Annotated in this window: 101 protein-coding genes and 1 other RNA gene (1 of these 102 only partly in view); 51 read left to right on the top strand and 51 right to left on the bottom strand. The window is 44.7% G+C overall.

The genetic code is table 11. The features are described 5' to 3' along the window. Positions 1 to 203: 203 nt before the first annotated feature. Positions 204 to 1,379, bottom strand: a complete 1,176-nt coding sequence (locus ACF8CV_RS12610; RefSeq protein ID WP_138938462.1) for a 2-octaprenyl-3-methyl-6-methoxy-1,4-benzoquinol hydroxylase — start codon at positions 1,377 to 1,379, stop codon at positions 204 to 206. A gap of 258 nt (positions 1,380 to 1,637) precedes the next feature. Between ACF8CV_RS12610 and miaB the strand changes: the two genes are divergently transcribed. From miaB to lnt, 5 genes are all read left to right on the top strand, one after another. After that, positions 1,638 to 3,062, top strand: coding sequence for a tRNA (N6-isopentenyl adenosine(37)-C2)-methylthiotransferase MiaB (gene miaB / locus ACF8CV_RS12605; RefSeq protein ID WP_005496209.1), 1,425 nt, complete (start codon positions 1,638 to 1,640; stop codon positions 3,060 to 3,062). Positions 3,063 to 3,135: 73 nt separating this feature from the next. Continuing rightward, positions 3,136 to 4,233, top strand: coding sequence for a PhoH family protein (locus ACF8CV_RS12600; protein ID WP_138938463.1), 1,098 nt, complete (start codon positions 3,136 to 3,138; stop codon positions 4,231 to 4,233). 2 nt (positions 4,234 to 4,235) lie between these two features. Continuing rightward, entirely contained in the window at positions 4,236 to 4,700 is a 465-nt protein-coding gene (gene ybeY / locus ACF8CV_RS12595; RefSeq protein ID WP_138938464.1) for an rRNA maturation RNase YbeY, read from the top strand. Between the two features lie 106 nt (positions 4,701 to 4,806). Continuing rightward, positions 4,807 to 5,706, top strand: a complete 900-nt coding sequence (gene corC, locus ACF8CV_RS12590; RefSeq protein WP_005483493.1) for a CNNM family magnesium/cobalt transport protein CorC — start codon at positions 4,807 to 4,809, stop codon at positions 5,704 to 5,706. Between the two features lie 39 nt (positions 5,707 to 5,745). Further along, entirely contained in the window at positions 5,746 to 7,263 is a 1,518-nt protein-coding gene (gene lnt, locus ACF8CV_RS12585) for an apolipoprotein N-acyltransferase (RefSeq protein ID WP_138938465.1), read from the top strand. A 96-nt stretch (positions 7,264 to 7,359) separates the two neighbouring features. Here the strand turns inward: lnt and ACF8CV_RS12580 are convergent, their stop codons facing one another. Then, positions 7,360 to 7,830: a zinc ribbon-containing protein gene (locus tag ACF8CV_RS12580; RefSeq protein ID WP_005454505.1), complete on the bottom strand. Its 471-nt coding sequence runs from the start codon at positions 7,828 to 7,830 to the stop codon at positions 7,360 to 7,362. Between the two features lie 155 nt (positions 7,831 to 7,985). Here ACF8CV_RS12580 and leuS point away from each other — a divergent pair, with 155 nt between their 5' ends. The 12 genes from leuS to lipA all read left to right on the top strand — a co-directional run bounded on the left by leuS (position 7,986) and on the right by lipA (position 20,547). After that, positions 7,986 to 10,559, top strand: coding sequence for a leucine--tRNA ligase (leuS, locus tag ACF8CV_RS12575; protein ID WP_069486078.1), 2,574 nt, complete (start codon positions 7,986 to 7,988; stop codon positions 10,557 to 10,559). 166 nt (positions 10,560 to 10,725) lie between these two features. After that, positions 10,726 to 11,268: an LPS assembly lipoprotein LptE gene (lptE, locus tag ACF8CV_RS12570; protein ID WP_005454508.1), complete on the top strand. Its 543-nt coding sequence runs from the start codon at positions 10,726 to 10,728 to the stop codon at positions 11,266 to 11,268. A 5-nt stretch (positions 11,269 to 11,273) separates the two neighbouring features. Then, entirely contained in the window at positions 11,274 to 12,293 is a 1,020-nt protein-coding gene (gene holA / locus ACF8CV_RS12565) for a DNA polymerase III subunit delta (RefSeq protein ID WP_015296350.1), read from the top strand. Between the two features lie 90 nt (positions 12,294 to 12,383). Beyond that, on the top strand, positions 12,384 to 12,701 hold the full coding sequence (rsfS, locus tag ACF8CV_RS12560; RefSeq protein WP_005456130.1) for a ribosome silencing factor: 318 nt from the start codon (positions 12,384 to 12,386) through the stop codon (positions 12,699 to 12,701). Positions 12,702 to 12,705: 4 nt separating this feature from the next. Continuing rightward, positions 12,706 to 13,176, top strand: a complete 471-nt coding sequence (gene rlmH, locus ACF8CV_RS12555) for a 23S rRNA (pseudouridine(1915)-N(3))-methyltransferase RlmH (RefSeq protein ID WP_005456129.1) — start codon at positions 12,706 to 12,708, stop codon at positions 13,174 to 13,176. Positions 13,177 to 13,205: 29 nt separating this feature from the next. After that, positions 13,206 to 15,131, top strand: coding sequence for a penicillin-binding protein 2 (gene mrdA / locus ACF8CV_RS12550; RefSeq protein ID WP_005483660.1), 1,926 nt, complete (start codon positions 13,206 to 13,208; stop codon positions 15,129 to 15,131). Then, the gene (rodA, locus tag ACF8CV_RS12545) at positions 15,131 to 16,252 is read left to right on the top strand and encodes a rod shape-determining protein RodA (RefSeq protein ID WP_021449681.1); all 1,122 of its coding nucleotides are present in this window, start codon (positions 15,131 to 15,133) and stop codon (positions 16,250 to 16,252) included. The genes mrdA and rodA overlap by 1 nt, the downstream gene beginning before the upstream one ends. A 2-nt stretch (positions 16,253 to 16,254) precedes the next feature. Then, positions 16,255 to 17,058 carry a septal ring lytic transglycosylase RlpA family protein gene (locus ACF8CV_RS12540; protein WP_005483406.1) on the top strand — a complete coding sequence of 268 codons (804 nt, stop codon included), beginning with the start codon at positions 16,255 to 16,257 and terminating at the stop codon, positions 17,056 to 17,058. 92 nt (positions 17,059 to 17,150) lie between these two features. After that, positions 17,151 to 18,329: a serine hydrolase gene (locus ACF8CV_RS12535; RefSeq protein WP_005488796.1), complete on the top strand. Its 1,179-nt coding sequence runs from the start codon at positions 17,151 to 17,153 to the stop codon at positions 18,327 to 18,329. A gap of 138 nt (positions 18,330 to 18,467) precedes the next feature. Beyond that, positions 18,468 to 18,746 carry a DUF493 family protein YbeD gene (ybeD, locus tag ACF8CV_RS12530; RefSeq protein WP_005488798.1) on the top strand — a complete coding sequence of 93 codons (279 nt, stop codon included), beginning with the start codon at positions 18,468 to 18,470 and terminating at the stop codon, positions 18,744 to 18,746. A 176-nt stretch (positions 18,747 to 18,922) separates the two neighbouring features. Then, positions 18,923 to 19,585: a lipoyl(octanoyl) transferase LipB gene (lipB, locus tag ACF8CV_RS12525; protein ID WP_005488805.1), complete on the top strand. Its 663-nt coding sequence runs from the start codon at positions 18,923 to 18,925 to the stop codon at positions 19,583 to 19,585. Further along, positions 19,582 to 20,547: a lipoyl synthase gene (gene lipA / locus ACF8CV_RS12520; protein ID WP_005488793.1), complete on the top strand. Its 966-nt coding sequence runs from the start codon at positions 19,582 to 19,584 to the stop codon at positions 20,545 to 20,547. The genes lipB and lipA overlap by 4 nt, the downstream gene beginning before the upstream one ends. Positions 20,548 to 20,808: 261 nt before the next feature. Here lipA and glyA read toward each other — a convergent pair whose 3' ends face one another. Continuing rightward, complete coding sequence (gene glyA, locus ACF8CV_RS12515; protein ID WP_005479594.1) at positions 20,809 to 22,059, bottom strand: serine hydroxymethyltransferase; 1,251 nt, start codon at positions 22,057 to 22,059, stop codon at positions 20,809 to 20,811. A gap of 346 nt (positions 22,060 to 22,405) precedes the next feature. Between glyA and ACF8CV_RS12510 the strand changes: the two genes are divergently transcribed. The 3 genes from ACF8CV_RS12510 (at position 22,406) to ACF8CV_RS12500 (ending at position 25,650) form a co-directional block, all read left to right on the top strand. Next, the gene (locus ACF8CV_RS12510) at positions 22,406 to 23,008 is read left to right on the top strand and encodes a YitT family protein (RefSeq protein ID WP_005496223.1); all 603 of its coding nucleotides are present in this window, start codon (positions 22,406 to 22,408) and stop codon (positions 23,006 to 23,008) included. Positions 23,009 to 23,098: 90 nt separating this feature from the next. Continuing rightward, on the top strand, positions 23,099 to 24,619 hold the full coding sequence (locus ACF8CV_RS12505) for a winged helix-turn-helix domain-containing protein (RefSeq protein ID WP_138938466.1): 1,521 nt from the start codon (positions 23,099 to 23,101) through the stop codon (positions 24,617 to 24,619). 131 nt (positions 24,620 to 24,750) lie between these two features. Next, on the top strand, positions 24,751 to 25,650 hold the full coding sequence (locus tag ACF8CV_RS12500) for a hypothetical protein (RefSeq protein WP_138938467.1): 900 nt from the start codon (positions 24,751 to 24,753) through the stop codon (positions 25,648 to 25,650). 89 nt (positions 25,651 to 25,739) lie between these two features. On the opposite strand, the gene treC is transcribed toward ACF8CV_RS12500, so the two are convergent. From treC to gmhB, 4 genes are all read right to left on the bottom strand, one after another. After that, complete coding sequence (gene treC, locus ACF8CV_RS12495; RefSeq protein WP_138938468.1) at positions 25,740 to 27,425, bottom strand: alpha,alpha-phosphotrehalase; 1,686 nt, start codon at positions 27,423 to 27,425, stop codon at positions 25,740 to 25,742. 87 nt (positions 27,426 to 27,512) lie between these two features. Next, positions 27,513 to 28,937 carry a PTS trehalose transporter subunit IIBC gene (gene treB / locus ACF8CV_RS12490; protein WP_024700102.1) on the bottom strand — a complete coding sequence of 475 codons (1,425 nt, stop codon included), beginning with the start codon at positions 28,935 to 28,937 and terminating at the stop codon, positions 27,513 to 27,515. A 176-nt stretch (positions 28,938 to 29,113) separates the two neighbouring features. Continuing rightward, positions 29,114 to 30,061, bottom strand: coding sequence for a trehalose operon repressor TreR (gene treR / locus ACF8CV_RS12485; protein WP_129152965.1), 948 nt, complete (start codon positions 30,059 to 30,061; stop codon positions 29,114 to 29,116). Positions 30,062 to 30,163: 102 nt separating this feature from the next. After that, complete coding sequence (gmhB, locus tag ACF8CV_RS12480) at positions 30,164 to 30,715, bottom strand: D-glycero-beta-D-manno-heptose 1,7-bisphosphate 7-phosphatase (RefSeq protein ID WP_005459163.1); 552 nt, start codon at positions 30,713 to 30,715, stop codon at positions 30,164 to 30,166. A gap of 342 nt (positions 30,716 to 31,057) precedes the next feature. Between gmhB and metN the strand changes: the two genes are divergently transcribed. From metN to ACF8CV_RS12465, 3 genes are read left to right on the top strand one after another with little or no spacing between them, the layout of a single operon-like run. Further along, positions 31,058 to 32,092 (top strand): methionine ABC transporter ATP-binding protein MetN, encoded by a 1,035-nt coding sequence (gene metN / locus ACF8CV_RS12475; RefSeq protein WP_005459161.1) that lies wholly within the window; start codon positions 31,058 to 31,060, stop codon positions 32,090 to 32,092. Further along, positions 32,082 to 32,759, top strand: coding sequence for a methionine ABC transporter permease (locus ACF8CV_RS12470; protein WP_005459160.1), 678 nt, complete (start codon positions 32,082 to 32,084; stop codon positions 32,757 to 32,759). Before metN ends, ACF8CV_RS12470 begins: the two co-directional genes overlap by 11 nt. Before the next feature lie 32 nt (positions 32,760 to 32,791). Further along, positions 32,792 to 33,601, top strand: coding sequence for a MetQ/NlpA family lipoprotein (locus ACF8CV_RS12465; protein ID WP_005459159.1), 810 nt, complete (start codon positions 32,792 to 32,794; stop codon positions 33,599 to 33,601). Between the two features lie 103 nt (positions 33,602 to 33,704). Here ACF8CV_RS12465 and ACF8CV_RS12460 read toward each other — a convergent pair whose 3' ends face one another. Together ACF8CV_RS12460 and syd are read right to left on the bottom strand one after the other, a co-directional pair. Beyond that, a complete protein-coding gene (locus tag ACF8CV_RS12460) occupies positions 33,705 to 34,481 on the bottom strand; it encodes a Zn-ribbon-containing protein (protein ID WP_021487304.1) in 777 nt (258 codons plus the stop codon). Between the two features lie 2 nt (positions 34,482 to 34,483). Continuing rightward, positions 34,484 to 35,029 carry a SecY-interacting protein gene (gene syd / locus ACF8CV_RS12455; protein WP_138938469.1) on the bottom strand — a complete coding sequence of 182 codons (546 nt, stop codon included), beginning with the start codon at positions 35,027 to 35,029 and terminating at the stop codon, positions 34,484 to 34,486. A gap of 108 nt (positions 35,030 to 35,137) precedes the next feature. On the opposite strand from syd, the gene queF reads away from it, so the two are divergent. The 6 genes from queF to ACF8CV_RS12425 all read left to right on the top strand — a co-directional run bounded on the left by queF (position 35,138) and on the right by ACF8CV_RS12425 (position 43,545). Then, positions 35,138 to 35,983 carry an NADPH-dependent 7-cyano-7-deazaguanine reductase QueF gene (queF, locus tag ACF8CV_RS12450; RefSeq protein WP_138938470.1) on the top strand — a complete coding sequence of 282 codons (846 nt, stop codon included), beginning with the start codon at positions 35,138 to 35,140 and terminating at the stop codon, positions 35,981 to 35,983. Positions 35,984 to 36,145: 162 nt separating this feature from the next. Next, positions 36,146 to 38,428: a hypothetical protein gene (locus tag ACF8CV_RS12445; RefSeq protein WP_025793334.1), complete on the top strand. Its 2,283-nt coding sequence runs from the start codon at positions 36,146 to 36,148 to the stop codon at positions 38,426 to 38,428. Positions 38,429 to 38,526: 98 nt separating this feature from the next. Next, complete coding sequence (locus ACF8CV_RS12440) at positions 38,527 to 40,092, top strand: diguanylate cyclase (protein ID WP_017448796.1); 1,566 nt, start codon at positions 38,527 to 38,529, stop codon at positions 40,090 to 40,092. A gap of 289 nt (positions 40,093 to 40,381) precedes the next feature. Next, entirely contained in the window at positions 40,382 to 41,743 is a 1,362-nt protein-coding gene (ppnN, locus tag ACF8CV_RS12435) for a nucleotide 5'-monophosphate nucleosidase PpnN (protein WP_005496242.1), read from the top strand. Positions 41,744 to 41,816: 73 nt separating this feature from the next. Continuing rightward, complete coding sequence (gene xni / locus ACF8CV_RS12430; protein ID WP_005459149.1) at positions 41,817 to 42,599, top strand: flap endonuclease Xni; 783 nt, start codon at positions 41,817 to 41,819, stop codon at positions 42,597 to 42,599. Between the two features lie 193 nt (positions 42,600 to 42,792). Further along, entirely contained in the window at positions 42,793 to 43,545 is a 753-nt protein-coding gene (locus ACF8CV_RS12425; RefSeq protein WP_020904150.1) for a DNA/RNA non-specific endonuclease, read from the top strand. 90 nt (positions 43,546 to 43,635) lie between these two features. On the opposite strand, the gene rlmM is transcribed toward ACF8CV_RS12425, so the two are convergent. The 7 genes from rlmM to pomA form a co-directional block, all read right to left on the bottom strand. Beyond that, entirely contained in the window at positions 43,636 to 44,727 is a 1,092-nt protein-coding gene (gene rlmM / locus ACF8CV_RS12420; protein WP_138938471.1) for a 23S rRNA (cytidine(2498)-2'-O)-methyltransferase RlmM, read from the bottom strand. Further along, positions 44,724 to 45,122 (bottom strand): DUF423 domain-containing protein, encoded by a 399-nt coding sequence (locus tag ACF8CV_RS12415; RefSeq protein WP_005496247.1) that lies wholly within the window; start codon positions 45,120 to 45,122, stop codon positions 44,724 to 44,726. Before ACF8CV_RS12415 ends, rlmM begins: the two co-directional genes overlap by 4 nt. Then, complete coding sequence (locus tag ACF8CV_RS12410; RefSeq protein ID WP_011105706.1) at positions 45,112 to 45,735, bottom strand: alpha/beta fold hydrolase; 624 nt, start codon at positions 45,733 to 45,735, stop codon at positions 45,112 to 45,114. The genes ACF8CV_RS12415 and ACF8CV_RS12410 overlap by 11 nt, the downstream gene beginning before the upstream one ends. Next, positions 45,716 to 46,636 (bottom strand): transcriptional regulator GcvA, encoded by a 921-nt coding sequence (locus ACF8CV_RS12405; RefSeq protein WP_011105705.1) that lies wholly within the window; start codon positions 46,634 to 46,636, stop codon positions 45,716 to 45,718. The genes ACF8CV_RS12410 and ACF8CV_RS12405 overlap by 20 nt, the downstream gene beginning before the upstream one ends. A gap of 546 nt (positions 46,637 to 47,182) precedes the next feature. After that, positions 47,183 to 48,631 carry a tRNA uracil 4-sulfurtransferase ThiI gene (gene thiI, locus ACF8CV_RS12400; RefSeq protein ID WP_138938472.1) on the bottom strand — a complete coding sequence of 483 codons (1,449 nt, stop codon included), beginning with the start codon at positions 48,629 to 48,631 and terminating at the stop codon, positions 47,183 to 47,185. Between the two features lie 294 nt (positions 48,632 to 48,925). Continuing rightward, positions 48,926 to 49,873: a flagellar motor protein MotB gene (locus ACF8CV_RS12395; RefSeq protein WP_005460634.1), complete on the bottom strand. Its 948-nt coding sequence runs from the start codon at positions 49,871 to 49,873 to the stop codon at positions 48,926 to 48,928. 15 nt (positions 49,874 to 49,888) lie between these two features. Beyond that, positions 49,889 to 50,650, bottom strand: coding sequence for a flagellar motor protein PomA (pomA, locus tag ACF8CV_RS12390; protein ID WP_005482965.1), 762 nt, complete (start codon positions 50,648 to 50,650; stop codon positions 49,889 to 49,891). Between the two features lie 261 nt (positions 50,651 to 50,911). On the opposite strand from pomA, the gene xseB reads away from it, so the two are divergent. From xseB to dxs, 3 genes are read left to right on the top strand one after another with little or no spacing between them, the layout of a single operon-like run. Then, complete coding sequence (xseB, locus tag ACF8CV_RS12385; RefSeq protein ID WP_005381566.1) at positions 50,912 to 51,154, top strand: exodeoxyribonuclease VII small subunit; 243 nt, start codon at positions 50,912 to 50,914, stop codon at positions 51,152 to 51,154. Positions 51,155 to 51,175: 21 nt separating this feature from the next. Further along, complete coding sequence (gene ispA / locus ACF8CV_RS12380; protein ID WP_138938473.1) at positions 51,176 to 52,060, top strand: (2E,6E)-farnesyl diphosphate synthase; 885 nt, start codon at positions 51,176 to 51,178, stop codon at positions 52,058 to 52,060. Positions 52,061 to 52,080: 20 nt separating this feature from the next. After that, positions 52,081 to 53,946, top strand: a complete 1,866-nt coding sequence (gene dxs, locus ACF8CV_RS12375; RefSeq protein ID WP_025623423.1) for a 1-deoxy-D-xylulose-5-phosphate synthase — start codon at positions 52,081 to 52,083, stop codon at positions 53,944 to 53,946. Between the two features lie 76 nt (positions 53,947 to 54,022). On the opposite strand, the gene pgpA is transcribed toward dxs, so the two are convergent. The 14 genes from pgpA to ACF8CV_RS12305 all read right to left on the bottom strand — a co-directional run bounded on the left by pgpA (position 54,023) and on the right by ACF8CV_RS12305 (position 66,773). Next, the gene (gene pgpA, locus ACF8CV_RS12370) at positions 54,023 to 54,529 is read right to left on the bottom strand and encodes a phosphatidylglycerophosphatase A (protein WP_138938474.1); all 507 of its coding nucleotides are present in this window, start codon (positions 54,527 to 54,529) and stop codon (positions 54,023 to 54,025) included. A 37-nt stretch (positions 54,530 to 54,566) separates the two neighbouring features. Further along, positions 54,567 to 55,532 carry a thiamine-phosphate kinase gene (thiL, locus tag ACF8CV_RS12365; RefSeq protein WP_005496252.1) on the bottom strand — a complete coding sequence of 322 codons (966 nt, stop codon included), beginning with the start codon at positions 55,530 to 55,532 and terminating at the stop codon, positions 54,567 to 54,569. Between the two features lie 83 nt (positions 55,533 to 55,615). Next, positions 55,616 to 56,083, bottom strand: coding sequence for a transcription antitermination factor NusB (gene nusB / locus ACF8CV_RS12360; protein ID WP_005456038.1), 468 nt, complete (start codon positions 56,081 to 56,083; stop codon positions 55,616 to 55,618). Further along, positions 56,083 to 56,553 carry a 6,7-dimethyl-8-ribityllumazine synthase gene (ribE, locus tag ACF8CV_RS12355; protein ID WP_005440184.1) on the bottom strand — a complete coding sequence of 157 codons (471 nt, stop codon included), beginning with the start codon at positions 56,551 to 56,553 and terminating at the stop codon, positions 56,083 to 56,085. Before ribE ends, nusB begins: the two co-directional genes overlap by 1 nt. Before the next feature lie 169 nt (positions 56,554 to 56,722). Beyond that, complete coding sequence (ribBA, locus tag ACF8CV_RS12350; protein WP_025787212.1) at positions 56,723 to 57,832, bottom strand: bifunctional 3,4-dihydroxy-2-butanone-4-phosphate synthase/GTP cyclohydrolase II; 1,110 nt, start codon at positions 57,830 to 57,832, stop codon at positions 56,723 to 56,725. 169 nt (positions 57,833 to 58,001) lie between these two features. Next, positions 58,002 to 58,655, bottom strand: a complete 654-nt coding sequence (locus tag ACF8CV_RS12345; protein ID WP_005483039.1) for a riboflavin synthase — start codon at positions 58,653 to 58,655, stop codon at positions 58,002 to 58,004. A gap of 12 nt (positions 58,656 to 58,667) precedes the next feature. Next, the gene (ribD, locus tag ACF8CV_RS12340; RefSeq protein WP_138938475.1) at positions 58,668 to 59,792 is read right to left on the bottom strand and encodes a bifunctional diaminohydroxyphosphoribosylaminopyrimidine deaminase/5-amino-6-(5-phosphoribosylamino)uracil reductase RibD; all 1,125 of its coding nucleotides are present in this window, start codon (positions 59,790 to 59,792) and stop codon (positions 58,668 to 58,670) included. 7 nt (positions 59,793 to 59,799) lie between these two features. After that, positions 59,800 to 60,249: a transcriptional regulator NrdR gene (gene nrdR / locus ACF8CV_RS12335; protein ID WP_005482986.1), complete on the bottom strand. Its 450-nt coding sequence runs from the start codon at positions 60,247 to 60,249 to the stop codon at positions 59,800 to 59,802. A gap of 127 nt (positions 60,250 to 60,376) precedes the next feature. Continuing rightward, positions 60,377 to 61,627 (bottom strand): glutamate-5-semialdehyde dehydrogenase, encoded by a 1,251-nt coding sequence (locus tag ACF8CV_RS12330; RefSeq protein WP_138938476.1) that lies wholly within the window; start codon positions 61,625 to 61,627, stop codon positions 60,377 to 60,379. Between the two features lie 17 nt (positions 61,628 to 61,644). Beyond that, complete coding sequence (gene proB / locus ACF8CV_RS12325) at positions 61,645 to 62,784, bottom strand: glutamate 5-kinase (RefSeq protein ID WP_005483011.1); 1,140 nt, start codon at positions 62,782 to 62,784, stop codon at positions 61,645 to 61,647. A gap of 121 nt (positions 62,785 to 62,905) precedes the next feature. Further along, positions 62,906 to 63,295, bottom strand: a complete 390-nt coding sequence (gene crl, locus ACF8CV_RS12320; RefSeq protein ID WP_005455997.1) for a sigma factor-binding protein Crl — start codon at positions 63,293 to 63,295, stop codon at positions 62,906 to 62,908. A 116-nt stretch (positions 63,296 to 63,411) separates the two neighbouring features. After that, positions 63,412 to 64,659 carry an esterase FrsA gene (gene frsA, locus ACF8CV_RS12315; RefSeq protein ID WP_005455935.1) on the bottom strand — a complete coding sequence of 416 codons (1,248 nt, stop codon included), beginning with the start codon at positions 64,657 to 64,659 and terminating at the stop codon, positions 63,412 to 63,414. A gap of 91 nt (positions 64,660 to 64,750) precedes the next feature. Beyond that, entirely contained in the window at positions 64,751 to 65,215 is a 465-nt protein-coding gene (gene tet(34), locus ACF8CV_RS12310; protein WP_005381590.1) for an oxytetracycline resistance phosphoribosyltransferase domain-containing protein Tet(34), read from the bottom strand. Positions 65,216 to 65,483: 268 nt separating this feature from the next. Further along, positions 65,484 to 66,773 carry an NCS2 family permease gene (locus ACF8CV_RS12305; RefSeq protein WP_005456001.1) on the bottom strand — a complete coding sequence of 430 codons (1,290 nt, stop codon included), beginning with the start codon at positions 66,771 to 66,773 and terminating at the stop codon, positions 65,484 to 65,486. Positions 66,774 to 67,795: 1,022 nt separating this feature from the next. Between ACF8CV_RS12305 and ACF8CV_RS12300 the strand changes: the two genes are divergently transcribed. Next, on the top strand, positions 67,796 to 69,268 hold the full coding sequence (locus tag ACF8CV_RS12300; protein WP_005482957.1) for an aminoacyl-histidine dipeptidase: 1,473 nt from the start codon (positions 67,796 to 67,798) through the stop codon (positions 69,266 to 69,268). Positions 69,269 to 69,344: 76 nt separating this feature from the next. Here the strand turns inward: ACF8CV_RS12300 and ACF8CV_RS12295 are convergent, their stop codons facing one another. Beyond that, on the bottom strand, positions 69,345 to 69,884 hold the full coding sequence (locus ACF8CV_RS12295) for a DUF3332 domain-containing protein (protein WP_021449700.1): 540 nt from the start codon (positions 69,882 to 69,884) through the stop codon (positions 69,345 to 69,347). Between the two features lie 330 nt (positions 69,885 to 70,214). Between ACF8CV_RS12295 and ACF8CV_RS12290 the strand changes: the two genes are divergently transcribed. Together ACF8CV_RS12290 and ACF8CV_RS12285 are read left to right on the top strand one after the other, a co-directional pair. Beyond that, complete coding sequence (locus ACF8CV_RS12290; protein WP_005455969.1) at positions 70,215 to 71,285, top strand: succinylglutamate desuccinylase/aspartoacylase family protein; 1,071 nt, start codon at positions 70,215 to 70,217, stop codon at positions 71,283 to 71,285. 210 nt (positions 71,286 to 71,495) lie between these two features. Next, a complete protein-coding gene (locus ACF8CV_RS12285; protein ID WP_021823167.1) occupies positions 71,496 to 71,939 on the top strand; it encodes a hypothetical protein in 444 nt (147 codons plus the stop codon). Positions 71,940 to 72,026: 87 nt separating this feature from the next. Here ACF8CV_RS12285 and ACF8CV_RS12280 read toward each other — a convergent pair whose 3' ends face one another. Next, on the bottom strand, positions 72,027 to 72,329 hold the full coding sequence (locus ACF8CV_RS12280) for a DUF3622 domain-containing protein (protein ID WP_005455950.1): 303 nt from the start codon (positions 72,327 to 72,329) through the stop codon (positions 72,027 to 72,029). A 269-nt stretch (positions 72,330 to 72,598) separates the two neighbouring features. Then, positions 72,599 to 76,507 (bottom strand): phosphoribosylformylglycinamidine synthase, encoded by a 3,909-nt coding sequence (purL, locus tag ACF8CV_RS12275; RefSeq protein ID WP_138938477.1) that lies wholly within the window; start codon positions 76,505 to 76,507, stop codon positions 72,599 to 72,601. 299 nt (positions 76,508 to 76,806) lie between these two features. On the opposite strand from purL, the gene mltF reads away from it, so the two are divergent. Continuing rightward, positions 76,807 to 78,384 carry a membrane-bound lytic murein transglycosylase MltF gene (mltF, locus tag ACF8CV_RS12270; RefSeq protein WP_171055981.1) on the top strand — a complete coding sequence of 526 codons (1,578 nt, stop codon included), beginning with the start codon at positions 76,807 to 76,809 and terminating at the stop codon, positions 78,382 to 78,384. A 308-nt stretch (positions 78,385 to 78,692) separates the two neighbouring features. Beyond that, the gene (locus ACF8CV_RS12265) at positions 78,693 to 78,827 is read left to right on the top strand and encodes a hypothetical protein (RefSeq protein ID WP_005488686.1); all 135 of its coding nucleotides are present in this window, start codon (positions 78,693 to 78,695) and stop codon (positions 78,825 to 78,827) included. 57 nt (positions 78,828 to 78,884) lie between these two features. Here ACF8CV_RS12265 and tadA read toward each other — a convergent pair whose 3' ends face one another. The 6 genes from tadA to ACF8CV_RS12235 all read right to left on the bottom strand — a co-directional run bounded on the left by tadA (position 78,885) and on the right by ACF8CV_RS12235 (position 84,266). Further along, the gene (gene tadA / locus ACF8CV_RS12260) at positions 78,885 to 79,409 is read right to left on the bottom strand and encodes a tRNA adenosine(34) deaminase TadA (RefSeq protein ID WP_023623226.1); all 525 of its coding nucleotides are present in this window, start codon (positions 79,407 to 79,409) and stop codon (positions 78,885 to 78,887) included. A 164-nt stretch (positions 79,410 to 79,573) separates the two neighbouring features. After that, complete coding sequence (locus tag ACF8CV_RS12255) at positions 79,574 to 81,133, bottom strand: AbgT family transporter (protein WP_005483743.1); 1,560 nt, start codon at positions 81,131 to 81,133, stop codon at positions 79,574 to 79,576. Positions 81,134 to 81,420: 287 nt separating this feature from the next. Next, positions 81,421 to 81,831, bottom strand: a complete 411-nt coding sequence (locus ACF8CV_RS12250; protein ID WP_138938479.1) for a type IV pilin — start codon at positions 81,829 to 81,831, stop codon at positions 81,421 to 81,423. After that, positions 81,821 to 83,116, bottom strand: coding sequence for a hypothetical protein (locus ACF8CV_RS12245; RefSeq protein WP_025500967.1), 1,296 nt, complete (start codon positions 83,114 to 83,116; stop codon positions 81,821 to 81,823). Before ACF8CV_RS12245 ends, ACF8CV_RS12250 begins: the two co-directional genes overlap by 11 nt. Then, positions 83,116 to 83,742 (bottom strand): PilW family protein, encoded by a 627-nt coding sequence (locus ACF8CV_RS12240; RefSeq protein ID WP_005455995.1) that lies wholly within the window; start codon positions 83,740 to 83,742, stop codon positions 83,116 to 83,118. The genes ACF8CV_RS12245 and ACF8CV_RS12240 overlap by 1 nt, the downstream gene beginning before the upstream one ends. A gap of 8 nt (positions 83,743 to 83,750) precedes the next feature. After that, on the bottom strand, positions 83,751 to 84,266 hold the full coding sequence (locus ACF8CV_RS12235; protein ID WP_021487286.1) for a GspH/FimT family pseudopilin: 516 nt from the start codon (positions 84,264 to 84,266) through the stop codon (positions 83,751 to 83,753). 103 nt (positions 84,267 to 84,369) lie between these two features. On the opposite strand from ACF8CV_RS12235, the gene ACF8CV_RS12230 reads away from it, so the two are divergent. Beyond that, positions 84,370 to 84,801 carry a type IV pilin protein gene (locus ACF8CV_RS12230; RefSeq protein ID WP_024700118.1) on the top strand — a complete coding sequence of 144 codons (432 nt, stop codon included), beginning with the start codon at positions 84,370 to 84,372 and terminating at the stop codon, positions 84,799 to 84,801. 68 nt (positions 84,802 to 84,869) lie between these two features. Here ACF8CV_RS12230 and dnaJ read toward each other — a convergent pair whose 3' ends face one another. The 4 genes from dnaJ to grpE form a co-directional block, all read right to left on the bottom strand. Continuing rightward, positions 84,870 to 86,015, bottom strand: a complete 1,146-nt coding sequence (gene dnaJ, locus ACF8CV_RS12225; protein WP_005482993.1) for a molecular chaperone DnaJ — start codon at positions 86,013 to 86,015, stop codon at positions 84,870 to 84,872. A gap of 204 nt (positions 86,016 to 86,219) precedes the next feature. Then, positions 86,220 to 88,133 (bottom strand): molecular chaperone DnaK, encoded by a 1,914-nt coding sequence (gene dnaK, locus ACF8CV_RS12220; protein WP_005455943.1) that lies wholly within the window; start codon positions 88,131 to 88,133, stop codon positions 86,220 to 86,222. Positions 88,134 to 88,480: 347 nt separating this feature from the next. Beyond that, positions 88,481 to 89,755, bottom strand: coding sequence for a dicarboxylate/amino acid:cation symporter (locus ACF8CV_RS12215; RefSeq protein ID WP_017448814.1), 1,275 nt, complete (start codon positions 89,753 to 89,755; stop codon positions 88,481 to 88,483). Between the two features lie 417 nt (positions 89,756 to 90,172). Further along, complete coding sequence (gene grpE, locus ACF8CV_RS12210; protein ID WP_005455958.1) at positions 90,173 to 90,769, bottom strand: nucleotide exchange factor GrpE; 597 nt, start codon at positions 90,767 to 90,769, stop codon at positions 90,173 to 90,175. A gap of 145 nt (positions 90,770 to 90,914) precedes the next feature. Between grpE and nadK the strand changes: the two genes are divergently transcribed. The 4 genes from nadK (at position 90,915) to bamE (ending at position 95,671) form a co-directional block, all read left to right on the top strand. Further along, complete coding sequence (gene nadK, locus ACF8CV_RS12205) at positions 90,915 to 91,799, top strand: NAD(+) kinase (protein ID WP_005455932.1); 885 nt, start codon at positions 90,915 to 90,917, stop codon at positions 91,797 to 91,799. A gap of 250 nt (positions 91,800 to 92,049) precedes the next feature. Then, entirely contained in the window at positions 92,050 to 93,240 is a 1,191-nt protein-coding gene (locus tag ACF8CV_RS12200) for a DUF3103 domain-containing protein (RefSeq protein ID WP_005483024.1), read from the top strand. 167 nt (positions 93,241 to 93,407) lie between these two features. Next, the gene (recN, locus tag ACF8CV_RS12195; protein WP_005456006.1) at positions 93,408 to 95,072 is read left to right on the top strand and encodes a DNA repair protein RecN; all 1,665 of its coding nucleotides are present in this window, start codon (positions 93,408 to 93,410) and stop codon (positions 95,070 to 95,072) included. A gap of 239 nt (positions 95,073 to 95,311) precedes the next feature. After that, on the top strand, positions 95,312 to 95,671 hold the full coding sequence (bamE, locus tag ACF8CV_RS12190; protein WP_005455981.1) for an outer membrane protein assembly factor BamE: 360 nt from the start codon (positions 95,312 to 95,314) through the stop codon (positions 95,669 to 95,671). 100 nt (positions 95,672 to 95,771) lie between these two features. Here the strand turns inward: bamE and ACF8CV_RS12185 are convergent, their stop codons facing one another. After that, positions 95,772 to 96,119 carry an RnfH family protein gene (locus tag ACF8CV_RS12185; protein WP_005456005.1) on the bottom strand — a complete coding sequence of 116 codons (348 nt, stop codon included), beginning with the start codon at positions 96,117 to 96,119 and terminating at the stop codon, positions 95,772 to 95,774. Further along, positions 96,109 to 96,552 carry an SRPBCC family protein gene (locus tag ACF8CV_RS12180; RefSeq protein WP_005381641.1) on the bottom strand — a complete coding sequence of 148 codons (444 nt, stop codon included), beginning with the start codon at positions 96,550 to 96,552 and terminating at the stop codon, positions 96,109 to 96,111. Before ACF8CV_RS12180 ends, ACF8CV_RS12185 begins: the two co-directional genes overlap by 11 nt. A 118-nt stretch (positions 96,553 to 96,670) precedes the next feature. Between ACF8CV_RS12180 and smpB the strand changes: the two genes are divergently transcribed. The 4 genes from smpB to ACF8CV_RS12160 all read left to right on the top strand — a co-directional run bounded on the left by smpB (position 96,671) and on the right by ACF8CV_RS12160 (position 99,938). Next, positions 96,671 to 97,156 (top strand): SsrA-binding protein SmpB, encoded by a 486-nt coding sequence (smpB, locus tag ACF8CV_RS12175; protein ID WP_005455975.1) that lies wholly within the window; start codon positions 96,671 to 96,673, stop codon positions 97,154 to 97,156. A gap of 67 nt (positions 97,157 to 97,223) precedes the next feature. After that, positions 97,224 to 97,591, top strand: a transfer-messenger RNA (tmRNA) gene (gene ssrA, locus ACF8CV_RS12170). 230 nt (positions 97,592 to 97,821) lie between these two features. Further along, a complete protein-coding gene (locus ACF8CV_RS12165; protein ID WP_276453872.1) occupies positions 97,822 to 99,174 on the top strand; it encodes an integrase arm-type DNA-binding domain-containing protein in 1,353 nt (450 codons plus the stop codon). A gap of 503 nt (positions 99,175 to 99,677) precedes the next feature. Continuing rightward, positions 99,678 to 99,938: an AlpA family transcriptional regulator gene (locus ACF8CV_RS12160; protein ID WP_276453874.1), complete on the top strand. Its 261-nt coding sequence runs from the start codon at positions 99,678 to 99,680 to the stop codon at positions 99,936 to 99,938. A gap of 53 nt (positions 99,939 to 99,991) precedes the next feature. On the opposite strand, the gene ACF8CV_RS12155 is transcribed toward ACF8CV_RS12160, so the two are convergent. Beyond that, positions 99,992 to 100,495 (bottom strand): H-NS family nucleoid-associated regulatory protein, encoded by a 504-nt coding sequence (locus ACF8CV_RS12155; protein ID WP_276453876.1) that lies wholly within the window; start codon positions 100,493 to 100,495, stop codon positions 99,992 to 99,994. Between the two features lie 628 nt (positions 100,496 to 101,123). On the opposite strand from ACF8CV_RS12155, the gene ACF8CV_RS12150 reads away from it, so the two are divergent. From ACF8CV_RS12150 to ACF8CV_RS12130, 5 genes are all read left to right on the top strand, one after another. Next, positions 101,124 to 101,876, top strand: a complete 753-nt coding sequence (locus ACF8CV_RS12150) for a chromosome partitioning protein ParA (RefSeq protein ID WP_276453878.1) — start codon at positions 101,124 to 101,126, stop codon at positions 101,874 to 101,876. Positions 101,877 to 101,963: 87 nt separating this feature from the next. After that, a complete protein-coding gene (locus ACF8CV_RS12145) occupies positions 101,964 to 103,469 on the top strand; it encodes a relaxase/mobilization nuclease domain-containing protein (protein WP_267412440.1) in 1,506 nt (501 codons plus the stop codon). 188 nt (positions 103,470 to 103,657) lie between these two features. Next, positions 103,658 to 104,437 (top strand): hypothetical protein, encoded by a 780-nt coding sequence (locus tag ACF8CV_RS12140; RefSeq protein WP_267412442.1) that lies wholly within the window; start codon positions 103,658 to 103,660, stop codon positions 104,435 to 104,437. A 98-nt stretch (positions 104,438 to 104,535) separates the two neighbouring features. After that, on the top strand, positions 104,536 to 104,793 hold the full coding sequence (locus tag ACF8CV_RS12135; protein ID WP_267412443.1) for a helix-turn-helix domain-containing protein: 258 nt from the start codon (positions 104,536 to 104,538) through the stop codon (positions 104,791 to 104,793). A 318-nt stretch (positions 104,794 to 105,111) separates the two neighbouring features. Next, the gene (locus ACF8CV_RS12130; RefSeq protein ID WP_222726252.1) at positions 105,112 to 105,615 is read left to right on the top strand and encodes a hypothetical protein; all 504 of its coding nucleotides are present in this window, start codon (positions 105,112 to 105,114) and stop codon (positions 105,613 to 105,615) included. A gap of 94 nt (positions 105,616 to 105,709) precedes the next feature. On the opposite strand, the gene ACF8CV_RS12125 is transcribed toward ACF8CV_RS12130, so the two are convergent. The 5 genes from ACF8CV_RS12125 to ACF8CV_RS12105 form a co-directional block, all read right to left on the bottom strand. After that, complete coding sequence (locus ACF8CV_RS12125) at positions 105,710 to 107,362, bottom strand: 3'-5' exonuclease (protein ID WP_222726251.1); 1,653 nt, start codon at positions 107,360 to 107,362, stop codon at positions 105,710 to 105,712. A 126-nt stretch (positions 107,363 to 107,488) separates the two neighbouring features. After that, positions 107,489 to 107,899 (bottom strand): hypothetical protein, encoded by a 411-nt coding sequence (locus ACF8CV_RS12120; RefSeq protein WP_276453882.1) that lies wholly within the window; start codon positions 107,897 to 107,899, stop codon positions 107,489 to 107,491. Next, positions 107,892 to 108,668, bottom strand: a complete 777-nt coding sequence (locus ACF8CV_RS12115; protein WP_276432447.1) for a M48 family metallopeptidase — start codon at positions 108,666 to 108,668, stop codon at positions 107,892 to 107,894. Before ACF8CV_RS12115 ends, ACF8CV_RS12120 begins: the two co-directional genes overlap by 8 nt. 2 nt (positions 108,669 to 108,670) lie before the next feature. Further along, complete coding sequence (locus ACF8CV_RS12110) at positions 108,671 to 111,982, bottom strand: HsdR family type I site-specific deoxyribonuclease (protein ID WP_276453884.1); 3,312 nt, start codon at positions 111,980 to 111,982, stop codon at positions 108,671 to 108,673. An 80-nt stretch (positions 111,983 to 112,062) separates the two neighbouring features. Then, a protein-coding gene (locus tag ACF8CV_RS12105; RefSeq protein WP_276453886.1) for a restriction endonuclease subunit S crosses the window boundary here: on the bottom strand, positions 112,063 to 112,711 show its 3' portion. Its footprint extends 596 nt past the window's final position; 649 of the gene's 1,245 nt are visible here — the last part of the coding sequence; the start codon falls outside the window, past its right edge; the stop codon is at positions 112,063 to 112,065.

The following is a 112,711-nucleotide window of genomic DNA, read 5'->3' as shown; positions in this document are numbered from 1 at the left end:
GACGCACCAGATTTAGGTTCTGGCGCCGCAAGGTGTGAGAGTTCAAGTCTCTCCTTCCGCACCATCATTGAAAACCCAGCATTAATTTGCTGGGTTTTTTCTTTTTTCCGATTCTGGACTCGGTAGATCTTTGATTTACCGAATTAAAAAAGCGAGCTCATGGCTCGCTTTTTTTCTATCTGGTTTGCTACGTAATACTTAGCCTACATACCTAACGCGTACTTCAATACTTGTGCTTTGATCGGCCCTGAATTTTCAGCCAGCTTTAATGCTGCATTGCGTGCAAACTTCAAAGGCCCCAAATCATTGCTAAAGCCTTTGTAGAAAAAATCCATACCGGTCTGCATTAGAAGATTATCCGGGCGACGAGTACGCTCATATTTTGCTAATAGAGCATCCGTTAACTCATCTTGCCCTTGTGTCACTGATAGCAATACATCAACGTCTTTAAAGCCTAAATTCACGCCCTGCCCCGCTAATGGATTGATTGTATGCGCTGAATCACCAACTAGCACACAACCTCTATGCGAATAGGACTGCGCGTGTCGACGCGTCAAAGGAAAAGAACCAAACTGTAGAACTTCGATATCTCCAAGCTCTTTAGGAAAGTGACGCACGATCTCTTCTCTTAATTGAGGTTTGGTCATCGCGCAAAGCTGTTTGATTCGTTTTGGGGAATCATACCAAACTAAAGATCCTTGCCCGACTTCTTGTCCATCTTCTGTCAATGAACTCAAAGGTAGGAAAGAGCGAGGCCCACTAGGGGTGAACTGTTGCCAAGTAATGTCTTGTTGTGGCAACTCAGTCTTAACATTGATGAGCATACAATGTTGACGGTAATCCCAAGCAGTCACGCCAATACCCGCTAGCTGACGTACTTTAGAATTGGCACCATCAGCGCCAATGATCCAGTTCGCATCAAACTGTTCGCCGCTTTCTAGCGTGATACGGTTTCCATCATTGAAGTCGATGTCTTTTAATCGCTCAGGACACTTCACCGTTAAGTTGTCGAATTGCGCGAAAGCTTGCCAAAGGCCAAGTTGGATTAGGCGGTTTTCAACGATGTAGCCAAGTTGATCCAATGAAAGCTCATCAGAATGAAAACGAGTACGACACTCAGGATGCTCCCACGTTTCCAGACGACGATAGGGACAGACGCGCATTGCTTCGATCGCCGACCAAGCATCTAATGATTCAAATAACTTCACCGATTGATGTGAAATAGCAGAAACTCGCACGTCCAGAGCTTGAGCAGCATCAAATGCTTTAGGCTCCGCTCCTTCAACTACCACTACGCTTCTACCTTGCTTGGCAAATCCAACCGCGACAGCTGCCCCGACCATGCCGCCACCGATTACGGCGATGTCATACTTGTTCATTTTTTGCTCTTCATCATGCTGATTATTTGGCGTTTTTCAATTGTACGTTCCGAGGCTATTTTTACAAAATTGTTTAACAAAAAACCTTGCTGTATATAGGGCAAAAAACTAGATTTCATCAGGGTTTGCAGAGAATTCGTCAGATCACTAGTCAGGTGCTTTTTAAAGCAGTACAATACGCCGCTTACCGCCGTGATGGCGGCTATAATTTGAGCAATAGCTCTCCAATTTAAGTACAACTGAACGAGCGAAAGTGAGATGAGTAAGAAACTGCTAATTAAAACCTGGGGCTGCCAGATGAACGAATACGATTCATCAAAAATGGCCGACCTGCTTAATGCTGCAAACGGCTATGAGCTGACGGAAGAGCCAGAGGAAGCAGACGTACTTCTACTTAACACCTGTTCGATCCGTGAAAAAGCGCAAGAGAAAGTTTTCCACCAGCTAGGCCGTTGGAAAACACTAAAAGATAAAAAACCTGGCGTAGTTATCGGTGTAGGTGGTTGTGTAGCAACACAAGAAGGTGACCACATCCGTGAGCGTGCACCATACGTTGACGTGATCTTTGGCCCTCAAACTCTGCACCGCCTACCTGAGATGATCAAACAATCTCAAACTGACGATGCACCGGTAATGGACATTTCGTTCCCAGAGATTGAAAAGTTCGACCGCCTACCTGAGCCACGTGCAGAAGGCGCGACGGCGTTTGTTTCTATCATGGAAGGCTGTTCAAAATACTGCACTTACTGCGTTGTACCATACACTCGTGGTGAAGAAGTTAGTCGTCCAATGGATGACGTGTTATTCGAGATTGCACAGCTAGCGGAACAAGGTGTACGTGAAGTTAACCTACTAGGTCAAAACGTAAACGCATACCGTGGCCCTATGCACGACGGCGAGATCTGCTCTTTTGCTGAACTGCTTCGTCTCGTTGCATCTATCGATGGTATCGACCGTATTCGTTTCACGACTAGCCACCCGCTAGAGTTTACAGACGACATCATCGCGGTTTACGAAGATACCCCGGAGCTTGTGAGTTTCCTACACCTGCCAGTACAAAGTGGTAGTGACCGTATTCTAACGATGATGAAGCGTCCTCACACAGCTATCGAGTACAAGTCGATCATCCGTAAACTACGTAAAGCGCGTCCTGATATCCAAATCAGTTCTGACTTTATTGTTGGTTTCCCTGGTGAAACAGACAAAGACTTCCAAGACACAATGAAGCTAATCAAAGACGTAGACTTTGACATGAGCTTCAGCTTTATCTTCTCACCTCGTCCAGGTACACCTGCGGCAGATTACCCTTGTGATATACCAGAGCAAGTGAAGAAAGAGCGTCTATACGAGCTGCAACAAACCATCAATGCACAAGCAATGCGTTACTCACGCCTAATGCTTGGTACTGAGCAGCGTGTACTGGTTGAAGGCCCTTCTAAGAAAAACCTAATGGAACTGCGCGCTCGTACAGAAAACAACCGTGTAGTAAACTTTGAAGGTAGCGCAGACCTAATTGGTCAGTTCGTTGACGTGAAGATTACGGACGTATTTGCAAACTCGCTACGTGGTGAGCTAGTACGTACAGAAAAAGACATGGACCTTCGTAGTGTGATTTCTCCAACACAAATGATGGCGAAAACACGTCGCGAAGATGAGCTAGGTGTAGCTACTTTTACGCCATAAGCTCGTATAAATCGCCATGGAGAGCCTGGTCGTCATCAGGCTCTCATTGAGTGGCATAAAATGAGAGGCAACATTGAGCAATAAAATCGTAACTCTAGAAATTAACCTAGAACCTTCAGATAACCGCCGACTTGCTAGCCTGTGCGGTCCATTCGACGACAACATCAAGCATTTAGAACGCCGTCTAGGCGTTGAAATCAACCATCGTAGTGACCATTTTACCATTGTTGGTAAGCCTCACACCTCAGCGGCTGCGCTGGACATTCTAAAAACGCTTTATGTAGATACTGCGCCTGTGCGTGGCGAGATCCCAGATATCGAACCAGAACAAATTCATCTGGCGATCAAAGAATCTGGCGTATTAGAACAAAATACCGAATCAAGTATTGCGCACGGTAAAGAAGTGTTCGTAAAAACCAAAAAAGGCGTCATTAAACCGCGCACACCAAACCAAGCTCAATACTTGGTCAATATGGTTACGCACGACATCTCTTTTGGTATTGGTCCTGCAGGTACAGGTAAGACTTACCTTGCCGTTGCAGCAGCAGTTGATGCACTTGAACGCCAAGAAATTCGTCGCATTCTTTTGACTCGTCCAGCGGTAGAAGCGGGTGAAAAACTGGGTTTCCTACCTGGTGATTTGAGCCAAAAGGTTGACCCATACCTTCGTCCACTGTACGACGCGCTGTTCGAAATGCTAGGTTTCGAGCGTGTTGAAAAGCTGATTGAACGTAACGTTATTGAGGTTGCGCCACTGGCGTACATGCGTGGTCGTACTCTGAACGATGCTTTCATTATTCTGGATGAAAGTCAGAACACCACGGTTGAACAGATGAAGATGTTCCTGACTCGTATTGGTTTCAACTCACGTGCAGTTATTACTGGTGACGTGACTCAGATTGACTTACCTCGTGGTGCGAAATCGGGTCTTCGTCATGCGATTGAAGTACTCAGTGAAGTCGACGACATCAGCTTTAACTTCTTCCAAGCTGACGACGTCGTTCGCCACCCGGTGGTTGCACGAATCGTCAACGCCTACGAGAAGTGGGAAGCACAAGATCAAAAAGAACGTAAAGAGTTCGAACAACGTCGCCGTGAAGAGCGTGATGCTAAACTGTTAGAAGCAGCCAAGGCGGAACTTAGTGCTCAAGTCACTGCAACTAAGGAATAAAAATGGCAATTGAACTTGATCTGCAACTGGCAGTCGAAAATGAAGATGGCTTACCTTCTGAGCAAGACTTCCAACTTTGGTTAGACAAGACTATTCCTCTTTTCCAACCTCAAGCAGAAGTGACAATTCGAATTGTCGATGAGAAAGAAAGCCACGCTCTTAACCATGAGTATCGTGGTAAAGATAAGCCGACGAATGTGCTTTCTTTCCCATTTGAAGCGCCTCCTGGCATGGAGATTGACCTTTTGGGCGATCTTATTATTTGCCGCCAAGTTGTTGAAAAAGAGGCAATTGAACAGAATAAGCCTCTGTTAGCACATTGGGCGCATATGGTTGTACATGGCAGCTTGCATCTGCTAGGTTATGATCATATCGAGGATGATGAAGCTGAAGAGATGGAGTCCCTCGAAACAGAAATCATGCAAGGTATGGGTTATGAAGACCCTTATATTGCTGAAAAAGAGTAACCCTTTGGGTTCTCGACAGGGAAAGGCGAACCAATAAATCAGTTCTCGCGTTCGCCTCTCTACGTGAGCTATCACACGTCTGATAGCGTTACTTAATTGAGAAACAATGAACGAAGATAATTCTCCCTCTTCTAACGAAGGTAAGAAAGAAAAGGCAGAAGGTCCGAGTAGAAAGTCCTTCTTTGAACGCCTAGGTCAACTATTTCAAGGTGAACCAAAAGACCGCCAAGAGCTTGTGGATGTAATCCGCGACTCAGAAGTAAATGACCTGATTGACCACGATACCCGCGACATGCTCGAAGGTGTTATGGAAATCTCCGAAATGCGTGTGCGTGACATCATGATCCCGCGTTCGCAAATGGTCACCGTTGAGCGCACTGACGATTTAGATACTCTAATCGCACTTATTACCGATGCTCAGCACTCTCGCTACCCAGTAATCAGCGAAGATAAAGACCATGTGGAAGGTATTCTTCTTGCGAAGGACTTACTTAAATACTTAGGCTCAGGCAGTAACCCATTTGATATTGAAGAAGTAATTCGACCTGCAGTTGTGGTGCCGGAAAGCAAACGTGTTGACCGCCTGCTAAAAGAGTTCCGTGAAGAACGCTATCATATGGCGATTGTTGTCGATGAATTCGGTGGTGTTTCTGGTCTTGTGACCATTGAAGATATCCTGGAAGAAATCGTCGGGGATATCGAAGATGAATTCGATGAAAGCGAAGAAACAGACATTCGTAAGCTAAGCAAGCATACGTTTGCTGTCAGAGCGCTGACAACCATCGAAGAGTTTAATGAGACATTCGGTACCAACTTCAGCGATGAAGAAGTAGATACGGTAGGTGGCATGGTCATGACTGCCTTTGGTCACTTACCTTCTCGCGGCGAATTGGTCGAAATTGAAGGCTACAACTTCAAAGTCACCGCTGCCGATAACCGTCGTGTCATTCAACTCCAAGTGACCATTCCAGACGAAGAAACGCTGGTTGAAGCCACTCAAGAGTAACGCGATACCCTACTACCGGGAATATCAGAAAAAACAATAATGATGAATTTACTCTTTCATCGCCTCAAGCGGCCCTTAGTGGCCGCTGTTGTTGGCGCCTCCACTACCCTAGCATTTGCTCCTTACCAGTTGTGGCCAATTGCCATTCTTAGCCCTGCAATATTGCTAATTCTTCTTGCAAACCAAACGCCTAAGCGCGCGCTTTGGATAGGTTATGCTTGGGGGCTAGGCCAATTTGCAACAGGTGTTAGCTGGGTTTATGTCAGCATTTCTGGCTTCGGCGGGATGCCGCTGATTGCGAACCTCTTCTTGATGGGTATGCTCATTGCCTACCTTGCAGTTTATTCCGGATTGTTCGCTTGGCTAAACAATAAGTTTTTCCCTCAATTTAGCCTCAGTAAAGCGCTTCTTGCTGCTCCGGCATTATGGCTAATTACCGATTGGTTACGCGGTTGGGTGATGACTGGCTTCCCTTGGTTGTGGTTGGGCTATAGTCAAATTGATGCGCCACTAGCAAGCTTTGCACCGATCGGTGGTGTAGAACTGCTCACGCTGTTTGTTCTTATTAGTGCAGGTGCATTAGCATATGCGTGGATTCACAAACAGTGGTTGATGATTATCATCCCTGTTGTTTTGATGAGCGCAGGTTTAGGGATTCACCAATATGATTGGGTGACACCTCGCCCAGAAGACACCACCAAAGTGGCGTTGATTCAAGGTAACGTCGACCAGAACCTCAAATGGCTGCCAAGCCAACGCTGGCCAACCATCATGAAGTACGCCGACCTGACGCGTGAAAACTGGGACGCCGACATCATTGTCTGGCCAGAAGCAGCAATCCCAGCATTTGAAGTTGAAGTACCTTCCTTCTTGAGCAACATCGATAGTGCCGCGAAGATGAACAACAGCGCCATCATCACAGGCATTGTTAATCAATCGGAGGACAAGCAGTTCTATAACAGCATTCTGTCGCTAGGCGTCACACCATACGGTGATTACAGCTTTGATATGAGCGAACGCTACCACAAGCATCACCTATTACCGTTTGGTGAGTTTGTTCCGTTTGAAGATATCTTGCGCCCACTGGCTCCATTCTTCAATTTACCAATGTCGTCGTTTAGCCGTGGGGCGTTCGTGCAACCTAATATCGTTGCGAACGGCATGCACATGGCACCAGCGCTCTGTTACGAGATCATTTTCAATGAACAAGTGCGTCAAAACGTTACTGACGAAACCGACTTCATTCTAACGCTTTCGAACGATGCATGGTTTGGACATTCGATTGGACCACTTCAACATATGGAAATCGCTCGCATGCGTGCTCTGGAACTGGGCAAGCCGCTGATCCGTTCAACAAACAACGGCTTAACAGCAGTAACCGATTATAAAGGCAAGATTGTAGAGCAAGTTCCTCAATTTGAAACAGCTGTACTACGTGCAGAGCTCACCCCAACAGATGGAACAACACCATACCGAATGTTTGGCACTTCGCCATTGTATTTTTGGGTTGCGCTGAGTTTAATGCTGGCTTGGTGGTTACCGAGAAAGAAAGACTAAAAACGTCATTTTTTAACATAAGACGAATAACGAAAAAGAGGCCACACGGCCTCTTTTTTTGCTTATCAAGCAAATACAAAAAGATGGTATAAATGACTATGGTTTCAAGGATTGACGACTAAAGCCTTTGTGGCCACATTTGATACAAGGAATAATGATAGTTGGATGGTTGTAGGTAGTTTTATGTCCGCACTCATCACAGACAAGTGTGCCTAAGCCGATAACCTCGCCAGCTTCATACAAGCCTTGATGCTCCAAGTCATCAAAAAGCTCTACCCACTCCACTTTGGTACGGTCCGTAATCTCTAGTAAGCCCTGCCAAATGGAATCCGCTACCGTTAAGTAAAAAGGACCGCTTTTGCTATCTTCATAGCTCTCAGAAAACTCTTTTAAGTCGGCTTTCACATACGCGGCAATTAAGGCCAACTCATCTTTGGTCAAGTCATTGGCGGCTTCCACCACTTTGCCCGACGTTTCTAAAGCTTTGTTAACTTCTTCCGGACTTTGCTTCAAGGTTTCAATCACATCCTCGAGCATTTCCTCATAACCTGTTTTACGTTTAGGCATAACTGACCTCCATTCTTTCTCCTACCTAGGCGCATTCAGTGCGCATGGGTACAGATTGGCTATTGTTGTGCTCCCTAGCTTTAGGTATTCTATGACGATCTATTTAAGTCTGTTCTAACCGAACTCACAAATTCCAAGATAACCGGATATCATCGATGCAAGAACAATACAATCCACAAGACATTGAACAGAAAGTTCAAAAGCACTGGGATGACAACAAGACCTTTGTTGTAAGTGAAGACCCAAATAAAGAAAAATTCTACTGTCTATCTATGTTCCCATACCCAAGTGGTCGACTGCACATGGGTCACGTGCGCAACTACACCATCGGTGACGTAGTATCTCGCTTCCAACGCCTACAAGGCAAAAATGTAATGCAACCAATTGGTTGGGATGCGTTCGGTCTACCAGCAGAAAACGCAGCGGTGAAAAACAACACAGCTCCTGCGCCATGGACTTACGAAAACATCGAATACATGAAAAACCAGCTTAAATTGCTAGGTTTTGGCTACGACTGGAATCGTGAATTCGCAACTTGTACGCCTGAGTACTACCGTTGGGAACAAGAGTTCTTCACTAAGCTTTACGAAAAAGGCCTAGTTTACAAGAAAACGTCTTCTGTTAACTGGTGTCCAAATGACCAAACCGTTCTTGCAAACGAACAGGTTGAAGACGGCTGCTGCTGGCGTTGTGATACTCCAGTAGAGCAAAAAGAGATCCCTCAGTGGTTCATCAAGATCACAGAATACGCTCAAGAGCTACTTGACGATCTAGACAAACTTGAAGGTTGGCCAGAAATGGTTAAGACCATGCAACGCAACTGGATTGGTCGCTCTGAAGGTGTGGAACTGAAGTTTGAAGTGAAAGGTCAACAAGACCTAGAAGTTTACACAACGCGTCCAGACACACTGATGGGTGTGACTTACGTAGGTATCGCAGCGGGTCACCCTCTAGCAACGCTAGCTGCAGAGAACAACCCAGAGCTTGCTGCATTCATCGAAGAATGTAAGAACACCAAAGTTGCTGAAGCTGAACTGGCGACAATGGAGAAGAAAGGTATGGCAACTGGCCTTACTGCTATTCATCCATTGAACGGTCGTGAAGTACCAGTTTACGTCGCAAACTTCGTATTGATGGACTACGGTACAGGTGCTGTAATGGCAGTACCTGCACACGACCAACGCGACTTCGAATTCGCAACTAAGTACGGTCTAGACATCATCCCAGTGATCAAACCAGCAGATGGTAGCGAGCTAGACATCTCTGAAGCGGCGTACACAGAAAAAGGTGTATTGTTCGATTCAGGTGAGTTCGACGGCCTAGAATTTCAAGCGGCATTCGATGCAATTGCAGCGAAGCTAGAAGCGGAAGGTAAAGGCACTAAGACCGTTAACTTCCGTCTACGTGACTGGGGTGTATCTCGTCAACGTTACTGGGGCGCACCAATCCCAATGGTAACCACTGAAGACGGTGAAGTTCACCCAGTACCTGCTGACCAACTACCAGTGATTCTTCCAGAAGACGTGGTAATGGACGGCGTAACCAGCCCAATCAAAGCAGACAAAGAATGGGCGAAGACCACATTCAACGGCGAACCGGCTCTACGTGAGACAGATACGTTCGATACGTTCATGGAATCTTCTTGGTACTACGCACGTTACTGTTCACCACAAGCTGACGATATCCTAGATCCAGAAAAAGCAAACTACTGGCTACCAGTAGACCAGTACATCGGCGGTATCGAGCACGCTTGTATGCACCTATTGTACTCACGCTTCTTCCACAAATTGCTACGTGATGCAGGCTACGTAACGTCTGACGAGCCGTTCAAACAACTACTATGTCAAGGCATGGTACTGGCTGACGCGTTCTACTTCGAGAACGAGAAAGGCGGTAAAGAGTGGGTTGCACCAACAGATGTTGCTGTAGAGCGTGACGGTAAAGGCCGCATCATTTCTGCTAAAGACAACGAAGGCCGTGATGTAACACACTCAGGCATGATCAAAATGTCTAAGTCTAAAAACAACGGTATCGACCCTCAAGAGATGGTAGACAAGTACGGTGCTGATACAGTGCGTCTATTCATGATGTTCGCATCTCCAGCAGACATGACGCTTGAGTGGCAAGAGTCTGGCGTAGAAGGTGCAAACCGCTTCCTAAAACGTGTTTGGAAACTAGTGAAAGAACACGCAGAGAAAGGCGCAGCAGAAGCAGTGGATACAGCAGCACTTTCTGGTGAGCAAAAAGCACTTCGTCGTGACGTTCACAAAACTATCGCGAAAGTGACTGACGATATCGCTCGTCGTCAAACGTTCAACACAGCAATCGCAGCAATCATGGAACTGATGAACAAGCTAGCGAAAGCACCTCAAGAATCTGCGCAAGATCGTGCAATTCTTGATGAAGCGCTAAAAGCGGTTGTAACGATGCTTTACCCAATCACTCCGCACATTTCATACGAGTTATGGACTGCGCTTGGTGAGTCAAACATCGACAACGCAGCATGGCCAACGTTTGATGAGAAAGCGCTAGTTGAAGACGAAAAGACTGTCGTTGTTCAAGTTAACGGTAAGCTACGAGCGAAGTTAACAGTAGCGGCAGACGCAACGAAAGAACAAGTTGAAGAGCTTGGTCTAAACGACGAAAACGTTACTAAGTTCACAGATGGCCTAACAATCCGTAAAGTAATTTACGTACCAGGTAAACTGCTGAACATCGTTGCAAACTAAGCGGTCACTGTAAGCAAATTACAGCTTGCAATAACGCAGAGCGAACTAATTCGCGCGCTAAGAGCCTTTAAACAGGGTAGTTCACTACCCTGTTTATTTACCTCAAACCATTCACAGCGAGTGGTTTAAGGTAAATAACCCCTTCAATTTAGGATGAATACAATCAATGCGCTTTTTCTCTTTGATTAAACTACCAGTGGTATTGGTACTAGCGGGGCTTCTTTCTGCCTGTGGTTTTCACCTTCGTGGCGAGTATTCCGTTCCGGAAGAACTGCACACCATGTCATTCTCTAGCTACGATGAATACAGCAAGCTCACACGCTATGTACGCTCTCAGCTGCAACTCAACAAAGTTGACCTAGTTCAGCCGTCATCTTCAGTACCAAATCTGCATTTAATCAAAGCAACCATGGATGAGCGAACGCTCTCGCTTTACCAAAACAGTCGTGCGGCAGAAAAAGAATTGACTTACGTGGTGCAATATCGCGTCACAATTCCAGGGTTTGGCTCAAAAAATTTCACCACAACCGTGAACCGCAACTACCTAGACAACCCGTTAACGGCATTGGCAAAATCGGTTGAACGTGACGTAATCGAAGACGAGATGCGTCAACAAGCAGCGAAACAGATGATGCGTCAACTTGGCCGAATCCGTGCTGAGTACGAAGCGGGGCAAATTGCAGCGCCAACTGAGAAAACAAACTCTTAATCAACATGCGAATTTATGCTGACAAGCTAGCTGACCATCTAGCCAAACACTTAAAGCAGGTTTATCTGATCTTCGGAAACGAACCGCTACTGATCCAAGAAAGCCGCCAAGCGATTCAAAAAACCGCTCTACAACATGGTTTTGAAGAAAGACACCGTTTTGCTGTCGATGCAAGTTTAGATTGGAACCAAGTGTATGACTGCTTTCAAGCTCTGAGCTTATTTTCTAGTCGACAACTCATTGAGCTTGAGATCCCAGAAAGCGGTGTCACCACAGCCATCAGCAAAGAGCTACAGACTCTGTGTGACATGTTGCATGATGACATCATGCTAGTGATCATCGGAACGAAGCTGACTAAAGCGCAAGAAAATGCCAAATGGTTTAAAGCACTGAATGCCAAAGGCGACTGGGTCAGCTGCTTAACGCCGGATCTTCAGCGTTTGCCTATGTTTGTGCAAACGCGCTGCCGCGCATTGGGTTTAAAGCCCGATCAGCAATCCTTACAGATGTTGGCACAGTGGCATGAAGGCAACTTATTTGCACTTTCTCAGAGTCTAGAGAAACTGGCTTTGCTCTATCCTGATGGCGAACTGACAGTTGTACGCTTAGAGGAAGCCTTAAGTCGACACAACCACTTTACGACGTTTAACTGGATTGATGCGTTACTTGCAGGTAAAGCTAATCGTGCTCAACGCATCCTGCGTCAATTAGAAGCCGAAGGCATTGAAACGGTCATTCTCATCCGAAGTGTGCAGAAAGAGTTCAATCAACTATTAAGCATGCATCAAGATCTGACTCAAATGTCGATTAGCCAAGTCTTTGAGAAGTATCGCGTTTGGCAAAATAAACGTCCGCTTTATAACGCCGCGTTAATGCGCTTATCAGCAAGCCGTATTTGCGCCCTAATCTCCTTGCTTGCGCAAGCTGAGATTAAAGCCAAAACCCAGTATGACGAGTCCGTCTGGCCAACTATTCATCAATTGAGCTTAGAAACCTGCTCTCCTGATATTAAGCTGGCAATTTAAAAATCAAAGCGTGCTATAGTGCGCGACCTATTTTGCCCAACTACACGCAAAATAGGTGAAATGTAAAAGAGATAACCCGAGGAAAACCGAGTGCTTCGCGAAGAACTGAAAGACTTTTTAGCAGACAAAGCCGACGATATGAAAGCGGAAGATATTGTCATCCTAAACGTGGAAGACAAATCCAGCGTAACAGACTACATGATCATTTGTACGGGTACGTCTAAACGCCACGTTTCATCCATCGCCGATCACGTTGCATCTGAAGTAAAAAAAGCAGGCCTTGAACCTTTAGGTATGGAAGGAGAAAACGAAGGTGAATGGGTTGTCCTAGATATGGGCGACGCGATGCTGCATGTCATGCAGGAAGAACACCGCTCTCTGTACCAACTAGAAAAACTCTGGGGTTAATCTTTTGAAAATTCAACTAATTGCCGTTGGCACAAAAATGCCAAAGTGGGTTGAAGAAGGCTTCCAAGAATACCGTCGCCGTTTCCCTCATGATATGCCACTTGAGTTGGTTGAAATCTCAGCAGGAAAACGCGGCAAAAACGCTGATATTGCTCGAATTCTACAAAAAGAAGGCGAAGCGATGTTAGCAGCAGTGCCAAAAGGCAATCGTATCGTGACCCTAGATATTCCCGGTAAAAAGTGGGACACCCCACAGCTGGCAGAGCAGCTAGAAGCTTGGAAACTCGATGGTCGTGACGTTTCTATTCTGATCGGTGGTCCTGAAGGTTTAGCACCTGCATGTAAAGCCGCAGCCGACCAAAGTTGGTCACTGTCAGCGCTAACGTTACCGCACCCACTTGTGCGTATCGTCATGGCAGAGAGTTTATACCGAGCGTGGAGCATTACCGCTAACCACCCTTACCATCGCGAATAATCGTTGTTTAACTTTAGAGCCAAGCGTTAATGATTCGTAGACGCCGCAGTCAAATCCGAGATTATCAAGCCGAAGCGCGCCTGTTCGCTAGCCGCGCTATCGTTGCTTTTTTCGGCATCGTTATATTGATGGGCTTGCTGGTCGCCAATATGTACAACATTCAGGTGAACCAGTTTCAAGATTATCAAACCCGTTCAAATGACAACCGCATCAAAGTGGTTCCTATTGCGCCAAACCGCGGTCTTATCTACGACCGAAATGGTGTCCTGTTAGCCGAAAATCGTCCTGTCTTTAACTTGGAGCTGACTCCAGAAAAAATCAAAGACATCGACGCTACTATCCAAGAATTGCAAACCATTCTGGAAATCACACCAGAACAGATCGAACGCTTCCATCGTGAGCGTAAGCGTACCCGTCGATTCAAATCCGTCCCATTGCTAACCCAGCTGAACGAAAAGCAGGTCGCGGTCTTTTCCGTCAACCAATACCGTTTTCCTGGTGTTGAAATTAGTGCCACACTCAAACGTTACTACCCTTACGGGGAAGTGTTAACGCACGTAATCGGCTACGTTTCTCGTATCAATGACCGCGACATGCAGCGTTTGATTCGAGAAGAAAAAGACGCCAACTACCAAGCGACTCGTGACATCGGTAAGTTGGGCATCGAAAAATACTACGAAGATCTGCTGCACGGCACTGCTGGCTACCAAGAAGTGGAAGTCAACAGCCGAGGACGCGTGATTCGCACGTTAAAGTACGTACCGCCAGTTCCGGGCAAAGACATTGTCTTAAACCTCGATATCAACTTGCAGCTTTACGTTCATCAGCTTTTGGATGGTCGACGTGGCAGCGCTATCGTGCTTGATCCTCGTGACAATGGGGTGCTAGCTATGGTGTCTAGCCCAAGTTACGACCCGAACGCTTTTGTCCACGGCATTTCAGGTAAAGCCTATCGCGACTTGTTGAACGATAAAAACCGCCCGTTGGTAAACCGCACGACGCTAGGTATTTATCCGCCAGCTTCAACAATCAAGCCATTTATGGCAGTCGCAGCGTTGCAAGAAGGCGTAATCACGCCAAATACTACTCGCAACGACCCAGGTTATTGGCGCATTCCTAACTCAGACACTCGTCCATTCCGTGACTGGTTGCGTTGGGGACATGGCCGCGTAGATGTCATTAAATCCATTGAAGAGTCTGTTGATACGTTTTACTACCAAATTGCTTATGACTTGGGGATCGACCGAATTTCAAACTGGATGATGATGTTTGGTTTTGGTGACTACACAGGCATCGATATCTACGAAGAAAGTAAGGCTAATATGCCAACTCGTGATTGGAAGATGTCTCGTCACAAAACGCCTTGGTACAAAGGTGACACTATTCCTGTTGGTATCGGCCAAGGCTATTGGACGGCGACACCAATGCAAATTGCGAAAGCAACATCGGTGTTAGTGAATAATGGTGCGGTTTCCGCTCCTCACCTCCTAAAGTCCACCATCGATAATGGTGATAATTTTGAGGAACAAGAAACCTCTGAATACGTAACCTACCCACCGATTCAAAATGTGCCAGAAAAATACTGGGATATTGCGAAAGAAGGTATGCGCCGTGTAAACCATGGTACTCGTGGTACGGCTCGTCGTTCTTTCTACAATATGAGCTACCAGACAGCCGGTAAATCAGGTACAGCGCAGGTCTTTGGCTTGGGCGAGAACGAAGAGTACAACGCAGATGAAATCGCGGAACACTTGCGTGACCACGCCTTGTTTACGGGCTTTGCTCCGTTTGACGATCCAAAAGTTATCGTTACTCTCGTGCTAGAAAACGCAGGCGGTGGCTCAAGTAACGGTGGTCCAATGGCGAGAAAAATCTTTGACCGAGTGGTACTTGGCCCAGAAGAAATCAAACCAGAAGATGACAAAACCAACGCGCAAAAAGAGGTTACACGCTAATGAAGATGGATCCCTCTACAGGTAAAAACCGCGCCTTGTTTGAGCGCTTCCATATCGACTTGCCCCTCCTACTCGGCATCTTTGCTTTAATGGGTTTTGGTCTTGTGATCATGTACAGTGCCAGCGGACAAAGTTTGGAGATGATGGATCGCCAAGCAATGCGCATGGTATTGTCTCTTGTCGTGATGGTGGTTCTGGCTCAACTTTCTCCACGAACGTATGAAAGCCTGGCGCCACTAATGTTTATTGCTGGTGTAGTTTTGCTATTTGGCGTACTGTTCTTTGGTGAGGCCTCGAAAGGTGCGCAACGCTGGCTCAACCTAGGCTTTGTTCGATTCCAACCGTCCGAATTACTCAAACTTGCGGTACCGTTGATGGTTGCGCGCTATATCGGTCGCCAACCATTACCACCAACATTCCGAACGCTGATTGTTGCGCTAATCATGGTTTGCTTACCAACGATTCTTATCGCGAAACAACCAGATTTGGGAACGTCGATTCTGATTGCGGCTTCAGGTATTTTCGTTATTTTCCTAGCAGGCATCAGTTGGAAGATCATCGCTGCGGCTGCCATTGCCTTGGGTGGCTTCATACCAATTTTGTGGTTCTTCTTGATGCGCGAATACCAAAAGGTTCGCGTTCGTACTCTGTTCAATCCAGAATCTGATCCACTTGGCGCGGGTTACCACATAATCCAAAGTAAAATTGCGATTGGTTCTGGCGGTATTTCCGGTAAAGGTTGGTTGCACGGTACGCAGTCACAACTGGAATTTCTTCCTGAACGACACACTGACTTTATCTTTGCAGTAATTGCTGAGGAATGGGGTATGATTGGCTTCCTTTGCCTATTAGCCATCTATCTCTTCATTATTGGTCGAGGTTTGTACCTTGCTAGCCAAGCACAAACCGCGTTTGGACGAATGATGGCAGGCAGTATTGTACTTAGCTTCTTCGTGTATATTTTTGTAAATATCGGCATGGTGAGTGGCATCCTACCTGTTGTAGGTGTACCGTTACCACTGATCAGCTACGGCGGCACCTCGATGGTGACCCTAATGGCTGGTTTTGGTATTTTGATGTCGATTCATACGCACCGAAAAGCATTCTCTAAGGCGACCTAGACATGCAAAAACGCGCTTTATATTCCTTAGTTTTTTCTGCACTGATTTTGGCTGGTTGTTCATCCACCAGCCAAAAGACACAAGAAGGCCGTTACGAACTTGAATCCGATGTAGCACCTGATACACCGCTTTCAGTCGAACACATCGAGGATGCGCATCCCAAATACGAACCTTACAGCCTAGGTGGTAATACCGATTACCACTTGCGCGGTAATGATTACAAAATCGTTCGCGACGCAAAAGGGTTTACTGAAAAAGGTCGTGCATCTTGGTACGGTAAAAAGTTCCAGGGGCATTTGACGTCTAACGGTGAAATCTACGACATGTACTCCATGACGGCTGCGCATAAAACGCTACCGTTACCAAGCTATGTGAAAGTGACCAACACCGACAATGGCAAAACCACAGTCGTTCGAGTAAATGATCGAGGTCCGTTTCACGATGGCCGTATCATCGACTTGAGCTACGCCGCTGCGCATAAATTGGATGTCATAAAAACAGGAACGGCGAATGTTGAAATCGAAGTTATCAGCGTAGAGAAACCTACCGATCAAAAGTCGCTAGAATCTCACCCAAAGTACGTCATTCAAGTCGCATCTTCAAAAAATGAAGATCGCGCACGAACTTTAGGCGCAGAGCTTGGTCAAAAGCTGGATACCGAAACTTTCTTGGAAAACGCGAAAGAGTCTTATCGCTTGTTATTGGGTCCATTTACTGACTATTCCCTGACGCAAGCCACACTGGATAAAGTAAAGTTGCTCGGCTATTCGTCCGCATTTATTAAAAAACACAACACTGCGAAATGACCTTGAGTCATGAATTTCTAAACGAAGCCCCTCTTACATAAGTGGGGATTCTGGTAAGATGTGTGCAGTTAAACCCAAAAATTTGAATTACCATGAATAAAAATAAGTTTGTGAAATCTATTCTCGTTTCTTCGGTTGCCCTTTCTGCAACCTTCGCTCAATCTGCTTTTGCATCACCAGTCGTTGTTCCAGATGCGCCTCAAATTGCGGCAAAAGGCTACGTACTGATGGATTACCATTCAGGTAAAGTGCTAGCAGAAAAAGAAATGAACACAAAATTGTCTCCTGCTAGTCTAACTAAAATGATGACCAGCTACGTAATCGGCCAAGAGCTAGCGCGTGGTAATATCTCAGAAGATGATGACGTAACCATCAGTAAGAATGCATGGGCGAAAAACTTCCCAGATTCTTCAAAAATGTTCATTGAAGTAGGTACTACGGTAAAAGTACGTGATCTTAACCGTGGCATCATCATTCAATCAGGTAACGATGCGTGTGTGGCAATGGCTGAACACATCGCAGGTTCTGAAGATGCATTTGTTGACCTAATGAACGCGTGGGCAAATACCCTAGGCATGAAGAACTCTCATTTTGCCAACGTTCACGGCCTAGATAACTCAGAACTGTACTCAACACCTTACGACATGGCGCTACTTGGTAAAGCTCTGATTCGTGATGTGCCAGACGAGTACCGTGTTTACTCTGAAAAGAAATTCACTTACAACGGCATCACCCAATACAACCGCAACGGTCTACTTTGGGATAAGAGCATGAACGTTGATGGCATCAAAACTGGACACACAAGCAACGCAGGTTACAGCCTAGTAAGCTCAGCAACAGAAGGCCAAATGCGTTTGGTTGCTGTAGTGATGGGCACTAAAGATGCAAATGCTCGAAAATCAGAAAGTAAAAAACTACTGAGCTACGGCTTCCGCTTCTTCGAAACAGTAGCGCCTCACAAAGCGGGTGAAACCTTCGTAGAAGAAAAAGTGTGGATGGGTAACAAAGACACCGTTGCTCTGGGTCTTGATCAAGACACTTACGTAACACTGCCACGCGGTGAAGCGAAAAACCTAAAAGCAAGCTTCGTACTTGAAAAAGAGCTAGAAGCCCCAATTAATAAAGGTGATGTAGTCGGTAAGCTATACTATCAAATCGATGGTGAAGATATTGCTGAATACCCGCTAATGGCGCTAGAAACCGTAGAGCAAGGCAGCTTGTTCAGCCGTTTGTGGGATTACATCGTATTGTTATTCAAGAGCTTCTTCTAAACGAGTCGCAGAATAGCAAACTTATTCGCAAAGCCGCCAATTATGGCGGCTTTTTAAGTCTGTGATCCTCACCTTGAGTTCACCCTAATTTGACTGTACTATTTCGCACCGCAACGAATACCAACTGGAGTTATCGATATGCTAACCATCAACTCTGATGCAAAATTGAAAGACCTGCTTGAGTTCCCTTGTTCTTTTACTTACAAGGTAATGGGTCATGCAAAGCCTGAGCTTCCAGAACTCGTTCTTGAAGTAATCCAGCGCCATGCTCCAGGTGACTACAGCCCAAAAGTCAAACCAAGCGCTAAAGGCAACTACCACTCAGTGTCTATCAACATCACTGCAACGTCTATCGAGCAGGTTGAAACCCTATACAAAGAATTGGGCGAAATCGACATCGTTCGTATGGTTCTATAATTTTTTGATAGATTAAATTTTTTTTGAAAGCAGCTTCGGCTGCTTTCTTTTTATTTATCAACTAGATAGCTCGATACCCTTGTGCTTTCAGTTAAAAATCTGTTACTCAGCGGTAGAGCATCTGGGTCATCCGGTTTATAATCCAAAAACTTTATATATTAGCGACAGGAATTCCCATGCAACACCAACTTGTTGTAAAACGACTTGGCCGCCAAGACTATGAGCCTGTATGGAAGGCGATGCATGAGTTCACCGACCAACGCACAGAAGAAACCCCTGATGAAGTCTGGTTGGTAGAACATAACCCAGTATTTACCCAAGGGCAGGCAGGCAAAGCCGAGCACTTAATTAACACTGGTGATATTCCTGTCGTACAAAGTGACCGTGGTGGTCAGGTAACCTATCATGGTCCTGGTCAACTCGTGGCTTACTTCTTGATCAACCTACGTCGCAAAAAATTAGGCGTACGAGATCTCGTTACAACCATCGAGAACCTCGTGATCAACACATTAAAAGCATACAATATCGACTCTGCCGCAAGACCAGACGCCCCTGGCGTTTACGTCGATGGCAAGAAAATATGCTCTCTCGGTCTACGTATTCGTAAAGGTTGCTCATTCCATGGGTTAGCCCTGAATGTAAATATGGACTTAACGCCGTTCCTACGCATCAACCCTTGTGGTTATGCCGGCATGGAAATGGTTCAAGTGAGCCAATTTAACGGTCCGAGTGACGTAGAAACCGTAGAAAAACAATTAATAGAAGAACTCGTTACTTTGCTCGATTACGAGCGAGTAGAATTCAGCACAGAAGCACCTTCTCAAGGTAATAAAGCATGAGCAAACCAATCCAGATGGAAAAAGGCGTTAAATATCGTGACGCCGATAAAATGGCATTGATTCCCGTAAAGAACATGCCTACAGAGCAGAAAGAAGTGCTACGTAAGCCTGATTGGATGAAGATCAAGCTACCAGCCGACAGCCAACGAATTCAAGACATCAAAGCTGCGATGCGTAAGAACAAGCTTCACTCCGTATGTGAAGAAGCGTCTTGCCCTAACCTAGCGGAATGTTTTAACCACGGTACAGCAACCTTCATGATCCTAGGTGCAATCTGTACTCGTCGTTGTCCTTTCTGTGACGTTGCTCATGGCCGTCCATTACCACCAGAAGCAGAAGAGCCACAAAAACTGGCAAGAACTATCGCCGACATGAAACTGAAGTACGTTGTTATTACTTCAGTAGACCGTGACGACCTACGTGATGGTGGTGCACAACACTTTGCCGATTGTAACCGTGAGATCCGCGAGTTAAACCCAGACATCAAAATCGAAACACTGGTTCCTGACTTCCGTGGTCGTATGGACGTAGCGCTTGACCTGATGAAAGACAACCCGCCTGATGTCTTCAACCATAACCTAGAAACTGCACCGCGTCTTTACCGTAAAGCTCGCCCAGGTGCGAACTACAAGTGGTCACTTGAGCTTCTTAAGAAGTTCAAAGAGCAGCATCCAGATGTACCGACCAAATCAGGTCTGATGATGGGCCTTGGTGAAACCAAAGAAGAAATCATCGAAGTGCTTAAAGATCTACGTGCACACGGTGTAACGATGCTAACTCTAGGTCAGTACCTAGCGCCAAGCCGTCACCACTTGCCTGTAGAACGTTACGTTCCACCATCAGAGTTTGACGAGCTAAAAGAAGTCGCACTAGAGCTAGGCTTCACGCACGCAGCATGTGGTCCATTTGTTCGCTCTTCATACCATGCCGATATGCAGGCACAAGGTCTTGAGATCAAATAAGCATCTTGAACTAGAAAACTGAAAAGGTTGGCTTAGTGCCAACCTTTTTTGTATCTGCCAACCAAAAGATGCCCTGCACCACTCTTTTTTATTCGATGGCACGATTAAGCAATCACAGACGCCAGACAAACAAAAAGGCCCTCTGTTGAGGACCTTTAGTATTTTCAAATTGATTTGTTTCTAGTTCAGGGAAAAGGCGCGCAGTTTACAACTGCAAATGAGCACCTTTGACGCAGAAATAGCGCGAATCAGGCAGAACAATTAGGCGTAAACCGGCAGACGCTTACAGATTTCTAATACTTTCTGTTTAGTCGCTTCGATAACTTCTTCGTTGCCGATGTTATCTAGAACGTCACACATCCAGTTTGCTAGATCTTTTGCGTCTTCTTCAGTAAAGCCACGACGAGTGATCGCTGGTGTACCTACACGAATACCAGACGTTACGAATGGGCTGCGTGGGTCATTTGGTACTGAGTTCTTGTTTACTGTGATGTTTGCTGCACCTAGTGCCGCGTCTGCATCTTTACCAGTGATGTCTTTGTCGATTAGATCAACAAGGAACAAGTGGTTTTCTGTGCCGTTAGATACGATTTTGTAACCACGCTCTTGGAACTGACCAACCATTGCTTTTGCGTTTTTCACTACGCGAGCTTGGTAAGCTTTGAACTCTGGCTCCATCGCTTCTTTGAACGCTACTGCTTTACCAGCGATAACGTGCATTAGAGGGCCACCTTGACCACCAGGGAATACAGCTGAGTTCAGCTTCTTGTACATATCTTCGCCAGCATTAGACAAGATAAGACCACCGCGAGGGCCTGCTAGTGTTTTGTGCGTCGTTGTTGTTACTACGTGAGCGTGTGGAACAGGTGTTGGGTATTCGCCTGCTGCGATAAGACCAGCTACGTGTGCCATATCAACGAAAAGGTAAGCATCTACTTTGTCCGCGATTTCACGCATGCGCTTCCAATCAACGATTTGCGAGTAAGCAGAGAAACCACCGATGATCATCTTAGGCTTGTGCTCAAGCGCTAGCTGTTCCATCTCGTCGTAATTGATTTGACCCGCTTCATCGATACCGTAAGGGATAACGTTGTAATGCTTACCAGAGAAGTTTACTGGAGAACCGTGAGTCAGGTGACCACCGTGCGCTAGGCTCATACCTAGTACTGTATCGCCTGGGTTAAGAAGCGCCATGTAAACTGCGCTGTTTGCTTGAGAACCTGAGTGAGGTTGTACGTTCGCGTACTCACAACCGAATAGTTTGCATGCACGATCGATAGCAAGCTGTTCTGCTTTATCTACGTACTCACAACCGCCGTAGTAACGCTTGCCTGGGTAGCCTTCAGCGTATTTGTTCGTTAGCTGAGAACCTTGCGCTTCCATTACACGTGGGCTTGTGTAGTTTTCAGAAGCGATAAGTTCAATGTGTTCTTCCTGGCGAAGGGTTTCTTCCTGGATAGCTGCGAACAGTTCCGCATCGTAATCTGCGATGTTCATATCACGCTTAAGCATCTGTATCTCCTGACTCAGATTAGTACTGAAAGTTGCAAAAAAACTGGTTAACGACCTAACGCAAACGTTTTCGTCGCATCAATGGCGCGCATTCTACATAATTTGATCTAGGTCATAAAGAGAAATTTACAATTTTCTCATGCAGTTTTTTCATGATGACAAGCAATAGTTATCATGGTGATGTTGCAATTGTTCAACCACGATTTATTGCCTGTCAATTTTGTGCTTTACACCCTGTAAAACAGCAATTACATAGGTTTACCGCAAATTTTACCCTCTAGCTACCGAAAAGATCATCTTTTTACTACTATGCACGCCTTATTTCTCACCGATGACTGCACTTTTGATGGAAAAACACTCAAGAAAAGAAGACTGGATAGCAATTCTCACTGGTACCTTTTTGGTAGCTCAGGGCGTTTTCTTTCTCCAATCCGCGAACCTTCTAACAGGAGGCACGACTGGATTGGCATTGCTAATAAGCCAATTTACACCTTTTACCTTTGGTGTGCTGTACTTTTTGGCAAACTGTCCTTTTTACTTACTCGCATGGAAACGCTTCGGCCGTCATTTCGCAATCAATAGCGCTATTTCTGGCGCTTTGGTTTCTATCTTTGCCGATCACCTTTATTTGCTGATCTCACTCGAATCCGTTAACGAAATTTATTGCGCGGTAGCAGGTGGCCTATTAATGGGATTAGGTATGCTGATTTTGTTCCGACATCGCTCCAGCCTAGGTGGCTTTAACGTGTTGTGTTTGTTTATTCAGGACAAGTTTGGCATTTCTGTTGGCAAAAGCCAGATGGCAATCGATGCATGTATCCTGTTTGCTTCGTTCTTCTTTGTCACTCCAGAGGTGATTGGCCTTTCGATTTTGGGTGCCTTTGCACTGAATGTCGTATTGGCGATGAATCACAAACCACACCGATATTCCGTTACCTACGGTTCATAAACTTTTGATGATAATTGACGCGCGATTTATAAGATTTCGCGCTTCAATAACTATATAATATTTCGCGATTTCCAAATAACTCGGTACGGTATGCGCGACTTTCTACAACAAGCCAAACAAACTCACAGTTGTATTGCGATTGGCGAGTTGGTCTACAATCCGAAAACACAGACTCTTCATCAAGACACTATCGCGATTGATCTCGAACCTCGTACCATTGAGTTATTAGAACTTCTGCTAACAAGCGTGGGGCATCCGCTCTCTACCGACACCATTATCGAAACCATTTGGCAGAGCAAATTCATCTCCAAGAATGTGCTCACTAACCGCATTAGCACCTTACGTGCGCTGCTACAGCAACACCTACCCGAGTACGATGCGGCTAAGCTCTTGGTCACTTATCCTCGAAAAGGCTATTTTCTTAACCCTGCCAATATCCGTTTAATACCACCAGCGAAAAGCCATCGACGCGTTATTCCAACTCAGGTTGCGAGTAACAAGAACTTCAAGCTAATTTTTGCTTATAGCTTGTGTGCCATACTTGCGGTTTGTAGCGTGACGCTCGCAAGCTTGTTATGGCAACGCCAAGAGATTTCAACACAACAAACACGTCATCAGTTACTTATCCCCAAAGTCGAGTTGCTGCTCAACCGTGTCGATGCAATCGGCTCTCAGGCGCGAAAATATCGCACATTGGTCAAAGCCGTCTTACTGCAACAACAAGTCGAATATCCATATACCGACATCGCTAACCAAGACGCTCCAAGCTACTTTCTGGATCCCATTGGTCATACACCGTATTTCCCTGGTGCACGAAATATGCAGACCAGTGATTACGAACTCAACATAGAGTTAAAAGACGGCGCAGAACAAGGCACCTTGAAAGCGCAGATGAACCTTATTTATCCTGCGACAGGGAAGCTGGCATTTCGCAATGAATACACACTGCGCTTATCCGACCTACAATCGGACATATTCCAAATTCACTCGGATGTCGCACAATACTTCAACTTGCCTGCACCTTCGGCAAGCACATGGCAGCTGTCAGACGTTCACCAAAAAATGCTGTTTGAGAATATCTTTTCTAACCAACCTCTCCAACAAGCTGATGAGTTTGCAGCTATCACAACCGCAAGGCATCTCGCGTTGTACGAGCAAGAACCTCAAAAGCTGGAAGCGTATTTGACGCAAGTTCAGTCGTCGTTCGATGTTTTGCCAGATGAGCTAAGCCTCTGGTTGGGCGTATTGCATTTCAAACTAGGTAACCTAGACCGAGCAAAAGTTCTGTTGACCACTCCAGATGGCGACTCACGTATTCAAAACGCGCTGATTTATACGTTTGTGTCTCACATCGCTTATAAGCAAAACAAACTTGAACAGTTCCGTCTCAACTACATGGAATCACTGGTGGCACTGCTGCGCGTTTTACCCTCCGAGACATTGTTTGAACGTCTTTCTCAATCAGAATCGAAAGAAACTTGCCTTCAACCATGGAAAACGTTGCATGTCAGTTTGACCGATCAAGAAATTATCAGCCGATGGAAAGCGCTCATCAATGAGTATTGTACCAACGTAGCTAACGAAATAAGCCCAAATAAAACAAAGACCTAAATATAAAATTAAGCTTTCGTTAAGCGCTATTAGCTTTTGTTTTTTGCCCTTTTTATCTCACTGAACTTAGCATGCTCGCATTCAAGCAACGGCCCAACATGAAGCGGCCTTATCAATCAGGAATGTAAACCATGCTAAACAAAATGACGCTTATCGCAGCAGCAACTCTGGCTCTTTACGGCTGTGGCGGAGGTTCGTCTTCTGGCAGTGCTAATCCAAACAAAGTGCCTCAAGAAAGTTTCGACATCGCGATTCAAAACTCCATTTTCGCTCCCGAGACAAACACACAACTTAGCTACTCGTTTAGCTTGGATGGCCAATCTGAAGGTGACATGAAGCTGAGCTTTCAAGCGATGGATAGCGAGCAAATATTGGCAGCATTGGCACAAATCCCAAACAGCGAGGCAATCATCCAGCTGGTTAATGACTTGGTGAACTACGGCGCTCAACAGTTCTACTACTCTGACGAACAGTTCAATAACGAAGAAGAGAGCAATACACTTTATTTTGCAGGCTCTGATGGTGCACTTCATGAAGTCACCGACGTTTATTCTATTGGCAATCAGTTTATTGCCATACTAATGCACAGTAGCCCGATTTTCCGCCTGAACGGTAACGACGTAAAAGAGAAAAGCCCGAATATTGATATCGGTGAAGAAACCATGTCTCTGCAAACCACTCTTACAGGCAACGCAGTACACCACCTGTTAGACAGTTTTGAAGAACATGAGTGGGTACAAAACCTGCCAATGACAGCATCTTGCCAAGTGGTTTGGCAACAGCAAATCCGAGAGACTGGCGTACGTAAAACGTTCTCAATTTCAGGCAAGACAATTGAAGCGGCGTACCTGACAGAAGAGAATACTTACAACCTAAACTGCGATGATATGGACTCAATGGAATTCGCCACTTCGGCAGAACGTTGGTTTAACCCGAGCTTAGGTCTGATTGAGCAAATCGAACTACTAAAAGTACAACAAGTACAAATCAACGAAGAGAAAGTGCTGCTAACAGCGATTGAAACAAAATAAGGATACGGCATCTCAATAAAAGAAGGCTTTGGGGAGCAAACCAAAGCCTTCATCTCGAACATCAATCCTAGGGGTGATGACACCCGAGTTTATTCTTCTATCAATAAAATACGAGTTTCGTAAGGTCGTAACACTTGATGGTTTGGCGCGACTGCGCTCGCTGAGTTTTGATAATTGGATAGCAAGTTTTTCGCTTTACTCAGTTCAAAACGTTCTGGCAGAACGCATTCCACCTCTTCAGCGTAGTAGTTATTGATACACAGCAGCGTTTGTTTGTCGTTCTGGCGAGCGTAAGCAAAAATGCGTTGATGCTCTGGCAGTAAATCTTCATAACGGCCATCGGTGATCACCGGAACCTGTTTACGTAGCTCAATCAAACGTTTGTAGAAGTAGAACACCGAGTTCAAATCAGCAACCGCTGCTTCTGCGTTGATTTCAGAGTAATTCTGCGCCACCTCAAGCCACGGTGTGCCTTCGGTAAAACCAGCGTGCTTTTGGCTGTTCCACTGCATTGGCGTACGTGAGTTATCACGCGACTTCTGCGCCAAAATCGCCATCATATCTTCGTGAGATACGCCATCGCGGTTGACCATGATGTCGTACATGTTGGTGCTTTCTACGTCGCGGTACTGGCTGATCTCGGTGTAACCTGGGTTGGTCATACCAATCTCTTCACCTTGATAAACATACGGTGTGCCTTGCATCATATGTACAGACGCCGCCAGCATTTTCGCTGACTCGACGCGGTATTGTTTATCATCACCTAAGCGGCTGACCACACGAGGTTGATCGTGGTTACACCAGAACAGTGCGCCCCACCCTTTGCCATTTAAGCCCGTTTGCCAATGGTTGAAGATCTGCTTTAACTGAATGAAATCAAACGGCGCTTTGGTCCATTTTTCACCATTCGGATAATCGACTTTCAGGTGGTGAAAATTGAACACCATCGACAGCTCTTTGCCATCTAATGAAGAGTATTGCTGGCAGTGATCTAGCGTGGTCGAAGACATTTCCCCCACCGTCACGCTTCCGTACTTTTGAAACACGGCTTCGCTGATTTCTTGCAGATATTCGTGCACGCGAGGACCATCCGTATAGAAACGGCGGCCATCGCCAATATCATCACTTGGGAAGTCTTGCTGTTTAGAAATCAGGTTGATGACGTCGAGACGGAAACCGTCCACGCCTTTGTCTGCCCAGAAACTGATGACTTCTTTGACTTCTTCACGCACCGCTGGGTTTTCCCAGTTCAAATCCGCCTGCTCTTTAGCAAAAAGGTGCAAGTAGTACTGCCCTGTCGCGTCATCCAATTCCCAAGCATTGCCTCCAAACTTCGATTGCCAGTTGTTAGGTTCTGCGCCCTCAACCGGATCTTTCCAGATGTAGTAGTCACGGTATGGGCTGTTTTTGTCCCCTAACGCGGATTGGAACCAATGATGCTCAGTCGACGTGTGGTTCACTACAATGTCCATGATGATACGAATACCCAACAGATGCGCTTCTGCCAGCAAGGTATCGAAATCTTCCATAGTGCCGAACTGTGGATTGATCGCGTAGTAATCGGAAATGTCATAACCGTTATCAACCATAGGAGACTGATACACTGGCGTCAGCCAAATCGCATCCACACCAAGGTGTTTTAGATAATCCAGTTTAGAAATGATCCCTTTAATGTCGCCCGTGCCTTTACTGCCACTGTCACAAAAACTTTTTGGGTAAATTTGGTAGATGGTTGCGGTTTTCCACCAGCTCTCATCATGCTTGGTCATAGCCATTTCTAACACTCACTTACCAGTAATCGGAAACTTAAAATTTGAAAAGAAAAACAGGAGGAGGCAGCCAAGTCACTGCCTCAAATTGAATTACGCGTTTGCCGCTTCAAGCTCACCTTTCGCTTGTGCACGCTTATAGAGAATTAATGTTAATGCGGCAGGTACCACCATCGCGACTAGCATCGCCAGAGCAAAGATGCCCCAGAACTGCGGTTGGATAGATAAGATACCCGGCAAGCCGCCTACGCCGATACCGTTCGCCATTACACCCGCACTACCACAGATAGCAGCAGCACATGCACTACCGATCATCGCGCTCAACATTGGGAACTTGTATTTCAAGTTGATGCCGTACATGGCTGGCTCTGTTACGCCAAGGTAGGCAGAAATCGCCGCAGGCACTGAGATTTCACGCTCATCCTGCTTTTTACTGATGATAATGATGCCAACCACTGCCGATGCTTGAGCAATGTTCGATAGTGCAATCAAAGGCCAAATCGGCGTGCCACCCAATTCTTGCATCAACTGCAAGTCAACGGCGTTGGTTGTGTGGTGGATACCTGTGATCACAAGTGGCGCGTATAAGAAGCCGAAGATGGTTGAGCCAATCATCGCGAAGTCACCCGTCATGGCCGCTTTTGCTGCGAATGCCACGCCATCACCCAACATGCGACCAAATGGACCAATGATCGAGTGCGCAAGAATCACAGACACAATGATAGAAACAAACGGTACTACTACTAGGTAAAGGTAAGACGGAATGATGCGTTTTAAGCGTGTTTCGATAAACGCCAGTGCGATACCTGCTAACATCGCGGGAATCACCTGCGCTTGGTAACCGACTTTCTCAATCGCAAACAACCCAAAGTCCCACACTTCAGGTACTTGCTTACCAATCAGGTAAGCGTTCATTAACTGCGGCGAAACCAACGTCACACCGAGTGTAATACCCAGAATCGGTGTACCGCCGAGCTTTTTCACGGTCGACCAACACACACCAACGGGTAGGAAGAAGAAAATCGCTTCACCAATTAACCATAGGAATGAGTGAACAGTCGCCCAAAACTGACTGATTTCCGTTAGGGTTTGACCATCAAACATTTTGATGTCGCCAATCACATTACGGAAACCAAGGATCAGACCACCAGTGATGATCGCAGGCAGCAACGGTACAAAGATTTCTGCAAGGTGGGAAATACCGCGCTCAACAATATTCATGTTTTGACGAGCAGCGTTCTTGGATTCGTCTTTGCTCGCTTCACTTTTACCGCTTAGCTCGATCAGTACTTTGTAAACCTCATCAACTTCAGTGCCGATGACAACTTGGAATTGACCTGCGTTGGTAAAACAGCCTTTCACCATACGCAAGGCTTCTAACTGTTTCGTGTCCGCTTTGTCGGTATCATTTAGAACAAAACGCAAGCGAGTTAAACAGTGGCTTACACTGGCAATATTGTCCGGCCCCCCGACCAGCTCAATAAGACGCTCCACGTCTTTACGCGCAATCTTACTCATAACTTTGTCCACCCTGTATTGGATACATTCGATTCATCATTTTATTTTTATAAATGGGAACATTCCCATCTCTTAATTTTAATATTGCCACCCAAAGACAAAAAACAAAATGGGAACAGTCCCATTAATTGAGAATGATCACAGTATAATTTTAGAGCAGATCGTTTTAGAACGGGTTAACGGCAAACAGGATGTTGAGTGAAGTGCACGACTTCTTCATCGCCATTTAATTGATTAATCAGCATCTTAGCGGACTTTTCACCCGCAAGGGTATAACCCGGGTCAACACTAAATACTTTAGGGAAAAGGAAAGACAGCAACTCGTTACCACCCACGCCTGTCACGACCACGTCTTCACGGCCTAACTCTTGAAGACGCTTAATTACGCCCAATGCAATGGTATCGCTGGCACACACAATGGCTTGCGTGTCTGCTTTTAGAACGTGATCCACCAATTGATAAGCACTTTCATGGCTAAGCTTACCGGTTTGGAAACAAGGTGTGAGTTGTTTACGTTGACACCAAGCTTTATAAGCATTTAAACGCGCCAAGCCTGTGGTTTTGTCTTCAGGATCAACACCAATATAAGCAATGCGAGAGAGAGATTGCTGCTCAAGATGAGACAAAGCCATGCCTATCACGCCTTGGTTATCATAATTGATGGAAGAGACGTTATTGGTATCCATCGCAATCACCACAATGCGATTGCCCCATTCAGCTAAGGCTTGCTCATCGCACCCAGTAAAGCCAAACACAATCACCCCATCCACATTGCGACGCTTAAGCACGTTTAGATGCTCGTTGGTTTTGTCGCGATCAAATTGGCTCTCCATGATCACTGCGTCATAGCCAGCGGAATACAATGCATTGAGCATTGTACCAACAGCACGATTTTCGGATGGCGAGTCCAGACGGGAGATAATAACTCCAATGACTTTTTGGCTACCGCCTCGCATTGATTGCGCAGATTTGGACGGTATATAACCAGATTCACGAATGATTTGCTCTACTTTCTCTCGCGTTTGAGGTTTCACTTTTGGATCGTTGGTAAGCACACGGCTTACTGTTGATTTGCCAACGCCTGCCAATTTCGCGATATCAAGAATGGTGAGTTTTTTGCTCATAAGTGATCAAACTAGAATGGATGAATGCTTAGGTGACTGAACTTTAACAGCAATAAAAGAAAAGGGAAGCAAACGCTTCCCTTAAACATGCAAATTGTGGTGTTATTTTTGTAAATACGCTGGCACATCTGCGATGCTATCGAGCACTACTGTAGCTAATGCTTCACCTTGCTCGGTGATTGGCTTACCTGTGCGAACCAGAATCTTAGTGCCAACACCTGCGGCTTCTGCTGCCATCATGTCTTCGGCTTTATCACCAATCATCACAGATTTTTCCATGTCGATTTTCAAGAAGTCGCGAGCAGAGATAAACATACCAGGTTTAGGTTTACGGCAATCACAATCTTGCTTGTAGTCACCGATGCCATGCTCAGGATGATGTGGACAGTAGTAAAAACCATCAAACTCAACGCCATTATCAACGAAGTTCCAGTCCATCCATTGTGTCAGAGACAAGAAACGGTCTTCACTGAATTTACCGCGCGCGATGCCCGATTGATTCGTTACAAGCACCAACAGGTAACCTTTATCTTTCAGCGCTTTTGTCGCTTCAAACACACCGTCAATGTACTCAAAATCATGTTCGTCATGAACGTAGCCGTGGTCAACGTTGATCACGCCGTCACGATCGATAAAAACAGCAGGTTTTGCCAAAACGTATTTCTCTATTAACTCGGTTTAATCAGATTATTACATACCTTATAAACTTCAACACTATCTAATTCGTTCTAGGCCTCGACAAAACGGTTGATTTGTTGGGCAAGAATCGGTAAATCTGAGGGTGCCCCTCCGCTCATCTTCTTGTTGTTATCTACGCCTCTTTCTTTCCAAAACAGAACATCCATACATTTAGACGTCTAGACGTAAAAATATCTATTGACTTCATTCTGGTTAACCCATAGCATCAACTGAGAATTGAGATAAAGCTCAAAATTAAGTTCTGTCAAAGGCCGTTTTTGACAGCGAAGTTCCCCTTATCTCTGGGCAGGTTGAAACATGATAGAAATAAAAAACGTCAATAAAGTGTTCTACCAAGGCAGTAAGGAAATCCTTGCCCTGAAAGACATTAACCTACACATCGCCAAGGGCACCATCTTCGGTGTTATCGGTTCATCAGGCGCTGGTAAAAGTACGCTGATCCGCTGTGTAAACATGCTAGAAGCACCAAGCTCTGGATCCATCATCGTTGATGGCGTTGATTTAACAACACTCAGCAAAAAGCAGTTGGTTGAAACGCGCCGCAACATTGGCATGATCTTCCAGCACTTCAATCTGCTTTCGTCTCGTACTGTGTTTGATAACGTGGCTCTACCACTGGAACTGGCTGGCAAAGACAAATCGCAAATCACAACAAAAGTGACTGAGTTGCTAAAGCTCGTTGGCTTAGCGGACAAGCACGAAAGCTATCCGTCCAACCTAAGTGGCGGTCAAAAACAACGTGTGGCTATTGCTCGTGCATTGGCATCCGACCCAAGCGTACTGTTGTGTGACGAAGCCACCAGCGCATTGGATCCTGCAACGACTCAATCCATCCTTGAGCTATTAAAAGAGATCAACCGCAAACTCAACATCACGATTCTACTGATCACCCACGAAATGGAAGTGGTAAAAAGCATCTGTCACGAAGTGGCGATCATCGGTGGTGGTGAATTGGTTGAGAAAGGTACGGTTGGCGATATTTTTGCGCACCCGAAAACGGAACTGGCTCACGAGTTCATTCGTTCCACATTGGATCTTTCCATTCCAGAAGATTACCAAGCGCGTTTGCAACCAAATCGCGTTGAAGGCAGCTACCCTCTTGTCCGTATGGAATTTACTGGCGCAACCGTAGATGCACCGTTGATGTCGCAGATTTCGCGTAAATACAACATCGACGTCAGCATTCTGAGTTCCGATCTTGATTACGCCGGCGGCGTGAAGTTCGGCATGATGGTCGCAGAGCTGTTTGGTAATGAACAAGACGACAGTGCAGCAATTGAATATCTGCGCGAGCACAACGTAAAAGTAGAGGTACTTGGTTATGTCCTTTAATACGATTTTTGAATGGCTAAGTTTAAACAGCAAACTACTTTTAGGTGCTACGTGGGAAACTATCTACATGGTCGCGGTTGCTGGCGTAGTGGGTTTTGCGGTCGGCATTCCATTGGGAGTGATTCTGCATATTACTAAGAAAGGCGGCTTGCTAGAAAACACCAAACTGAACGGAATTCTTGGTGCAGTGGTTAACGTTGGGCGCTCAGTTCCTTTCCTTGTTTTGATGGTTGCGATCATTCCAGTAACTAAGATGTTAGTGGGCACTTTCATTGGTACAACTGCGGCAATCGTTCCGCTGACTATTGGTGCGATTCCGTTTGTCGCTCGTCTTATTGAAGGGGCATTGCTGGAAGTACCAACTGGCTTGGTTGAGGCTGCGCAATCCATGGGCGCAACACCAACGCAAATCATCACAAAAGTTCTCCTACCAGAAGCAATGCCGACTATTGTTAACTCAGTGACGATTACTCTAGTGACATTAGTGAGCTACTCTGCGATGGCAGGAACGGTGGGCGGCGGCGGCCTCGGTGACGTAGCCATCCGATACGGCTTCCACCGTTACGACATTACTATCATGGCAGTAACCGTTGTGATGTTGATTGTTCTAGTACAAATTATTCAGTCTATCGGTGACGCAGTGGTGCGCCGTGTAGACCACCGATAAGCATTGAAAATACATATTATAAGGAGATAAACATGAAATTTAGCCTTAAAGGTCTTTTGACTGTAGCAACTGCTGCTTCTGCTCTTGTTCTAGCGGGTTGTGGCGATAAAGAAGTGGACGTAAACAAGGTAAAAGTTGGCGTAATTGCAGGTGCTGAAGCACAAGTTGCTGAAGTAGCGGCAAAAGTAGCGAAAGAAAAGTACAACCTAGACGTTGAACTGGTTACGTTCACGGACTACGTAACACCAAACGCTGCGCTAGATGACGGCTCTGTAGACGCGAACGCTTTCCAACACAAACCTTACCTAGATCAACAAGTTAAAGATCGCGGCTACAAACTGGCTATCGCAGGTAACTCGTTTGTTTACCCAATCGCAGGGTACTCAAAGCAAGTAAAATCTGTGGATGAAATTCAAGATGGCGCACGCATCGCGGTTCCAAACGATCCAACCAACCTAGGTCGCTCACTACTGCTTCTTGAGCAACAAGGTTTGATCACTCTACGTGATGGCGTTGGTCTACTCGCTACAGTACGTGACATCGTAGGCAACCCGAAGAACATTGAAATCATTGAGCTAGAAGCACCACAACTTCCTCGTTCTCTGGATGACGTAACGCTGTCTATCATTAACACCACTTACGCAAGCTCTATCGACCTGTCTCCAGAGCGTGACGGTGTGTTTGTTGAAGATAAAGAATCTCCATACGTAAACCTAATCGTAGCGCGTGAAGAGAACGTTAATGCTCAAAACGTACAAAACTTCGTAAAAGCTTACCAAACTGAAGAAGTTTATGAAGCAGCGAAAAAACTATTCAAAGGCGGCGTAGTGAAAGGTTGGTAATCCCGCTTTTCTAAAACCGAACTATTCGAAAACAAAAGGGCTGATGTGAAAACATCAGCCCTTTTTAGTCTTTCTCAATCTATCAGTTAGACCAAGTAAGAACCTATTTAATATGATCCCAAGAGATGTTCGAAACAATTCGGCACGAGTCGCACTTAAAATAGAAGATGTCATGTAATGGCTCATCAAGCAGCCATTCTCCACCACACTTCGGACACTTACGTGCTTTCTCGCTCTCCAACGACTGACCGCCCACACGATACTGATAATAGTAAGTTGGGATCTTGGTGATGTATTCGATACGACCACGCAAATCCCAACCGCGGCGGAACAACACACTGTCTACGTCGCAAATCTCGTGCAGCGCCGCATGCTCCGCGCGGCACCCGCCCGCCATTTGGATTTCATCGCACGCTTGCCATTCCGTCTGCCATTTGATGACCGCTTTATGATCGCCGTTGAGTGTCGGATCATTACGATACAGTGGAATTGGCAACAAAGTTTCACCACTGCGCAGTGGCGAGCACGTGTGCACATACGTCGTGTAGAGCACTTGCCAATTTGGCGCTTCGTCTTCGGCCGCTTGTTCTGAATTTAAATCACGACCAAGCATACGCATTTTCGGCGCAAGCAAAGACGCATCCGACAAACGATTCATGCACACTTTAACGAAATCTGAATGATAACGCGGATGCAAACTGTCTTGCTCCGGGCAAACCACGCGCACAAAAAATTCGCCGTCACCCATCACTATCGGGAATTCACGACCTAGCACTTGGCCGTTGTAACGTAACGCATCCATCAAACCGTTAATGGCTTTATCTACCGCACTGACGGTGGTGTTATCAAAACACTCAAATTGCAACTCAACAACGTACATGCTTACACCGCAGCCTCAATTTTGGCCAAAAACTCCACAACATTCTCTGCGAGCACTTCGCGCTTATCTGTTCCTAAACGCTCTAAAATCACATTGCCCGTTAAGTTACAAATTGAAATCACGTCCAATTCTGCATCCGTCGCTGCAATAAACACCGTCGGCTTTAGCTTTAGACGACGCTGTGTCACCAAGTGACCCAAAATGTTCTCTTGTAAACGAACAAAATCGTCATCACTCCAAACTTGAAGCAATGTCAGAGGATTCGTCTGCCACGTTGCGTCCATATCTGCGCTGTATTGAGAGCCATAAAACGCTTTAATGTCTTCATGCAGCTTCAACTCAATCGCATTTTCAACGTTAGTAAAATCCGCCATCTCTTCTCGCGGGAATGCTTTCCACAATACCGCGCCGTCACACTTCTCTTCGACACATGGAGAAACAAGATCAGCAAGCTCCTCATTGCGAGGCAATTCATTGTGCTTATTTTGCCAAGCTTGTTGGTAGCGCAGGCTGAAGTCTTGTAGCGCCTGAGTAACGGTTTGGGTCATGAAGGTCTCCTCATTCCTTATTTGTCAGATAGCAGAATTTGCCGGATAGCAATTAATCAGCGGATTCAGTAAAATTCTCGCCATTCTAATCGAAAACGACCACAAAGTATGAGCAAATATTCTGACGCTAAAGAGCTTGCTGGCCTGACGCTGGGCAAAAAGACTGAGTACGCTAACCAGTACGATGCAAGCCTACTGCAACCTGTACCTCGCAGCCTAAACCGTGATGACCTTGAACTAGGCGACACCTTACCTTTCTTGGGACATGACATTTGGACTCTGTACGAACTGTCTTGGCTAAACAGCAAAGGCTTGCCTCAAGTGGCCGTTGGCGAAGTGTACATTCCTGCAACCAGTGCAAACTTAATTGAGTCGAAGTCATTTAAGCTCTACCTAAATAGCTACAACCAAACCCGTTTCGCGAGTTGGGAAGAAGTAGCAGAGCGTTTAACGCAAGACCTATCCGCATGCGCGGGCGAAAAGGTATTGGTCGAAGTGAACCCTGTAGGTCACTACACCAGCCAACCTATCGTGACAATGGAAGGCGAATGCATTGACGACCAAGACATTGAAATCAACAGCTACGATTTTGATGCTGATTTGCTAGCAGGATCTGCTGGCGAAGAGCAAGTAGAAGAAGTGCTGCATAGCCACTTATTGAAATCGAACTGTTTGATCACCAACCAGCCAGACTGGGGCAGCGTTGAAATTCGCTACCAAGGTGCCAAGATCGATCGTGAGAAGTTGCTGCGCTATTTGGTGTCTTTCCGTGAACACAACGAGTTCCATGAGCAATGTGTAGAACGTATTTTCACTGACCTGATGAAATACTGCCAACCAAACAAATTGACTGTGTTTGCGCGTTACACTCGTCGTGGCGGCTTGGATATCAACCCTTACCGTTCGACAGAACAAGATAAGCCAGCTCATAATCATCGCATGGCTCGTCAATAATAGCGTGATAGGCAGAAATAAGTTCGGCAATCAAAAGGATTGCCGGGCGTTTTTATTGCCCAAGCATGTTACTATACCAAACGACTTCAACCGGCTATAAAAAGCAAGTTGAAGTCATTTGGGTTTATCCGCTATCTAAAACAGTTCGAGGGAACGAAAAGAATGTTTTGGGACAGTTCGCGTCTAATTAAATTAATAGGCTTTTTTTGTCTACTCTTGGCACAGCCACTTCACGCGACCATTTTATCTTCGGCTTTGCTTAACGAAGCACAACAACTGGCTGAGATAGAACCAGCTCAAGCAAAGCAAGCAGCCAAAAACTACTTATCGCAACGCGAACTGACCGAACGTAAAGAAAGCGGCAGCCCTTCTGCGATGTCTCGAGAAGAGACCGACCGCAGCATTCGTACCCCAGCCAGCACCATCGAAGCACACAAGATCATTGCGCAAGCCGACTATACGATGGGCAATGTCCGCTCAGCGATCGATAACCTCAATGAAGCAGAAAAGCTCGCGAAAGAATATCAACTGCCTTACATGACTTTGGATGTGCAACTCATGCGCAACCAAATGATTTGGATGTACGACCACAACTATTCAGCAGCCGAAGACGCCCTCAATCAAATTGAAAAACAGCTAGACGAAGCCGACTCTGTACTTCAACGTACAGACAGCGTCCGTTATCGTCTAGTGATGCAACGAGCCCTGCTAGCGGCTCATCGTGGCGATAACGTTGGCGCAGAGCGTTTGTATGCTCAAGCGAAAAGCATGCTTGAGGACAGTCGTTCCGATTTGGCCTTAATTGATTACTACACTTCTGTTGGTGAGTTTTACCTTAACAGTAAGAAATACAACCTTGCGCTTTCAGAACTGCTTTACGGTTATTGGCAGTCCATAGAAAGTGACAGCGGTACTCGCCTTGCCAAAGTAAACCGCTTGCTGGCGAGACTTTTCCAAGAACGTCGTGTGTACGACAAAGCCATTGAATATCTGTCTCAGGCTGCGGATTTCTACGACTCTTACCCAAGCTCCCCTATTTTGGCCGATGTGCTTGAACAAATGGGCGACATCTATTTTTATCAAGGCAAGTTCAATCTTGCTTTGGTGCACTACTTCAACGTACTGGATCACGAAAGCACCAGTCGTAATATCAATCGCACCATTAAGATTAGGTTAAGCTTGGCTGCGACTTACCTGCAACTCTACAACTACGCACTTGCAGAGCAATATCTGGAACGTGCGACAGAGTTACTGGAATACGCGGATATCCCTCAGCTTGAAGCGAAAGCCGCCCTACTTCAGTCTGGTCTCGCTTATCATCAGAACGACAGCAAAAAAGTAATTGAAAACGCGAAGAAAGCCTTAGAGCTTGTCGAAAAAGCGCCGGAAAACAAAAACTTCATCAAGCAGCAATCTTACCGTTTGTTAGGCTTGGGTTACGAACAGGCGGGCGAATATCAACTGTCACTGCAAGCGTACAAAAAATACACCAGCTTAGTGCGTTTGGAGCAAAAACAACTCAACCAAATTAGTGAAGATGCGTTCCGTCAGCAAAAAGAGTTTGCGGAACAGACCATTCACTATGTCGGTCAATCAGAGCGTCTAGAGCAAGTGGAAATGGAACATCGTAAGTTCCAGAAAATTTCCTTTGCCCTATTCATCACCGTTCTGGTTATGTTTTTGTTCATTATGCGCCGTGGCGTGATCATGCAGCGCCAAGCGGGTGAAATCGAAAAACTTCGTAACGACCTCTTTACCCATTCCCGCTCTCGCTTACGTAATCTGCGCATGCTGAACGTGAAGCTGTCTCGCTCACTGAAAAAATCGCGTGACACTTTTGAACAGTGGCAAATGGGTGAACTGATCCATGAACCGCTCAACGACCGACTACGTTTTGTGATGATCGACCTACCGTTCTTACGCAGCATGTACGTTCAAAATGGTTACAAAGCGGGCTTAGAATTAGAACGCGCATTCGGTGAATACCTAGCAGAGCGCATCGAAAAACCGGCACGTTTGTACCACTTCTCGGATGCAAACTTACTCTACATCGAACCTAACGCCGACCGCGACGCCTCTGCCGAAGTCATGTTTGAAAAATTCCAAGCGTGGGTAGACGAATTTGCGACTCAGCATAACGTCAATCGCATCATTCGTATGGGCATCAGCGACTACCCGTTCTTGCCTCGAGCTTACACCGCTATCAATGACGAAGAGCTGCTCGATTTACTGCTACTTGCGACGCACATTGCACGCGAAGTTAGCCTCAAAGATAAACAAAGTCATTGGGTATTTTTGAAAGCCATAGACAACGCGCCAGCAGCAAGCTTTGCAACCGGTAACATAAGAACCGCTTGCCAACATGCCATCAACCAAGGCCTGATCAAGATCCACTCCTCTTACAAGAATGAGGACGACATCAAGAAAATATTAAAAAATGGATAATTAACCATCGGTTAAGCGTAATAACTAATGACGCTATAAAGTTTTTTGTTATTATCAGTTAATTGTCAGTAGTACATGGACTTAACCGTAGTCGTTTCATGGGAATCTTGGAATCCGATATTCAGTCGCAGCTTCATCAGCTGAGTTGTCAACTTGACCAACTCAGGCTGACACATCGTGATACTTCGCTCAAATTTAAGCGAGAACAACAAGTTCTCAAGCGCGTTGTGGCATCTTTGTCGTCTGCTTGCCAAGGCTCAAACACCCAAGTTGCTAACTATCTGTTTGAAATTCAGCAAGAGCTGCAACATCAAAAAGACATCAGCACTCTGATCCCGCGCTTGGCGGTACTTGAAAGAATGCTCAAACAGCAGTCGAAAACGATGGATAAACAGAACGGCTACCTCGATGAACAAATCAAACACAGTGGTGAGACACTCCAACGTGTTACGGGTTTGCCAGCGCAGTTAAAACGCGAACTGCGCAACTTAATGAGCTTCTCGGAAGTACACGCAGGGAAGAAAGTCGATCAAGCTACCCGTCTACTGAGCATCTACGAACGCGCGATTAAAATCATCACTTCGAACTCACGTTTACAACTCAGCGAATTCGAAAACAACCCAGACAAATCTCAACTAGAATGCCTCGCTGTCGATCTGCAACATACGATCACAGAACTTGATTTTGAAGGCGAATGTGGCGAGAGACTGCTTGATATTCGTGCAAAACTGTTGCTTGGCGTGAATGCAGAATCCTTAATCGAGCTGACGTTAAGCACTCTAAAGTTAGTCGTCGAAGCGACTAAGTTTGAGCGCAAAGCATCAAGCCAATTTCTCGATCAGTTAAACTCTGCTCTGGCGAGTAACCTCAAAACCGTCCATCAAAACGTCGATCAACACCATACTTATTTTGAGCATCGCCAAGAGCTGAATGCGGAAATGAATGGTTTGGTTGAACTCAGCCAACAATCTCTCGACCAAGCTCAGGATTTAGCAGAACTCAAACAAGAAGTCGCTCCATTGCTAGCCAAAATGGCCTCGTTAACCGAGCGCCTCAAGATGACGGAAGAGAGAGAACAGGCCCTGCAAGAGCGTTTAAGCTACAGCAAAAATCAGCTTGAAGCGGTGTTTGAAACCACACAAGATTACCGCCGCCGCTTAGACGACCAGACACAGCGAATGTTGCTTGATCCACTCACGAAGGTTTACAACCGAACAGCATTTAACGATCGTCTTGAGCTCGAATACCGTCGTTGGATTCGCTCTCAACAAAATCTACGAGTGGTACTGTTTGATGTCGATAACTTCAAAGCCGTAAACGACAGTTATGGTTATACCGCTGGTGATAAAGCGCTGAAGATCATCGCTCGAGCCATCAATAAGCGCGTGTCTGATACCGAAACCGTCGCTCGCTTTGGCGGTGAAGAGTTTATTCTGCTGATTCCAGAACAAAGTGAAGAATACACATTAGAACTGATGAAAAATATTCAGCGCGATATCTGTCAGCTGCCGTTTAAGTTCCGCGAGCAAAACATCATCATTACTCTGACAGCCGTCTCTACTTCATTTAAGGAATCAGACGCACCAGAATATGTGCTCGATCGCCTTGGGCAAATGCTCACTGACGCTAAAAAACGGGGCACAAACCAGCTAAACTGGAACTAAAAACCGTTCAAAAAACAAGCAAACAAACACTTTCACCCCCTCTCAAACGCTCATAACCTCCCATTTTCAACGAGTTATCACATTTATCCCCTTTCAGTCTGCTAAGCTGTTAAAACCCAAGTCACTTCAAGATGATGTATTCATTCATGACGAATATGGCATCTTGAGGTTGCTTGGAACTCGATAACCATAAAACCAAACCCTCCAGCCATCTGAGTAAAACGACACGTACAACTAAGTAAGATGCGTTGGAACTATCCCTCAAAATAATGCAACACAAGGAGGCGTTATGATTACCCATATAAGCCCCGCAGGTAGCATGGACTTGCTATCCCAACTGGAAGTTGAACGCTTAAAGAAAACCGCTTCGAGTGATCTTTACCAGCTTTATCGTAACTGTACGTTAGCGGTATTGAACTCTGGTAGCCACACAGATAACTCCAAAGAGCTTCTCGATAAACACCAATCGTTTGATGTGAATGTAGTGCGCCGCGAGCGTGGCATTAAGCTAGAGCTGACCGACCCACCAGAGCATGCGTTTGTCGATGGAGAGATCATTAAAGGCATTCAAGAACACTTATTCTCTGTACTGCGTGACATCGTTTACGTGAACATGCACTTGGCTGACAGTCAGCGCCTCAATCTCACTAACCCAACGCATATTACCAACCTTGTGTTTGGTATTTTGCGTAACGCAGGCGCGCTCACTCCCGGTATTGAACCAAATCTCGTCGTCTGTTGGGGCGGCCATTCAATCAATGGCGTTGAATACCAATACACGCGCGAAGTGGGTAACGAGCTTGGCTTACGTGAACTTAATATCTGTACGGGTTGTGGACCAGGTGCGATGGAAGGCCCGATGAAAGGAGCGGCAATCGGTCACGCTAAACAGCGTTACACCGAGCAACGCTACCTTGGCTTGACGGAGCCTTCAATCATTGCCGCTGAGCCGCCAAATCCAATCGTTAACGAGCTGATCATCATGCCGGACATCGAAAAACGTTTAGAAGCGTTTGTTCGTATGGCACATGGTATTGTGATCTTCCCGGGTGGTCCGGGTACTGCCGAAGAGTTGCTGTACATTCTTGGTATCATGATGCATCCAGACAATGCTGATCAGCCGATGCCGATTGTGTTAACCGGACCAAAAGAGAGCGAAGAATACTTCCGTTCTATCGACGCGTTTATTCGCGATACCTTAGGTGAAGAAGGTCAAAAACACTACCAAATCGTCATTGATGATCCTGCCGAAGTTGCACGTATCATGAAGCGCTCGATGGAAGATGTACGCCTTCATCGTAAAGAAAAAGGCGATGCTTACAGCTTCAACTGGTCATTGAAAATCGAACCGGATTTCCAACTGCCATTTGACCCAACGCATACATCAATGGAAGGGTTGAATTTGAACTTGGATCAAGAACCTCAGGTTCTGGCGGCTAACTTACGCAAAGCCTTCTCTGGTATTGTGGCAGGTAATGTCAAAGCCGAGGGCATTCGCGAAATCGAATGCAAAGGTCCATTTTCCATTCATGGCGATCCTGTACTGATGAAGAAGCTCGACAAGCTACTGCAAGACTTCGTTGAACAGCATCGAATGAAATTACCAGGCGGTTCTGATTACGAACCATGCTATCGAATTGCCCATCCATAAATTGGTGGTCGATAGTCTGGCTTGCATTCGTTACACTAGGGGCATTACGCCCCTTTTTTATTGCTAAGTCATTATGTCTATTCATCTTGTTATTATTGATGCCCTCAACTTAATTCGCCGTGTGCACTCTGCACAGCCGGATCCAACTGACATCGCAAGAACCATCACAACGACTCAGCGAACCCTTACGCGTATTCTTTCCGAAGCGAAACCAACACATATCATCGCGGTGTTTGATCACCATGAACAAGATAGAGGTTGGCGCGCTGAAATCCTTCCTGACTACAAGCAAAATCGCAAACCGATGCCAGAGCCGCTGATGCAAGGTTTGGATGCCATCCAACAAGCATGGTGGGAGCAAGGTATTGATTCACTGCTATCAGAAGGCGATGAGGCGGACGATTTAGTTGCGACACTGGCGACCAAAGTGGCAAGCCACGGCGAGAAAGTAACGATCGTTTCAACCGACAAAGGCTACTGCCAGTTACTTTCACCGACGCTGCAAATTCGCGATTACTTTCAACACCGTTGGTTGGATGAACCGTTTATTGAGAAAGAGTTTGGCGTAAAGCCAAGCCAACTCGCTGATTATTGGGGGTTAACTGGCATTAGTTCAAGCCAAGTGCCAGGCGTTCCGGGCATTGGACCGAAAGCCGCCAAAGAGATCCTAACTCAATTTGAAGACATTGAAGCAGCCTACGCCAGCGATGAACTTGCACCGAAATATCGCAAGAAGCTGGATGAACACATTGAGTCTGCACGTCTATGTAAACGAGTAGCGGCGTTGAAATGCGATATCGAGCTCGGCTTTAACCTGCAAGACATTCGCTTTACCGGACCAAATAAAGCCGAGTAAGTACATCTCTTTTACGCTGTAAGTTTTGGGTTAGACAACACGTTTATAAAATCTGTTGTGTAACCCTTTACATTCACGGCAATGATATTTGCCTCATCATTAACCTACAAGATACTGATTAATTTATAAGCTAATTCACAGTCTTAGTGAGTAATTTCATTATTTTTAAATCTCTTAATAACGGAGAAAAATAATGAAAAACATCATCTTAGTATCTTTAGTCACACTCCTATCCTTCCCTACTCTTGCTGAAACTTGCGGTCAACACCTTGATAAAGGCATACCTTCAAGCAACAGCGATCAGTTCCTTTGCCGAGATGGCTATGCGGTTGGGTACAACTACAACACCAAAAACGCAGACTGGGTTGCTTACCACATTACCGCGGAAAGCGTGAACATCACCAACAAACGCAGTAACGCGTTCCAAGAAGACACTGAAATGCCGGATTACGCGCGCTCTACCTTAGCGGACTACAAAGGCTCAGGATACGACAGAGGGCACCTTGCGCCGTCAGCGACAATGGATTTCACCCAAGAGTCAATGAAGCAAAGCTTTTTGATGAGCAACATGTCACCTCAACTGCCGGGGTTTAACCGAGTTGGTTGGCGCGTTCTAGAGGAACATGTTCGTGATCTCGCCAATGAGTACAATGAACTTTATGTGGTGACCGGACCGATTTACCAAGGTAACGAAGGAACAATCGGTAATGGCGTGGTGATCCCGAGCGCGTTTTACAAAGTCATTCTTGATCCAAGCTTTGACGAAGCCATTGCGTTCATTGTCCCGCATCGTGATGTTTCAAGCTCTGAGTTAACCAACTTTATTACCACCATTGACGAAGTTGAACGTCAAACTGGATTAGACTTTTTTGCTCAAACGCCAGATAGCATCGAAGACAACATGGAATCAGTAAAATGGGAAGAGATGTGGCCAACCAACCAGTAATTGAGTGACTATCGCGATTCTTAAACCGCAATAAAAAAGCGCCTGAAGTAGGCGCTTTTTTATAATGTTCAACCACATAGAAACGATAGCTTAGTGCGGAGAGATGTTAGATAGACACTGAATGTGAATCGTAATCTCTTCACGGTCATGATACAGATGCTTCGCTTGCAGCTTGAATTTCACCTTGTTCTCAATCAAGAACATTTTTAGATTTTCAAGATCTTGCAGTACTTCATCGTAACGACCTTTCATTGGCAATTTCAGGTTAAAGATGGCTTCTTTCGCCCAACCTTTAAGCAACCATTGGCCCATAAGATGTGCCACGCGAGCTGGTTTCTCAACCATATCACACACAATCCAAGTCACGTTCTTGCGGTCTGGTTCAAACTTAAAGCCATCCACCATGTGGTGCTTAATTTGACCGGTTTCCATCAAGCTGTCTGCCATCATGCCATTATCAACACAATGAACGAACATAGAACGTTTCACTAATTGGTACGTCCAACCACCTGGACATGCACCTAAGTCAACGCCCCACATGCCTGGCGCTAAACGCTCATCCCACTCATCTCGCGGAATAAATACGTGGAAAGCTTCTTCCAGTTTTAGCGTTGAACGGCTTGGTGCGTCTGCTGGGAATTTCAAGCGAGGGATACCCATAAAGAACTGCGAGTTGTTGCCTGGTAGTGAGTAACCCACAGAACAATGACCCGGTGCGACAAAACAGATGTGTAGCACTGGCTTCTTCGCGTTGTCTTTATTCCACATCAAACCTTTACCACGCAACGCTTGGCGCATTGGTACGGTGAACTTGCGGCAGAACTTCAATAGCTCTTTTGCTTCGTTCGTGTCTGGCGTTTCGATACGTAGATCGCCACAACGTGGGAACGATTCAAACTCTGACAACTCAGCCAGAATTGGGCTGATGCGGTCTTCACTTGGCAGCGCTTCAAACTCAGCCGCTACAGCAAACATCTGACGCGCAAAAATCAATGAGCTAAAGTCTAAGCCTTTAACTAGCTTCTCTGCGTCTCCATCTTGGTAACACTCGAAGACAACATAACCTGAGTTTTTCTTCACACGAGGGAAGCCATACACTTCCAACTGTGTCGCTTTGTCCTGAATTTCACCAGCACACTCTTTCTCAAAGCCAGCACGGCAATAGAGCATTAGTTGTTTCACTTGGAGACCTCTTTGATATTAAACGCAGCAAAAAAGAACAGACACCAGCCGATCATGAACATGAATCCTCCCATTGGGGTGATGGGTCCAAACCATTTAATGCCCGTCAGCGCCAGCGCGTAAAGACTGCCGCTAAAACAAAAGATGCCGATGATAAAGCAAATCGCCGCGATGAAAAAATATTTTTGTGCTTTTTGTCCCAAATTGAGCAGAAGCAAAATGGCACAAAATGCAACCGCTAAGGTGTGGATGAACTGATACAACACGCCCGTCTCAAACACGCCAAGCAAATAAGGCGCAAGCTTGGCTTTTAGGCCGTGCGCTGCGAAAGCACCTAGTGCAACAGAAACTAGTCCCGAAAGTCCCGTAAAAGAGAGTAACCACTTACTTTTCACTGTACACCTCATTGATGAATGCTGACAGTTGCTCTACTGCAAGTGCAATATTGCCCGCTTCGGTATGTCCCGAGCTCTTGCGCGGCTTAAAGCTATGGTCGCCATCAGGTAAGAAGCTCACTTTCACTTGCTGAGAAAAGACAAACTCATCAAACTCTTCACGCTTACCAAAAGTATCTCGCTCACCTTGAAGAATCAGAGTGGGCTTGTCGATGCTTGCAAGATGATCACCTTTGAATTTTTCTGGCTTACCCGGAGGGTGAAATGGAAAGCCTAAACAGGCAATGCCCGCCACCAGCTCGTGCTCTGCGAGTAAACTCGCCATTCTGCCCCCCATCGACTTGCCACCAATGACCACGGGAGAAGAAGCAAAGTGAGCGATCACTTCGCTGTATGCTTCGAGCAACTTTGGGGCGCGATCGGGCGGACGCTTTTTGCCATCTTCCGAACGTTTCACCATGTAAGGGAAATTAAAACGCACCACACGAATGCCTTGCTCAACTAATCCTTTGGCGACAGCAGTCATGAAGTCATGCTCCATCCCCGCCCCAGCGCCGTGAGCAAAAACAAACAGCGGCCCGTTTTCAGGCCCCTCAACTATCCACTGGCTCATCCAATACTTCCTCTTGTTCTTTTCTCGCCGTTGCCAGCATCCAATCTCTAAATGTCGCGATGCGTCCCATGTCTGCCTGCTGCTCATGACACACCACATAGAAGGCATTTTTGGAGATAAGCACCTCATCAAACGGCGCAATCAGTCGTCCCGCTTCCATTTCTGGTTTCGCTAACACGTTGTTGCCCAATGCTACGCCTTGTCCGTGTGCAGCAGCCTGCAGCACCATAGTCGAGTGACTGAAAATCGGACCGTGATTCACGTTAATGCCTTCGATGTTGTAATGACGAGCGAACTGCTTCCAATCTTTACGCGAAGTATCATGTAACAAAGTGTGTAATTTGAGGTCACTTAGAGATTCTAATGGTTTGTTACCTAAAAGTAACGAAGGTGAACAAAGTGGGATCAGAAACTCTTGGTACAGTTTATCCGCTCGCAAACCCGGCCAGTTCCCACGGCCGTAGTAGATCGCTACATCTACATCATCAGTCAGTGAACCTTCATCCATATCCACGGCTTTGATGCGCACATCGATGTCTGGCTCTTGAGCATTAAAGTCCGCCAAACGAGGCACCAACCACTGAATGGCAAAACTCGGTGGCAAGCTGATGGTCAACGCACCTTTTTCACTACGTTCCAATACCTTATCGGTCGCTTCAGCAATCGAGGTAAAGATGTCTTTGATGTCGAGAAAGTAACTTTGCCCTTCTTCTGTTAACAGCAAAGAACGGTTACGGCGACGGAAAAGTTTTAGAGATAGAAACTCTTCTAGGGCTTTAATTTGATGACTCACTGCGGCTTGAGTCACAAATAACTCTTCTGCCGCACGCGTAAAACTGAGATGACGAGCGGCTGCTTCAAATACTCGAAGCGAATTTAAAGGAGGCAATCTGCGAGACATATGGGACCTCAAATAGGATTAGTTTTTTTAATCTGAAACATTATAAAATGTCCGTTGTCGAACAGCCAGATAAATTCTATATTTCACCCCGCAACACGAGCCTGAACGGCTTGATTTCCTTGGAAATCAATTGGCTTCGTTGTTGCGATGTTGTGTTTGCAAACTCGTATTTCGAGTTAGGTAGATTTCTACCATGATGTTTTGTCCACACTCCCTGTGACAAAACAGATACTTCCTGTATTTATTTTTGACCTGTCTGTCAAATTTGTTACACCGCCTTTTTAGGCGGTGTTTTTTTATCTAAAGAAAATCCCACCTTTCAAATCTGGTATCAACATCACTTTTTATCGCATTTCGGATTAATTATCGTTATATCAACACAACCAATATAGCTTTGCGATAAGCCTCAACATTATGCCGAGTTGCGCTTCTTTATTGCGCGATCAAAAACAAAAAAGCGCAAATTACATCAGCAATTTGCGCTTTGGGTCTGCTTCAGATCACCGCCATTGGCGGCCACCGAAAGTGTGTTTATTTACTGAGTGACTATGGACGGTAAACTTTCACGTTGTTAAAGCCTTGCTCTTGCAAGTAAAGTGCTTGCAGACGGCTCATTACGCCACGGTCACAGTACAGTAGGTAAGTTTTCGACTGGTCTAGGTCACCGAATTGCGTACCCAGCTTGTAGAACGGAATGTGTTTCACATCCACACCATCGATTTCTAATGGGTTATCGTCTTCCTCATCAGGGCTACGAATATCCAATACTACCGCGTGTTCTTCTACTGCTTGTACTTGCTCAACTTCTGGTGCCGCTTGCTCAGATTCTTTTGCGATATCACGAATGTCCATTTGACGCGCTTCGTAAACCACTTTTTCTAGAATGCTGAAGTCAAACTTCGCTTCTTCTGCTTCTAGCTTCTCTTTCACCGCTTTTACTGTTGGCTTCTTAGAGATCACGCCACAGTACTCAGGCATAGTTTTCGCGAAGTCTTCTGTACCGATTTCACGAGCTAAGTTGATGATGTCTTCTTTATCCCAGTTGATAAGAGGACGCAGAATCAGCGTATCCGTAACATTATCGATGTGACGGAGGTTCGTTAGCGTTTGGCTAGATACCTGGCCAAGAGCTTCACCCGTTACCAACGCTTCAATCTTAAACTTCTCAGCAATCATGCCAGCAGCGCGCATGAACATACGCTTCAAGATGACGCCCATTTGACCGTCATCTACTTTCTCAAGAATTTCAGCAACCACAGGTTCGAAATCAACAGAGATGAAACGCACTTTCGCTGATGAGCCGTATTTGTTCCATAGGTAGTGAGAAACCTGCTTAACGCCGATTTCATGAGCTGGGCCACCTAGGTTAAAGAAACAGTAGTGAACTTTAGAGCCACGTTTGATGTGTAAGTAGCTTGATACACCAGAGTCGAAACCACCTGAGATCAGGCTTAGTACGTCTTCTTGAGTACCTAGAGGGAAGCCACCTAGACCTTTGTAACGTGCCAACACTTGGTTAAGTTTGTCACCCGATACTTCAACTTTTACCGTCACATCAGGGTTGTGCAATTTAACGCGTGCGCTTTCTACTGCTTGGTTTAGACCACCACCAACGTAACGTTCAAGCTCGATAGACGTGAAGTCATGCTTACCACGGCGTTTTGCACGCACCACAAACGTTTTATTTTCAATAAGCGGACGGCTAAGTTCCAGCACCTGCTCGTAGATGTCGTGCAGGTCTTTAAACTCTGATTGCTTCACTTCTAGAATGTGATGAATGCCTGGCGTGTGAGTCAGGATTTCTAAAACTTCAGCGTGGTATTCGTTGCTCTCAGAGGTCACTTCAATGTGATCACGACGGTTAAATACTGCGACAGATTCCGTGCGGCTCTTGACGATATTACGAATGTTGCACTCTAAAATCTTTGTGAAGCGCTTACGCACAGATTCACTTTTTACAAAAATTTCTGGATGGGGCTTTACAATAAATTTCATAGTCTAATTCGCAGGTTAGTTTCGCAATCAACAATGAGTGAACTCTCATAACTATAGAATCAAATCGAAATCCGCGTGAAAGGCACGCCGTTTTCAACGATGTAATGAGCTCACTTTTAGGGCGCAAGATTATATACCCAAACAACCTTAAGATGCTAGGTGCAGCGAGAATGCCTTGGATTGCAGGCAAGGCTTCGATTTAAAGAACAAGCGACTCTCGACTAAAAATCTTCAATAAAAAAGCGAGCACTCTGCTCGCTTTTTATCTTCTGAACTATTTATAGACGCGCTTTGTTATTGAATAACGGGCACTTCTTCACTGTATAAAGGTTCACCTTGCATGATACTGATTTCAACACGACGGTTAAGTGCGCGGTTTTCATCAGAATCATTCGGCACCAAAGGCTCGGTATCCGCCATACCTCGCACACGAAGACGCTGATGCGAGAAACCTCTGACCTTTTCCATCTCTTGAGCGACCGACACCGCACGCTGCGATGACAAGTCCCAATTCGAGCGATACAGCTCAGAATCCAAACGCTGATTGTCCGTGTGACCAGAGATTCGGACAATACCTGGCACATCTTTCACTAGCTCAGCAATCTGTCGCACTAATGGTCTGAACTTCGGTTGCAGGAATGCAGAACCTTCTGGGAATGCGCCTTTCTCTCGCATTCGTATAACGATTTGCTGACCGAGGTTCTCCACTTCAATCGCGCCTTGTTCGATTTCACGTTCGAGCGCCTTCTTGATGCTCTCCATCAAGGTTTCCATCTCTTGTGACATCTCTTCAGACTGCTGCTGTTGCATGTCTGACTCTGCGGACTGATTGCTTTGTGTCGAAGTTTCCGGTGATTGACCGCCCGTCAGCTTGCCTTCATCACGCTTAGTACCACCAGCTCGGTCAGACTCACCTTCGTGGAATTCTAGCGTCTGCTGAGTGATGTCCATGGTTTGTTGCATGATGACATCAATCGGTGTCGGCTCAGGACGGCCTGGTCTAAATTCTTGTGCGATGATGCTGGTGCCTTTAGGAATGTCTTTCACTTCCAGTTGGTTTTGCACACCAAATGCAAATTTCATCGAACCAGCAATCTGTTTGAACTTCAAAACATCCATTTCAGAGAATGAAAGCAGCAGTACGAAGAAGCACATCAACAGCGACATCAAGTCCGCGAATGTCCCCATCCACAACGGGAGACCGGGTGGCGGACAATCGCATTTGTTATCTTCATCATCCATCACAAATCTCCGCGATTACTCATCAATCTCAAGAGCACGTTTACCCTCGTTGAGGTAGTTCTTCAGGTAGCTGTCGATAACTCGTGGGTTTTGACCATCTTGAATGGCAAGTACGCCGTCCATGATCAAACGGCGGTTAAGCGTTTCTTGATCTCGGCGTAAAGAAAGCTTATCGGCAATTGGGAAGAACAGCATGTTTGACAACACCGCACCGTAAAGTGTGGTTAAAAGGGCTACCGCCATTGCAGGACCGATCGCTTTTGGGTCATCCATGTTCGAAAGCATCGCAACCAGACCAACCAGCGTACCGATCATCCCCATCGCTGGAGCAACGTCACCAAACGCCCGGAAAACACCCGTGCCTTGCGTGTGTCGCTCATCCGTCAAGGCAATGTCTTTTTGCAACGCAGCGCGAACCACGTCCGCATCGTGACCATCCACCAAAAGGTCAATGCCTTTCTGCATAAAGCTGTTGTTGATTTCCATCTCTTCCAGAGCGAGGAAACCGCCTTTACGCGCTGCATCGGCCATTTCAACAATCTTTGCGATGAGGTCTTCTGGCTCATCGGCTTTAAACATGAATGCCTTGCCTGCAATTTTCGCCGCACCAAAGAACTGGCCGAGCGTGAACTTCATCAATACTACAAATGCAGAGCCACCTACTACGATAAGGATCGATGTAACGTCGACGAACATGCCGATACTGCCACCTAGCACCATTGCCATGATGACGAAGGCAAAACCACCGATCAAACCTATTAGGGTTGCTAAATCCACAAAGCACTCCTCACGCTATTTAAATACTGCCGTTAGGCGGATTATTACTTGTATCGACAACTAGAACAGATTTTTTAGGAAAATCTTAGCTAATAGATCACAAATTAACGCCAACAACCTTAACTAAAATATGGGGTTTGTCTAATCAGACTCGTTTAGAGCCAATTTTGTGACAATTATGTAAGGTTAAATTTGACCAAGTAACTACGCTAAGGTAACTTTCGTGCATCCTATTCAAGGCTTGATTAAGGCAGAAAAAAGATGGCGGTCAAGAAACCAGAAAACATGACCTTCGAAGCAACCATTGAAGAGCTTGATAGCTTGGTTGATCAATTAGAAAACGGCGATCTTGCCCTAGATGATGCCTTACGTAAATTTGAACGAGGCATTGCCTTAGCTCGTGCTGGCCAAACCAAACTGAGCGACGCAGAACAGCGCGTAAGCATTCTTCTTAGCGAAGATGACGAAGCCCCTCTTAGCGACTTCAAACCAGATTCAGAATAACCATCAGTAGTGAGCAATGTGATGCAACAGACATTGACGTCTTTCCAAGAAAGAAACAATCAGCAATTGAATTTGTGGCTAGAACAGCTTCCATATCAAGAGCAGTCATTGATTCAAGCAATGAAATACGGCCTTTTGTTAGGCGGCAAACGCGTTCGCCCATTTCTTGTTTACATCACAGGTCAAATGCTCGGCTGTAAACCTGAAGATCTAGACACTCCAGCTTCAGCCATCGAGTGTATTCATGCCTACTCGCTCATCCATGACGATCTTCCTGCTATGGATGATGATGATCTGCGCCGCGGTCAGCCAACCTGCCATATCAAATTTGATGAAGCGACCGCCATTTTAACCGGTGATGCCCTACAAACTCTTGCTTTTACCATCATTGCTGACGGTCCGTTGAGCCCAAGCGCAGAAAACCAACGTGTCAACATGATCAAAGCGTTAGCTCACTCCTCTGGTGCGAACGGCATGTGTGTCGGCCAAGCATTGGATTTGGGTGCGGAGAATCGCCAAGTTTCTCTTGCAGAAATGGAAGAGATACACCGTAAAAAAACCGGAGCTCTGATTGATTGTGCGGTAAAATTAGGTGCTCTGGCCGCTGGTGAAAAAGGTATCGAGGTTTTACCTCATTTAGAACGCTATTCAAAAGCAATTGGTTTGGCGTTTCAGGTTCAAGACGATATTCTTGATATCATTAGTGACACAGAAACATTGGGTAAACCTCAAGGTTCAGACCAAGAACTGAACAAAAGCACTTACCCATCCCTGCTGGGTTTAGAGGGAGCCATTGAGAAAGCTCACACTCTATTAAAGGAAGCACTTCAAGCATTGGAAGCTATCCCATACAATACTCAGTTACTCGAAGAGTTCGCCCGATACGTCATCGAGCGCAAAAACTAACACTATAAGCGCGCATTTATATGACTCTTGATATTTCAAAGTACCCAACACTGGCGTTAGCAAATACACCGGAAGAGTTGCGTCTTCTTCCAAAAGAAACATTACCAACTCTGTGTGATGAGCTGCGAACGTATCTGCTAAATTCAGTGAGCCAATCTAGCGGACACTTAGCGTCTGGCTTAGGCACCGTAGAGCTAACTGTGGCTCTGCATTATGTTTACAACACACCCGTAGATAAACTTATCTGGGATGTTGGTCATCAGGCTTACCCACATAAAATTTTGACGGGTCGTCGCGATAAAATGCCAACGATTCGTCAGAAAGACGGCTTACACCCTTTCCCTTGGCGCGAAGAGAGCGAGTACGACACGCTATCAGTTGGTCACTCTTCTACTTCCATCAGTGCAGGGCTTGGCCTAGCCATCAGCGCTCAAAAAGAAGGGAAAGGTCGCAAAGTCATCAGTGTGATTGGTGATGGTGCGATTACTGCCGGCATGGCATTCGAAGCCATGAACCACGCAGGCGATGTTCACCCTGACATGTTGGTGATTCTGAACGACAATGAAATGTCGATCTCAGAAAACGTTGGCGCTCTGAACAACCACCTAGCGAAAGTGCTTTCCGGTAGTCTTTACACCTCTATCCGTGAAGGTGGAAAAAAAGTGCTATCAGGTGTGCCACCAATCAAAGAACTGGTTCGTCGCACTGAAGAACATCTAAAAGGCATGGTTGTCCCTGGCACTCTGTTTGAAGAGTTTGGCTTTAACTACATTGGTCCAATTGATGGGCACGATGTGAATGAGCTCGTTAAAACACTGAAGAACATGCGTGAGCTTAAAGGCCCTCAGTTCCTGCACATCATGACCAAGAAAGGCAAAGGTTATGAGCCAGCAGAGAAAGATCCTATTGGCTACCACGGCGTCCCTAAGTTCGATCCAAGCCATAACTGCTTACCAAAAAGCAGTGGCGGCAAACCAACTTTCTCAAAGATTTTTGGTGACTTCTTATGTGACATGGCAGCGCAAGATCCTAAGCTAATGGCAATTACGCCAGCAATGCGTGAAGGTTCTGGCATGGTGCGTTTCTCGAAAGAGTACCCAGATCAATACTTTGATGTGGCAATTGCAGAGCAACACGCTGTGACACTTGCAACGGGTATGGCAATTGCTGGCGATCATCCGATCGTGGCTATTTACTCAACCTTCTTGCAACGTGGTTACGATCAACTTATCCATGACATCGCTATCATGGACTTACCAGTAATGTTCGCTATCGACCGCGCAGGTTTGGTCGGTGCAGATGGTCAAACACACCAAGGTGCCTTTGATCTTAGCTTTATGCGCTGCATTCCTAACATGGTGATCATGGCACCAAGCGACGAAAACGAATGTCGCCAAATGCTGTACACAGGTCATAAGCACACTGGACCAAGTGCCGTACGTTATCCTCGTGGTAGTGGTATGGGTACAGAGATCGAAAAAGAGTTTACCGCTCTTGAGATTGGTAAAGGTCGAGTGGTACGCAAAGGTGAAAAGGTGGCAATCCTGAGCTTCGGTACTTTCTTACCGAATGCACTAGAAGCAGCTGAAAACCTCAATGCAACGGTTGCTGATATGCGTTTCGTCAAACCTCTTGATGAAGCATTGATTCGCCAACTCGCTGATGAACATGACGTTCTTGTCACGCTAGAAGAGAACGCAATCGCAGGTGGTGCTGGTGCAGGTGTTATTGAATTTATGATGAAAGAGAAAATCATCAAACCAGTACTCAATCTTGGTTTACCTGATAAATTCATCCATCAAGGTACTCAAGAAGAGCTTCACGAAGAACTTGGTTTAGACGCAAAAGGGATTGAAAAATCCATTGCGGAATACCTTGCGAAGTAAGCAATTAAATAGCAAAAAGGGATGCCAGTGGCATCCCTTTTTAATTCTTGTTGTTCTTCGAGTGATAGGTGATGTACTAACTCATCCAACCCGCATACTTTGCAACGAGAAACAAAGCAATACCCGCCATAATCCCCGCCACAATATCATCGAGCATAATGCCAAGCCCGCCATGGATGCGTTTGTCTAACCAACCTATTGGCCACGGTTTGACCATATCGAAAAAGCGGAAAAGAATGAAACCTGTCAACAACCATTTCCATTCCGTGATAGGAATATTCAGGGCTGGTACAATACTCATGGTGATCCAAAAGCCCGCAAACTCATCCCAAACAATTGAACCGTGATCATGCACCTTCATATCATCCGACGTGACTTGGCAGATTTTGATGCCGATCACGCACGAAAGTAATACCACAACGACATAAGCCGTAAATGGCAGCTGCGCCAACAACAGAAAAAACGGAACCGCAGCAAGCGTCCCCATTGTTCCAGGAACTACTGGCGACAAACCACTGCCAAACCCCGTCGCCAACAAATGCCACGGGTTCTTTAATGAGATCAGAGAAAGAGGGTTGGTCATATCCTTAAACCTATACTGCTAGTTTAACTCGATGAGCTTATTTAAAGTGGTCGAAACCACTTAAATCCCAGTCGAGAGGTTGGTTGTTATCGTGAAGCTCAAACGTTCCATTTGGTCTAATTTGGCCAATGCACGTCACTTTGCACCCGCTATAAGACAAAGCACTCTGCAAAGAACCTCGATTTTGTTCTGATACAGTGAAACACAACTCGTATTCTTCACCGCTAGATAAAGCATACTGCTGTGCGCTGACCTTATCATCTAAAAATTGTACCAGCTCTGAAGAGATTGGTAATTGAGACACATCGATACTCACACCAACTTGTGAGCGTTTTAAAATATGTTTGATATCCGAAATCAGGCCGTCTGAAATATCAATTGCCGAAGATGCTAATCCTACCAAAGCTTGCCCCGCTAACACTCTCGGAGTACTTAGGTAGTGGGCTTTTTCTAGTTCATCAGCACCAATGCGACTGCGAAGTGTTTCATCTAAGATGACATCCAGCCCTGCTTTTGCGTCACCCAAATTCCCCGTGACATACACCCAATCCCCCACTTTCGCTCCAGAGCGAGTCAGCGCTTTGCCCTCAGGCACAAAACCTTGCACTGTCAGTGTTAAACTTAATGGGCCTTTCGTTGTATCACCGCCGATTAACTGAATACCAAAGTAATCCGCCAGTTCGAAAAACGCATCACAGAATGGTGCGAGCCATTCTTCATCCGCTTCAGGCATGGTCAATGCAAAGCTTACCCAAGCAGGTGTTGCGCCCATCGCAGCTAAGTCGCTGATGTTGGATGCAAGCGCCTTGTGAGCAACCCAAGCAGGGTTCGCGTGAGGAAGGAAATGGGTTCCAGCAACCAAGGTATCGGTGCTGATAGCAATCTGTACATTTGCTGGCGCCTTAACGAGAGCGCAATCGTCCCCTGCGGCGAGGTGTACGTCTTTGCGCTGGTTTTGTCGGCCAACAAAATACTTATCAATCAGGTTAAATTCACCAGACATAATTCATTTATCTTTTCATGCCAATGGCATTGATATCATACAAAAAAGGTCAGCATGTGCTGACCTTTTTATTGAAGAAATCGTTATTTCTTACGTACGTGTGGTGCGGCTTTATCTAGCACACCGTTCACGAATTTGTGGCTGTCTTCTGCAGCGAATACTTTAGCAAGTTCAATCGCTTCGTTGATTACCACTTTGTAAGGAACATCTTCGCGACGAGTCATCTCGTACATAGCAAGGCGAAGAAGAGCAAGTTCCATCATATCTAGATCCTGCATAGGACGAGATACGTAAGGACGAATTTTGCTATCTAGCTCAGCGTGGCTAAGTACAACACCGCTTAATAGTTCACGGAAGTAAGCAACGTCTGTTTCTGGAGCAGCAAGTGCTGGCTCAGATGCACGAAGTTCTTCTTCATCGTATTTGTCGCCAGACAAAAACTGTTCTTCAATCGTGGCAACATTCTCTTTAGTAATTTGCCATGAGTAGATCGCCTGTAGAGCGAATTGACGTGCGTTACGACGTGCGGCTGGTTTCACACTGGCCCCCATTAGGAATCAATTTCAGATAGTACATTAATCATTTCAAGTGCGCTTAGTGCAGCCTCTGCACCTTTATTACCAGCCTTGGTTCCTGCGCGTTCAATCGCTTGATCGATAGTATCAACAGTCAGCACACCGAATGCGACTGGAAGACTGTATTCCAGAGACACTTGTGCTAGGCCCTTGTTACATTCACTACAAACATAATCAAAGTGTGGTGTACCGCCACGGATTACTGTACCTAGAGATACGATCGCATCGTATTTACCAGTTTTAGCAACACGTTGAGCTACTAGAGGTAGTTCTACGGCACCTGGACAACGAACAACAGTGATGTTGTCTTCGCTTACTTGTCCGTGACGCTTTAGTGTATCGATCGCACCAGAAAGTAAGCTTTCGTTAATAAAACTGTTGAAGCGAGAAATAACGATAGCAATTTTTGCATTTGGCGCTGGGAAGCCACCCTCGATCACTTTCATAAGCTTTCCTTTAACTCTATTTATAAGTGAAATTTGTTCATCAAGTGAGAATCGCCGGATTCTAGCACAAATTTGTGAGCAATATCTAATGGAAATTGGCCGCGTGTCACGAGTTCCTAGTCCACACCAAAATAGGTGTGCATGGGACTAGGAAATTATCGTTCACTTCTTATTCGCAAACGTATTCAACCACGTTCAGGCCGAAACCGCCCAATGCATGGTATTTTTTGTTGGTCGAAGACAGAAGACGCATATCGTGAACACCAAGGTCAGCGAGAATTTGCGACCCCACTCCCACGCGGCGAGACGTGCCCTGCTTTTTCGCTAAAGTCGGTGCTTCGCCTTTATCTTGCGCTTCGAACATCTTCACGCGGTGGATGAGCAACTCGGTTGATTCTTCATTGCCAAGAACAACCAGAACACCACCGTCTTCACCGATACGCTTCATCGCTTTATCCAGTGTCCAGCTGCGCTCTGCATTGCGGTCACTGCGTAATACATCGGTGAATACGTCTTGTAGATGCACACGAACCAGCGGCGCCTCGCCAGCCAAATCACCTTTACACATCGCGTAATGCACTTGATTGTCGATGGTGTCTTTGTAAGTAACCAAAGTGAACTCACCGTGCTCAGTTGGCAGTTTGCATTCTGCTACACGCTCAATGGTCGTTTCTGTGTTGTTGCGGTATTCGATAAGGTCCGCAATAGTGCCTAACTTCAAGCCGTGTTTTTCAGCAAAGATTTCAAGATCAGGGCGGCGAGCCATGGTGCCGTCGTCGTTTAGAATCTCAACAATCACAGAAGCAGGCTCAAGCCCCGCAAGGCGAGCTAAATCACAACCTGCTTCAGTGTGACCAGCGCGAGTCAATACACCACCATCTTGCGCAGCAAGAGGGAAAATATGACCCGGTTGAACCAAGTCCGCCGCTTTTGCGTTTGGCGCAACCGCAGCTTGAACGGTGCGTGCGCGGTCAGCCGCTGAAATACCCGTGGTGACGCCTTCAGCAGCTTCAATAGAAACGGTAAAGTTAGTGGTGTACTGCGCGTTGTTGTCTTGCACCATTGGCGGCAAGCCGAGATTTTCACAACGCGCTTTAGTCATGGTCAGACAGATCAAGCCACGACCGTAAGTCGCCATAAAGTTGATCGCTTCCGGCGTAATATGCTCGGCAGCCATGATCAAGTCACCTTCATTCTCACGGTCTTCATCATCCATTAGGATGACCATTTTTCCTGCACGAATATCATCAATAATTTCTTGTGGTGTACTGATTGGCATATTCTGTTTCCCGTTATTCTAAAATTTATTTTCCGACAGCAATGCGTGAAATCTTATTGCAATGGTAATGACATCAACAGTTTGAGCCTTGCACAATGCAAGTCAATTGCCCTAACGATGTTCTGTGAATCCGGTCTGTTATGGCAATTATCGCAACGTGGCTGAGCGCTTACGCAAAGCCATTTTGTTGTAAGAAATCCATGGTGATGCGAGATTCAGGCTGCTCTTCTTGCTGACCTTGCAGCAAGCGTTCCATGTAACGCGCCAACACATCCACTTCTAAATTCACTTTGCGGCCCACTTGGAACTGGTCGATGGTGGTTTCTTCACTGGTGTGAGGCACAATCGTCAGTTTGAATGCGTTTTTACGCAAATCATTCACCGTTAAGCTGATGCCATCAACGGTGATAGAGCCTTTTTCTGCCACGTACTTGCTGATCTCAGCAGGCATCGCGACCCAAAACTCTATCGCACGACCAACTTGATTGCGCTCCACAATTTCACCCACGCCGTCCACGTGTCCAGATACAATGTGTCCGCCAAAACGTGTCGTCGGCAGCATGGCTTTTTCTAAGTTAACCTTTTCTCCGACTTGGTAGTTTGCAAAACCGGTTTTTTTCAAGGTCTCGAGAGACAAATCCGCGCTGTAGTAATTGCTTCCAAAGTCAATCACCGTTAAGCACACACCGTTAGTTGCGATGCTGTCGCCTAACTTCACGTCAGACATGTCTAACTTACCTACTTCTACCGTAACGGTAATGTCTTCGCCTTTTGGCGTAATCGCAGTTAATTTACCAACTGCTTCTACAATTCCTGTAAACATAGTGCTTCTTTTCTAAATTTCTTTACGTACAACGGTGGCGGTAATACGGATATCTCTGCCCACCATTCGCACATCAGTAATATTTAAATCGATGACCTGCGCCATCTCCGTCAATCCCAGCGCGCCAATTAAACCACGTCCATCGCTTCCCATTAGTTTCGGAGCGAGATAGACAATCAACTCATCTACAAGGTTAGCTTTGATTAGAGAACTCGCGAGCGTCGCTCCAGCTTCCACCCATAAATGGTTGATATTATGCTGAGTCGCGACCGCTTTTAGGGTGGCAGCTAAATCAATTTTTCCGTTTTGATCGAGTTGTGGGCAAACATCGCCTTCGCTGCTGACAATAATTCGCTCACCTTCGGTACTGAACAGTTTAAGGTCATCACTCAGTTTCTGTTGACGGTCGAGTATTACCCTTGCAGGTTGGCGAACTTCCGTCAGCTCATAGTGCGCTTGAACACTCTGCGGCAAATCATCCCAACGAACATTGAGAGAAGCGTTATCATCCATCACTGTTTTGCTTGTAGACAGAATGCCACCGCTTTGCGCTCGATAACACTGCACGTCTTGGCGAGCCTGTGGGGAGGTGATCCATTGGCTCTTGCCATTACTTAGCGCACTCTGTCCATCTAAGCTTGCTGCCATTTTTAATTGGATAAATGGCATGCCTGTTTGCATGAATTTAATGAAGCCACGATTGAGCTCAATCGCATCGTTTTCTAACAATCCAACCTGAACCTCAACCCCGGCTTCACGTAGCATTTGGATGCCACGTCCAGCCACTTTTGGATTCGGATCTTCCATCGCACACACTACTCGCGCCACTTTGGCTTTTATCAACCCTTCAGCGCAAGGTGGCGTGCGTCCATAGTGGGAGCACGGTTCAAGGGTAACGTATGCCGTTGCACCTTCAGCTTTATCACCAGCCATGCGCATCGCGTGCACTTCAGCATGGGGCTCTCCAGCGCGATGATGATAACCTTCACCAATGATCACGCCATCACGAACAATTACGCAACCGACGTTCGGGTTTGGAGCCGTCGTATAAATGCCGCGTCGAGCTAACTTGAGCGCACGCGACATCATTGAAAAATCTTGAGGAGAAAATGGAGATGCAGAAGTGTGTTGAGGCATGATTTAATCAGTCTTCAAGGCGGGCAATTTCTTCGCCGAATTCACGAATATCTTCAAAGCTACGATAAACCGATGCAAAACGGATGTAAGCCACTTTGTCGAGTTCTTTAAGCTGATCCATAACCAAGTTACCAATCATTTGGCTCGGTACTTCACGCTCACCAGTTGCGCGGAGTTGCGACTTAATCATACTGATTGCAAGCTCGATAGAGTCGGCACTTACCGGACGTTTCTCTAATGCGCGCTGAATGCCACCGACCATTTTATCTTCATCGAATGGTTCGCGATTGCCATTCGACTTAATGACTTTAGGCATGACCAATTCTGCCGTTTCAAACGTAGTAAAACGTTCACTACAGGCTAAACACTGGCGGCGGCGACGGACTTGATGACCATCCGCAACCAATCGGGAATCAATTACTTTTGTATCGTTCTCTGAACAAAAAGGACAATGCATATCACCTCCAAATAACGTGCCTTTGGGGCCGTCCCAAAAGCCAGACTAGTGTAGCGGAATTGATATGTGAGAGAAAACAAAAAGGGGCACTAGTGCCCCTTTTTCAATCAATATCGAGTCGAATCTGTTAACTGCGTGCTAAGTAGTTCGCTTTGCCGACCCATTTGTAGCTTGTTAATTCTTCCAAACCCATCGGGCCACGTGCATGTAGCTTTTGAGTTGAGACGGCCACTTCAGCCCCCAAGCCAAACTGAGCACCGTCAGTAAAGCGCGTTGCCGCATTCACATAAACTGCAGCCGAGCCCACCGAATTGATGAACAACTCTGAGTTAATCAAGCTGTTGGTCATGATTGCATCTGAGTGACTCGCATTGTGAACTCGCATGTGATCAATCGCATCTTTCACGTCTGCGACAACTTTTACACCTAACGTGTAGCTTAGCCATTCGGTATCAAAATCACCTTCTGCGGCATCGCGAATTTGCGTAGCTTGAGTCATTAGCGCTTTCGCTTTTGGTTCTGCTACAAACGTCACTTTGTCACTCATTCGCTCGACAATCATTGGCAAGAATTTCGCCGCCACTTTCTCGTGAACAAGCAGTGTGTCTAGCGAGTTACATGCCGAAGGACGTTGAACTTTCGAGTTTTCAACCACGTTTAGAGATTTCTCTAGGTCTGCGGATTCATCAACAAAAATGTGACTGATACCAAAACCGCCGATGATCACTGGAATTGTGCTGTTCTCTTTACACATTTTGTGCAGACCAGCTCCACCACGTGGGATGATCATATCAACGTAGTCATCCAGTTTAAGCAGTTGAGAAACCAGTTCGCGATCTGGCTTTTCAATGTACTGTACTGAAGCGGCTGGCAAGTTTGCTTTTGCAAGGGCTGATTGGATAACTTTCACAAGTTCCATGTTAGAGAAAAACGTCTCTTTACCACCGCGTAGGATGCTGGCGTTACCCGTTTTCATGCACAGTGCGGCAATGTCGATGGTCACATTTGGACGCGCTTCATAAATCACACCCACAACACCAAGTGGTACACGGCGGCGAGAGAGAGACATGCCGTTTTCTAGCACTTTACTGTCGATTTCGCTGCCCACAGGATCGTTTAGGCTGATCACATTGCGAACATCATTTGCAATGCCCGTTAAGCGTTCTTCATTCAACAGTAGACGGTCTAACAGCGCATCGGTCAGACCAGCTTCGCGACCAAGTTCGATGTCTTTTGCGTTTGCTGCCAAAATCGCAGCTGAGTTTGCTTCTAGCTCATCTGCGATGATCGCTAGAGCTTGGTTCTTTTGAGCAGTTGACGCTGTCGCCAATTCGAAAGCTGCATCTTTAGCAGCTTTACCCATATTCGTTAAATCCACGTTGCTTCCCTCAATTTCTATTCTTGAATGACGACAAGATCATCGCGATGAATCACTTCTGAGCCGTAGTCATGACCCAAAATAGAGATGATGTCTTTACTGTGTTTGCCAGTAATTTTTGCCAAGTCTTCACTTGAGTAGGCGCTAATACCACGCGCAACCAGTTTGCCATGAGAATTTGTTACGCGAGCAACTTCACCACGGGCAAAATCACCGCTCACCTTGATGACCCCTTTTGCTAGCAAGCTGCTGCCTTTACCAACAACCGCATTCACCGCACCATCATCGATGATAATGTCACCCGATGCTGCAGGACCTGCGAGGATCCAACGCTTACGGTTTTCCAATGCTTCTGAACAAGGTAGGAAACGCGTACCTTGAGGCTCCGTGCTCAACGAGTCAAAAATTACGTTTGGCGCGCTACCTGCTGCGATAATAACTTCAATACCCGCGCGACGTGCGATGTCAGCAGCTTGAAGTTTTGTCGCCATACCACCCGTACCGAGTGTTGTACCGCTGCCGCCAGCAATTTTGCGCAACGTGTCATCAATGGTTTTAACTTCTTTGATCAGCTCTGCATTCGGATCTTTTCGTGGGTCAGCAGTAAACAGACCTTTTTGGTCTGTCAGTAGCAATAACTTATCTGCACCACATAAAATACCCACTAAAGCCGATAGGTTGTCATTGTCGCCGACTTTGATTTCACTGGTGGCTACTGCATCATTTTCGTTCACGATTGGAATAATATCGTTCGCTACAAGCGCATTGATGGTGTCACGCGCATTAAGAAAACGCTCACGATCATCCAAGTCAGCACGAGTCAGTAGCATTTGACCAATCTTGATACCGTAAATACCAAACAAAGACTCCCATGTTTGAATCAAACGACTCTGACCCACTGCAGCAAGCAACTGTTTGCTCGCCATCTCGTTGGGCAGTGCGGGGTATCCAAGATGCTCACGGCCTGCTGCAATTGCACCAGACGAAACCATTACCACTGAATGGCCTTGTTTCTTAAGCTCAGCACACTGACGCGCTAGCTCAACCATGTGAGCGCGATCTAATGCCAATGTGCCGCCTGTCAGCACACTTGTACCCAGTTTCACAACGACGGTTTGTGGTTGCGAAACAACTGCGTTTTGTTGATTCGTTGTCATGATGTCTTCTGAAGTGAAAAACAAATAAAGAGAGGATGTTTTAACAATCAAATAGGGATTTAACAAGAGAAAAGGTGCGAAAACGCACCTTTTTGTTCAGTCGAAAAAGAAAACCGCCAAATCAGGCGAAATCAAATGACTCGGTATGATATTCCACTTCGAGTTTGAAGTGTTCAGCCAAGGTATCAATGAGCTTCTGATGAAAGGTACTTTGTGTAAAGTACACTTCCTCTACCACTTTTTGCGGCAGAGCTTCAGACACCCATTTCCCTTCTTTGTTGTATTTCCCAATATGGTACTTAGCGGTAAAGCCCCCTTCGATGGATTCTAAATCCATCCACCAGCCCCAGAACTCGCGTTTCTCAGGTGACTTTTTGTCATCTACACAAACAGATAGACAATCAAAATAGTAGCGCCCTTCTTGTGATTGCGGTTCACGCAGGTAAGGCCCAATGGCCTTCAGCTTTGACATCAAGCGAAAGTGTGTTGGACCCTGAGTCGTCTCTGACATATGAATCTCCGTTTCCATATAGTTAAAGTAAACACCCAATAATGATTATTATTTTTTATTATCATGAGCTTATTTTTTGCTCAGGTATATCACTCTTAACTAAATTAGGAGATTTGTCATCTTAATAATTCATCTTCCAACCACTTTATCGCCAAATCGAGGGATTGCTCATATCCTTTTGTAATTGTCTTGGAACTGATCTTCTTCGCCTGCCCATAGTGGCTAAATAGCGCGACTAACTGGTTGTCACTGTATGGAGAAACGGGGTCACCTTCTAAGCTCAGCGCTAAAATTGGCACCTTAGTTTTACGACTGCTCAAGAAGCCTTGGACTTTCAATGACCAAGCCATCATCTGCCCAGCCATGCTGTTGATATCAACTGCGCTTTTACCCAAACGAGAAGCCAGCATATCCAGATACATCTTCGGCATTTTTTGCAGCTTTTTCGGTGAGGTAAACAGATCATGCACCGGTGCGCCTAGTGCCACACACGCTTTGATCTTTTCTTGCTCAAGAAAAGACAGACGAACCATGGCATTGCCACCAAAACGGAAACCGACCAAACCAACTTTGTGATGATCAACGTAAGGAATGGAATAAAGCTCATTCAACACGGCTTGATGAAGACAGCTTGAATCTTCCGTCAAAGGCCAATGAGAACTGTGTCCGACTGATGGCATATCGACGGTTAACATTGCAATATCTTTAGGAGCAAAGTGATTGCGGAACAAGCGCCACATGTCGGTTTGTAAACTGTCGAGTCCTGCACTCACCATCACAACTGGCAGCTGCTTATCGGTTCTTGGCAAATGCAAGTTAGCGATAATTTTGCGTTTTTGGTAAGGCACCTCAATTTGCTTGATGGTGTATTGAGTTTTCTCAGCCCCTTCAGAATAGGCTTTGTTTGCTAACACCTGAGCCTGAAGCGCCAAGTTGTCGTTTTTTAAATGAGGATAGCCCGCAATGCTGAAACACAACGATGCGGTAAACAACTCGTCGGCAGCATCCTCACCTTTAAGGTCATTGGCACGTCGTTGGTGTTCCATACCTAACTTGATCCACTCAAACGTCCAGTTACCACTGTGATACCCCATCACAGTATCTAACCAATCATCGTGAGTACGAGAATGCGTTGACGAAGCAATGCGCGACAACACTCCTTCCATTTCAATTGGAGATAAGCCTTGCCACGCCCACTGCAAGCGACGCAAATGACGATACCAAGCACGATCTTCTTGCTGTTCTCGATCATCAAGAATCTTTTTGCTGGTTGGCATGTATTGAGTGAGCGCGGAGGTTTCTTTCGCTTGCTTATGTTTTACGAACAAAGTCTCGGAAAGATTTTTACTGACGTCTTCAGACATAGGAAGAACCTTTGGCTATTAGCATTAGCTGTAATGATAATAAAAAAAATGCCCCTATAAAGGGGCATTTCTCAATATTCTTCGCTAGCGATTACTTTTGCTTGCGGTTTACTGGCTCTGCGTACTGGATAGACATATCCCAAGGTTGCTCGATCCAAGTGTCTTGCGCGATGTCTACTACGTAGTCATCTAACAATTCTTTACCCGACGGTTTTGCACATACTGCAATCATTTTTGCTTTCGGGTACATTTCACGCAGTTTGCGCGCTGTATCACCGCTATCTACTAGGTCTTCAACGATTAGGTAGCCTTCACCATCGCCTTCAGGTGCTTTAAGCACTGTCATATCACGTTGATGATCATGGTCGTAGCTTGAGATACAAATTGTATCAACGTAGCGAATACCCAGTTCACGAGCCAAGATAGCACCCGGTACTAGACCGCCACGGCTTACCGCCCAAATACCTTTCCATTGCTCAGCTGGCATCTGTTTCTCAGCCAGTTCACGGCAGTAAGTCTGCATCGCATCCCAAGTGATAATGAATTTTTTACTCATTGTAATAACCTAATAATTTGAAAATATGCATCCTCAAAATCTAGCGAAACGGCTTTAAAGCGGAATATTCACTATGCTCTCCAGAGGTCAGGAGACGAGGATTTCAAGCTGCGCAAACGATTATTCTACCGAAACACACCGTTAATACCAACGGTGATATCAAAATTCTCCGCCTATTACGCAGAAAAATCGAATTCAGTGAACAACGCTAAAAGCAAAAAGCCAGCACGAACAGCTTTTGCTGCTCGCGCTGGCTTTTTAAAAGTAATTACCCGGCTAGGTATTTAACGATGAAGATGGCAGACATAACCCAAACACTCATCGATACATCGCGGCCTTTGCCACTAAACAATTTGATTGCAGCATACGCAATAAAGCCTAGGGTGATACCTTCTGCAATAGAGAAAGTAAGCGGCATCACAAGACAAGTTACAACGACTGGAGATGCTTCAGTTAGGTCACGCCAATCAATGCTCACCAAGCCAGAAAGCATCAAAATTGCTACATAGAACAATGCACCTGACGTTGCATACGCAGGGATCATACCCGCTAGTGGCGAGAACAATAGTGCAAGCAGGAAGAGTACACCAACAACCACTGCGGTTAGGCCAGTACGACCACCAGCAGCTACGCCCGAAACACTTTCAATGTATGAAGTCGTGTTTGACGTACCTAGCAACGCACCAACAGAAGTCGCTGTTGAGTCAGCAAGTAGTGCTTTGTTTAGACGAGGAATGTTGCCATTCTCATCCGTTAGACCGGCTTTTTGAGAAACGCCAACGAGCGTACCAGCCGTATCAAATAAGTCGACGAATAAGAAAGCGAACACAACAGAGATCATGCCGACTTCAAATAGACCTGAGAAATCCAATTGCAAGAATGTTGGTGCGATACTTGGTGGTGTTGACATGACACCGTTCCATTGCACATCACCAAATAGAAGACCAAGCGCCGTCACACCCAAAATCGCGATCATCACCGCACCTTTCACACCACGGTGAACAAGCGCGATAGTAAGGAAGAAACCAATCGCCGCCAACACTGATGGCAATGACGTGATATCGCCCATTGAAACCAATGTCGCTGGGTTATCAACCACAATACCTGCGTTTTTAAGGGCGATAAACGCCAAGAAAAGGCCAATACCTGCAGAAATGCCGGTGCGAAGCGAATGCGGGATCGAGTTAATGATCCACTCACGAATCTTAAAAATGCTCAGCAGAATAAACAAAACACCAGAAACAAACACTGCAGCCAGCGCGACTTGCCATGTGTAACCCATGCCTAACACAACGGAATATGTGAAGAATGCGTTTAGACCCATGCCCGGAGCCTGAGCAATTGGGTAGTTTGCGACTAAGCCCATAATGAAACAGCCAATCGCGGCGGCAAGACACGTTGCAACAAAGATCGCACCACGATCCATACCGGTATCAGACAAAATCGCTGGGTTTACAAAAATAATGTAAGCCATGGTAAGGAAGGTCGTAATACCTGCAATGATCTCAGTGCGCACATTTGTGCCGTTTTCACTAAGTTTAAAGAGCCTTTCGAGCATGATCGAATCCTGTAAAGGTAAAAAGTAAACGGTTGCGTAATCGATTGGCAGGAATTATAAAGTTATCAAATAGCAAATTCTAGATAGAATCATCACTCTAAAGCGATTTTTTTCGCAGGATATGAAACCCATCCGTTAGTATTTAAAATCAAGATTGAATATAGCGCTTATTAAACAATGACTAACCGCTCATGTTCACTTTGCCTTCAATGCGTGCAAATTGAGCAATGTTCTAAACTTTCAAACAGAAATGGACGTTAAAGGGCAATATTCACTCACAATTTACTGCGTAAGTGGGATTCCTTTTAGCAGCAATAAGAGAATGGAGGCTTAGTGGTGGAAATTTGGTCGGAAGTAGAAAAAAGAGATAAAAAAACGCCACTCAATTTGAGTGGCGGTGAATCATGTCAGCACTATCACTGAAAAAAAATTCCAATTTATAGGGGTGAACAAACTGTTCGAGTCACATGCGTTGACTTCACTTAGTAGCCAAAGCTTGTTGGGTATACAAAGTTACCGGTATATACAGATTTGCTATTCCAGAACATTGCACTTGGTAAACCTTTCATAAATATCACCTTCTAAATCAATTAAAACAGTCGTTGATTTCTCGGTTCCTTGGAGGCGATAAACGGACTCATCCTTTGAGCATTTCATTCTTCATCTCAGAAGCTGGTTACAAATATACCACCAAGAAATTTAATTACAAGCATTTTAGTGATAAAAGTCACAAAAAATCCATAAATTGACGTCAATCAAATTTTAACTGTAATTAAATTACATTTTTGTGAATTAAAAATTATTCTACTTTCAGTTCATATAAACATAAGCGCATTTACGACTTATACCATGTTCATAAAGTGTGACAGTGAGGAAGGAAATCCTTTTGTTCTCGACTACTAGTAGCCTTCGTCTGGTGGTATCCTTGAGCTAATTCATGCCAAATATCATTAGCATTTCCTGCTAATCACACATTATTTATACGGTATATATTTGGCAAAGCACATCAAAAGGAGTCTTCCGTGTCTGAATTCCATTCTGAAATCAGTACCTTGTCACCTGCTCCACTTTGGCAGTTTTTCGATAAGATTTGTTCCATCCCTCATCCATCTAAGCATGAAGAAGCATTAGCACAGTACATTATCAACTGGGCAACAGAGCAAGGCTTCGATGTTCGCCGAGACCCAACGGGCAACGTATTCATCAAAAAGCCAGCAACGCCTGGGATGGAAAACAAAAAGGGCGTGGTTCTTCAAGCACACATTGACATGGTGCCACAGAAGAATGAAGACACTGACCACGACTTCACAAAAGATCCAATTCAACCGTACATCGATGGTGAGTGGGTAACAGCGAAAGGCACGACGCTTGGTGCAGACAACGGTATTGGTATGGCTTCTTGTCTTGCTGTATTAGCATCTAAAGATATCAAGCATGGGCCAATTGAAGTTCTACTAACAATTGATGAAGAAGCAGGCATGACAGGTGCATTCGGGCTTGAAGCAGGTTGGTTGGAAGGTGATATTCTTCTAAACACCGACTCAGAGCAAGAAGGCGAAGTGTACATGGGCTGCGCTGGTGGTATCGATGGTGCGATGACTTTTGACATCAAACGCGACGCGATCCCTACTGGCTTTGTGACTCGTCAGCTAACCTTGAAGGGTTTAAAAGGCGGTCACTCTGGTTGTGATATCCACACTGGTCGTGGTAATGCCAACAAACTGCTTGGCCGATTCCTAGCGGGCCATGCACAAGAGTTGGATCTTCGCTTGGTTGAATTCCGTGGTGGTAGTTTGCGTAATGCTATTCCTCGCGAAGCTTTCGTAACAGTTGCTGTTCCTGCTGAAAACCAAGAGAAACTTGCAGAGCTTTTCAACTACTACACTGAGCTATTAAAAGCAGAGCTTGGCAAAGTAGAAACGGGTATTGTGACGTTCAATGAAGAGATCGTAACCGAATCACAAGCTTTCACCGCGGCGGACCAACAACGCTTTATTGCTGCTCTCAACGCATGTCCAAATGGCGTGATGCGCATGAGCGACGAAATTGAAGGTGTGGTTGAAACGTCACTGAACGTTGGCGTGATCACTACTGAAGAAAATAAAGTCACGGTTCTGTGTCTGATTCGCTCTTTGATTGACTCTGGCCGCAGCCAAGTAGAGAGCATGTTACGCTCTGTTGCTGAACTCGCAGGGGCACAAGTTGAGTTCTCAGGCGCTTACCCTGGTTGGAAACCAGACGCTGATTCAGAAATCATGGCGATTTTCCGTGATATGTATGAAGGCATTTACGGTCACAAACCAAACATCATGGTTATTCACGCTGGTCTGGAATGTGGTCTATTTAAAGAGCCGTACCCGAACATGGACATGGTTTCTTTCGGCCCAACGATCAAGTTCCCTCACTCTCCTGATGAAAAAGTGAAGATTGATACCGTTCAACTGTTCTGGGATCAAATGGTTGCGCTTCTAGAAGCAATTCCTGAGAAAGCGTAATCCAAACGTGACAACAAAACAAAAAGGGTGCCGAGGCACCCTTTTTTATTGCTATTTATCACGAGAGTATCGCGAATTATGCACGAGTTTGCGCGTACGCTGCTAGCTCATCCATAGAAGTCTTCGCGACCACTTCACCATTGATGTAGTAAGTAACAAACTCACCCTCACGTACACCCATTAACGTCGCTTTTTCGCCGTTGTTGTATGTGATGTTCATCTGAACCGTATTTTCATTGATTTGGTGCATTTGGCCTTGCTCGATAACGCGGTTGTTTGTAAGTGGGCCAATCGGCGCTGTTGTAAGCGACTTATCTAGCTGGTGGTTTACATCAATGTAAGTGTCCATCTTAGTATCGAAGATGTGTGGTTTGCCGTTTAGCGGGTTTTTACCAGTCCAGAACTCTAGAGAGTTAAATACGATGTAGTCAGCTGCGATTGCCACACCGTAAACTGGTGCCATAAGCATGTTTAGACCACCACGAGCGTAACGGTTATCTACCGCTTTCAAGTTGAAGCCCATAACATAGCCAGTTACCGCGTTGCTGCCAACACAACCTGAAAGTGAAACTGCCACAGCAGTCAATGCGCCAATTTTAGCAATTGCCTTTTTCATCAAAACCTCTAGTTAGAAAGTATTAGGTCGAAAATTCGGCGCGGATATTAGCTTATAAAAACTAGGGATAAAAGACAGAATTTTCCGAAGAAAGCATCTTTATTATTTTTAATACGTGGACATTTATCTAAACAATAAATAACCAATTTAAGATAAGGGTGACGAGATATTCAGCAAATAATAAACGTCACATTTACAACAAACTTTCCACAAAAGGTTATTATTTGCTCTCCTTGATTAAAATAATTTGTCGTATCCTTAATTAGAATGATTAGTGTGATTTTGACGCGATTGTTACATTGTTGCTAACTTATTTGACAGAGATGGTTTATGGCCAGAAGTAAAACAAGCAAAGTATTTGAGCTGCTCGGGCATAAAATACAACCAGGACAGCGTTTAGAAGTAGAATTCGAAGCTGCTCAGCTATACACGCACTCTCCACTTTCTATCCCTGTGGAAATCATTCACGGGAAACAAGAAGGTCCAGTGCTGATGGTGAACGCCGCAATCCATGGTGATGAGCTTAATGGCGTAGAGATCGTTCGTCAGATGATCAACCAGTTAAACCCATTAAAGCTAAAAGGTACGGTTATTGCGGTGCCAATCGTAAACGTATTTGGCTTTATCCATAAGTCTCGTTACTTACCCGATCGCCGCGATCTAAACCGTTGTTTCCCTGGCAGCGAAAAAGGCGCACTCGCTTCGCGTATGGCGTATGGATTCTTCAATAATATAGCGAAACGTTGTGATTACATTTTAGATTTACACACAGGTGCGATTCATCGTACTAACCTACCCCAAATACGCGCTAACCTGAGCAATCCGGAAACACTGCGCATTGCTAAAGCATTTGCCACGCCAGTGATCGTTGACTCAGCATTGCGTGATGGCTCGCTACGTAGCGAAGCCGAGAAGTGTGATATCCCAGTATTGACTTACGAAGCTGGTGAAGCACTTCGCTTTGATCCGCTATCTATCAGTGCTGGTGTTTTAGGCGTTCAACGCGTTATGCAAGCGATCGGTATGTTAAGAGCCAGCCGTAAAAAACTGCCTGAACCTGTTATCGCGAAATCGACCAGCTGGGTTAGAGCGCCAGGCAACGGTATTTTGCGCACGGTGGTGAACCTAGGCGATAAAGTAGAAAAAGGGGAAACCTTAGCTTACATCAGCTCCCCCCTCGGTCACGATGAAATAGAGCTAAAAGCACCTAAAAGTGGCTTAGTGATCGGTCAGCAAACGCTGCCATTAGTGAACGAAGGCGATGCCATTTTCCACCTCGCATACTTCAGCCAAAGCGACGATGAAGTAGAACAAGCGGTAGAAAGCTACATTGAAGGATTAACTGAGTTTGACGTCGAACAGGTAACGACGGGACAAATCCCACTCGACACTCAGTCATAATTGCATGCTCTATGATCTCAAAGCCCAGTACCTGTTGCCGGGCTTTTTTTGTTATGTTTACTCACCAATATTATTTATTACAAACACTTAAACATGAAAACTTAACGTTTGTGCTTCGTGTTTAGCTTATTTCAATTCATCTTGTTCACCGCACAATTGCACAGCGTTTTATTTATTCGTATTATGTTTTCTTTTTGCTTGCACACATCTATGAATAAAACACAACTCATTAGCTGTTTGTTGGGACTTGGACTTTCTGCAAATCTCCTCGCTCAAGAATCTGAAAACATCGCTCAATACTTACAAGAACAAAGTCAACAACATTCACTAGAAGATCATTATGCTTCATCTGTTCCAGATGAACTCAACTTGGACGCGCAACGCTCAGAACTCAAATGGCGAGAGGAAGGCAAGCCAGATCATTGTTACCACACAAAAAATAACGCCGAGGTCACAACAGACTTTGACTACGGTGAGGCCAACGATCTTTCGGATGGCTTACATCATATTGATTTACCGCCTGTGCATACACGTAATAACAAATCATCTCATCGTGTTTACGCAAACAATCCTCACTTACTGCCTGGCAACCAACAGTTTGCCGCACCTTCCGAAGGCTCTTTTGGCTTCTCGGTTTCTTCTGACTGCTTATGAAAATGAGCCAACAAAAAAGCCCTGAAGAAAACTTCAGGGCTTTTTAGCATTACCGACAGATCGAAACATCAATCGGAATATATGCCATTATTCTTCGTCAGCTTCAGCTTCGCGTGCTTTACGAGCTTCTTCTTTGCGAACTTTTGCCGCAAGTTGCTCTGCTTCACGTTCTTGACGCTGTACAGCTTTACGCTCATTACGAACAACTTGGTTTTCAATGAAGCCCGCAAGTTCTTGTTCAGCCCAAGCTTGTGCTTTTTCTTCGCTGTCAAACCCAGTTTCACGTTTTGAAACCATTGTTTTGCGAGACGTTACTTGACGAGTGATTTCTGCGCTCCAACCGTTACGTTTTTCAGTTACGCGGATAGCAAATTTTGGATTTTTAGACATCTATTTCAGTTCCTAAGGGATTAATCAGGGATTCGGTCAACTTGATAACTCCATCTAAGCTGAGCTGTTTAACACCATCCCTTGGTAAGCGCGGTATTAGAGCATAAATCATTATGATTGGCTGCAAAAATTTTATTTTCCACACTTAAACCACATTGGTTGTTAGCAATAAGTGTACTAGCCCGTTTTCGACTTCGCACTTCCACAATCCCAAAAAAGAAAAGCGCAGATCTTTCGATCTGCGCTTTGCGTTTGTAAAGTATTAAGACTTAACCGATGTTCTTGCGCGCGTTTTGGAACATACGCATCCAAGCGCCATTTTCACCCCAACCTTCCGGAGCCCAAGAGTTTGCAACTGTGCGGAATACACGCTCTGGGTGAGGCATCATGATGGTTACACGGCCATCTGCGGTAGTCAGACCGGTAATCGCATTTGGCGAACCATTCGGGTTGTTCGGGTATTGTTGCGTTGGGTTACCGTTATTATCAACGTAACGTAGCGCTACAGTACCTGACGCTTCAATTGCGTTTAGGTGCTCACCGTCACGTACTTCGACACGACCTTCACCGTGAGAAACCGCGATAGGCATACGTGAGCCCGCCATGCCATCGAAGAACACAGAATCAGACTTCTGTACTTCAACCAAGCTAAAGCGTGCTTCAAAACGCTCAGATTCGTTGCGAACAAAACGTGGCCACAAGTCTGCACCCGGGATAAGCTCTTTCAGGTTAGAAAGCATCTGACAGCCGTTACATACTCCGAGAGAGAATGTATCTTCACGATTAAAGAACGCTTGGAACTGCTCACGAGCTTGTGCGTTAAACAGGATAGACTTCGCCCAACCTTCACCCGCACCTAGCACGTCACCGTAAGAGAAACCACCACAAGCTACCAGACCTTGGTATTCATCAAGTACCGCTTGGCCTGTCAGAATGTCGCTCATGTGGATGTCGGTTGCTTCAAAGCCAGCACGGTCAAAGGCTGCTGCCATTTCAACGTGAGAGTTAACACCTTGTTCACGAAGAATCGCCATCTTAGGTTTCGCGCCTTTCGCAATGTAAGGTGCTGCGATATCTTCATTCACATCAAAGCTTAGAGATACGTTCAGACCTGGGTCAGTGTTGTCTTTCTTCGCTTCAAATTCTTGGTCTGCACATGCTGGGTTATCACGTAGCGCCTGCATTTTATGCGTAGTTTCAGCCCAGATAACACGTAGTTCGGTACGTGAGCGCTTAAGCACAACTGCATCACCTGAAGTGATCTCGAAATCGTCTGAAGCTTCAACAGAGCCAATTACGTGTGAACATGCTTCTAAGCCGTTTGCCGCTAGTGTAGATAGAACTGAATCCAGATCGTCGTTCTTAACCTGAACAACCGCACCTAATTCTTCGTTAAACAGAACCGCCAGCACATCGTCACCAAGCTTTGCGATGTCCGCTTTCACACCACAGTGACCCGCGAACGCCATCTCAGCCAGCGTTACAAATAGACCACCGTCACCTTTATCGTGGTAAGCAAGCAGCTTGTCGTCACGAACCAGTGTTTGCATTGCATCAAAGAAGCCTTTTAGCTGCTCTGCGTTGTCTACGTCAGCAGGCTTATCACCTAGCTGTTTGTATACCTGTGCTAGTGCTGTTGCACCCAAACGGTTTTTGCCGTTACCTAGGTCAACAAGAACAAGTGAAGTGTCACCTAGTCCTTCCAAAGTATCAGGTGTGCGAAGCTGAGGCGTTAGTGTCTTACGCACGTCTTCAACACGACCAAACGCAGTGATAACTAGCGATAGTGGCGAAGTCACTTCTTTGCTTTCGCCATTCTCTTCCCACTTAGTCTTCATTGACATTGAGTCTTTACCAACTGGGATAGTCAGACCTAGCGCCGGACATAGCTCTTCACCAACCGCTTTCACTGCTTCGTAAAGACCCGCATCTTCACCTGGGTGACCCGCTGGAGACATCCAGTTCGCAGACAGTTTAATGCGCTTGATATCACCGATGTCAGTCGCCGCGATGTTAGTTAGTGACTCACCAACAGCCAGACGAGCAGACGCGCCAAAGTCTAGTAGAGCAACCGGAGTACGCTCACCCATCGACATCGCTTCACCGTGGTATGTGTCGTAACTTGCCGCCGTAACTGCACAGTTCGCCACAGGCACCTGCCAAGGACCAACCATTTGGTCACGAGCAACTAAACCAGTAACTGAGCGGTCACCGATCGTGATCAGGAATGTTTTCTCAGCAACCGTAGGAAGACGAAGTACGCGATCTACCGCTTCGTTGATTTCGATACCGTCGCGTACGATCGCTGGGCTATCTACTTTCAAAGTCGTTGCTTCACGGTGCATCTTCGGTGTTTTACCAAGCAAGATATCCATTGGCATATCAATTGGCGTGTTATCGAAGTGAGAATCTTCTAGCGTCAGATGACGCTCTTCTGTTGCCACACCAACCACTGCGTAAGGTGCACGCTCGCGCTTACAAATCGCATCGAACGCCTCCATGTTTTCTGGCGCTACCGCAAGAACATAACGCTCCTGAGATTCGTTACACCAGATTTCCAGAGGGCTCATGCTCAATTCATCATTTGGTACATCACGTAGCTGGAACTTACCGCCACGCTCACCGTCGTCACAAAGCTCAGGAAGTGCGTTAGAGATACCGCCCGCACCCACATCGTGGATAAATGCGATTGGGTTCGCTTCACCTAGCTGCCAACAGCGGTCGATCACTTCCTGACAACGACGCTCCATCTCTGGGTTTTCACGTTGTACTGAAGCAAAGTCCAGATCTTCCGCTGACTGACCAGATGCCATTGAAGACGCCGCACCGCCACCAAGACCGATGTTCATTGCAGGGCCACCAAGTACGATCAGGCTTGCACCTACTGGGATCTCTTTCTTCTGTACGTGCTCGTCACGGATGTTACCCATACCACCAGCAATCATGATTGGCTTGTGGTAACCACGCACTTCTTCACCCGCGTGAGAAGTCACTTTTTCTTCGTAGGTACGGAAGTAACCTAATAGGTTTGGACGACCAAATTCATTGTTGAACGCCGCGCCGCCTAGAGGGCCTTCAAGCATGATGTCTAGTGCGTTTACGATACGACCCGGCTTACCGAAGTCCGTTTCCCATGGCTGTTCAAAACCAGGAATACGCAAGTTAGAGGTTGTGAAACCAACCAGACCCGCTTTTGGCTTACCACCGATACCCGTCGCGCCTTCGTCACGGATTTCACCACCAGAACCCGTTGATGCACCCGGCCATGGAGAGATAGCCGTTGGGTGGTTGTGCGTCTCTACCTTCATTAAGATGTGTGCATCTTCATGGTGGTAAGTGTATTGACGAGTTTTAGGATCTGGGAAGAAACGCCCCACTTTAGAACCAGTCATTACCGCTGCATTATCTTTGTAAGCAGACAGAACATGGTCTGGTGTCGTTTCGAATGTGTTTTTGATCATCTTAAACAGAGACTTCTCTTGGTCTACGCCATCGATAGTCCAGTCTGCATTAAAGATCTTATGACGACAGTGCTCTGAGTTCGCCTGAGCAAACATCATCAGCTCGATGTCGTTAGGGTTACGACCTAACTTAGTGAAATTCTCCACCAAGTAATCAATTTCATCTTCTGCGAGTGCCAAACCAAGGGAAACGTTTGCTTCTTCAAGCGCAAGACGACCGCCCGCTAAGATATCAACATGCGCCACAGGCTTTGGCTCTGCGACTGTAAACAGCGCTGACGCGGCTTCAAGTTCTGTGAACACCGTTTCCATCATGCGGTCGTGAATTAACGCTTTGACAGCGTCAACTTGAGCTTCTGATAGAACAACTGAAGATTCTACGTAGTAAGCCGTACCGCGCTCCAGACGCTTAACAGTGTCCAGACCACAGTTAATAGCGATATCGGTAGATTTAGAAGACCAAGGCGAGATAGTGCCTGGACGAGGCGTAACAAGAAGTAGAAGACCTTCTGGCTCATGCTCTTCAATTGTTGGGCCGTAAGTTAGTAACTTTTCAAGTTTTTCTAACTCTTGGTCATCAAGGTCAGACTTTAGATCTGCAAAATGCATAAACTCGGCATAGATGCCAGTTACAGGCAGATCTTGTTCACGACAAAGTTCCAGTAGTTTATTAACACGAAACTCAGAAAGAGCTGGGGAGCCACGCAAAATTCTCATGTGCTTAGGTCTCTTATGCAATTGATTAAGGTGATATTGGAATAAATTCAGACACTTAACTTGAGCCCTATCGAACCTATGCCGATTCCACCTCGTCATTGCGAGCGCATTATATAGCAATTGTTTTTGTGATGTAACATCAAAAGCAACCGTTTGCGTCATTTTTTTTGTCAAATTTGAGTTGTAGCCGAAATGTCGATAAAACACACAATGTCGCACTCTATCTGTCCGATTCGCTTTGCCCCATCTCCACGCTTTGATATAAAGACCACTAGAAATTTTCTGAGATGTACCGATCAATGCAAATACGCCACTTCAACCGACTCAAGCGCAGCGTCCTACTTTTTGCTTCTGTGCTACTACTTTCTGCCTGCCAAATTGAGTCGCAGCCGAAAAGTGAATTCGAGAAAATCCAAGAGCGCGGAGTTCTACGCGTTGGCACGCTCAACAACCAACTCTCGTACTACATTGGTCCTGATGGCCCTGCGGGTTTGGATTATGAGCTGGCGCGTAAATTTGCAGAAGAGTTGGGCGTAAAGCTAGAAATCAAACCCGCTTTCAGACAAGCCGACCTTTTCCCTGCCTTAAAGAAGGGCGACATCGATATTATTGCTACGGGGCTTAATCAAACCTCACAAGCCGTCAAACGTTTTAGACCTGGCCCTGCTTATTATTATGTAAGCCAGCAAGTGGTCTACAAAAAGGGCCAGCTTCGTCCTCGTGATATTGAGCAGCTTATCGAGTATCAAGCGTCCAAAGACAGTCAATCAGAAGAAGACGTGAATGCTGGCGCACAAACATTGAAAATTGTCGAACAGTCACAATATGTTCCGACACTGACGGCATTGAAAAAGCAGTATCCTGAATTGCAGTTTGAAATCGTGGGCGATGCTGACACTCGCGATTTACTGAAACATGTATCGACTGGAGAACTGCGTTTCACCGTCACTGATTCCGTAGAGCTGTCTCTCGCGCAACGCCTGTATCCAGATTTAGCACTTGCTTTTGAGCTCACCGAAGATCAACCAGTATCATGGTTTACTCGCCGCTCAGAGGATGAGAGCTTGTATGCGATGCTGATTGAGTTTTTCGGCAATATCAAACAATCTGGCGAGCTAGCTTCTCTTGAAGAGAAGTACATTGGCCATATTGAAGCGTTTGACTACGTGGACACGCGTGCCTTTATTCGTGCTCTTGATGATAAGTTGCCGAGATGGGCTCCGCTGTTCCAAAAATACAGCGAAGAGTTTGATTGGCGTTTAATCGCGGCTTTGGCCTACCAAGAATCTCATTGGAAACCAAAAGCAAAATCGCCTACGGGTGTTCGTGGCATGATGATGCTGACTTTACCAACTGCGAAAAGTGTTGGTGTAACCGATCGTCTAAACCCAGAACAATCTGTTCGTGGTGGTGTGGAATACCTGCGTCGCATTGTCGCTCGCGTACCTGATACGATTAACGAACATGAAAAAATTTGGTTTGCATTGGCATCGTACAATATTGGTTATGGCCACATGATGGACGCGCGTCGATTAACCAAGGCACAAGGTGGCGATCCAAACGCATGGGCGGATGTAAAAGACCGACTGCCGCTGTTACGACAAAAGCGTTACTACAGCCAAACCCGTTATGGCTACGCTCGTGGAGACGAGGCACGAAATTACGTTGAAAATATTCGACGCTACTACCAATCAATCATTGGGCATGTCAGTCAAAAGCCTTCCATTGATGAAGATACGGATGATCTACAGGTTATCCCACCACTAAATCCAGAGTTGCTTATTTCTGGTGCGGTGGAAACCATTGCAAAAGAAGTGTCTGGTGCCTCTGATGTCACCAATGAAGTCGATGAAGATTTAGACCAAGAAGAAGAATAAACACGCAAAAAAGACGAGTGTGAAGCTCGTCTTTTTTGTTGAGTCCAAGGTAGAACTTATCTAAAATCCGATGTTCCGATCCAGACCAGTCATCATAGTAAGTGCATACAAACGTGATTGGTCAACACCTTACTGCAGCGTCCATACCCGTTAATTGATGCTTGCGGAATAAATCGGTTCGGTTGGTTTCCCTCTCTCCTAATTTGAAGTGACTCCATCACTAGAATGTCATCCACAATGCAAAGTAGATGCAGCGTGCGCTGTATCGCGAGAGGGTGTTTGTAGTCTTGTCTGCAGGAGGTTCGGATATGAGAAGACGTAGAGTGCAGTCAAAGCGTTTGAATAAGACAGTGGCTGCGATTCGCCGCAAGCGAAAGCTGACAACGATGAAAAAGAAAGTCAGCTCACGCAATCGTGTATTTGTTCACTTAGTAAATCACTAAGAACTTAAAGCAAACATCTACACACCCGTAGATGTTTGCTGAACACAACTCACCAACTTAATCTTCTTGCTTACCTTCTGACGCTTTTTTCTCTTGTTTCTTGGCCTTAATTTCTTTGCGACGACGCTTGAAAAAGGCCTGCAACTGCTCACGGCACTCATCCTCTAACAGCCCTCTTTCGACCGTTGCGTAATGGTAAGCCGCTTGGCTCTCAAACAAGTTCAATACCGTACCAGCCGCGCCCGCTTTAAGATCTGGCGCGCCAAATACCACGCGTTTCACTCTGCTGTGCAACAGTGCTCCTGCGCACATCGGGCAAGGCTCTAGTGTGACATAGAGAGTGGTGTCTAAAAGTCGATAGTTTTCTAACACAGCCCCAGCGTTACGTAGAGTCTGAATCTCCGCATGTGCTGTTGCATCATGAGAGCAGATAGAGCGGTTCCAGCCTTCTGCAATCACTTCTCCATCTTTAACTAATACCGCTCCCACAGGCACCTCTCCTTCCAATTCAGCTTGTTCAGCTAATGCAAGTGCACGGCGCATAAAAATTTCGTCTTGTGGGGTAAATTGATGCTCAGACAAAAGGGCTCCAGAAAGGAAGGTAACTATGAATAGAGAAATATTACCACCAACATCGCTTTCACTACAGCAGGACATAAGTTTTGGAGATGTGCCTCTTTCGTAATAGCACCTCAAAACAAAAAAGCGCAGACCTTTCGACCTGCGCTTCTCTAATATTCGATCATTTACATCGTGTATGTGTACGGAGCTTGAATACCTAGTGGGATACCTACCATCCAGTAAAGAACTAGGAAGATTGACCAACCAATCAACATAGCAATCGAGAATGGCATCATCAGTGACGCAAGTGTACCAATGCCTGTCGACTTCACGTAACGTTGACAGTAAACCACTACAAGAGGGAAGAATACCATCAGAGGCGAAATGATGTTCGATACTGAGTCACCCACACGGTAAGCCGCCTGAGATAGTTCAGGAGAAATACCTACCGCCATTAGCATTGGAACTAGGATTGGACCAATCAAAGCCCATTTCGCAGAAGCGGAACCGATAAGTAGGTTTACAGCCGCTGTTAGCAAGATCATACCAATGATGGTTGCTTCACCTGGTAGGTTCATCGCTTTTAAGCCTTCAGCACCATACAACGCTAGCATCGTACCGATGTTTGACTGAGCAAATGCAGATAGGAACTGAGCACAGAAGAACGACATGACAATGTATGCGCCCATGGTCGACATGGTGTCCGCCATCGCTTTGATGATGTCGTTACTTGTCTTAAAGGTGCCAGATACTTTGCCGTAAACGTAACCAGGGATGATAAATAGAATGAAGATCAGTGGAACAATCGACTTCATGATAGGCGCAGAAAACGCCGTAATTTCGCCTTCAGGAGAACGAAGTGCCGAGTTCTCAGGCAATAACGCGGCAACAAGAAGTGCGATACCCGCCATCATAGCCCAGCCAGCGTAGCGGAATGCTTTTGATTCCAACTCAGTGAAAGAGCCTAAGTTTGGTGCCGTTTCTGCATCTTCATCAATTGGCATCTTTGCAAGACGTGGCTCGATGATTTTCTCAGTCACGTACCAACCGATAGCAACGATGATCACTGAAGATAGACCAGTGAAGAAGATGTTTGCTAGAGGGTTAACCACGTATTCAGGATCAAGAACCTGTGCTGCCGTTTGTGTGAAACCAGCGAGCAATGGGTCAATACCTGAAGGAATGAAGTTTGCGGAGAAACCACCAGACACACCAGCAAATGCCGCTGCGATACCAGCTAGAGGGTGACGACCAGCGGCATGGAAAATGATACCACCTAGAGGAATAACCAAAACGTAGCCCGCATCAGCCGCGGTATGCGAGATGATTGCGACAAGAATAAGCATTGGTGTAAGTAGCTTCGCTGGAGTGAAGTTCAGCATCTTCTTAAGGCCCGTCGTGATAAAACCAGAAGAATCCGCAACACCTACACCCAACATTGCAACTAATACGATGCCTAGAGGTGCAAAACCAGTAAACGTAGTGACCATGTTAGCAAGGAAACTTGCTAGAGCTTCACCCGTAAGTAAGTTAGTAATGGTAAGAGCTTCGCCCGTTCGAGGGTTTGGAAGGTCGAAAGTCACATTCGACAAAAGTGCAGACGCAGCCCAAGTAATGATCAGTGCCCAGAAAAACAAAATCGCAGGATCAGGAATTTTATTACCTGCACGCTCGATAAAGTTTAGAAAGCGATCCATCCCGCTCGGCTTCGATGATGGTGCCTTATTTACAGCTTGGTTACTCATGGTAACTCCATATGAATGATGTTGGTGCCAAGGCCTATTTGAATAATTATAACGGCCTATTATCAACACAGCATTCTAGTAAATAAGGATAGGGAAAGCACAAGGTTCTATGATTTTTTCCATAATTGGAGACATATTTTGCAAAAACGCCACTCCAATTAAACATAATAAAAACAGTAGCACATCAACCGCATTAACAGTTCGAAAACCATTCATTAACCGAGACAAACCCAGTATCAAAAAGAAATTATCCGCGACTTTGTCTCAAGCTATGTATGCAATTGAACTTAGTTTTCGAATTCACTGTACTGTGAAATCATAGTTTTCAACTGAACTGATTGCGTTTGTCCCATTCTATCTTTCCAACTGGTCGTAATAGTAATGGTTTTAAGAGATCCAGACACAGTAGCCGACGGCACAACCCACTCCACTGTATACGCACCAGTAGCGGAAGATCCTGTTGTAATAGAGGCAAAGCTAGCCGTAGAGATCGTCGAAAGCGCATCGGATGCTCCACGCGTACGGAACCATTCCAATTTATTTTCAGCAAGACGCAACGCTTCAATACTTTCTATCGCATAGTCGGATTCTTGTTCGAGATACACGTTCAGCTTTGTTAAACCTAGAGCCCCGACACCGATAAGCAAAAAAGAAATTAGAATCTCAAGAAGGTTAAAACCTTTTTGTTTAGAGATCATTCCAAGAGCCCTTTTTCCAGCGGAAATTAATAATCGGATCAACGACCTCATCGATGTTATCTCGGTTGTATGCAAAATTTAGAGAGTTAACAAAATAAGCACTATAACCTGGACTATCTAACACTTGTCCCCCCGAAAAACTAAATGAGCCACGCTGCAGATAAACGACTTTATCTAGAGCAAGCGTGGGAAAGTTAGCCGCATCCCCAAAATGATCTTTGGCCTCGAACAAGTTCCAATGTGTATCTAAATCTGTAAGTGAATTAGTCGTAAGTTGATAGAGCATACCAGGGAATGTCATTGAACCATGTACAGCAAAAATACCATCTTGAACCACAAGTAATATTGGAGCTTCTCCAGTAGCGGAAAAAGCTTCATTAAGATAATCAATGCCCCCTTTGATTGGTATCCCATCAGAATCATTCTCATACTCTCCAGAGCCATTCTTTTTCGAGGAAGTAAACTCACAGGACCCAGTAACCCAAATATGAGTTTTCCCTGCTGAAATTTGCTCCCCAACTTTCTTTCCACAATCAGTAACGACTTGGTTAGTTAAGTCGTCGTAATCAATCGTAGTAAACCCCCAGCCTGATTTCACTGAGTTCCAGTCACTGCGTTGCTCTCTAAAAATGTCGTAAAATGGCTCTAGGTCTGCATCTTGAATAAAGTCTTCTCCGTAACCTGAGTCAGTAGAGGTCACACTCATATGTTCCGATTTACAATCTATATTGTTGTGAACAAAGTCAGCATAAGGGGCAGAACCATGTATAACCCCTTGGTTTGTCGCTCCAGCACGTGAGTGAAATGCATTCTTATAGCGAATAGCAACACACTCCCACCCACTTCCTACAAATTCACCAGGATCTGGTGTTGAAAATGCAGAGCTACCATTAACGTATAAATCTGTACTACTTTTTATTGCTCCGGACGCTCTTCCTCTTGAAAGGACAAGTTGTTTTTCAACGGTCCGGCTGGAGTTTGGAACTGGCTTACTTAACAGCTTGTTGTCGGGTTCCAATGCTAATTGATGTAAACCTAAAGGCGCTTCACATCGGCTTGAAATTAGTGAAGTTGCAGAAGACACATCACCGGTACTTTGAACTAAGGAATAGAAACACTCCAATCCCCCCTCTGCACGCCAATGCTCTTGTCGTGCTTCAATTTGATTGTTGGCTCGTTTAATTTGGTAAAAGAGGGATTTATAGCTACCGAGAGACATCATTAATGCCGCAACTAGCAATACGCTCACAACTAATAACGCAGCTGCACCTTGTTGTTTCTTCATTACTGCCAGTTCCTTTGCATCGTAGTAAACGACTGCTGCGTGCGAATATCAGTCGCGTCTTTCAATTCGGTTCCCAATGTAATGGTCACCAGTGCACTTTTTGCATCAGTGCTTTCTAGCAATTCACTAGCCAGGTCAAATCTATTAACGTGAATAACTTTTTTATCAAAGAGAGTGTTACATGAGCCTGTGCCTGCAAGGTTGACCACGTCATTAACATCCCATATCGTTATTTGCTTTTTTTCACACACAAATAGCGACTCTGGCGTGTTAACTCGTTGCTCATAAGCCACGTTTTTATACAAAGGAGCAGAGCCAGAAACACCTATGTAATAGGCGTAAGCAATTAGCCCTCTATCAACATCATCAAGAGTGTAAATTGTGTTCGCTGAGCCCGATATTTTTATAGAATGACCATCGTTACCGTCAAAACCAGCACGCTGAATGTCACTCTTGAGCATCTGCACGACACTTTCAGAATTCTGTAACAACATTAACTCTTTCGAACGTTCCATTATCACTCGTTGACCACTCACATAGATTGACCCCACTGTCGCTAGAGAAATAAGCCCAAGCGCAGATGCGATCATAAACTCAACAAGGCTCGCCCCTTTTTGTTTAAACATAGCCATCCTTAAGAGCAAGTTGAATAACCGTAATATTCTGTGCCGCTGTTATCACTACATACTCTTACGCGGGCTGATAAAGTATGAGAAATGAGCTTTAAGGCTTTTGATGATTCACCAACAGGATAAAACTTCAAGTTTCCTGATGATGGTCGACCATGGACATCGTCGAAGCTGATTTGATCGGAAGCATAGCTCGGGGTAACGACAATACCGTCATACGGCTTACCTGATAAAGAGAACAACACAGTTCCAGCCCCCTCAGCCGCATTGTCTGTCAAATCAATACGCCAGTTTCCGTCACTGGATGAACTCCCAGACATGATGATGTGCGCCCAGAGTCTTTCGCGCCGTAATACTGCTTCAGACTTACCTTCAATAACAAAGCCATGTAATTCATTAGCTAAACGCTGCATTTTATTGGTTTCAAAGACATTCTTGAAAGATGGTGCAGCTGTAGCCAATAAAGCACTCAGTACAGCAACAGTGATCATAAGTTCCAACAACGTAAACCCGCGAGGCATTTCCCAAATTCCCATGCAAACGGCTAGTCGACCGTAATTCATCTTGCACAGATGCTATCACCTGCCAAAAATAGGCGGAAAAGTGAAAAGGAAACTACTCGTGATGATTCGAATTTCTCGTTGTAACAGCTACAAAAAAAGATTGAGAGGGATGACATTGATCGAATTACTGATAGCCGTAACGATCGTCGGAATCATTGCAGCAATCGCCTACCCTTCTTATACCAATCATGTGATCAAGTCCCATAGAACGGTTGCCTTGAGCGATCTTAGTCGAATTCAACTGGAACTAGAGACATCTTATGATGGTGGGTATGACTGGAGTCATATTATTTCTGGTGGCGCCTGTACTCTATGTGATTCCGACACAGATCGATTTTCGTTCGATATTGCGAGCTCTGCAAGCACAGCCTACATCATTACAGCAACAGCAAAATCGGATCTTGGGCAGGACGACGACGAGTGCTTGAATGGCACTACAACTATCACTTTAACGTCAACAAATGTTGAATCACCAAGTGCTTGCTGGAACTAAAAAACTACAAATGCAAAAAGGCCTGCGTTTCAGCAGGCCTTTGTTTTTGAGCTTTTAGTGAACTTATCTTAGCTGGTTAAATCATCAAAGAACTTCTTCACACCATTGAAGAAGCCTTCAGATTTTGGTTTGTGTTTAGTTGCAGCTTCACCGCCACAAGACTCTTCAAACTCTTTCAACAATTCTTTTTGGCGAGAGCTTAAGTTAACTGGCGTTTCTACAACCAATTTAACGATCAAGTCACCAATACCACCGCCACGGACGCCTTTCACACCTTTACCGCGCATACGGAACATACGGCCAGTTTGTGTTTCTGACGGCACTTTTAGGCTTACTCGTCCATCAAGAGTTGGAACTTCAACTTCGCCGCCGAGTGCAGCCATAGCAAAGCTTACTGGCACTTCACAATAGAGGTTGTTGCCGTCACGCTCGAAAATGTGGTGCTCTTTCACGTGTACTTGTACGTATAGATCACCTGATGGTGCACCCATTTCTCCCGCTTCGCCTTCGCCAGATAGACGAATGCGATCGCCAGTATCCACGCCAGCTGGGATTTTAACGTTAAGTGTTTTCGTTTTTTGCTTGCGACCTTGACCATGACACTCATTACAAGGGTCTTTAATGATCTTACCTTTACCATGACAGGTAGGACAGGTTTGCTGAACAGCGAAGAAACCTTGACGCATTTGCACTTGGCCATGGCCATGACAGGTACCACATGTTTCCGCCGATGAGCCTTTCTTCGCACCGCTACCGTCACAAGAGTCACAGTGAACCAGTGTCGGAACTTCAATCTCTTTAGTTACACCACGAACGGCTTCTTCTAGCGTTAGCTCCATGTTGTAACGTAAGTCGGCACCACGTTGCGCACGATGACCACCGCCTCCACGGCGACCGCCACCGAAGATATCGCCAAACACATCACCAAAGATGTCGCCGAAGTCAGCACCGCCTCCACCAAAGCCGCCGCCGAAACCACCGCCACCTTGTTCAAAAGCAGCATGGCCATATTGGTCATAAGCCGCTTTTTTCTGAGAGTCGGTTAGAACTTCGTACGCTTCTTTTACTTCTTTAAACTTGTCCGCCGCAGACTCATCACCCTGGTTTCTGTCTGGGTGGAATTTCATCGCTAGGCGCTTGTACGCCTTTTTGATATCACGCTCTGAGGCATCACGGCTTACGCCTAATACTTCGTAAAAATCACGTTTTGACATGTTCTTCGTCACCAGTTAATTACTACAAACGGCATCGATTCACCGCTTGGTGTTTGTATCGTTCTAGGTAAGTGCACTTATTGCAAAATACTTAACTAGAAAGACAGCGTTTACAAACAGACGGGCGTAAGAGTCACCCCAAACGCCCGCACACCGAAGTCGTATCGACTCCAGATGGCTTTGCAGCCATCTGGTTAAGAAAGATTATTTCTTGTCGTCTTTAACTTCTTCGAACTCCGCATCTACAACGTCGTCATCTTTTGACTGTGCGCCAGCGTCAGCACCTTGTGCTTGTTGCGCTTGAGCTTGTTGTTGAGCGATTTCCATTAGTTTTTGAGCAGCAGTCATAAGAGCTTGAACTTTTGCGTCAATTGCTTCTTTGTCTTCGCCTTTACGTGCTTCTTCTAGCTCAGAGATAGCAGTTTCAATCTTCTCTTTCTCTTCAGCTGGAAGTGCGTCACCCGCTTCTTCCATTTGCTTACGAGTACCGTGAATCATTTGGTCTGCTTGGTTACGTGCAGTTGCTAGCTCTTCGAACTTTTTGTCCGCTTCTTTGTTAGCTTCTGCTTCTTGAACCATTTTCTCGATTTCGTCGTCGCTTAGACCGCCAGAAGCTTGGATTGTGATCTTCTGCTCTTTACCAGTCTGCTTGTCTTTCGCTGATACGTGCAGAATACCATCCGCATCAAGGTCGAAAGTTACTTCGATTTGTGGCATGCCACGTGGTGCAGGCTGGATGCCCTCTAGGTTAAATTGACCTAGAGACTTGTTGTACATCGCTTGCTTACGCTCACCTTGTAGAACGTGGATAGTTACCGCGCTCTGGTTGTCTTCTGCAGTAGAGAAAACTTGGTTCGCTTTAGTTGGGATAGTTGTGTTCTTCTCAACTAGCTTAGTCATTACGCCACCCATAGTCTCGATACCTAGAGACAGTGGAGTTACGTCTAGTAGTAGAACATCTTTAACTTCACCAGCAAGTACACCACCTTGAACTGCAGCACCCATTGCTACTGCTTCGTCAGGGTTCACGTCACGACGCGCTTCTTTACCGAAGAACTCAGCAACTTTCGCTTGAACCATTGGCATACGAGTCTGACCACCAACTAGGATTACGTCAGTGATATCGTTTACTGATAGGTCAGCGTCAGCTAGAGCTACTTTTAGTGGCTCAAGAGAGCGTTGTACTAGGTCTTCAACTAGAGATTCTAGTTTCGCACGAGTCACTTTGATGTTCATGTGCTTAGGACCAGTTGCATCAGCAGTAACGTAAGGTAGGTTTACGTCTGTTTGAGAAGTAGAAGAAAGCTCAATTTTCGCTTTTTCTGCTGCTTCTTTAACACGCTGCATTGCTAGTGGATCGTTTTTAAGATCGATACCTTGCTCTTTCTTAAACTCGTCTACTAAGTAGTTGATTAGACGGTTATCAAAGTCTTCACCACCTAGGTGAGTGTCACCATTAGTTGCTAGAACTTCGAATGTTTTTTCGCCTTCAACTTCATCGATTTCGATGATTGAAATATCGAATGTACCACCACCAAGGTCGTATACAGCGATAGTGCGGTCACCGCCTTTCTTGTCTAGGCCGTAAGCTAGCGCAGCTGCTGTTGGTTCGTTGATGATACGTTTAACTTCTAGACCTGCGATACGGCCAGCATCTTTCGTTGCTTGACGCTGTGCATCGTTAAAGTAAGCAGGTACTGTGATAACTGCGCCAGTTACTTCCTCACCTAGGAAGTCTTCAGCAGTTTTCTTCATTTTCTTAAGAACTTCAGCAGAAACCTGAGGAGCTGCCATTTTTTGGCCTTTCGCTTCTACCCAAGCGTCACCGTTGTCAGCCTTAACGATTTTGTAAGGCATGATTTCGATGTCACGCTGAACTTCTTCGTCTTCAAAACGACGACCAATTAGACGCTTAATTGCAAATAGCGTGTTAGTTGGGTTAGTTACTGCTTGACGTTTCGCAGGTTGACCTACTAGCGTCTCACCGTCAGTGTAAGCAATAACCGATGCAGTAGTACGTTCACCCTCTGCGTTTTCAATTACACGTGGTTTGTCGCCGTCTAGTACAGCAACACATGAGTTAGTAGTACCTAAGTCAATACCAATGATTTTACCCATCTGGCTATCTCCGAATAAATTCTATTTTCGTTTGGTTATAACCCCAATGTGGGGGGAGGAGAATCGGGTTTCAACCCTTGCTCACAAACAAAAATAATCAATGTTTGCTTCTCTATGCCACATAGATAAGGGCGTCAAAACGCTTTTCAAGGGCAGAATTGAAAAAAAGCGTATTTTTTATGAATTAATTGATTTCTTTCAAGCTTGTTGGGAATGCATCACATTCCAGAGACAACTTCCAAAGTAAACATGATGAAAAGCGGTTATTTTTCTGTGACATAAAAAAACAAGAAAGCGAGCTCATTCCGCTCGCTTTCTATATATAGATTCAACTCTATTGTTCAAGACTAGGCATTAGCTTGTGCAGGCTGCGCCTCTACTTCTTCTTGATTGCCAATCTCACCTTCTGTTTTGGCGACAATAGTGTTCACTGCGGTATCCCCTACCACGTTCGAAGAGGTACAGAACATATCGTTGATACGGTCAACCGCTGCAATGATAGCTAAACCTTCTGGTGGAAGACCCAATTGGTGAAGAAGCACACCAACCATCACTACACCACCACCTGGTACGCCACCAGCACCAATAGAAAGAAGAAGAATCGTCAGACCGAGTGTAAACACATCAGCGGTGTTAATTGGCTGGCCAAACGCGTTAGCAACGAAGATTGTTGCAAGCGCGATGTAAATAGATACACCTGACATGTTCATCGTCGCGCCTAGCGGTACACCAAAACCCGCAACTGATTTAGAAACTTGCAGTTTCTCTGTCAGAGTACGCATGGTTACAGGGATGGTTGCATTTGAACTTGCCGTAGATAGGGAAAATAGGATTTGTTCACGAGTTGCACGGAGAAACGCCTTTGGAGAAGTTCCAGTCGTAATGCCAACTGCCATTGGATAGAAGATGAAAATCCAGAACACAAGCATAGCCACGACAAGCGCAACGTAACCTGCAACAGACATCAATGTATTAGCATTTAAGGTTGCACCTAGTTGAATCATCAGAGCAAACACACCGTAAGGTGCTAGACTCATGACCAAACCAACCAGCTTCATCATGATCTCATTGGCCATCTTAAACGTGCGGATAGCAGGGCCACCTCGAGAATCCAGAGCTTGAATGGCTAGACCTGTCAAAATAGCCATAAAGATAATTTGTAGCATGTCGCCGTTAGCAAAAGCTTGTACTGGATTGCTTGGTACAATGTTTACCACGAGCGAGAAAATATCTGGTGTTTCAGTTGTCGTCAGCTTGACGGTTTCAGAAACCGTACCCGCTAAGTTTGCACCAGCACCCGGTTGGAAAATTAAACCTACGGTCAACGCTGCTGCGATCGCAATGATGGTATTGAGAATGTAGAGAGTAAAAGTTTTCCCACCAAGACGACCAAAAGCACTAATGTCTTTCAAATCGACAATGCCGCACACGATTGAAACATACACAAGAGGCACAACCAAAAGCTTGATCAGCGAGACAAACATGCCGCCAACCCCTTCTGCCGTTCCAAGTAGGTAAGTATCAAAAATCGCAATACCACTAAATAAGTACTGAATAGCTGTGCCCAGCACAAGGCCGGCAAACAAGCCTATGAAAATCTTACTAGAAAGCGATTTATCCATTATAAATCTCCGATATGTTGTGTTTACTATTTACATTTTTGTAGTTATATCTGCTTATTTCTAAAGCAGTGGTCGCAAATAATACATATCAAAGTTACAAAATAAAGCGATAATTTACATTTTTGTTAACAATAAAATTCAGCAAAACAAACTATGAATACATTCATATTCAGAACAAAGTTCACTTAGTTAAATGATAACAACCAGTTATCGGTTTAGGGTTGTATAACTACGCAGTTGATAGAAAGAAAATTCCCTATAAGAAAAAATATCCTCAATAGGAAAAACTTTGAAAGGGATCAAATTTTAGATATCGATGGTTCAGCGAGACGGAGGGAGTACACCTTTGTTTAAAACAAAAATGCCCATCACAAACGTGACAGGCATTTTGTATTTACTTTGCAGTGACTTGCGTCGTTATTTAGCAACCATGACCATTGCAGGACGAATCACACGGCCGTTTAACTCATAACCCTTCTGCATAACAAACATCACGGTGTTTGATTCATGATCTGGGCTTTCTTGAATAGACATTGCTTGGTGGAATTCAGGGTTGAACGTTTCGCCTTCAGGGTTGATTTCTTTCAAACCAAACTTAGCAACCACATCAACAAACGTCTTGTGAGTCAGCTCAACACCTTCAAGGATCGGCTTAATCACTTCGTTTTCTGTATCTGCAGCTTGAATCGCACGCTCTAGGTTATCGATAACAGGAAGCAGTTCTTCAGCGAACTTGTTAAGAGCGTATTTACGCGCTTTGTCGATTTCCTGTTCAGTACGACGACGCATATTTTCAACTTCAGCTTTTGCACGAAGCACTGCGTCTTGCTGATCTTTTACTTTGGTTTCGCTAGACAATAATGCCGCTTCTAGTTGAGCAATCTTAGCGTCTTTCTCGTCACCAATTTCTTCAAGTTCTGCTTCAGCTTCTTGAGCCGCAGCTTCTACTTTTTCAGCCTCTTCGATGATTTGATCAAGCTCTTCTTCTGTAACTTTGTTTTCTTCGTTGCTCATGATATCTCCAGAATTCAACGTAATGCCCTTAAAGCCATGCTCGTTTTGCGGGCTTTAACCACATAAAAATTCGCATATTTAGGTAACTTGCCATTATTATGGGGATGAAGATTCCTGATTCAAGCCTCTTTAATGCGGAAATGCTATGAAAAATCCATGTAACGTGATCGCGATTATCGGAAAACCAAGAGATCAACAAGCGATTCAGACTCATAAAGAGCTTTACGAATGGCTGACCTCAGAAGGTTACAAAGTGTTTATTGACGATCGCCTTGCAGCGATTTTGGACGAGATCCCGCAAAACCACTTCGCCAGCTTAGTTGAGTTGGGCAAAAACGCAGATCTTGCGATAGTTGTCGGTGGTGATGGCAACATGCTGGGCGCAGCGAGAATTTTATCGCGTTTTGACGTGCCTGTGATTGGCGTAAACCGTGGCAATCTAGGCTTTTTAACTGATTTAAACCCAGACGATTTCCAAGCGGCACTCAAAGCCGTACTTGCAGGAGAGTACATTGAAGAAGAGCGTTTCTTACTTGAGGCAGAAGTGCATCGTCATGGTCAAATAAAAAGTCATAACGCCGCTTTAAACGAAGCCGTACTCCATCCTGGGCAAATCGCACATATGATTGAGTTTGAGGTGTACATTGATGAAAGCTTTGCCTTCTCTTTACGCGCCGATGGGTTGATTGTCTCCACACCAACAGGCTCGACAGCATACTCACTTTCTGGTGGTGGCCCTATTCTGTCACCAAGCCTGAATGCCATTTCACTGGTGCCTATGTTCCCTCATACCTTATCTAGCCGACCGTTGGTGGTTGATGGCAAACGTAGAATCAAACTGATTGTGTCACCAGAAAATCGCGGTACACAAGAAGTAAGTTGTGATGGACAAGTATCGCTGCCAGTTTCTCCCGGCGATGAGATCCACATTTATCAAAGCCCAAATGTGCTCAAACTCATCCATCCAAAAGACTACAGCTACTATCACGTATTACGGAACAAACTCGGTTGGTCTAGTAAGTTATTCTAGCTTTCATGAACACGAATTTAAGCCAGTTGCTGATTGCTGCTGGCTTTTTTCTTTTTTGGGATAACACGTAAAGACTTACTAATAAGGCGACGCAATATATCCTGCCGTTAAAACGAAATTTATAAACTTTGATCCTGTGTGCAAAGTTTAACTTATTCCAGAAAAGCAAATTGAATGGAGTATGTCGGGTGATATTCTCACTATGAATAGAGTATTAACTCTATTTCATAAAATCAATAAAGGACATACTATGAAAAAAACTATCATTCTGTCTGTTCTCAGTACATTAGCACTGATTGGCTGCCAATCTGAAGATACTAAAGTGACAAACGTATCTAATGCGCGTGCGGACGACATTACACAAACCAAACGGGAACTTGCTCAACAACTGAGCGAAAACTATACGGCAATTGAGCCTATGTTGAGAAGAGATATTACTGCTCAACAAACCAATGTTCCTGTCTCCTCTTTCATTGAGCAAAACCCTACTGCAGAATTTAGCCAACAACTCGTTGAAGCCGACGCTCAAATTCGTAGCTGGAAAGGCATTACTGAATTCTCAGATCAATTGCTAGAAGTGCGCTTAGCCAACGAAAAAATGCTAGGAGCATGGCTCAATGGCGACGTTGCACCACTCTTTGCCTTTGAACCAAGCGGTGATGATGAAAGCTGGCAATACATCGAAGCGTTTGACGTTTACGGGCAAATTCATCAACTTGATGTGTATCAGCTTCCTGACGTTCCCGTTCTAGTTGTCGATAACAACAGCTCTGCAGAGCTCAAAGCAGGCTTACAGGCGATGCAGGCAGAAATGAAAAAGCTGGGTCAGCCAGCTCTAATTCAGCCTTATTATTCAGAGAGTCAAAAACAATCTTCTCCAACGCTACAAAGCGCAGCGACAAGCGATGTCGCTCCGATTCAAACAACTCAACTGAAGAAAATTCGCTTAGCGGATGACAAAGAACCGTGGATCTCTGGCAAAGCAGAGGTTTACGCTATCGTGACAGGTGTCAATCCAAGCCGCGACGAGCCGACAATTGATCTGGTAGAACTTCCTTACTTGGATTACGACAACCAAGATTACTACCCAAATCAAATCATCATTCACTGGTCTCGCTACCGCTGGGGCGCTGCAGATATTGTTCTGATGGAGCAAGATGACGGCACAGACTACAAACAGCTGGCTAAACTATTGGTGCAAGTCGCTGAAGAAGTTCTGAAAGCCATCCCAGATCCGCAAGTTCAGGCATACGCAGTCATCCCACAAATCACAAACAAGATCATCGATGCAATTCCAGATGGTGTGCTTACCAACGATGATGACTTTGTTGACGTTTTCTACACGTTGATGCAAGACACGTCGTATGTCGATCACCCAGGAGCAAGTGTTAATGCTGTCGTGACACTAGAGCCACTGACGATCAATCCTACTCGACCATAACCCTTTCAATTTCAATGAGTCGTTGTCGAGACTTCGACTCATTTTTCCCACCTCATCACAAAAAATAACCTGTTAGATAAAAATATTCCCGCTCATCTTTACTGTATAAAGAAACAGTATATACTGTTCTCATATACAGTATTGTTCAGTTATACAGGTAAATAAAAATGCTGGCTCATCTAAGTGTTAATAATTTTGCGATTGTTAAGTCTTTACAACTCGAGCTTTCTAAGGGCATGACCACCATTACAGGTGAAACAGGCGCTGGTAAATCTATTGCGATTGATGCGTTAGGTCTGTGCCTAGGCGGACGTGCCGATGCAGGTATGGTGCGTCAAGGTGAAGAGAAAACAGAAGTCAGTGCCGCCTTTTTACTGGACAACAACCTACATGCAACGCGTTGGCTAGAAGATAACGATCTGCTGGATGGCACTGAATGTATCTTGCGTCGCATCATAACTAAAGAAGGCCGTTCAAGAGCCTTCATCAACGGCAGCCCAGTACCACTTTCACAATTAAAATCTCTTGGGCAGCTGTTAATCAACATCCATGGACAACACGCGCATCACCAACTGATGAAAAGCGAATACCAAATGGCGATGTTGGATCAATATGCCGGACACTTAAATCTATTAAAGAGTACACGCAGTGCGTACCAACATTGGCGTCAGGCAGACAATAACCTCAAGCAACTCAAGGAAAACAGCCAGCAGAATCAGGCGCAAAAACAGTTGCTTGAATACCAAATCAAAGAACTGAATGAGCTATCGCTAGGTGAAGAAGAATTCGCAGAACTCGAGCAAGAGCACAAACGACTGTCCAATAGCGGTGAACTCGCCGCTACCTGTCAGCAAGCCCTCGAACTTATTTACGAAGGTGAAGAAGTCAATGCGCTTGGTATTTTGCAATCGGCCAATCACTCCCTAATTCAATTAGCGGAATTAGATGAAAAATTAGCCGAGCTACCAAATATGCTGGCTGACGCGATGATCCAGCTAGAAGAAACCAAAAACGAACTTCGTAGCTACTTGGATGGCATCGATGTTGATCCAGGTCGTATGGCTTATGTCGAAGAGCGTTTTTCTAAAGTGATGTCGATGGCTCGTAAGCATCATGTTATGCCTGATGAGTTATACCAACATCACCAAGACCTTCTAGCACAAATCGAAGCATTGGATTGCTCTGATGAACGTCTGGATGAATTGGCTCAAGAAGTGGAACAGAAATACCAAAGCTTCCTGACTCAAGCGGAAAAGCTGCATAAATCACGCAGCCGTTACGCAAAAGAACTGAACAAGCTGATCACGCAAAGCATGCACGAACTGAGCATGGAAAAAGCCGTCTTCAGCATTGAAGTAAACAACGAAAACACACATCCGTCGCCACTGGGTATGGACAGTGTGTGCTTCTTGGTTTCCACTAACCCGGGTCAACCTTTACAACCAATTGCGAAAGTTGCGTCAGGTGGTGAGTTATCCCGAATCTCGCTAGCGATCCAAGTGATCACTGCTCAAAAAGTAGATACGCCAAGTTTGATCTTCGATGAGGTGGACGTGGGTATTAGTGGCCCAACAGCTGCGGTAGTAGGCAAAATGCTACGCAAGCTTGGAGAATCGACTCAAGTCATGTGTGTCACACACTTACCGCAAGTAGCCGGTTGTGGCCACCAACAAATGTTTGTCGCAAAACACACCAAAGGTGGTCAAACGGAAACACAAATGCGCGCACTAGATGAAGAACAACGTGTGGCAGAACTGGCTCGTTTACTCGGTGGTAGCCAAATCACTGATTCAACATTAGCTAACGCGAAAGAACTCCTTATCGCCGCCTAACCCTATGACACAGAGTCATCGGCAATCCAGTTGATGACTCTTTTCGTATTAATCGCTTCAGTGACTCGGCTAACGAAAACGCCATTAGGCCCCCTATCACCCCTTAATATCTGCTAATAAATGCAACTCAACTCAAAATTCGTTGTCAGATTCCCTACCATGCGACGCATAGCTTTTTACATCTGCGTCGAGCTTGTTTATTATCAGCGCAGTATTTTAAAGGTTACTAAGAAATTATTATGCAATTAAAGAAGTGGTTAGTTGCCGTACCATTAGCAATGACATTGCTGACAGGATGTTCGGTATTGGAAAAACTGGTTTATCGTATTGATATCAACCAAGGCAACTATGTAGAACAAAGTGCGGTTGATAAATTAAAGTTTGGGATGACTAAAGCACAGGTTCGCTTCGTACTTGGATCGCCAATGCTTATCGAAAATGGCTATCCTAACACTTGGTATTATATCTACCATCACACGCCAGGCCACGGTGACCCAGTACAGAAAGATCTTGTCGTAAACTTTAATGACCAAGGAACGCTGGCCGATATCAGCGGTGACTTCCCGAAAAGTGACGCGTTTTACGAACAGATCCAATAAACCAATCCTGTCATTACATCGATTGGCATCATAAAACCTTTATGCAAAAAAACCTCCCACTTGGGAGGTTTTTTATCATCTAAAATATTGCTTACTCTGCTTACTTGCGCAGAGCATTTGGCTTGCCACCAGTCACTGGATCGGCATTCCCAGCCGCTTTTGCTTGCTCTGCTCGCTTACGACGAATCTCTTTTGGATCTGCCAATAAAGGGCGATAGATTTCAATGCGGTCTTTATCACGTACGGTCGCGTCTAGTTTTACATTACGACTAAACACACCTACTTTGTTTTTCGCTAAATCAATTTCTGGATACAATTCCAAGACACCCGACTGACGAATGATCTCTTCAACCGTCGCGTGGTTATTCACAACTAAGTTAAACACGCGTTGCTCATGAGGCAATGCATACACGACCTCAACGTGAATCATGTCTGACTCAATACTCATAACACTCGTACACCTGTTTCGCGCGTTTGGTAAATGCATTAACCATATTGCTAGTTAGCTCGTTAAAAATCTTGCCGAACGCCATTTCAATCATTTTGCTCGAAAACTCAAACTCAAGCTTAAGTTCAACCTTACATGCCTGCTCATCCAACGCAGTAAAAATCCAACCACCTCGGAGCGTTTTAAACGGACCATCAACCAAGTTCATCATAATAGCTTGGCCAGGAATAAGCTCATTGGACGTAGTGAACGTTTTACTGATGCCCGCTTTCGCAACATCGACAGAAGCGACCATGCCGTTACCCGAAGACTCAATAATTCGAGAGCCCGAACAACCAGGCAAAAATTCAGGGTATTTAGCAACATCATTGACCAGATTAAACATCTGTTCTGCACTAAAAGACACCAACGCAGAACGGCTGACTTGCTTCATACATACTCCTATCGATACATGTACAGATTTAAAGCTCGCGACAATTTTACTTTTATTCCACGATTGCGCAAATAAAAGGATTTCCTATCCGATATCCAACCCGTATAATGACGCCATTATGGCAAAGAAAAAATCAAAACAAAAAGCGGGTAGTAACACTATCGCGCTGAACAAAAAAGCTCGCCACGAGTATTTCATTGAAGATGAAATCGAAGCTGGCTTGGAGCTCCAAGGTTGGGAAGTGAAAGCCCTTCGCCAAGGTAAAGCCAATATTTCTGAAAGTTACGTATTCATGCGTGACGGTGAAGCCTTTGTGAGTGGCATGACAATCACTCCTTTAAATCAGGCATCGACACACGTAGTGGCGAACCCTACTCGTGTGCGCAAACTACTTATGAGTCGTCGTGAACTTGACAACCTACTCGGTCGCATTAACCGTGAAGGTATGACACTTACGGCACTCTCTCTGTACTGGTCTCGCTCTTGGGTGAAGATAAAAATAGGTGTAGCAAAAGGTAAAAAGCTTCACGATAAACGTACAGATCTTAAAGAAAAAGACTGGGCAAGAGAAAAAGCACGCGTAATGAAGAGCGCACTGCGTTAATCTTGACCACTTAAACGCATAGTGCTGGACAGCTAAGTCTTTTCTGTTACTATGCGAATCATACCTTGGGGCTGATTTAGGATTCGACGGGAATTCAGAAGTCTGAGGTGCATGCCGAGGTGCGGTAGGCCTCGTTAACAAACCGCAAAAAAATAGTCGCAAACGACGAAAACTACGCACTAGCAGCTTAATACCCTGCTCAGAGCTCTCTCGCCCTAGCTTCCGCACGTAAGACGGGGAATAACGAGAGATCAAACCCAAACGCGCTAGCCCGGATTCTCCCGCCTGAGAGATGAACGGCGAATTATAATTCAGGATAGTCATTCATTAGCGTGTCGGTTCGCAGGTGGATGGTGAATTTAAAGATCGACTAAGCATGTAGTACCAATGATGAAAGGTTTTCGGACGCGGGTTCAACTCCCGCCAGCTCCACCAAACATCAAAACAGAAGCGCTCGGAAGAGCGCTTTTTTTTTCGCCCAAACCCTTATGGAACGGGCGCTCATCACACTTTTAGAAATCCAAATCGTTCGGAAGCGTTCGGTTGAAATCGGTGCAATCCGCACGCTTTTGTTCCCCATTGCGTTCCCCAAAAAGCCATCTTATATTACTTGGGAACAGTTGGCGTCCCCAAGCATTTTGGGGAGCACTAAAAGGATCTAATCGATGGCTAGAAACTCTGACAAAACTTATAGCAAAGCATCTCTTCCTCATGGCAAGAAGGAACAGCTCATCAGCGATGGTGATAACCTTTATCTGCGCTTGCGCGATGGAAAAAATGGAGTGAAAAAATCTTGGCAATTTAACTATCACCATCCCGCCTCCAAAAAACGCATTAAATTAAGCATGGGCGACTATCCCGCCATCTCACTTAAAGAAGCTCGCAAAAAGTCTCTTGAGTATCATGAACTACTAGCTAAAAACATCGACCCTAAAGAGTACGAGCGCACGGGCGGGGTCAATGCGATAGACACAACAAAGATCCTCTTCAGAGATGCGGCTCAACTGTGGGTTGATGAAATAGTCATTCCAGAACATGAAAAAAAAGCTCAAAAGAAAATCAACAGCGCTAACGAACGCGCAAGAAAACTTGGTAAAGAGAAAGCATCTGAACAAGAGATAGCGTCTCTGCTTGATCGCATGCGTTACAAAAAAGATATTCTTGGTCGCATTAATCTTCACATTCTGCCAGCGCTTGGCGATATTCCGATTGCTAATTTAACAACGTATATCGCTAAGGAAAAGTTAAAGCCCAGCTCAGCAAAAGGTATCGACATGAGCAAGATTTGTCAGAATATCAACTCAATCATGTATCACGCGGTAGATTCGAACTTAATTGAATCAAACAAACTTGCACGTATGAGTCGTACTTTCGTGAAAAAAGAAGAGAAGCGACAACCGACAATCGAGCCAGACAAGCTTGATCATTTCATGCTCACGATGGGTGATTACAATATGACAAATACAACGCGAGCTGCAATGGAAATGCAGATGCACTCGCTCGGACGTGCTGCCGAGACTGCAATGTTGCGCTGGGATGAGATCGATGAAAAGAAAGACTGCATCATTATACCAGGATACAGAACAAAAAATGGACGCGATCACTATATTCCTTTAACAAAATACAGTCGCGGCATTATTGAATATATGAGACCCATCAGCGGAAATGATGAGTATATATTCCCTGCGGATTCACGCTCTAAAACTCCATACATTTGCACTCAAACAGTCAATACAGCAATCAAGAGAGCAGGATTTCACAATGAATTAGTGTCGCACGGTTTTAGGTCGCTCGGTAGTACGCTTTTGAATGACGCAGCAGAGTACACAGAAGATGATATTCACTTTAACTCTGATGTAATTGAAGCTTGTCTTGCTCACATGGTCGGAACAGCAATCATGGATAAGTATAACAACGCTAAGTACCTCAAGAAGCGCAGAGAAGTACTTACATTTTGGGGCGATTATATCGTCGAACAAACAGCTAACTATCACTCAATCGCCGCTCGCTTCAATTAATCTACACCACAGCCCTCTGCGCATGAGAGGGCTGAATCTCCCCCTTCCATCACCACCCTCTTTAAAACAATCCTGCATTTTATTATGCATAACACACTTAACAGCCCTGCGCTTTATTATACATGGCGCACTTAAAAAACCACGCCTTTTATTATACATAACGAGTGCAATAAAATAATTTTAATTATACATAGCCACTTCATTAAGTTAATCAGATTAAAATTATTAATACAAAAACCTTAAAAAACACTTTACAAACCACCATATCGATCATACCTTTATCCACTCGCACAACTGCGAAGCAAAAGCATTAAAAAGTGTAGTAACTACTTTTTTAGAAAGTTGCAAACAAATAATAAGCAAAATAACTTTAAAATAATATAACAACAAAGAGTCTATCGTAACTAGAAGTGCAGACAGCGTATCAGCACTCAGTACAACTGATTCACTAACTAATTATTTAAAACGAATGCTTTTGTTTGTTTGAAAAGGCTTAGTAAAGAATGAACGAACTACAATTTATGTCGCTAAAAGAAGTAATTGAACTTGTTACACTAAAGAAAACTGCGATTTACGATAAGATTAAGAAAGGCGAATTTCCACCGCAGATTCGCATGGGTGGTAACACTATTGTATTCATCAAATCAGAGCTTGAGTTTTACTTAGCTAGTAAAATTCTTGAGAAAGATGAGAAAGAGACAGTACAAAAAATCTTAAAGAAACGAGAAGATACGTTTAAGCCGATTCTAGAGATGTATATGTAAGATGCAAGACATTAAAAAAGCCAGCTCATCGCGCTGGCTTTTTTGTATGGTGATTATAAACCGTACTTTTCGGGATGAGCTAGCATGTACGCTTCAACTTCTTCTTCGCTCATTCTGTAGTTATCTAGCTCGCCGCTCTCTTTCGCAGCTTTGAACGCTTCAGGAGAGCGTCCTTTGCCCGACCAGACATGAGGCTCACCATCTAAAACAATGCGATACTGAGGACGTGTCGGTGCGTTCTTTCTCTCTTTGTTACTGCTAGTCCTTGCGCTTCTAGTACGAGCTACAACACTAACTTTAAAGCGAGCAGCAATTGCTAATGCAAACTCTTCTTTCGAGATAGACTCTTCTTCTAAATCGCGCTCAATGCTATCAATCAAGTCTTCGATCTTTTGCTTGCGCTCAGCCTCTTGCTTCTCTTTCTGCACCTGGACAGCTTCTGTCGCTGCTTTGGTGAATGCTTGAACAGCATCGCCTCCAAGTGAAGCCAGCTTTTCAGCTAGATCTGGTGACTGTAGAAGCGCTTGCAATTGCTCGTTTGTTAGCTCTTTACTCATTGTTTTGGTGTCTACTTTTGAACTTCATTATGTATAATTTAAAGCAAATCAAAGAGTAAATAAAGTACTCATTTAAAAATAATCAGCAATCACCATGTAAATTATTTACAAAACCTGCGCGTGGTGAGCACATTCTATTTTAAGAATATAAATAACCCAACCTCAATTTATTTAGAAATAAAAAGAAAACGCACCCCATTCATTTATTTTATAAAAACAAATCCACACCACATTAGTTTCTTTCTTAAAATAAACGGTATACATGCATTGAAATTGCATATTTAAGTAGAAAATGTGCATGCACGAAGAATGACTTTTCGTGCATCGCACTTTTACTGCTTACATGCAGTGCGAACAAAACACGATGCACGAAGACCATTTTTGATTAAAATAATATATTTTATAATAATATTTCAATGGACATTATAACATTAATAAGTTTATAATATAAATATATAGAAGGTAACAAGCGGATACTGCTCTTCCCTATTTGTACCAAATAGGTCGTTCGTAGCTTTAGCCTCCCTTTAGTCGGTTGCGCTAACATGCTTCGCAGTTATCGCTAAGTCGCACGCTGTTGCTCTATAGATAATAAAAATAAAATAATAATAAAAAGATAAATAATAAAATGAAGATTTCAGAAAAAGAAGACTTAAATAAAATAATAAGAGAAGTAGTAGTTAACACAAAAAGAGAAAATAAAGACAAACTAAGAGCGCTTATCGAGCAGACAGATTACAGCTTAGAAGAATTACAATTTATTGTACCGTCTTTACTTCCGCAATTTTCAAACACATCAAAAATTACATTTAGTTCTCATGCGCATTTTTGCAACTTCATAGTAAAAAGTATTTACGTTAAAAATAATGCAGGTAACTTTGATGAAAATGCTGTTGATGACTCGCGTCACATCCTGGATGCAGTAGAAAACGGCTTCAAAGAAGAGCGTAAAGAAACTAAAGACTTATGCAATGTAGCAATAAAAACACATGTAACTAAAGAAACAAAAAAACACTTCACAGCGTGCAGAAATAGTTACAACTACCGATCTGATTCTGCTTTTCTGAGAGATATTATCTCAAACCAAATCGAGCCGCGACCGAACAATGACGAAGCGTATTTACAGTACTTTAAAGAAACCAAAGAGCTATCAAAAGCACTTCAAGTGCTTGCAGAGAACATTGAAGATGCTGACAGCGCTGAGATAGCTGAACTGAGTAAATGCATTAAAGAACTTGAGAAGATCGTTGATATTATACGCAAGCTAGCAATAGATTCTCACTCATCAGCAACAGCTAAAATACTAGCTTTTAAATACTTATCTTCGCGTCAATTAGATGAGATATGCAAACAAAAGATACTAGAAGAAGCTGAATTATAAAGCCTAAATTCCCTCCTTATTTTTAAGGAGGTTTTATCTACCTTTCCTATCCTTTCTCACTAACGATAATAATAAAGAGACAATAAAATGATATTTACAGAATTAGAATGCACAAGAAGTCAACAAACCGCCAAGGACGCTCAGAATCTTGTCGAGTATGGCGCTAAACAAAAAGACGCAGATAACTTGGTGAAATATGGCGCGGGTAAAACAAAACATGCTCCTGCATCTGAGGGACATTCCTTCTTTATCTGTGCCAACGAAATAGACTCTATCCCTGTTGAGATGGGTGAGCTAGCTACAGGTGCGGACTGGCACGATGCTATCACTGAACTACAAAGCAGCTACAAACATAATCCCCACGTCAAACACCCTTTTCGCCACTTTGTCATCTCTATAGACGAAGGAGAGTACCTCACAGACAAGCAATGGCGTAAAACAGTTAGAAAGACTATGAACCGCTTGGGTTACAAAAACGCACGCTACATCGCATTTAGACACGAAGATACTGATTCTCAGCACGTACACATAACAGCATCAACGCAAGATTTGGAAACAAACAAAGTGATATCAAATTGGATGTCTGTTGAAACTGCACAAGAAATCATGCGCGAACAAGAAAAAGAGTTTGGGTTACGACAACTAGAAAACTCATCAGAGATATTAGCCAAAGGCGAAGCCGTCACTTCTGACAAGTACTCTCACTCAGTTAAGTTGATGATGAGACGCTTAGTTGAATCAAGCATTAAGGAGCTACCGATGCTCGTGCAATCCAGAGCAAACATGCTCAAGAAACTAGATGTAAGCGATGAGCACACAACTAAAGCAAGCTTAGCTCTTTATCAAATAGCACTACTAAGGAATGGCGTCGAAGTAATACTTAAAGAAGACAGAAACAACGAAAAATTCGTTGGTCTTGTTTACAAATACAATGACTTCATCATACCCGCATCAAAACTCAGAAGCGGGAATAAGTTCACGCTTGGCGGATTGATAAAATCAGGTGTTCTAACAAGTGATGCAAACATGATAAGTAGTTACGACAATTCACAAGTTGAAAATTTCGACATTAGAGAAATGTTTGAATCGCAAAAAGAAGACGCAGAACGAAGATTTTTAGCAACGAGAAGAGATGCTGAGGCACATGCTACTAAAGTCAAAAAACAAGCAGAAGAATGGGATAAGCACATGTTTAACTGCTTCATTATCTCATGCAAAAAGCAGCATCAAAGAGAGGTAGAGGATGCTATCGATTTTTGGTTGTATCACGGCAAGCGCATCAACAAACGCGACAAAGCTTTCGTTCACACAATTTACGAACAAGAAAAGGGCATTTACTCTGCATCTAAAACGCTTAGTAAATTCTTCTATCACCTACTGCTAATTCTCTTCGAAATGGACAAGAAAAATCACTGGGAATTAAAAATCACCCCAGTTGCGAAACACGAAGACCAAGAGCCAGCAATTAACCAAGCTATTGAAAATATAGAAAAAACATATGGAAACGAAGGTGTCTTTGCTGACAACAAAAAGCAGAACAGAAGACGCAATATCAGAAAGAAATCAAAAGATATCGCTGAAAATACATATTAATTTAAAAAAAGAGGGCTGAAGCTCTCTTTTTATTTTAAAAATATAAATAACAAATAGTTTATTATTTAAGGTTACCAAACCAAACAAAAATGCTTAATATAAATACTTACATTATGATTGATATTATAAATTTAAATGATACGATTAAAATATAACAATAATAAATATAATAATAAAAAGATAATAATATGAGTATTTTTAAAAAAATAAATAATGAATTAACTGATAACGTTACAGTTCCTGCGAAACAGAAAAAATCTCCCCTCCCCCGCTTTCAGAAAAACAAAAGTGGCAAGATGCTTTACATCATTGTTAGAGATCCAGAGCTAACAAATTCGAGCGGCAACGCAACGCATGTAACATTAATAAAGCTACCGATTACCGCTCCCACATGTCCACGATCAATAAAAGACTTAATTGCAAAGTACGGTACTGAAGAAGCTAAATCTGGAAAGTACGAAATCACTGAGCACAACTTTGAAGAAATCATGTCTCACTTCAGACCAGCTAATGCACTATACAAGAAGTACAGAAAAGAAGAACTGCATGAAAAGCAAAGTGTTGTTATCAATGAAGAGAAACACTCTCTTTGTGCAATAGCTGCGAAACTGCATGAAGCAGTAGATATGTTTGACGAGCTAGAGAGTGAAGATGAGATTAATGCCCAAGAAGCGCAAGAGCTACATCAAGCGCTTTACAGAATGACTTTAAGACTAAATGCAGCGAAGTTCACTGCTGTTATGTTCAATGACCATGTGTTCAGTCTTGACGATAGTAATAACTTACAAGCTATAAGAGCGAAAAGAAAAAGTATTGCATCAATCTCTCATGCATCAAACTTAAAAAGATTTGAACCCCACGCTAGTACTTTAACGCCTTTCAATCACAAGCAAACATCAAAAAAAGTAGGCAAAGATGCTCAAAAGCTAATCGCATACTTAGCGAAAGTAAAGGAAAGCACAAACTAGAATCAAACAGCCCCAAGGGGGCTGTTTTTCATTTTTTACCCTTGATTAAGGGTAAAACCATGGTTACCCTCGTTAGAGGGTAAATACGAGGAATTGTTATGTTGATAACATCGCCTAGGCAGTTAGCCATACATCTGCGTGACGAAAGAAAACACAAGAATCTGTCTCAGACTAAAGTTGCTGATCCAGTTGGACTTAAGCAGGACACCGTATCTAAGTTTGAACTTAATCCAGAAACTACCAGTATTCAGACATTGTTTCGCATCTTATCTTCGCTAAATCTCGAAATGCATATTGTTCAGAAAAGCGAAAGTATCTACCCGAAGTCGTATGATGATGACCGAGAGAAATGGTGAGTCAAGTCATTCCCACGCATGGGAATACACCGAAGTCGGCATGCTTAACGAAATCGAGTGCTGCTTAAATTGTAGCTCACAACTGGACAAAACATTGCCAGTGCCTTTGCTAATTTAGAAAACTATGAATAATCACAGGTATTGCAAAGTTGTTGAGAAGAGCTAGTGCGATTTTACTCATCGCACTAGCAAAAAGGTTGGATTAGTTTATGTGCGCATTGATGTTAGTTTAGGCTTAACGTATTGACTAATAGCTTGTTTATCTTCATGTTGTTACGTGTTAATTTGCATAGTGGTTTAGTATCTTAAGAGGTGTGTATGTCTTTTGCTGACATGATGAATGATACCGTCGATTTAATTAAAGCCGATGGTTCAAAAACGGTTGAGGGTATTAAGGCGAGTGTTCAAGAGAAAATGACTTTCATTGAACGTTCTGACATTTTGATTGAATCAGGTGATTTACTTCGGAGACGAGCAAGTAACGGAAGCGTTTCAAATTACAAAGTTATCGATCCTGGTTTCCATGAAGCATTTCATGGTATTGCAGCCCATTATCAAATAAAGCATCAAAACTTAAGCATTCAGGAGGCTGAAAAGATGGTTCAAAGTATCACTTATAATTTTGGTTCTATCTCAGCAGAGCAAATGCAAGTTGGTAATGATAATACGATTAACGTTACAATTAATGTACAGCAGTTGGTTGAGAAAGTTGCTGCGAGTAACGATGAAGAGGCAAAGAGTAAACTAAGATCCTTGCTAGAAAATAACACTGTAGCAAGTCTACTGGGTGCGAGTGTATCTGGTCTTATTGGTTTGCTATAAGAAGAGAAGTTACGTCCAGATAAGCTTAGCTTGCGTCCAGAACTACTAGTGCAGAGCAGATTCGTTTTGACTTGCAGTGATGTACCCTTGTTGGTTAGTAATCACCTGACCATGCCTTCTCTCCATCAAGACTCCAAGTATTAAGGGTGGTTATTTTTTGTGCATCCAGAAGATGGTAAGCGGTAATGGTTACTTGGTTCTCACGCTCAATTACCTTAATAATGGATGAATACCCTTGTAACCCTAGAGCAAATAACATTTTCAAGGTATTTTTCGGAGTCTTGATTGTAAAAGCAATAGTCTCTCTATCGCTGTTATGGAAGATTGGTAAGTTCTCTAAACTTTCATATATCTTTGCGTTAATAGCAATTGAAGGGATATAGTACGTGCCATCAATAATTTCATTTGTAGTTTTATTTATACTTGATTGAGTAACCGTGGCTTTCAAACTCAAATATTTATTTGGATTTGTTTTTCTTAGTTTCAACGCAGCCAGTCTATGACTCAATTCCTCTATTGATATTGGTAGTTGCATATCAGGTTTATCGATGTATTGAACTTTTAATGTCTTGCCCTTACGACCATTTTTTACAAAAACCCTTGCCCCTTCTCTTTTTAACATCCTCTTTAAAGCTTTTGAGCGTATACCAATGATCTCATTACCATATCGATCGATGAGAAGATCAAAAGCAAATATATTTGAGTTAGGTGATAGAAATAGGGTTTCTCCATCTCCCAGTTGATCTATAGCGTTGAGGTCAATTAAGGCGAAGTCCCGTAGAAGGGATTTGTGGTTACTTGTAAGATCAACCAATTTGTTAAATACATCAATTGTAGTAATGGTATCAGCAAGAGATCGGTGTGCTTCTGGCTGTTTGATATTAAGCCGTTCGCAAACCTTTTCCAGTCTAGGCCATCTTTCATAATCAAGAACAGATTGACTCCATTTCATTACACAAAATCTTTTTTTAACTGTTATCCCGAAGGTTTGGAACAGCATTTGGCAGTCAAAGTCTACATTAAAGGATATTATTGTTTTTCCTTCTAACAACTCAATTAAGGCCGCTTTCGCTGATTCTATTGGCATTCCATTAGCAATCTGCTCATCAGTTATGCCATGAACGGCTCTAGCTTGCGCACTACAGGTAACTTTTGATCTAAGTACTGAGTTAAATACAACTCGTTTATCATGCGTGCATATTGATAACTCAATAATTTCATCACTACTAGAGAGACCCGTAGTTTCGGTATCCAACCAAAAACAGTTATTTGCCTTCATTGCTTCAAGTACTTCATCAATTGAAATTATTTCACCAAGAGCACCGACTGGGTTAGCTTGTTGCGGCACACTACTTCTGGTAAGAGGCTTTACCTCTTCAACTACTTCACTAATTGAAATGCTTTCGCCAAAAACACTGACAGGGTTAGCTTGTTGCGACATGCTACTTCTGGTAAGAGGCTTTACCGCTTCACTTATTGAACTGGTTTCACCACTGGTACTGACTGGATTAATTGGCTGCGATTTAGTTTTTCTAGGAATAAATGGGATACGATTTTTATAACACGTCTTACATAGCTCAACATTTTTGTTTTCTATAACAGAGTGATACGTTTTTTGACGATGCATATTCAAAGGTAGGCCACACGAACCACATTTGCTAGCGTTAGGCATCTTGATTAATGCCCATAGACAGATAGGAAGTCCTATAATTGCCCAAAAAATAATGATCTCTTCATTGCCATTCATACTCATCCTTAAACTATGTTGGGTAGACCACTTTACTCTTATTGAGCATTTTTTATTTTTTGAAGTGGCTGAACTGTCTGTCAGCATCCTACATTAGAAAATGTTGGTCAATCAGCTCATACAGGTTTAGCGAAGAGCATCTACTCTAAACGGTTTCGGGGCAAAGGTGTGTTTGCTATGATCGGCATGCTTTGCGAAATTAAGTGGCACTGATTTGAGATTAAAAAAAGTAGACTCAACTCGATAATTGTAATAGGCAGGGTTATCAAAAAGGCAGTTATGATTACCATTCACAGACAAACTCGTATCTATAGTTTCTAATAACACATGGTCAGGATAGCGATAGAAAAGGAACTGATACTGCTTCTGAACAAAAGGAGCATCCATCCACAGACCTGAGATACCAATTACACCTATAGGCTTGATATTAGGATCATACGCTAATAATGTTCTAAGCAATGTACTGTGTATCGATTCATCATTAGGCACTTGCTTTCGCAGCAGTTCCGCTAGTTCAAAATCAAAATCATCACTCATTCAAATATAACTCCGCCATACCATCTAGCTTGCTTTTCACTTCTTTCCAGTTCTGCATCACGCTCGTTAATAAGCGCCAAAAACGCTCGCTGTGGTTGTATTCTGCGATGTGGCAAAGTTCATGCAATATCACGTAATCAATGCACTCTTTAGGAGCTTTGATCAGGTGAGGGTTAAGCATCAACGTACCTTTGACTGAGCAGCTACCCCATTGTTTTTGCATTGGCATGATTCGAAATGAAGGAATGCCTTCTACCCACGTTGCCTGCGGAAGAAGTTCTGCTAAGCGTTCATGAAATACGCGCTCTGCACGAGCACCATACCAACCAGACACAAGTGCTTTTACGAGCTTTGGCTTATCTTCATTAAAGCGGTTAAGCGTGACCAACAGCTTACCTCGCTCCATTTTCACGTTAGAAATCGCATCTCGGTCTTCAACCACTTTCAATACATAGCGGCGGCCTAAATAGAATTGCATCTCGCCACTCACGTAGTGTTTGGTTTGCACATATTCTAAATGACTACGAAACTCACGCATAGAATTCCAAACCCATTGAGCACGTTGCATAACCGCTTCATGAATTGCGGATTTCTCAGCATCTTGAGGCGCAGTGACAACCACTCGGCAATCTGGATGCACTCGGATGGTGATTTTCTTTTTCTTGCCTTCAGCAAATACCTTGCGGATCACCTCATAGGTAACAGCTTCATCACCATAGATGAAGCTGTATTCCTCGGTATTGCCTTCTTGATGGTTAACAGAAGTCATGCTTAGTGACCTGACTTATTATTACCAGACAGGCCAAGACGGGTGATTTGAATGACATCTGTAATAATAGCTTGCGCTTTATCGATACCCACATCAGCGAACAGCAGTGGCAATAGCCCTAAACGGATCTGGTTTTCAATCTCCGATGGGTTAATTGAAAACTCAGCAACCGCTTTACGCACAATGCCATCAATGTCTAACGCATACTGAAAACATTGGTCTTCCGTTAGAGGCAACGGCTCTCCTAATACTTTTAAGAACAGTCCAAAGTAGGCTTGAACATGGCGTTTGATTTTAGGGTCAAGCTCTGCAAAGCGATCCGTTGGTAATCCTGCTACATCACGGTCTCTGACCTGCTGCTCGAAATCCGCAAATAGAAGATACTGTTTAACGGGGCTATCAAACATCTCCTTGGTTTTCTCGATAGCTTGCTTTAACAAGTTTGAGAAATACTCTTGGGCATACGGATCATCCGCCAAATCTTGCTCAATCATCTTGGTTACACGACCTGTGATGACATCCTTTTTGTTTTTAGCCTCATCATCAGTCATTTGCTCTGGTTTAGCATCTTTCCCCATGTTGCCAACCAGATAAGCGCCTTCTGGCTCTTCAATCGACACACCCGCTATGTGCTTGTCTAACATGGCGCGAATATTTTCCGAATACTCGTCGTAGTCCACGGTTTCTTCTGCATCTGCGCGTACTTGTTGGCGCAGTTGACTCATGGATTTCAGCGTGATCTTGTAAAGGTCTCGCTTATTGTCGAAACTCTTATCTTCAAAATACGTAGCCGATTGCAATGCGACTTTTAAGCAGTTAGCAAACGCTGTCAGCGCATCATAAAAATCATTACGCAACTTCAAGTTGGTATCAGTCAGTTGACCGTCAATATTTTCAATTTTAGGTGCCAAAGCCTGACGAAGTGCTTGTCCATCTTGCTTGTTCTTCACACCAGAAAAAATTGCCCATAGGTCATCATACAAACCTGGCAACTTCTTGTACTCGGTATCCATGCGGTTATACAAGCCTTTGAGATCATCGATATCAAAGCCGCCTTGGGTGCGTTCAGCCAAGTCTTGGTACTTTTCAATGGTGATATCCAGCTCTTTGAGGATGCCACGATAATCAATCAAATAACCGAACTGCTTTTTGCTGTGCAGGCGGTTAACCCGCGCAATGGCTTGAATAAGGTTGTGCTGCTTTAACGGTTTGTCGATATAGAGCACCGTGTTTTTAGGCTCATCAAAGCCCGTTAACAGCTTATCGACCACGATCATAATGTCGGGACCTTCATCCTTTTCAAATTCTGCAATGATGTGCTTGGTGTAGGCTTTTTCATCGCTCCAGCCTTTCTGAGCAACGTTCTCCTTCCACCAATTTTGCACTAAATCGGTACTTTCATTATCGACGTTATCGTGTCCCTCGCGGGTATCGGGTGGTGACATCGCAACCACTGAAGTGACTTTACCGATTTGATCGAGCAGCTTCTTATAGCGGATTGCAGAGGCTTTAGAGTCGCAAGCAAGTTGTCCCTTCAAACCTTGCTGCTTGAAGTTCTGGAAGTGATCGGAAATGTCGTGCGCGATTAACTCTAAACGCCCTTCAGTTTGATAGATCTGACCTTTTTGCGCGAACTTACGCTTTAAGTCAGCGCGTTGCTTTTCCGATAGGGTATCGGTAATACGGTCAAACCATGCATCAATGGCTTTATCGTTGGTGCTCAGATCAGGCTTGCGTTCTTCGTACAACAGGGGCGTAACGGTGCCATCTTCTACGGCTTGCTGCATGGTGTAAGAGTGAATGATTTTACCGAACTTGTTCTCGGTTTTATCGTCTTGTAGCAGAGGCGTACCTGTGAAACCGATATAAGCCGCTTTTGGCAAGGCTTGCTGCATTCGGATGTTGTTTTCACCGTTTTGGCTACGGTGTCCCTCATCCACTAATACGATAATGTCTGGGCTATCGTTGTAGCATTCAGGTAGGTTAATCGCTGTACCAAACTTGTTGATGATCGAGAAGATGATACGTTCATTGCCTTTACCTATTTGTTCAGCAAGGCGTTTGCCAGTGGTTGCCATCGCATCCTTTTTGTCTTTATCTGACAGTGCGCCGCCAGAGGCAAAAGTGCGAGCAAGCTGATCTTCTAAATCCACACGGTCAGTCACAACCACAACGCGGCATTTCGCTAACTCTTTTAACCAAATCAGTGCTTTTGACAAAAACACCATTGTGAATGATTTGCCTGAACCTGTGGTATGCCAGATCACACCGCCATTACGTGCGCCTTTGTCATCAAAAGAGGTGATGCGTTCCACTAAGGCTTTAATGCCAAACACTTGCTGATAACGCGCAACAATCTTGCCTGCTTTTTTGTCAAACAATGTGAATAAACGGGTTAGCTCTAGTAGGCGGTCATGGCGCAGCAAGGATACTAACAAGCGATCTTGATCGGTCACCACCAAATCACCACCTGCGATCAGTGATAGATATTCGTCTTTGATTGCTGATGTGCGATGGCTGAAAATTGCATTCAGCTCTGCGTTATTCAGTGGCATGTTCTTGAGGCGTTCAAAGGTGCTTTCGGTGATGTCTTCTTCTTTCCATTTCGCCCAGAATTTCTCAGGTGTGCCGCACGTACCGTATAAACCATCATGCCCATTGATGGATAGCAACAGTTGGCTGTAAGCAAACAGATGAGGAATTTCATCCACTTTTTGGTTGCGGATGTTTTGCGAGATACCTTCGGTAATGGTGGGTTTGCCATTGATGCTGCTATCAGGGCGTTTTGCCTCGATCACGACCCACGGCAAGCCATTAACGAAACAGACCACATCAGGAATGCGTTTACCTGTACCACGGGCGTTATCGACTTCCATCTCTTCAGTGAAATGAAATTGGTTGTTTTCAGGCGTACCCCAATCAATGATTTGAATGGTTGGGTTGGCTTTTTTGCCCTCAACAAATTCAGTGACGCTAATACCGTAGGTTAACGCGTTATAGAGCTTTTCATTGGCCGCTTTAAGCCCTTCATTCATGGCAGGATTGGCAAGCTCTTGAACGATTTTATCAATCGCAGCTTGCGATAAATGGCGATCTTCACCCATGAATGAATAGGTTTTAAAGCTCAGAACCTTGCGCAAAACCTGCGGGAGAATCACCGTGGTTTTGTTGCCACGCATTGCCATGCATTCACTTGGCGGAATGAATTGATAACCAAGGTTAGTAAGCAAAGTTAGTGCAGGGATTTTTGCGCTTTGTTCTTCTTTGAAATTCGGTGCGTGATGCTTAGGTTCACTAGGAGATAATGTTTCCATACTTAGCCTATGACATTGTTCTTATTGTTAATCAGGGCTTGCTAAACAAGCCCTGTATCGGTAGTCAAAAGATGCGCTTGTTAAGCGGCTTCGGTTTCCGCTACCTTCACACGACGTTTGCCTGTCAACAACTGCTGCATCAACGCCTTTTTCTCTTGCTTGAAGTGCGCAAGCTTGGCTTCTAGCAACTCGATTTCTTTATCGGCAGTGGTGAGCACTGAGGCAATTTTTTGTTGTTCTTCAATACTACTTGGAAGCTTAAGTGGCATTTTTTTTGAACCTTTAATATCTAAGTGCAAGACAGTTGAGCCACTAGCTCGTGCCCTCATAAAGTTGCGATTTTCTCTTAGCTTTAATAGATAAAAAAGAAAGATCTTATTAAAAGATGATGAAACCTCTAACTGCATTAAATCCATTGAGATAAAAATATTTTCATATGGCAGATTAGGAACAATTATCGGAGCGCCAACAACCTCTGCATTTCTGGTCAGATCTGTTACAGCGAATACAACATCTCCCTCTTTTACCGAAAACTTATTGTCAACTTTTTCATTAAGGTATTTTATTCCCTTTTTACTATATCCACCGCCACGCAAAATACTTTTTAAGGTCAAAAAGCCATATTCCGTTGGCTCTTCAGAGTATTCATGGGATTTGTATGTGTAACCTTTAGTATAATTGGCTATATCGCTTAATTTAAATTCACTCCATTCCCCCTCAAACGTTTTA

Source organism: Vibrio sp. zbq_1 (assembly GCF_043102935.1).
Lineage (GTDB): Bacteria > Pseudomonadota > Gammaproteobacteria > Enterobacterales > Vibrionaceae > Vibrio > Vibrio parahaemolyticus.
This window is presented reverse-complemented; position numbering and strand designations above follow the sequence as displayed.

What these genes read in the sequence shown, in the direction of transcription:
- ACF8CV_RS12410 (WP_011105706.1), bottom strand. Translation starts at nt 45,735, where the DNA reads ATGAGCCAGTGGATAGTTGAGGGGCCTGAAAACGGGCCGCTGTTTGTT.
- ACF8CV_RS12245 (WP_025500967.1), bottom strand. Translation starts at nt 83,116, where the DNA reads ATGAAGAAACAACAAGGTGCAGCTGCGTTATTAGTTGTGAGCGTATTG.
- xseB (WP_005381566.1), top strand. Translation starts at nt 50,912, where the DNA reads ATGGCGGTCAAGAAACCAGAAAACATGACCTTCGAAGCAACCATTGAA.
- dnaK (WP_005455943.1), bottom strand. Translation starts at nt 88,133, where the DNA reads ATGGGTAAAATCATTGGTATTGACTTAGGTACTACTAACTCATGTGTT.
- ACF8CV_RS12160 (WP_276453874.1), top strand. Translation starts at nt 99,678, where the DNA reads ATGAACGAACTACAATTTATGTCGCTAAAAGAAGTAATTGAACTTGTT.
- ACF8CV_RS12285 (WP_021823167.1), top strand. Translation starts at nt 71,496, where the DNA reads ATGAATAAAACACAACTCATTAGCTGTTTGTTGGGACTTGGACTTTCT.
- ACF8CV_RS12135 (WP_267412443.1), top strand. Translation starts at nt 104,536, where the DNA reads ATGTTGATAACATCGCCTAGGCAGTTAGCCATACATCTGCGTGACGAA.
- ribBA (WP_025787212.1), bottom strand. Translation starts at nt 57,832, where the DNA reads ATGCCAATCAGTACACCACAAGAAATTATTGATGATATTCGTGCAGGA.
- ACF8CV_RS12265 (WP_005488686.1), top strand. Translation starts at nt 78,693, where the DNA reads ATGAGAAGACGTAGAGTGCAGTCAAAGCGTTTGAATAAGACAGTGGCT.
- lipB (WP_005488805.1), top strand. Translation starts at nt 18,923, where the DNA reads ATGCAACACCAACTTGTTGTAAAACGACTTGGCCGCCAAGACTATGAG.
- ACF8CV_RS12500 (WP_138938467.1), top strand. Translation starts at nt 24,751, where the DNA reads ATGCTAAACAAAATGACGCTTATCGCAGCAGCAACTCTGGCTCTTTAC.
- ACF8CV_RS12395 (WP_005460634.1), bottom strand. Translation starts at nt 49,873, where the DNA reads ATGGATGATGAAGATAACAAATGCGATTGTCCGCCACCCGGTCTCCCG.
- miaB (WP_005496209.1), top strand. Translation starts at nt 1,638, where the DNA reads ATGAGTAAGAAACTGCTAATTAAAACCTGGGGCTGCCAGATGAACGAA.
- nusB (WP_005456038.1), bottom strand. Translation starts at nt 56,083, where the DNA reads ATGGGGGCCAGTGTGAAACCAGCCGCACGTCGTAACGCACGTCAATTC.
- ACF8CV_RS12535 (WP_005488796.1), top strand. Translation starts at nt 17,151, where the DNA reads ATGAATAAAAATAAGTTTGTGAAATCTATTCTCGTTTCTTCGGTTGCC.
- ACF8CV_RS12140 (WP_267412442.1), top strand. Translation starts at nt 103,658, where the DNA reads ATGAGTATTTTTAAAAAAATAAATAATGAATTAACTGATAACGTTACA.
- treB (WP_024700102.1), bottom strand. Translation starts at nt 28,937, where the DNA reads ATGAGTAAGATTGCGCGTAAAGACGTGGAGCGTCTTATTGAGCTGGTC.
- ybeY (WP_138938464.1), top strand. Translation starts at nt 4,236, where the DNA reads ATGGCAATTGAACTTGATCTGCAACTGGCAGTCGAAAATGAAGATGGC.
- ybeD (WP_005488798.1), top strand. Translation starts at nt 18,468, where the DNA reads ATGCTAACCATCAACTCTGATGCAAAATTGAAAGACCTGCTTGAGTTC.
- ACF8CV_RS12465 (WP_005459159.1), top strand. Translation starts at nt 32,792, where the DNA reads ATGAAATTTAGCCTTAAAGGTCTTTTGACTGTAGCAACTGCTGCTTCT.
- ACF8CV_RS12130 (WP_222726252.1), top strand. Translation starts at nt 105,112, where the DNA reads ATGTCTTTTGCTGACATGATGAATGATACCGTCGATTTAATTAAAGCC.
- ribE (WP_005440184.1), bottom strand. Translation starts at nt 56,553, where the DNA reads ATGAAAGTGATCGAGGGTGGCTTCCCAGCGCCAAATGCAAAAATTGCT.
- ACF8CV_RS12290 (WP_005455969.1), top strand. Translation starts at nt 70,215, where the DNA reads ATGGCCAGAAGTAAAACAAGCAAAGTATTTGAGCTGCTCGGGCATAAA.
- frsA (WP_005455935.1), bottom strand. Translation starts at nt 64,659, where the DNA reads ATGTCTGAAGACGTCAGTAAAAATCTTTCCGAGACTTTGTTCGTAAAA.
- ACF8CV_RS12405 (WP_011105705.1), bottom strand. Translation starts at nt 46,636, where the DNA reads ATGTCTCGCAGATTGCCTCCTTTAAATTCGCTTCGAGTATTTGAAGCA.
- ACF8CV_RS12145 (WP_267412440.1), top strand. Translation starts at nt 101,964, where the DNA reads ATGATATTTACAGAATTAGAATGCACAAGAAGTCAACAAACCGCCAAG.
- corC (WP_005483493.1), top strand. Translation starts at nt 4,807, where the DNA reads ATGAACGAAGATAATTCTCCCTCTTCTAACGAAGGTAAGAAAGAAAAG.
- proB (WP_005483011.1), bottom strand. Translation starts at nt 62,784, where the DNA reads ATGACAACGAATCAACAAAACGCAGTTGTTTCGCAACCACAAACCGTC.
- ACF8CV_RS12240 (WP_005455995.1), bottom strand. Translation starts at nt 83,742, where the DNA reads ATGTTTAAACAAAAAGGGGCGAGCCTTGTTGAGTTTATGATCGCATCT.
- treC (WP_138938468.1), bottom strand. Translation starts at nt 27,425, where the DNA reads ATGGCTATGACCAAGCATGATGAGAGCTGGTGGAAAACCGCAACCATC.
- pgpA (WP_138938474.1), bottom strand. Translation starts at nt 54,529, where the DNA reads ATGACCAACCCTCTTTCTCTGATCTCATTAAAGAACCCGTGGCATTTG.
- ACF8CV_RS12460 (WP_021487304.1), bottom strand. Translation starts at nt 34,481, where the DNA reads ATGTACGTTGTTGAGTTGCAATTTGAGTGTTTTGATAACACCACCGTC.
- ACF8CV_RS12230 (WP_024700118.1), top strand. Translation starts at nt 84,370, where the DNA reads ATGATTCGAATTTCTCGTTGTAACAGCTACAAAAAAAGATTGAGAGGG.
- ACF8CV_RS12115 (WP_276432447.1), bottom strand. Translation starts at nt 108,668, where the DNA reads ATGACTTCTGTTAACCATCAAGAAGGCAATACCGAGGAATACAGCTTC.
- ACF8CV_RS12425 (WP_020904150.1), top strand. Translation starts at nt 42,793, where the DNA reads ATGAAAAACATCATCTTAGTATCTTTAGTCACACTCCTATCCTTCCCT.
- nadK (WP_005455932.1), top strand. Translation starts at nt 90,915, where the DNA reads ATGAAAAATCCATGTAACGTGATCGCGATTATCGGAAAACCAAGAGAT.
- ACF8CV_RS12165 (WP_276453872.1), top strand. Translation starts at nt 97,822, where the DNA reads ATGGCTAGAAACTCTGACAAAACTTATAGCAAAGCATCTCTTCCTCAT.
- ACF8CV_RS12125 (WP_222726251.1), bottom strand. Translation starts at nt 107,362, where the DNA reads ATGAATGGCAATGAAGAGATCATTATTTTTTGGGCAATTATAGGACTT.
- ACF8CV_RS12150 (WP_276453878.1), top strand. Translation starts at nt 101,124, where the DNA reads ATGAAGATTTCAGAAAAAGAAGACTTAAATAAAATAATAAGAGAAGTA.
- ACF8CV_RS12610 (WP_138938462.1), bottom strand. Translation starts at nt 1,379, where the DNA reads ATGAACAAGTATGACATCGCCGTAATCGGTGGCGGCATGGTCGGGGCA.
- dnaJ (WP_005482993.1), bottom strand. Translation starts at nt 86,015, where the DNA reads ATGTCAAAACGTGATTTTTACGAAGTATTAGGCGTAAGCCGTGATGCC.
- thiI (WP_138938472.1), bottom strand. Translation starts at nt 48,631, where the DNA reads ATGAAATTTATTGTAAAGCCCCATCCAGAAATTTTTGTAAAAAGTGAA.
- ACF8CV_RS12255 (WP_005483743.1), bottom strand. Translation starts at nt 81,133, where the DNA reads ATGAGTAACCAAGCTGTAAATAAGGCACCATCATCGAAGCCGAGCGGG.
- mltF (WP_171055981.1), top strand. Translation starts at nt 76,807, where the DNA reads ATGCAAATACGCCACTTCAACCGACTCAAGCGCAGCGTCCTACTTTTT.
- recN (WP_005456006.1), top strand. Translation starts at nt 93,408, where the DNA reads ATGCTGGCTCATCTAAGTGTTAATAATTTTGCGATTGTTAAGTCTTTA.
- syd (WP_138938469.1), bottom strand. Translation starts at nt 35,029, where the DNA reads ATGACCCAAACCGTTACTCAGGCGCTACAAGACTTCAGCCTGCGCTAC.
- ACF8CV_RS12470 (WP_005459160.1), top strand. Translation starts at nt 32,082, where the DNA reads ATGTCCTTTAATACGATTTTTGAATGGCTAAGTTTAAACAGCAAACTA.
- xni (WP_005459149.1), top strand. Translation starts at nt 41,817, where the DNA reads ATGTCTATTCATCTTGTTATTATTGATGCCCTCAACTTAATTCGCCGT.
- ispA (WP_138938473.1), top strand. Translation starts at nt 51,176, where the DNA reads ATGCAACAGACATTGACGTCTTTCCAAGAAAGAAACAATCAGCAATTG.
- ACF8CV_RS12305 (WP_005456001.1), bottom strand. Translation starts at nt 66,773, where the DNA reads ATGCTCGAAAGGCTCTTTAAACTTAGTGAAAACGGCACAAATGTGCGC.
- dxs (WP_025623423.1), top strand. Translation starts at nt 52,081, where the DNA reads ATGACTCTTGATATTTCAAAGTACCCAACACTGGCGTTAGCAAATACA.
- purL (WP_138938477.1), bottom strand. Translation starts at nt 76,507, where the DNA reads ATGAGAATTTTGCGTGGCTCCCCAGCTCTTTCTGAGTTTCGTGTTAAT.
- ACF8CV_RS12280 (WP_005455950.1), bottom strand. Translation starts at nt 72,329, where the DNA reads ATGTCTAAAAATCCAAAATTTGCTATCCGCGTAACTGAAAAACGTAAC.
- ribD (WP_138938475.1), bottom strand. Translation starts at nt 59,792, where the DNA reads ATGCCTCAACACACTTCTGCATCTCCATTTTCTCCTCAAGATTTTTCA.
- grpE (WP_005455958.1), bottom strand. Translation starts at nt 90,769, where the DNA reads ATGAGCAACGAAGAAAACAAAGTTACAGAAGAAGAGCTTGATCAAATC.
- ACF8CV_RS12345 (WP_005483039.1), bottom strand. Translation starts at nt 58,655, where the DNA reads ATGTTTACAGGAATTGTAGAAGCAGTTGGTAAATTAACTGCGATTACG.
- lipA (WP_005488793.1), top strand. Translation starts at nt 19,582, where the DNA reads ATGAGCAAACCAATCCAGATGGAAAAAGGCGTTAAATATCGTGACGCC.
- mrdA (WP_005483660.1), top strand. Translation starts at nt 13,206, where the DNA reads ATGATTCGTAGACGCCGCAGTCAAATCCGAGATTATCAAGCCGAAGCG.
- ACF8CV_RS12445 (WP_025793334.1), top strand. Translation starts at nt 36,146, where the DNA reads ATGTTTTGGGACAGTTCGCGTCTAATTAAATTAATAGGCTTTTTTTGT.
- glyA (WP_005479594.1), bottom strand. Translation starts at nt 22,059, where the DNA reads ATGCTTAAGCGTGATATGAACATCGCAGATTACGATGCGGAACTGTTC.
- ppnN (WP_005496242.1), top strand. Translation starts at nt 40,382, where the DNA reads ATGATTACCCATATAAGCCCCGCAGGTAGCATGGACTTGCTATCCCAA.
- ACF8CV_RS12440 (WP_017448796.1), top strand. Translation starts at nt 38,527, where the DNA reads ATGGGAATCTTGGAATCCGATATTCAGTCGCAGCTTCATCAGCTGAGT.
- smpB (WP_005455975.1), top strand. Translation starts at nt 96,671, where the DNA reads ATGGCAAAGAAAAAATCAAAACAAAAAGCGGGTAGTAACACTATCGCG.
- ACF8CV_RS12580 (WP_005454505.1), bottom strand. Translation starts at nt 7,830, where the DNA reads ATGCCTAAACGTAAAACAGGTTATGAGGAAATGCTCGAGGATGTGATT.
- ACF8CV_RS12180 (WP_005381641.1), bottom strand. Translation starts at nt 96,552, where the DNA reads ATGAAGCAAGTCAGCCGTTCTGCGTTGGTGTCTTTTAGTGCAGAACAG.
- treR (WP_129152965.1), bottom strand. Translation starts at nt 30,061, where the DNA reads ATGAGCAAAAAACTCACCATTCTTGATATCGCGAAATTGGCAGGCGTT.
- holA (WP_015296350.1), top strand. Translation starts at nt 11,274, where the DNA reads ATGCGAATTTATGCTGACAAGCTAGCTGACCATCTAGCCAAACACTTA.
- queF (WP_138938470.1), top strand. Translation starts at nt 35,138, where the DNA reads ATGAGCAAATATTCTGACGCTAAAGAGCTTGCTGGCCTGACGCTGGGC.
- lptE (WP_005454508.1), top strand. Translation starts at nt 10,726, where the DNA reads ATGCGCTTTTTCTCTTTGATTAAACTACCAGTGGTATTGGTACTAGCG.
- ACF8CV_RS12250 (WP_138938479.1), bottom strand. Translation starts at nt 81,831, where the DNA reads ATGATCTCTAAACAAAAAGGTTTTAACCTTCTTGAGATTCTAATTTCT.
- lnt (WP_138938465.1), top strand. Translation starts at nt 5,746, where the DNA reads ATGATGAATTTACTCTTTCATCGCCTCAAGCGGCCCTTAGTGGCCGCT.
- thiL (WP_005496252.1), bottom strand. Translation starts at nt 55,532, where the DNA reads ATGTCTGGTGAATTTAACCTGATTGATAAGTATTTTGTTGGCCGACAA.
- ACF8CV_RS12540 (WP_005483406.1), top strand. Translation starts at nt 16,255, where the DNA reads ATGCAAAAACGCGCTTTATATTCCTTAGTTTTTTCTGCACTGATTTTG.
- ACF8CV_RS12200 (WP_005483024.1), top strand. Translation starts at nt 92,050, where the DNA reads ATGAAAAAAACTATCATTCTGTCTGTTCTCAGTACATTAGCACTGATT.
- bamE (WP_005455981.1), top strand. Translation starts at nt 95,312, where the DNA reads ATGCAATTAAAGAAGTGGTTAGTTGCCGTACCATTAGCAATGACATTG.
- ACF8CV_RS12110 (WP_276453884.1), bottom strand. Translation starts at nt 111,982, where the DNA reads ATGGAAACATTATCTCCTAGTGAACCTAAGCATCACGCACCGAATTTC.
- crl (WP_005455997.1), bottom strand. Translation starts at nt 63,295, where the DNA reads ATGTCAGAGACGACTCAGGGTCCAACACACTTTCGCTTGATGTCAAAG.
- ACF8CV_RS12505 (WP_138938466.1), top strand. Translation starts at nt 23,099, where the DNA reads ATGCGCGACTTTCTACAACAAGCCAAACAAACTCACAGTTGTATTGCG.
- ACF8CV_RS12185 (WP_005456005.1), bottom strand. Translation starts at nt 96,119, where the DNA reads ATGAGTATTGAGTCAGACATGATTCACGTTGAGGTCGTGTATGCATTG.
- ACF8CV_RS12295 (WP_021449700.1), bottom strand. Translation starts at nt 69,884, where the DNA reads ATGAAAAAGGCAATTGCTAAAATTGGCGCATTGACTGCTGTGGCAGTT.
- rodA (WP_021449681.1), top strand. Translation starts at nt 15,131, where the DNA reads ATGAAGATGGATCCCTCTACAGGTAAAAACCGCGCCTTGTTTGAGCGC.
- metN (WP_005459161.1), top strand. Translation starts at nt 31,058, where the DNA reads ATGATAGAAATAAAAAACGTCAATAAAGTGTTCTACCAAGGCAGTAAG.
- ACF8CV_RS12510 (WP_005496223.1), top strand. Translation starts at nt 22,406, where the DNA reads ATGGAAAAACACTCAAGAAAAGAAGACTGGATAGCAATTCTCACTGGT.
- ACF8CV_RS12215 (WP_017448814.1), bottom strand. Translation starts at nt 89,755, where the DNA reads ATGGATAAATCGCTTTCTAGTAAGATTTTCATAGGCTTGTTTGCCGGC.
- ACF8CV_RS12120 (WP_276453882.1), bottom strand. Translation starts at nt 107,899, where the DNA reads ATGAGTGATGATTTTGATTTTGAACTAGCGGAACTGCTGCGAAAGCAA.
- ACF8CV_RS12155 (WP_276453876.1), bottom strand. Translation starts at nt 100,495, where the DNA reads ATGAGTAAAGAGCTAACAAACGAGCAATTGCAAGCGCTTCTACAGTCA.
- nrdR (WP_005482986.1), bottom strand. Translation starts at nt 60,249, where the DNA reads ATGCATTGTCCTTTTTGTTCAGAGAACGATACAAAAGTAATTGATTCC.
- ACF8CV_RS12235 (WP_021487286.1), bottom strand. Translation starts at nt 84,266, where the DNA reads ATGCCTCGCGGGTTTACGTTGTTGGAACTTATGATCACTGTTGCTGTA.
- leuS (WP_069486078.1), top strand. Translation starts at nt 7,986, where the DNA reads ATGCAAGAACAATACAATCCACAAGACATTGAACAGAAAGTTCAAAAG.